This window comes from Priestia sp. JV24 (assembly GCF_025910025.1).
GTDB lineage: Bacteria > Bacillota > Bacilli > Bacillales > Bacillaceae_H > Priestia > Priestia megaterium.
This window is the reverse complement of record NZ_JAPCIN010000010.1, coordinates 229,861-345,203: the sequence shown is the minus strand read 5'-3', so window position 1 is coordinate 345,203 and position 115,343 is coordinate 229,861. Positions and strand designations below refer to the sequence as shown.

Below are 115,343 nucleotides of genomic sequence, written 5' to 3'. Positions count from 1 at the left end.
GAAGCCGTTATTCCCATAACCAAAATAATGCCGCCGATTAATAACCATTTTTTCATTGTGAAACTCCTTTTCGCTGCATGTCTCCCCAGCCTTTTTTATTGCGAATAACATCCAACAATCCATGACAGCGCCATATAACAGTTAGAGGGCGATACCAAAAGGATTCAGTCAGGGAAAAGACAAATAGCTTAGCAATATCGGATACTTTTGGATATTTACGAAGGCTCCACTCTTCTAGCAAAACGGCCGCCATTGAATAAAGAGAACCATATACAACCATTAAAAGAAAAAGCAAATAAGCAAATTCTACATAAATCCCGCCTACAACTAGAGAAATAACAATAAACAAATAGCCTAACATTTCCATGACCGGCCCGATTAGTTCAATAAACACAAAATAAGGCATAGAAATCATTCCGATGCTTCCGTATTTCGGATTAAACAGCATCTCTTTATGCTTCCAAAGACTATCAAATAAACCACGGTGCCAGCGGTTCCGCTGTCTTCGCAAATATTTGATTTCATCGGGTGCTTCTGTCCAGCATACGGGATCTGGAATATAAACAATTTGATTGCTGGTTTTTTTCTGTTTAATCAGTCGGTGCAGGCGAACAACGAGCTCCATGTCTTCGCCGACTGTATGAGAATAACCCCCAGCTTCAATCACCCAGCGTTTAGAAAATACGCCAAATGCTCCTGACACAATAAGCAATAAATTATGGCGACTGAGACCAATGCGCCCCATAAGAAAGGCACGTAAATATTCAATAATCTGCATCACAACAAGCGGCTGCGTATCAAGTCCAATCGATACGACCGCACCGTTTTCGATTTTACATCCGTTTGCAATTCGAATACTTCCCCCTGAAGCAATTACTTCTCCGTCTGAATCAATAATTGGCTTCATAACTTTTAAAAAAGCATCTCTTTCTAACACTGAATCGCCATCGATCGAACAAAAATAAGGATAGTTGGATAAATTAATTCCTGCATTTAATGCATCTGATTTTCCCCCATTTTGTTTATCGACTACATATAAATAATCGTATAATTTAGAACGATATACAGCTTTTACTTCTTTCGTCTCTACTTGCTTTCTCACAACTCGATTCATTTTCACAAGAGAAAACTCCTCGATTAGCTTTTCTAACGTATCATCTGAAGATCCGTCGTTTACTACAATTACTTCATATTCCGGATATTCAATTCCAAGCAGCGAACGCACGCTTCCAATAATCCCGACAGATTCGTTATAAGCGGGAACTAATATAGATAACGGCGTTGTATAGCTGACCGCAAGCAAATCTTCATAAGGTTCTTCATCATTTAATTGATATTGCTTTCGCAGTTGAAAAGCCGAGATGATAAACATCATAAAATAAAAACAAAGCACAAAAATCATATAAGCAAATACAGCCCATCCACAAATGGACAATAAAAGATGCCAAACACTATTCCACAACCGTAATTCCTCCTTTTTCAAGCCATTCTGCTGCCATATCTTTCGAAAACTTGTCATCAGTCGTTTTGTATACTTGAACTAAGTATTCTTTACCTGTTGGGATTTTCATCATTGACTGAGCAGCATTTGAACGCACAAGAAAATGAGAATCTTTTAGAGACTGCTCAAGAAGTGACAATCCCTTCTCATCTCTCGTTTTGCCTATTAGTTTTGTAGCCATCATTCTTTCTTGCCAAATACCTGACTGAAGATGGTTCGTGAGCTCTTCTATTCTTAATGGAAAAGATAAAGCATTAAGTGATTTCAATGAACGAATTCGCAGTTCTTCTGATGAACTTTTCATGTGCATTTTTAAGAAATCTATATACTCTAACTTATGATTGATACCGATCATATCGATAAGAGGCAGCTGAGTTTCTTCTTGCAGGTCTTCAAATTTATTAATAAATTGCTGAAACTGCTCACTGTTCATAGTTCCAAACAAAGAGCGGTACATGAATTCAGACAGCGGTCTAGAAGCGTTTGTCATGTACATAACAAACTCAGGGCGATTCAGCTTAACTAAAATTTTTAAAATTTGATTTTTTTCAGCCGCTGTACTATTTTTTTTCTCATATATTTCTACTAATTGGTCTGTTAGCGTAGTTAGCCCAAAATCTTCAATAGCATAAAGGGCATTCATTCTGACACTCCATCTAGAATGATGCAGCTCTTTTTTATATTTGGGTGTAAACACCTTCTCCGCATAGAGCGTAATGTTATTTAGAATTTCATCGCCTTGTACAGCTGCAGAAAAACCGCTCAATAGTTCCTCTACACCCGCCAGCTCTATTCTATTTTTAGGCTCTACCCGATGTTCTTCATCTTTTCTGTATAAATAAATAAAAAGAGATTCTTTCATACTATCTTTATAGGATTCTACTTTTGCTCGAAAAGCGTTTAAACGCGCTTTTTGAATAAGTAAATAACTCAGAAAACAGACTAAAAGCAATAGCAACCCGCCAAATAAGACATATACCACTTGAATTGACATCGCCATTTATTTCACCTTCTTCATTAAATGACGCACGCGCGCTTCAAGCTCCATTAACTTAAATGGCTTTGTCATGTAATCGTCTGCCCCAAGTTCTAATGCTCTTTGAATATCTTGTTCGCTGTTTCTTGATGTAAGCATAATAACCGTATACTGATCGTGACGTTTATTCTGTCTTAATTTTTGCAGCACTTCTAAGCCATCCATTTTAGGCATCATTCCGTCTAAAATAACAAAGTACTGATCGCTAGAATGAATCCATTGGGACTCAAAGAATTCGATGCCATCTTTAAACACTTCTATTTTCACTTCATAGCGATCTCCTACATCAATCTTACTTAAAAGCTCTTTCAGCATCGTTCGAATGATAGAATCATCATCAATAATAGCCATACGAAGCGTTCGCTTTTTAACCAGCTTGCTTTCAGAAGAAGCTACAATTTTTTGACGTCCTGATTCCTTCGCTATATATAATGCCTCATCAGCTTGATGAAGAGCTTTTTCTAACGGCCATTCAGTGTTATGAACTTCTACAACTCCGCCGGAAAAGCTGCAATAAAACGAAGTGCTTTGATGTGTGAACACTTTTTTCACAAAGGAATCCAACAGTCTATTTAATACTGTTTCTGCCTCTTTTATATTGGTTTTTGGCAGTAAAAGAATAAATTCTTCGCCTCCATATCTAAAAATGTGATCTGTTGGACGAATTTCATGCTTCATATACTCTACAAATGCTTGCAGCACGCGGTCTCCCATAAGATGTCCATATCGATCATTTATTCTCTTAAAGAAATCTAAATCTAAAATCGCTAAACAAAAAGGATCTTTTAAACGGTCGTAGCTGGATAGCTGCTGACTGTAGATTTCTTTTAAATACGTTCGGTTATAGGCTCCTGTTAATTCATCAAACATTAAATAGGAGTTAAACATCTGCTTTCGTTCAATATGGTGACCAATTCGAAGCAGACTTTCTTCCATATCGAGAGGTTTAACAAAAAAATCATCGGCCCCTAATTTAAAAGCCTTCAAACGCGTCTCTCTTTGATTATCAACGCTCATCATGACAATGGGGACGAACAGTTGCTTTGTTTTATCACGTAAAAATGACAGAATGTCAAAGCCTGTACAGTCCTTCATATGTACATCAACAACAAAACAATCCGGCTTTAATTCGTAAAAAGCCGTAATGGCTTTTTCTTTAGAGGCAGTTGCTAATACGTACCAACCTTGTTTTTCAAACTGTTCTTTTAAATACATCAGCATTGAAAGATCATCATCCACAAGTAAAACATTCGCTGTTTGTTCACTAATTTCTATCGGTTTATTTATATCTTCTGCGGATTGAATTTCATCTTGATAACAAATTTTAATAATATCTAATAAAAATGTATTCAACTCCGCGTAATCCCAGGTTTTTTTCTGATTTTTTTCAACAGCTTCCATTAACTCGCGGGAACGATCTCCTAAATAATTCAGTCCAATGGTTGCAGACGTTCCAGAAATTGAATGCAAAAAGCGGTACACTTCTTCATGAGGTATTTCTTCATTTTGATCGGTCCACTCTTGCAGCTGCTTACGCACATTAGCTAATAATGCAATTTGATATTTATCCATCTTATACACCCTTTGTTCGATATAGTTAACATTTACCCCATATTACTCCATCCATTTTTTATAATATTTTGTAAGTAAATGAAATATTTTCTTACTTTTATCTTAAGTATGTTTTTTTAAAATGAAAAGCAATTCCTTTTTAACCATACTTTTCCTCCAATGATTTTACTTTAAAATGATTCTTTTTTCACTCATTATTTTTTCTTCCCAATAAGCAAAATGACCTGTTATCTTCTTTATAAATAGACCTACAACCTTATTGACAAAATTAATGAGTCTTTGTTACCCTTATACACGTTGTGAAAAATTTAAAAGTGAATGCTAAGGAAAGCAGCCGTTTTGATGAATAATCAATCAAATCAGGTTCTTTCCTTTTTATATTTTTACTAAGGTAGATACTTTGCTAAATAAAGTTTCGCTTTATACACCGTGTCCTCTTTGTCATAGGCGCACTTAGACCGAAAACAGACGGAAAGGAGTATAAAATGTTTACTCAGCTTACAGAAAAAAATCAGAATGCAGAAGAACTAAAAGAAACACTTGATGATTTAGAGTTTCAGCTATTTCGCATGCAGGATAATTTAAAAGAAATTGCTAAAAAGTATGAAGTTATTGGTGTCGATCAGCCTGAAGATAATCAGTTAGTTATTGTATCGGCACAAAATGACGGAAACGCATGTAAAATTATGCTAAATGAATGTACAAAAGCCTATAGAGGGGCTTGGGATTTTGCCATCGATGGCGTATATGAAGATAATCACACGATTTTTATTGGTGACATTAAAGGGCCCGCTAATAAGGGATATGGCTCTGTATGTATGAATTATTTAAAAGAAGTAGCGGTTGATCAAAATGTTCATGTCATTAAAGGCGATATCGCTGAGCGCGATTGGGATCATCTCGAAAGATTGATTCATTTTTATGAAAAACATAACTTTGAGGTGAATATTGATTATACAAATAAGTGCGGAGAAATTGAGTGGACTCCAGCTTATCAATAAAAAAACAAACAGACGCTGTCTGTTCGTTTTTTATTTGATATATGCTAAGCTTTTTTTAATGCTGCTAAGAGGACTTTCTATACAGTGATCTTGTTCAACGATCCACCATTTTACGCCTGCTCTATGTCCTTCTTGCATTACAGCCTTTACATCTACTCCTCCGGTACCAAGAGGAGCAAAAAATTGTTCGCCGTCTGTTGTCATATCTTTTAAATGAATAAAAGGCGTACGATTTTGATAATGCTTCATCCACTCCACTGGATCTTCGCCTGCTTTAGTCAGCCAATAAATGTCCAACTCTACGTTTACCTCAGTTTCTTCTAAGATTGTTTGGAGAGCTGACTTTCCAGTTGACAATTTCTTTAGCTCAAAATCATGATGATGATAGCTAAACGACAGGCCTTCTTTTTTACAATAAGCATCAATGTAATTTAAAGAATCAATAAGTTCGAAATATCCTTTTTCAGTTTGTCGTTCAGGCATTAAATAAGGACAAACAATATGTGAATTTCCAACTTGCTGCTCAAAGTGAATCACCTGCTCTAAATTTGATTCTAATTGTTCAAGCGGCACGTGACTAGAAGCTGCCTTCAGCTGTAAATCCGTTAACCATGCTCTTACTTCTTGCGCTGTATATCCTTCGTACCCCGCAAACTCTACCCCTTGATACCCTAAAGCAGCTACTTTTTGAAGCGTTCCTTTAAAATCTTTTTTCGTTTCTTCACGCAGCGTATAAAGCTGAACTCCTACAGGTATTTCTCCCATTTTCTCTCCCCCTGTTCATTAAGAAAGTGATTGAACTATGGCTAAATCAACCCAATCTAAAGATGAACAAATTGAATAATTGAACTAGTATGAATTACTTATTACACAGCTGTTGATTTCCGTGCAAGACTTCGCTTTCCGCGGGCGGCCGGTGAGCCTCCTCGTCGCTTACGCTCCTTGCGGGGTCTCACCTGTTCCGCTTTTCCCGCAGGAGTCTTCGTCTTGCCCTCCAATCAACACCTAGAAGCAATTAACTACAATTAAATCTACGTTCATCCTAGAAAGGAAAAAATCCGAACGAATTTGATTCTCAATCAACAATAAGATTCGTTCGGATCCTCCTTTAACTAACATACTTTTTTTCAACATCTGCTGCTTTTTATTTTACTGCACTTCCAAGCATTCCGGAAATAAAATGACGCTGAAGTGCTAGGAAGAAGACAATGATTGGAATGGTTGCAATCGTTACTCCCATCATTACTTGGCCGTAATCAATAATCGATAAGCCAATTAAGCTTGAAAGAGCAACTGGCAATGTAGCCATTTCGTTAGATGTAGTCGCAACTAAAGGCCACATAAAGTTATTCCACTGTGTCATAAATAAGAAAATAGCTGCTGCAGCCATAGCAGGCTTCATAGAAGGAAGCACAATAGTTAAAAAGATTCTCATCTCTCCAGCTCCGTCCAAACGAGCTGCTTCAATAAGTTCCGTTGGAAAAGCTAAAAAGTTCTGACGTAATAAAAAGATAGCAAACGGAAAGCACAGCTGCGGAACAATAAGTGCAAAATACGTATCAAGCAAATTAAAATTCGACATCAGCTGAAAAAGTGGAATGAGCGTTGCTTGATATGGAATCATCATAGACAATAAAAGCGTAGTGAAAATTGCGTTGCGGCCTTTGAATTCAAATTTAGATAACGCATATGCAGCTGTGGAGCAGACCATTAAAGCTACAATCACATACACGACTGAAACAAATACTGAGTTAAAAAAGACGCGCCCTAAATCAATTGAAGCATTTAAATTTTGTAGATTTGTCATAAATTGATCGCCAGGCTTCAGCGTTGGAGGGTTTGTAAACATTTTTCCTGATTCATTCGTAGCGCCGATAAACATCCAGTAAAAAGGAAAAATTGAGATAATCGTAAACAGCCCAAGCAAGCTGTATAGTCCTATTTTGCGCATGATGTGCCTTTTCTTTTTGACCTTAGGAACGGTAACTACTGCGGTTGCTTCTACTCTCTCTAATACACTCATGATTTATCACCCGTAAATTTAAATTGGAAGAACGTTAAAATACCAACTAATAATACAACAACGTACGCAATAGCTGAAGCATATCCAAAATCAAAATATTTAAAGCCATTTTGATAAATATATAAGCCTAGCGTCATCGTTGAATCAGCAGGGCCGCCTTTTGTTAAGTTAAAAGGTTCGTCAAACAATTGAAGCGTGCCAATTGTTGATAAAATAGTAGCAAACAAGATAACGGGTTTTAATTGTGGAACCGTTACGTGGAAAAACTTTTGAATACGATTTGCTCCGTCTAAATCAGCTGCTTCGTAAACTTCATGAGATAAACTTTGAAGAGCTGCTAGAAAAATAACCATGTTATAACCTGTCCATCTCCAAGTCATCGCAACGATGATTGAGACTTTAGCCCAAAATGGATCCCCCAGCCACTGAATGGCATCGATACCGAAAAACCCTAAAATAGTATTCATAATTCCTTCATCTTGAAGAATGATTGAAAACAAAATAGAGTAGGCAACTAGTGACGTTACTGCCGGCAAGAAAAATGAAACTCGGAAAAAACCTTTTAGTCTTAAAAGCTGACTGTTTAACGCGTTAGCTAGTACAAGCGCTAATAAAATCATAACGGGTACTTGAACGATTAAAATAATTCCCGTATTTCCAAGCGCTTTCCAGAAAATATCATCTCCTAGTAAGCGTGTATAGTTTGATAACCCGGTAAATACATACTTTCCGCCTTCCATACTCTGAAAGCTTAGAACAAACGATGAAAAAATAGGATAGATTGTAAACAGCGCGAACAGCAAAAGTGCTGGAGCAATAAATAAGTAAGGCAACGATTTATTTGTCTTCATGATGACCTCCTAGTACCGCAAGAAGAAGAGATAGAAGGCAATTTTCCATAAATCACCTTCTATGCTTCTTGATTATTTTTTAATTCGGTTTTCTAAGCGTTTTTGAGCTGCTTGAAGCGAGTCTGTAACGCCCTTACCATTTGTTACTTCTGACACAGCTTTGACTGCTTCACTGTTTGCAACTGAGTAATTGCCCGTAAAATTAACCGGCTTAATATCTTTCATTTCATCTGCGAATGTTTTCCAAATCGTCTGATTGTTAAAGTACTCATCTTGTGCAGTGAATAATTTTGAAGAGTATACGGTATTTAATGATGGGAATAATCCGCCCTTCATCGCTTCTTCTTGAATTTTATCCGTTGTTGAGAAATACTCCATAAATTTGTAGGCTTCATCTGCTTTTTGACTAGTTGCTGAAATCACATAGTTGCTTCCACCTAAGTTAGAAGCACGGTTGCCTCCTTCTTCAAACGAAGGTAATAAAAACACTCCCCATTTTCCTTTTAAATCCGGAGCCTGCTGTGTAATAGAACCGGATAGCCAAGCACCAGATGGTGAACTTGCTACTTTACCTTCTGCTAAGGCACTGATTGAAGCATCCCAGCCCACTGTATTTTTAACAATGCCTGCTTCTTTTAACTTCTTATTTAACTCCATTGCTTTTTTCGCTTCTTTAGAAGTTAAATTTAGCTTTCCTTTGTTATTAAAATAGAACGTACCTTGCTGTGTCAGCGTCATTCGGAATAAGCCATCGTCATTATTAAAATCTAAACCTAGTAAATCAACGCCAACTTTTTCTTTAATTTTCTTACCAGCTGCAATGTAATCATCCCATGTTTTGATACTGTTTGGATCTACGCCTGCTTTTTCAAAGTAATCTGTGCGATAGAATACGCCTGTTGGACCTGCATCAAACGGGAAGCCGTACATATCTCCATTCTTTGATAAAAGGGCTCTCTTAAACTCAGGAAACTTATCTTCTTGCTTATCAAATCCTTTTTTAGATAGGTTTAAAAATGCTTTTGGAAATGCATCTAAATATCCTTGGAAACGATCGTCTTCTACTAATACAATATCAGGAAGGCCTTTTCCGCCAGCTTGCAATCCTGTTGTTAGTTTTGAATAAACATCTTCACGTCCCATATCCACTACTTTTAATTTAAACCCTGGATTCTCTTTTTGGTATTCTGCTGCTGCTTTCTTTAATACCGGTACGTTAATATTCCAAGCCCATGCAACAACTTCTTTTTCACCGCTACCACTTGTTTCATTAGCGGACTTTCCTCCGCATCCTGCAAGTACTAGGGTTAAAATGAGTGCAAAACTGATTAAACTAAACCAACGTTTCAATGAATACCCCTCCTATAATCTCGTCTCCTAGTGTGGCAAGTTTTTTTGTAGACGCTCATGACTCTTTCTCCAGAGAATTATTGAAAAATAATTCTGTATATTGAAAGCGTATACAATTTACTTAATCTAAATTATATGAATGAATACCTTTTTCCTCAATGGTAAATATAAAAGGCAAAAACCTTACATTTTTGCCTTTTTCTAAATTGATTTTGTTATTATGGTTTCTATTAACTTTTTCGTTCATGAAAAAAAGCGAATGTACTGTCGTTGTTGAAACAGAACACAATCGCTTATTTAAAAAAATCCAATGTATACTATTTTTTTGCTACATAAGTAACACTTTCTTGCTTATTTGGGACGTTCTAAGGAAAATAATTGCCCCAATTTACTATAGTTAGAACCCGCAAGCCGGCTGACTGGCTTCACACGTTCTGCAGAAACGCGATCGTTTTCTATCACTTTTTCACTAATATGAAACATCACAACTTCACCGATAAACAAATCTGAGCTGTATGCCTCATCCGTTCCTAATGGAACAATTTGGTGAAGCTTACATTCCATTCGAATGCTTGCTTCTTGAATTCCGGGAACCTGCACTTTTTTGCTGGGTGCTAGTGTTAACCCTGTTTCTTCGACTTCACTCACGGAAGAAGGATAAGAAGATGCCGCTTGATTCACTTGTTCCACTAAGCTTTCGTCTACAAGATGAACTACAAATTCTTTAGATGCACTAATATTTTTGGCCGTATCTTTCGTCATTTGACCTTCACTTCTCGAAACCGAAACGGCAATCAGCGGAGGCTCTGCCGCAACTACATTAAAAAAACTGAACGGCGCGGCATTCACTACACCGTCATCATTTTGACTTGTAATAAACGCAATTGGCCGAGGAATGACGACACCTGTTAGCAAATGATAATTGTCTTTTGCACTTTGTACCGCTGGATCCACTACTTTCATTTTACCCACTCCTTTTCTTCCATTTACTTTATTGTATGGTAACGAAAAGAGCATAGATTAGCTAGCAACTTGCTCACCAATACAATGAAAAGATCCGAACGATTACTCGTTCGGATCTTTCTTCAACTAAACTGCTTTTGTCTCAGCCTATTTCGTTAATTTAACACCGTAATTTTCACTGTACGACGTCCAAATGCTTTTGCAGCTGACTCGGAAGGTACTAATACGTCAATTCGATATCCTTTAATCGCACCGCCCGTATCACCTGCTGTTGCCACTCCGTATCCTTCTACGTATACTTTTGAACCTAATGGAATAACGGATGGATCTACCGCAATAATTTTATGAGTGCCTGAACTTACATTTTGTCCAGTGGCTGTTACACCGCTGCAGCCTGCACAATTAGCTGTATAAGCTGTTGCTTCTACATACATTTCTTTTCCAGAATGCTTTTGTGTGCTTTCTTCTTTTTTCGTTTCTTTTGCTTCTGAAGAAACGGCTGCTTTCTTCTCTGTAGCTGCAGCTGTTTTTACTTCTTGTTTTGGCTCTGTTTTTACTTCTTGTTTAGCTGTTGCTAGTTCAGCTTGACGCTTTGCTTCTGCATCAGCCTCAGCCTTTTCAGTCGCCTGCTGTTTTGCCACTTGCTCAGCTTGCTTTTGAGCTGCTTCTTTTTCTTTTGCAATCTTATCTTGAATGCCTGTTAGTTCAGACTGAAGATTTGCTTTTTCTGAAGAAGCTGCATCAATTTCATTTACGACCGTGCTGTATTTTTCTTGCATAGTTGTTAACGTTGCTGTTTGTTTCGCAACGTTTTTATCTAATTCAGCTTGTTTAGCTGCTAGGCTACCTTTTGCTGCTTCTAATACTTTTTCTTGCTTATCAATTTCTTTTTTATCTTTTTCAATTTGATCTAAGTCATTTTGATGCTGCTTTAAAATATCATTATCTGCTGACAATAACGTTGTGACAGCACCCATACGCGCGACAAAATCTCCAAAGTTATCAGCATTCATTAATGTATCAATAACAACGCTTGTTTTATCGTCTTGCTGTAAAGCAACTAATCGATTTTCAATAATATCTTTACGACTTAACACTTTTTCCTGAAGCAAAACGATTTCTTTTTTCTTTTTCTCAATCATTTTGTTCGCTTCTGAAATCTGCTTTTCAGTCGATGCTAACTCTTTTTTATTGCTAGAGATTACTGTATGTAATGAATTTAATTGTGATTGAATGTTTTGAACATCTGAATTGATAGACTGTTTCTCTTTCTCTTTTTGTTGAACAGCCTTTTCTGTTTCTTTAATTTTATTTTCAGTACTCTGGAGCGCTTCTTCATTCGATTGGGCGTGAGTCTCTGTGATGCCGGTCATGAAGAAAATTCCTGTGACTGCTGCAAGAGTCATACGCTTAAAAATTTTCATAAAGTAATAGTCCCCTTTCCTCATAGACATAGTTATACCATAAAAAACTATCTGTTTATGTTACAATACAGTTAAAAGTTTCCCATAATCTGTATAACCAAGAATCTCTTTCTGGGAATTCATCACCAAAATCCCTTGATAGAGAGGTTTACTGTTTATTAAAAAAGATATATTTTTGTCATAAACAGGGCATATTTGCTCTTTAAAAATAGAAATAAACGCTTATTATTACAGGTATATTACAAATTTTTCACAGAAAATTATGTGTTTCACCGTCTTTTTTCGGTGTTTTTTACTTTTTATTACATAAATTCCACCTACATAATTCCTACACTATTTATAAAGTTATGACTTTTTCACTTCTTTTTTACACTTTATATACATAAAAAGACGCCCATAAATCAAATGAGCGTCTTTTTTCTGCACACGTATAAAACCATTATTTGTCAGAGGTTACTAGTTTTAAAGGCACTGGAATTTGCTTATCTACCTTTTTGCCTTGAAGAACATTTTTAGCAGACTTTACGGCAAGTTTACCGATTAAAACAGGCTGCTGAGCTACAGTTGCTCCTAGCTTCCCTTCTTTTACCGCTTTAATTGCATCGTCGTTTCCATCAAACCCTACTACTAGCACATCTTTTCCTGAGCTGTTAATCGCTTGAATAGCTCCTAATGCCATTTCATCATTATGAGCAAATACGGCTTTGATACCAGGATTTCCTTGAAGAACATTCTCCATAACGTTTAAGCCTTTTGTACGGTCAAAATCAGCCGACTGTTTAGCCGTAATATCTAGCTTTTGATCCGCAACGTTGTGGAACCCTTTTCCTCGTTCACGAGTTGCTGAAGCTCCCGGCACGCCTTCAAGTTCTGCTACTTGAGCTTTTTCCCCTACTTTTTTCACAATGTAATCAGCAGCCATTTGACCACCTTTTACATTATCTGAAGCTACTAGGGTTTCTACTTTTCCTTTTTCTGCTGAACGATCTAGTGTAATAACTGGAATACCTACATTATTAGCCGATTGTACAGCTGTTGAAATAGCAGCTGAATCCGTTGGATTAATAAGCAGAATGTTAACACCTTGCTGCATTAAATCTTCTACATCGTTAATTTGTTTTGCTGAATCATTTTGAGCATCTACTACAACTACTTCCATGCCCAGTTTTTTTGCTTCTTTTTGTACCCCTTCTTTTAGCGAAACAAAAAACGGATTGTTTAATGTAGAAACGGATAAACCAATTTTAATATCTTTTAAATTTTTACTTTCAGATGGTTTCGCCCACTCAGGAGGCTGAAGTGAACAAGCCCCTAACAGTAATAATGAAAATGATAATAGCACGAGCCAAATTTTCTTCATGTTTTTCCCTCCTAAGCTGACTTTTTGCGATCAATTAATACCGCGATTAAAATAACAATTCCTTTTACGACCATTTGGTAAAAGGACGAAACGCCGAGTAAGTTTAAGCCGTTGTTTAACGTTCCGATAATCAGCGCACCAATTAACGTTCCAACAATGCGTCCACGTCCTCCAGAAAGGCTTGTTCCACCCAGTACTACTGCAGCGATAGCATCTAACTCGTAAGACGTACCTGCCGTTGGCTGAGCAGAGTTCAAACGAGAAGTCAAAATCGCTCCTGATAGCGCTGCCAATAATCCTGCTAGTGAGTAGATCATAACCTTAACTTTTGGTACTTTAATTCCTGAAATAAATGCTGCTTTTTCATTTCCCCCGATTGCATATGTTCTACGGCCAAACGGCGTTTTATGCAAAATCACCCATAGGACAGCAAATGCTAGTACCATCGTAATTGCCGGGACAGGAATACCTAGAAAATAGCCGCGGCCAAATAACTGGAAGTAATAGTTTTCGCCTAAGCCCGTAATCGGATTTCCATCTGTATAAACAAGCGTTAACCCTCTAAAAATTGTCATCGTCGCTAGCGTTGCAATAAACGGCGCCATTTTTCCTTTTGTAATAAGCAAGCCGTTAATCATACCCATTACAGCTCCTAACACACATCCTATTAAAATAGCTAAAATAGGATCTACACCTGACACAATCATACCTGCCATTAACGCACTTGATAAAGCAAGTATAGAGCCAACCGATAAATCAATTCCGCCTGTTAAAATGACAAACGTCATACCGAATGCAATTAAGGCATTAATGGCTACTTGACGCAGCAAGTTTAAAATATTTAAAGGTTCTAAAAAGCTTGGATTTAAAATCGATACAATGACAATAAGAATAAATAGACCTAGTAACGGACCTAGCTTTTGCATCACGTTATCAACGCGATTTTCTTTGATCGCTGTGTTTGCTTTCATTTTACTGACCTCCTGTTGCAAATGTCATAATTTTTTCTTGAGTTGCTTCTTCACTTGTCAGTTCACCTGTTATTTTCCCTTCATGCACAACCAAAATGCGATCGCTCATGCCGAGTACCTCTGGAAGCTCTGAAGACACCATGATAATAGCCACGCCTCTGTCTGTCAGTTCATTCATAAGCTGATAAATTTCACGCTTTGCCCCGACGTCAACTCCTCGAGTTGGTTCATCTAAAATCAGCACTTTTGGTCCAATGCCAATCCACTTGGCGATAACTACTTTTTGCTGATTTCCTCCCGATAAGTTACCCGCACTCGTCTCAGACGACTCGGTTTTGATCGTTAAACGTTTAATAAGTAAATCTACAAATTGCTGCTCGCTTTTTTGTTCAATAAAGCCTTTTGGCGAAAAGCTGAATAGACTTGGAAGCGCAATATTTTCTCGAATAGAAAAATCCAGGACGAGCCCTTCTGTTTTACGATCTTCTGTAATGAACCCGAGACCTAATTTAATGGCTTGGTCGGGCTTTGTGATACTGACCCGTTTGCCATTTAATATAATTTCGCCTTTTTCTAACGGATCAAGCCCAAAGATAGCGCGCATAATTTCGGTTCTGCCAGCTCCCATTAGCCCCGCAACACCGACAATTTCTCCTGATCGCACTGAAAAATGAACGTCTTGAAATACACCTTTTCTCTCCAAGCCTTTTGCTTCAAATACAACGTCTCCCTTAGGAGATGTCCTAGCAGGAAATCGATCCGTTAGCTCTCTTCCTACCATTTTGCGAACAACATCATCGAAGCTGGTTTCTGGAATCGGCTTTTTGTCTACCGTCTGTCCGTCACGCATGACCGTAATGGAATCACAAATAGCGAAAATCTCTTCCATACGATGTGAAATATAGACAATCGATACACCTTGTTTTCGCAGCGCATTAATTACGTCAAATAACTTTTGAATTTCTCTTTCAGTAAGCGCTGCGGTTGGCTCATCCATGATAATGACTTTTGCATTCGTCATCAGCGCTTTGGCTATCTCAATCATTTGCTGCTGTCCGACAGAACAAAGTCCCGCTTCTTGGTCAAGAGGAATGGTCACAGCTAATTTTTCAAACTGCTTCTTTGCTAACGCTTTCATTTCTTTTGTTTTTAAAAAACCTAAAGGCGTTTTTAATTCTTTGCCAATAAATAAGTTCTCAAGCACCGTCATTTCAGGCCAAACGTTCAGCTCTTGATGAATAAAGGTAACTCCGTTTTGTTCTGCTTCTTTTGGGTTTTGAAAATACGTCTCTTTGCCATCAATCAGAATCTGCCCTTCATCTTTTTTGTGAAGGCCGGTTAAAATATTCATCAGCGTAGATTTCCCCGCTCCATTTTCCCCCATTAGTGCGTGAACTTCACCTTCATGTAATTCAAAATCCACGCCCCTTAGTACACGGTTTGCTCCAAAGGCTTTATGAATCCCTCTCATTGCAATATGCATGCTGTTCACCTCTTTTAAAAAATAACTCCCGCTTGTAAAATGCAGTTTGCATAAGGAGTTGCTTCTCCTGTACGAATCACAACTTTCGCTTTGCTTGTCAGCATTTTTAATTGTTCATGCAATACTTCTTCTACTAAGATGTTTTGCTTCTCCATCAACTCGTAAGCCTTTTGATTTCTTTCTTTCATTTCAGAAGCAATCACTATTTTTTCTGTAGCCATATCTTCTAACACAGCTACTACTACATCTTCAAAGCTAGGCACCCCTAGCTTTAAAGATAAATCAATTTTAGGCACGTCACTCGGAACAGGTAACCCTGCATCTGCAATGACAATAGTGTCTGTATGACCTAGATCTGTTAGTATTTTTGTAATATGACTGTTAATCATTCCGTGACGTTTCATTTACAGACTCTCCTCCACTTCTTTTCGAGTCGGCATACCGCCTTGCGCACCAAATTTAGTGACGGATAGCGAAGCTGCGCGATTAGCAAACTGAATTCCTTTTTCAAAACCCATTCCTTCGGCAAGTGCCACAGCAAGCGCTGCGTTAAATGTATCTCCTGCTCCTGTTGTATCAATCGTTTCTACTTGATAAGAAGGAACCAATACTTCTTTCTCGCCGTTAAAATAGCGCACACCTTGTTTTCCTTCTGTAATAAACAATTTATTTGGATATTGTTTTAATACTTCTTCTTTTTCTTTTCCTTCAAATAAAAGCTCTGCTTCATGTTCATTTGGAGTGATGTAAGAAACTTGTTCAATCACTTCTGCTTTTAATGGTCTTGCAGGCGCTGGATTTAACAAAAGCGGTACTTTAAGTTCCTGACAAAGCTGAGCAACATATTCAACCGTTTCTTCTGGAATCTCTTGCTGAATAAGTACGATATCCGCGTCTTTAATTTTTTCTTTTGCTTTTTCTACGTAGTCTGGAGTAATATAATCGTTTGCTCCTTTGACAACTACAATGCTGTTATCTCCTTCAGCGAGTATAATGTGAGCTGTTCCGCTATCTAAATCTGTAACCGGTTTCACATTTTTCACGGATACACCGTTTGATTTGAAATTCTCCAGAATTGCTTTTCCGTAATGATCTTCGCCCACACACCCAATCATACTCACATCAGCTCCAAGACGGGCTGCTGCAACAGCTTGGTTCGCTCCTTTTCCTCCAGGAACAGTTTTGAATGATTCTCCTAACACTGTTTCTCCAGCTCCAGGACGAATATTTGATGTTACTACTAAATCCATTGATGAACTTCCAATCACAGTTACTTTAGCCATGTTCCTCAACCTTTCGTGTCGTATTTCGTTCAATAAACGTAACCGGTAGTTGTACTTGCTTTTGAATTAAAGGTTCTTTCTTAATACATTTCATTAACAGACCTGCTGCTTGCTTGCCCATTTCATAAGCAGGCTGACGAATTGTAGACAGCGCTGGAAACGAAAAGCGGCTTTGCGGAATATCATCAAAACCAATTACTTGTAGATCATCGGGCACGCTTTTTTCTAATCGAAACGCCTCGTGTAAAACGGCTGTGGCTACAATGTCATTACTTGCAATAATCCCGTCCGTTTCAGGGTACTTTTGAAAGATTTCCTTTGCCCATTTCTGTGCATCGTCAAACGCTAGAGAATTTGTATTTAATACGTAAAAGTCTGCATCAGACTGACTCAAAACAGACAGAGAGCCTTGAAAGCGTTCCTGAGCAGGCTTTACATTTACTGGACCTTTGATAAGTGTAATTCTTTTACTTCCTCTTTTGATTATTTCTTCTGCAGCAAGTTTTCCACCCTCAAAACCATCAGCATAAACGGATGGATACTGATCAGAACTTCTATCTAAAAACACGACGGGAAATGTAAGACCTTCATATAGTTTCTGAGCTAGACTTGTTGTTGCCGTGATCATCCCTACTACATGGTTTTGCGTAAACATTTGGAGATAGGTTAATTCTTTCTCTAACTGCTCATCACTATTGCCAAGAATTAAACGAAATCCATGGCTATGTACTTCATCTTCTATTCCTCGTGCAAGCTGAGGGAAAAAAGGGTTTGTAATGTCTGGAAGCAAGAGACCAATCAAACGCGATTCACGTGTATAAAGCGAACGGGCTACCTCGTTAGGGCTGTAGTTTAATTTTTGAATTGTATTCATTACTCGCACACGCGTGTCTTCTTTTACATATCCTGTACTGTTTAAAACGCGCGAAACGGTCGCAACGGACACGCCTGCTTCTTTTGCTACATCACGAATTGTTACCACTTTATTTCCCTCCCTTCATATATGTAACCGTTTACACAAATGATAACATGGAAAAGTGAAGTTGACAATCTTTTTATTAAAAAAATCACTTCATTAAGAAGTGATTTTTCTTTCATTAGATATTAGCGTCTAGTTTCTTAAATAATTTCAAAAATTGCTCTTGATCTTTCGGTTCATAGCAAGAAAAGAAATGAGCAATCATCTTTTGCACAATTTCATTTGCTTCTTCAATCACTTGTTCACCTTTAGCTGTTAACTCAATGTTTACTTTGCGGCGATCCTCTTTAGAGTGATAGCGTGAAACTAACTCTAAGTCTATTAAACGATTAATAACAGGAGTAATCGCACTAGGCTTGACGCGCATCTCTTCTGCCAGCTTGGTTACCCCAATGTGACTGCACTTACCGATAATTAATAAGATATGATATTGAAAAGGTGTAATCCCTTGTGAAAGTAACCTTTCTTTTATCTCTGTCATTACCTTTTTGTTAAGGGATATCGAAATTCTCTGGACCTCTTCAATAAATGTGAGCTGTTCCATGTTTTGACGTCCCCTTTCTTATAATCAGGGAGTCGATGTTAACATGTCAGCCCCCTGCTGCACTCCAAGCGAAACCTAGCCTGGGGAGAGCGGCTGGTTTCGCGGAATGCTTATAACCTATTTTCTATCTATTTTATTCCGTACTATTATAATAGAAGAAACTCATTCACTATCGTTTTTCTTAAACGATCTTAAAGCCTTACGAAAAGCGTCATCATTCATAACGTCACGTTCTTCTTTTGTAAAAACCGTGTCGTCTTTTTCGCCTTCTCTAAACTTTTGCAGCACTTGACGATACATATCATCGTTCATGACATCTTTTTCTTTCTTATGTCTAGATGTTCTCGTTTCCGTCTTGGCCTGCGGCTCTTTTGGTGCTTCTTTTGGTGCTGCAGGTTTTTTTTCTGCCACTTTTTTCTCTTCTACTTTTGGCTCTTTAGGAGCATTTGAAGCAGCCGCTTCTTTTTTAGGTGGAACTGTACGCTGGCGCTTAGAAGATGATGCTTTAGCATTCATTGTAATAATTAGTACAACCAGAATCACAGCTACAACGATCAGTAAAATACCTAACATACTGTCACCTACTGTCCTTGTGTCATTCGTTTAGTCACTTGAACAACACGTTCTCCTAACGCTTTACCTAGCGCTTGGTCGTTCTCTGTTAATAATTCGTCACCTTCGATTGGACAAGTAATTCCCACACCGTAATAAGTACCGTACAGCGCATTTTCTGGAATGTTACCTGGTAAGCCAGCGATAACCATTCCTTGATGAAGCATCGGTGTAATTAAATTTAAAAGCGTTGCTTCTAAGCCCCCGTGCGTTGTAGCTGTTGTACAGAACACCGCACCTACTTTATCAATTAATTTACCTTCTGCCCATAAATAACCTAATTTATCAATCCACGTTTTTAACCCTGAACTGATTGTTCCAAAATGCCCTGGGCAGCCCCAAATAATAGCATCCATTTCAGGCAGTTCACGTACATCTGCTTCTTCTACATGCTTTACATATACAGTTGCTTCTCCAGACAGCTCGGCGCCAGAAGCAATCGCTTTTGCTAATGCCTCTGTATGTCCGCCTTCACTATCATATACGATACAAATTTTCATCCTTTATCCCTCCGTTGCTTATGAGTTCATATCTTTTGGTGCCGGTAACATACGAATATCGTCTGTTGTTTCTTTTTCTGTCTCTTCTACTTCTACTACTGCATCTTTACGAACATCACGTAGGAAGAAACTTAAAATCAATCCAATAATGGCAATAATAACTGTCCAATAAAACGCGTCGTTAATTCCTTGTACAGTTGCTTGCGCTTGAACTTTTCCAGCTAATGTTGTTAAAGCTTGTTTTTGCGCCTCTGTTTGAGAAAGGTGAAGCGTTTGAGCAATCTTTTGCACAAATGCCTGGAAGTTATTCATAAAGAATGGATCGGATGTAGTCATGGAACTGCTCATTTCATTCACATGATATGTTGTGCGATTTGTAAAGATTGTAGTCATTAAACTGATACCGATTGAACCACTCACCTGACGAAGCGTGTTCGCCATTGATGTACCATGGCTGCTTAATTTTGCCGGCAGCTGATTTAAACCAGCCGTCATAATTGGCATCATCAATAATGACATACCGAATGCACGGATCATATAAATAATAACAATATGACTAAACGGTGTTTCAAGCGTTAATTTTGTAAATTCAAATGTTGTCACCACTGTAATCAACATCCCGACAATCCCTAGTGGACGCGGTCCTAATTTATCAAACAGCGTACCAGAAATTGGTGACATAACTAACATAACAAGTGCACCAGGCAAGATTAATAAACCTGAATCAAATGCTGAATAGCCACGAATGTTTTGCAAGTAAATTGGCAATAAGAACATACCAGCATACATACTAATTGTAATGGCAATACTAATGATATTAGATAATGAGAAAATACTGTATTTAAATACTCTCACATCAAGTAATGGACTCTTAAGTCGAAGCTGCTGCACGACAAAGATGATTAATAAGACAATACCGCCAATCATCGTTGACAATACAACTGAATCCGTCCAGCCATCGTTTCCAGCTTCACTGAAGCCGTATAGAAGTAAAGCCATACCTGCAAGAGATGTAAACACAGAAATTAGATCTACTTTTACATTTTGAGGTGGTTTAATATCTTTTAATTTAAAAGCTGCAATAATAAGTACGAGCGCACCTAGTGGCACCATTCCCGTAAATAAAATATGCCAGTCATAGTTTTGAATAACCCATCCTGAAAGCGTCGGTCCAATTGCCGGAGCGAACATCATGGCTAAACCAAAGATACCCATTCCTTTTCCGCGCATATGAGGAGGGAAAATAAATACGATAATGGTCATAACTAGAGGTGCTAGCACTCCGCCTCCGACTGCTTGAACCAGACGTCCGATTAGCATAATCGAGAAAGTAGGCGCAATCCCGCAGATAAGTGCACCTATTGTAAAGCAGGCCATTGCAAATAAGAATAAGCGACGAACTCCAAAACGTTCAATTAAATAGGCTGATAATGGAATAAGTGCACCATTGACAAGCATATATCCTGTAAGCAACCACTGTGCGGTATTAGCCGTAACGCCAAACTCTGTAATCAGATGCGGAATCGCAACATTTAGCAGCGTTTGGTTTAAAATTGCTAAGAACAATCCAAGCATAAGTACGACTAGCAGCGGGATATGCTTTTTAACTGAGCTTTCCTCTGGTTGTATCGTGTTTGCTGACATCAGTTCCTTCCTCCTTTCTTCTCTTCTTAATCATGTACGTTCTTAGTTTTTAGAGATTTTAACTTCTGCGTTCATACCTGGTAGTACGTTTTCAGAGTAGTTAGAAATAGAGATTTTAACAGGAACTGTTTGTGATACTTTCGTATAGTTGCCGTCTGAATTAGAACTTGGCATTAATGAGAAAATTGAGTTTGTTGCATAACCGATTTCTTCTACTTTTCCATCGATTGTTGTTTTAGTATCTCCGTCAACTGTTACATCAACGTCATCGCCAGCTTCAATATCTTTTAATTTGTCTTCTTTAATGTTTGCAATGATGAATAAGTTATTCATATCTACTTCGCTAGCAATTTGTTGACCAGCTTGAACCATTTGATTTTCTTTTACCTGTGTTTTGATGATTTTACCGTCTTCTGGTACTGTAACTGTTTTTTCTCCATCTTCTGATTGGATTTTAGCTACCTCATCATCTTTTGAAACATCTTTACCTTCTTCAACGTTCCAGCTTGCTACTTTACCTGCCGCTGGCGCTACTACTGTATAAAGGTCGCCGGACACTTTTGCATTGTCTGTGGATACATAATTAGATTTTTGAATATAATAGTATCCCCCACCAATAATTAAAGCTAATACTACAATAATTCCGATAAAGTTCATTAAAATTAAACGCCCTCTTGACATTTATTTTACCTCCTTAATATTTCATTCAGTTAAGTATTACGCTAGATAACTTTATCACAAAGATATTTAGTTGTAAATAACTTTGATTTTAATTTATTTTTAAAACTAAACATTTATGTTTCATAAAGTTTTCCCGACTGAATACTTTACTACATCTTTAACTGAAATACAACTTAAAAGTTTTGGTTTCTTTACAAGTACTTTACTTTACTTTAAAGTTAGATATATAAGCATAGGGTTATCCACAAAAACAGCTTCTTTTTTTCGGAACAAACTCCCTATATACATAAACCACAATAGGTAACTAGCAGCAATTGTTTAACACCTATAATGATAAAGAAAAGGTGATTATAATGGATCAGCAGTTAATAGATAAACTAGAAAAACTTGACCAAGTTAAAACCTCATTATTTGAACTCAAGCGAAAGCTCTTGGAAGATAAAATCAGTGAGCAGCCCTATAATTTGACCATTACGAAATTTTTAATTCTAAAATTCATTGGAGTCAGCTCCAAACGTATGGTAGCTGAAATTTCTTCAAATCTAAAGCTAACCTCCGGAGCTACTACCATTTTATTAAATCAATTAGAAGATGATGCACTCATTAAGCGCGTACGTGACCAAAAAGACCGCCGAATTGTATGGATATCCTTAACAGAGGCTGGCGAAACATTAGTGAACTATGTAATTGAGCAGCGAAATTTATTTTGGCAAGACATGCTTTTTGCTCTAACTCCTGAAGAACAGGATGAGTACCTCCGCATGCTTGAAAAAATGGAAAAACGAATTAGACAAACTGTAGATCGTTAATGCTAAAAAGCGTGTGTTCATTTATTTATGGACACACGCTTTTTATAACCCGCTACTATTGACGAGTTTAGGAAGCTTTTTGTTTGCTGTCTTTAAAATTCAGGATTATTTTTCAAAAATCCATTCCAAGCCTGTGCTGTAGCTTTCTCAATTTCTTCTTTGGAAGCATGAAGCCTCTTAGCGCTGTCTCCATAGCCAATTTCGATTTTATCTTTTTTCAATTCTTCAAATATCGAATCAGCAAAGTCATCAAGCGGTGCTCCAAATGTATGAAGTCCCGGTCCTCCTAAATCCGTGTTCACGGCTGGAGGAAGAATTTCTATCACTTCGGTATTTGTTTCTTCTAATTGATGTCTTAGACTAATCGTAAACGACCTCAACGCCGCTTTTGTTGCGCTGTAGATTGGTACCCATGCTCCAGGTGTTAAAGACAGCCCGGACGTTACATTAATAACCGCAGCACGTTCTTGCTGAACAAAATGAGGAACCAATAATGACGTTAAATGAATAGGAGCACTTACATTACTCATTAGTTCTTTTTCGTAATACTGCCACTCTTCGTGCATGTGTAAAAGATTTACGCGCTGCTGAATGCCTGCATTATTCACAATAACATTTAATTTCGGGAACCTTTCAGTCGCCCATTTTACTAGCTCTACTCTGCTTTCTTCCATTGATACGTCGCACACTTTTGTATGTAATGAAGGGAATCTTTCTTTTGCTTCTTGCAGCTTTGACTCCCTTCTTCCACAAATAATGACTTCATTTCCTTCATTTAAAAACCGTTCTGCAAGCGCCAACCCAATTCCGGACGCTCCGCCCGTAATTAAAATAGTGTTTCCTGACATCTTCATTACTTTTCCTCCTCGTTCGACTATCACATTTATTTGTTAATAAACAAAGCGCTACTGCATGAATGACAATAGCGCTTTGTTTATTATTTATCTTACAAGACGTTTTAGTCTTGCTTTAAAATTAAAAGTCAAAGTTATCTGGATCTGGACCTACGCGATGATTTTGATTTAATGCGTTAATTTTTTCAACTTCTTCTGCATTTAATTCAAAATCAAATACGTCTGCATTTTGGATAATACGATGTTCTTTTGTTGACTTAGGAATAGTTACTACTTCGTTTTGCAAGTCCCAACGTAAGATAACTTGAGCAGTTGATTTTCCGTGCTTTTCAGCAATTTGAGTTAACACTTCGTTATCAAGCAGCTCACCTTGTGCAAGCGGTGACCATGCTTCCACTTGGATTCCTTGTTTTTTGCAGTATTCACGCACTTCTGTTTGTGTTAAAAGTGGATGAAATTCGATTTGGTTTACCATCGGCTTGACTTCTGCATCTGCAATCAAGTCTTCTAAATGATGTACTTGGAAATTCGATACGCCGATTGCACGAATTTTCCCGTCTTTATAAAGCTTTTCAAGTGCTTTCCACGTATCATTATACTTACCTTCAACTGGCCAGTGAATTAAGTATAAATCTAAATATTCAAGACCTAGCTTGTTTAAGCTTGTTTCAAACGCTTGAATAGTTGTGTCATATCCTTGATCTGCATTCCACACTTTTGATGTAACAAACAGTTCTTCGCGAGAAACACCTGATTCTTTGATCGCTTGTCCCACGCCTTCTTCATTTTCATAAATTTTAGCCGTATCAATGCTTTTATATCCAGCTTTGATTGCATATTTAACTGAATCTACAACTTCTTGACCATCTTCTACTTTATAAACACCTAAACCTAACCAGGGCATTTTAACGCCGTTTGCTAAGGTCGTAGTTGACTGTAAGTTTTCCATGTTGCTGTTCATCCCCTTTTTTACTATTGAATTATTCGTAAAGAGTAATTGCTTGTGAAATTTGTTCTGCGCACTGTTTAACAAGTGCAGCATGTTCTTCGTCTTTCTCTTGTGAAATACGAAAGGATGGACCTGATAAAGCAATAGCCGCCATTATTTTTCCTTTTCTGAAAATAGGAGCTGCAATACAGCGAACGCCCGGCTCCCGTTCTTCATCATCGACAGCATATCCTCTTTCCTTACTTAAAGCCAAATCAGCTTCAAGCTCGTCCAGCTCGGTGATCGTTCGATCTGTATAAGCTTCAAGCGAAAGTTCATGAAGGATAGATTTTTGTACGCTGTCCTCTTGATAAGCAAGAATACACTTTCCAATAGCATTTGCATGAAGTGGCTTTTTATTTCCTACTTCGGAATGCGTACGAGTGCTATATTGCCCGTTGACCACCTGAGTTGTAACCATTTGTTTATGATGGAGAATTCCCGCGTAAATGGTCTCTTTGGTCTCTTCACTCAGCTTCTGCATAGCAGGAACAGAGAGCCAATTCATTTCATAGTTCGTATGCATCGTATTTTGCACGAGTGCCAGCACCAGTTGTGGTGAAACCGTATAGCGGTTAGACGGGTTTCTTACAATAAATCCGTTTTGTTCAAGCGTGCTCACAAGACGATACATCGTACTCTTATTAAAACCGAGCGCTTCCATCATTTCTGGAATAGTCATATTCGGACGGTTTAAAAGCAAAGAGAAGATATCTAATCCTTTTTTTAAAGTTCCAACCTCGGACATGCCCTTCTTCCTCCTTTTATCCGAACCACAATTTTATTATAAAGCAAAGCTCTTTATCGTATCAAATAAGGAAACTTAACTAAGGTTTTTCCCTATAAGAGAGAATATATGACGTAATTGTTCTTCTTAATCTATTCCACTGTTTTTTCTATTTAAACATAAAAAAAGCCTTAACAATAGAATTTTTTTACAGTTTTTTAAATTAGTTTTGCTTTTCACTCGTTAACTTCTTCAAATCGCTTCAGCTGCTCCAGCTGATTTTCCTTTTTCATAATTTCTTTCTGACGCTCACCTAGTAAATCGAAATGAGGATAGCCGGATCGATTATCAATATACTTAGCGGGAATACCATACTTTTTTCCCCACTTAATCAGCTTATTTAAGTCACTGCAACCTACTTTTGTTACAGTAGTTGCATGTGGAAAACGCTCATCAAGCCAATAATGAGTTAAAAATGCGATCTCTCCTCGCTTAACAGCTGCTTTCCATGCGTTTAGTTCCGGGCGTTTAATTCCAAATGCCATTATTTCACCTTTTCTCTTTTATATAAGTAGTCACATGATTTGTTTGCTATAAAGAAAAAATATCATTCATATAGAAATCTTTCATAATATCTTGTCTATTTATAACCATCTCTAAATAATAGCGTACTTTCTCAACCTGTTTCCTATCTAAGCATTATTGTGGGCATATGATTTTATCATTATCTTCTTTTCTTTTTCAAAAGATCAAACAAAAAAATAATGTCTAAATAATAAAGAAAAGCCTTATATGTAAAAGAAACTAAGGATTAATTTCAATATTTCTTTTTCGAATGATTCTTCCTTTGTATTGAATGTTGTTCTTTTTTTATTATGGCAGTATGCATTTAGTGTGAACCTTCAGTATATTAAAAAACTTATACAGTTACCATTCTCACAAAAAAGACAGAATTTACTTTTTATTCCGAAAATAATATAATTCAAGTGATATGAAGCTTTTCGCTTCATCTATTTATTATCAAAGGGGGAATTCCGCTTGGCGATGAATGAAAATTCTTTAAAGAAGGTAAACAATGCTTCTTCCTCTCCTGATTACACAGAAATTGCACAGTCTGCTTCATTTCAAAAGCTTTTGAAACAAAAACGCAATTTTATTTTACCGCTCTCTCTGTTTTTTCTTGCTTTTTATTTTACCTTGCCTATTTTAACGGCTTACACAACCGTCTTAAACAAACCAGCTTTTGCTTCTATGACCTGGGCGTGGGTATTTGCTTTTGCACAGTTTGTGATGACCTGGACCCTATGCATTTTATACACAAAAAGAGCCTCGAAATTTGATGAACTTGTTGACACGATTAAAAAAGAAGCTGCAAATTAAATAGGGGGTTAAATGAATGAACGTACTAGCTTTTTCACTTTTTTTAGCCATTGTAGGTCTTACGCTAATCATTACGTATGCGGCATCCAAGCGGACAAAAACGACCAGTGACTTTTATACAGCAGATGGAAGTTTGACCGGCTGGCAAAACGGTATGGCGATTGCCGGAGATTATATGTCTGCTGCATCATTTTTAGGTATAGCTGGAATGGTAGCGCTTTCTGGATTTGACGGTTTTTTTTACAGCATCGGCTTTTTAGTTGCCTACCTGGTTGTGTTATACATTGTAGCTGAACCACTTCGCAACTTAGGAAAGTACACAATGGCAGATATGATAGCAGCTCGTTTTAACGAAAAGAAAGTGCGAGGAGTTGCTGCGTTAAACACGATCACCATTTCCATTTTTTATATGATTGCGCAGCTTGTTGGAGCAGGAGCATTAATTCATTTATTACTCGGTCTAGATTACGTGTACTCTGTCTTGATTGTCGGCGTCTTGATGACGGTTTACGTTGTATTTGGAGGAATGACAGCGACTAGCTGGGTGCAGATTGTCAAAGCCTTGCTTCTGATGATTGGTACGTTCATTATTTCCATTATCGTATTTTCAAAATTTGATTTTAGCTTAGCTAAAATGTTTTCCGAGATGAAAACTGCAACTCCTCTTGGTGACGGCTTTTTAAATCCAGGAAATAAATTCAAAAATCCGCTGGACATGATTTCGTTGAATTTAGCTCTTGTTCTTGGTACAGCAGGCCTGCCTCATATCCTTATTCGTTTCTTCACAGTAAAAGATGCCATCACCGCAAGAAAGTCTGTTATTTATGCAACGTGGATCATTGGCGTTTTTTACATTATGACAATCTTTTTAGGATTCGGTGCTGCTGCTTTTGTAGGATATGATGATATTATCAAAGCAAATGCAGCAGGAAATATGGCGGCTCCTCTGCTCGCTCAAGTTCTTGGCGGAGACTTTCTTTTTGCGTTCGTTTCAGCTGTAGCGTTTGCTACAATTTTAGCTGTTGTAGCTGGACTGGTGCTCTCAGCAGCTTCAGCATTCGCGCACGACTTCTATAGTCATATTCTGCGTAAAGGAGCTGCTACTGAAAAAGAACAGGTAGTGGCTGCACGATGGGCTTCTATTGGGGTATCCATTTTATCTATTATTCTTGCATTATTTGCTCAAAACATGAACGTGGCATTTTTAGTGGCACTTGCGTTTGCGGTAGCAGCGAGCGCTAACTTGCCAATTATTCTTCTCACTATTTTTTGGAAACGTTTTAATACAGCAGGAGCAGTCACTGGCATGCTGGTTGGACTATTCAGCTCCCTGTTTTTAGTTGCCATTAGTCCAAACGTGTGGGCACCTGAGCCGGGAGCTGCTATCTTTGTAGGTGAACCGCTCATTACGCTAACAAACCCTGGTATTATCTCTATTCCTCTAGGCTTCTTAGCTGCTTTTATAGGAACACTTCTTTCGTCTAAAAAAGCAGACGAAAAGAAATTTGATGAGATTTTAGTAAAAGCAAATACAGGTATGGGAATCGAAGAGCCCGTCAAACATTAATGCCAAAAAGCCTTGAAGCACTTTGCTTCAAGGCTTTTTACTAGAATAAATCTTCTTGTAAACCAATAGCGGAAATTTGTTCATTTCTAAACTTTACAGCTAACATATGCTCTTCTTCCCACGTACATTCAAAAAACAAACCAAGTTCTCTTGTATCATCAGGTGCTTCAGGAACAAAGATTTGAATACACTCAACTAAAAACCCGATGTCTTTTCGCTTTTTTACATTCGGAACTAATAAGTCTACCACGTCTTTTTCAACTTGAGTTCTGTATTCATCTCGCACCTGTTGATAATAATCAAAAAGAGCTTTTTCCGTCCTCTTTAACAATAATTCACCTTGAAGCCAAAATGCTTGAAAAGCCTCTTCTTGCCGTTTTTGAAATGGCTTCTCTTTATCTCCATCAATTGTCAGCAACACCTGTTGTTTTTGTCCAAAGAAAGTGACCTGTTTTTCTCCAACCCAGGCCGAGTCATATAACAAAGATCCAAAAAGCGGATGATGTACTCGTAATGTTTGATTCATTGCATACCTGACCCTCTCAAAAAGTGGATTTCTGCTTGCATTGGCGTATAATAAATGGTGCTTGAAACAAACTTCTAAACTTATTCTATGTTACCATATTTTTTACAGAAAGGAGTGCCACAATGTGTGAATACAATTAAATCTTTGTACCCTTACTTAAAACCTTACAAATGGCTCGCGCTGTTTGCCCCGCTATTGATGGTAATTGAAGTGTTAGCTGACCTTCTTCAGCCTACTATTATGCAGCATATCATTGATTATGGCATTGCAAACAACGATCAAACATATGTTATCACTCGAAGCATCCTTATGCTTGTGTTAGCAGTCATTGGCTTAGCTGCCGGTATCGTCTGCGCCATCCTTAGCACAAAAGCGGCAGTAAATTTTTCTACCGATATTCGGAAATCGCTTTTTGAAAAAATTGAAAACCTCTCAAACAGCAACAGAGACAAACTAGGGACTGGTCACTTAATTACCGTCATGACAAATGATGTAACGAGTATTCAAAACGCATTGAATATGACGCTAAAAGTATTAGTTAGAGGTCCTTTACTTTTTGCAGGAAGTATTGTGATCGTGTTATTAACCGCTCGTTCTTTGTTTCCTATTATCGTCGTGGTCGTCCCTATTTTATTTTTATGCATTTGGTTTGTGATCACGAAAGCTGGAAAACTTTTTAAAAAAGTTCAGCAAAGCGTTGATCGTGTAAATACAAAAGTCCAAGAAAATTTATCAGGGATGCGTGTAGTAAAAGCGTATGTAAGAGAATCGTATGAAATCAATCAGTTTAAAGAAGCAAACAGTTCCTTGACGCGAGCTAATATGAGTGCTGTTCAGCTTATTTCGCTTTTAATGCCCGTTATTTTATTTGTAGTAAATATCGGAATGGTAGCTACTCTATGGCTGGGAGGACTTCAAGTCGAAGCAGGAAAAATTGAAGCAGGTGTGATTTTAGCTTTTATTAATTACTTAACGATTATTTTAAACGGACTTATGTCAAGCAGCATGGTGCTGATGCAAATTACACGCGCATTCCCTTCAGCTGAACGAATCGATTCTGTTTTAAAAACAAAAATAGACATCCCTCCAGCAAACTCTGCTGCTCAAATCAACAGACTTAAAGGTGATCTATCGTTTCAAAACGTTACATACAGCTATAGTAAAAATGGCGAAAACGTATTAAAAGATATTTCGTTCACTGCTAGACACGGAGAAACCATTGGCATTATCGGCTCTACTGGAAGCGGGAAGTCGACGCTTGCAAAACTTATTTCCCGCTTATATGATCCTGATGACGGCGAAATCTTCGTAGATGGAAAAAACCTTACGGACTATGACGTAAAAGTGCTTCGCTCATCCATTGGGTTTATTCCTCAAAAAGCTACGCTGTTTACCGGCACGATTGATATGAATATTCGAATGGGAAAAGATCAGGCTTCTTCCTCAGAAATTGAAGATGCTGCGGATTTTGCATGCGCAACGGAGTTTATTGAAAAACTTCCAGAAAGATATGAGTATCCTTTAACGCGAGGAGCAACCAATTTATCAGGAGGGCAAAAGCAACGTCTTTCAATCGCGCGTGCATTTGTTAGAAAGCCCGCTATCCTGGTCATCGATGATGCAACTTCGGCATTAGACGCTGTCTCAGAAGCGCAGGTACTAAAACATTTAAAAGAAGAGTTTGCAGATGCGACCGTTATCATTATTGCTTCTAAAATTTCGTCTCTTCTCCACGCTGATCATATTATCGTCATGGATGAAGGCAAAATTGCTGAACAAGGGACTCATGAAGAATTGCTTCGTTATCGCTCTCTTTATTACGACATTTACCTTGCACAAGGCGGAAAAGAGGCGTTGCCTAGTGAATAACCAAGGTAAAAATCAAATGAGCTCTATTCGTGGCCCTAGAGGAATGATGAAAGGCCCTGTAGTTAAGCCAAAAAATGCGAAAAAAACACTGTACAGAATCTGGTCATATATGGGGAAACGAAAACCTCCGCTTGCGGCTGCGATAATCTTAGTTATTGTGACTTCCCTACTTAATTTATTAGGCCCTTATTTAATTGGGGTTATTATTGATGAGCATATTATTCCCAAAGATATCAGCGGAACGATACGAATGTCCCTTATTCTTGCAGGAATTTATATTACGACATCTTTGTTAACATGGCTGCAAACCTATTTAATGGTGAACGTTTCGTTTACGACTATTGGAATGCTTCGACAAGATTTATTTGCAAAGCTTCAGACTCTCTCCCTTCGCTTTTTTGACAAACGAGCTCACGGAGAGTTAATGAGCAGAGTCACAAATGATATTGATAATCTAAACAGCGCTCTAAGTCAAAGCGTTATTCAGGCTCTGTCCTCTATTTTGTCTTTAGTCGGCATTACCATTGCGATGTTCTCGCTCAACTGGATTCTTGCCATTATCACGCTGATTGTTATTCCCTTGATGGTTATAATCGTTCGACAAATATTAAAACGAAGCAGTGAAAATTTTGTCAAACGCCAAAAAGACTTAGGCGAGCTAAACGGCTTTGTAGAAGAAGCAATCTCTGGAGGAGAAGTTGTTACGCTTTTTAGTAAGGAAAAAGACTTTTTAACTGTTTTTAATGAACGAAATGAACAGCTGAGAAGTTCAGCAACAAAAGCGGAAACATTTTCAGGCTTTTTAGGTCCTGTCACAAACTTTATTAACAACTTAGGCTTAGCACTAGTGATCGGAGCGGGAGCATTTATGGCTGTTCAAGGTAGCGTTACAGTTGGGATGATTGCTTCATTTGTTAACTACTCACGTCAGTTCTCTCGCCCAATCAGTCAAATGGCAAACTTAGTAAACACCATTCTTTCGGCTATTGCCGGCGCAGAGCGCGTGTTTGCGATTATGGATGAGCAGCCGGACGTCACAAACAAGCCAAACGCTCTTTCTGTTACAAAATTTGCAGGAGACGTTGCTTTTGAGAATGTATCATTTGGCTATAACGATGAAAAAATGATTTTAAAAAATGTTACACTGACAGCAAAAAAAGGTGAAATGGTTGCTTTGGTCGGTCCGACAGGTTCTGGTAAAACAACCATCATTAACTTGCTCACACGATTCTATGACATCTCAAACGGAGACATTAAAATTGACGGACGTTCCATCAGTGACTATAACATTCATGATTTACGAAACCGAATCGGCATTGTTCTTCAAGATACCTATTTATTTTCCGGTACGATTGCGGATAACATTCGATTTGGCCGGTTAGATGCCAGCGACGAAGAAGTGAAAAGCGCCGCAAAGATGGCCAATGCTCATTCGTTTATCAAACATTTGCCCCAGCAATACAATACCGTGATTTCAGCTGGCGGAGGAAATTTAAGTGAAGGTCAAAAGCAGCTTTTATCGATTGCTCGAGCCATGCTTTCTGACTGTGATATTTTAATTTTAGACGAAGCTACTTCCAACATTGATACAAAAACAGAAATTGATATTCAACGAGGAATGAGTAATCTATTAAAAGGAAAAACAAGCTTTGTCATTGCCCACCGCCTTAAAACGATTGAAAATGCAGATCAAATCCTTGTCTTAAAAGACGGACAAATTATTGAAGAAGGAAATCATCGCGAGCTGCTAGAGAAACAAGGGTTTTATTACAAGCTCTATACGCAGCAGTTTACGATTTAAAAGCGGCTAAAATAAAAAGTATGTTAGTTTAAGGAAGGTCCGAACGAGTACTCGTTCGGACCTTTTCATTGTGTTGGTAAACGTAGGGTTCATCCAGTTAGTTGCTTCTAGCTGTTGATTGGAGGGCAAGGCGAAGACTCCTGCGGGAACAGCGGAAGGGATGAGACCCCGCAGGAGCGCAAGCAACGAGGAGGCTCAGCGGCCGCCCGCGGAAAGCGAAGCCTTGCATGGAAATCAACAGCGGTATAATAAATGGTCGATACGAGCTCCTTTATTTCATTTGTTTGTCTTTAGATTGAATTGATGTAGTTATGTCTCAATCTCTTTTTCGTTCTATCATTTATCTATTACAGCTACAATTTTCCCTTTTACTCGACGAGTCGCCAGTTCATCTAATGCTGCTGGCACTTCTTCTAGTGAAATGACTTTTTCCACGAGTGCATTTAGCGTATTTTCTTGTAAAAGCAAAAGCATTCTATTTCCCATCTCAGCAAGTTTTTGCTGTTCTTTTACGTTATTAGACTGATGTACACTTCCTAATGCAACTTGATGAAACGATAGTGGGTGCGCAAACGAAATCGCCTCGTTTACATTAGGCGGTCCTGCGATGAATGCAATTTGACCATTAAAAGCAAGAGCCTTTACCGACTCGTCTGCATTGTCTCGTCCAACGGTATCCAAGACTAAATTTACACCGATTCCATCGGTAAGCTCCAGCACTTTTTTCACAAAGTCTTCTTTACGGTAGTCGATTACATAATCAGCACCTAAACTTTTTACAAACTCATGATTGGCAGAAGATGCGGTTGTGAGCACTGTAAGGCCTGCATTTTTGGCAAGCTGAATGGCAAACCCTCCAACCCCTCCAGCACCTGCGTGAATTAAAATCGTTTGCCCTTTTGAAGCGTTCATTTTATGAAACAATGCCTGATATGCTGTATATCCCGCACATGGAATAGCCGCAGCGTCTTCGAATGAAACCCCTTGCGGAATAAGAGAAACTGTGTGGGCTGTTGTCACTCCGTATTGTGCAAACCCGCCTTTTTTTGATAAATCGCTATGATATACAACGCGGTCTCCGACTTTGACAGTTGTGACTTCTTCTCCCACTTCCTCGACAACGCCCGCTGAATCAAGTCCTAATACGTGAGGATATGTCCAACTAGGATTACCGCCGTTTCCAGTTTTATAATCTACAGGGTTCAAAGCAGTAGCTTTAATTTTAACTAAAATTTCACCTTTAGCTGGATGCGGCTTTTGGATATTTCCGACTTTCATCTCACTTACTTTCCCTTTGCCTTCTAGCAGTAAAGCTTTCATCAAGATCTCCCCTTTTACATTTCTTCCTTCAATTAAAAGTTCTTTTTCAGTATAATAAATACATGTTGTTTACAAAAGACGGCACTTTCATGTAACCAGGTACCTTACCGGTAACCTAGGTCTATGGATATTAAATTATTATATCCATATTTCATATCTGTTTATGAATGGAGGATTAACGGTGAAAGCACCTCACTATAATGTACCTGTTGAAGCAACGCTTGAAGTAATCGGCGGGAAATGGAAAGTCGTTATTTTATGCCTATTAAAAGAAGGTGAAAAACGTTTTAGTGAACTTCAGCGAGCTATGCCTGCTATTACCAAAAAAATGCTGTCTCAACAGCTAAAAGAATTAGAAAAAGACGGTGTGGTCAATAGAAAAGTATACAATGAAGTTCCTCCTAAAGTAGAGTACTCACTCAGTGAAGAAGGCGAAACCTTACGAGAAATTTTAAATATGATGTGCGCATGGGGAGATAGAAGAATGGGAAACACCCCAAATTGCAGCTAAGTTCTCCTAGCGGCTCTGTTAAAACAAACGAATAGCTATTGCCAGAAGCTATTCGTTTTTGTTTTATCTATTCTCCTACTCTTTCTTGCGATTCGCCCCTGTGTAAGAACATCTGACAACACTATAGAATTCTTTCTCATTTTCAGCTATGATGATGTCGAACGATGCAGCCAGAATTGTCGAAATAAAACTCAAGAATGATAGGTGATCCAATGATGCAATTAGGTTTAGATTTATCCCAAAAACAACTATTAAAATTGGCCATGACACCTGAATTACGTCAGTCTATCAACATTTTAAATTATTCTACGGCCGATTTAGTTCATTATCTTCATCAACAAGTCAATGAAAATCCTGTAATTAAACTGTCTGCTGGCGACTCTCAGCAAAAAGATTCATTTGATACTCGAGAACAGCGTTCATATTCAAAAGGTTATACCGATGACGAGTATAATCCGTTTAATTATATATCTGATCAAACTGTGACATTAGAGAGTCATTTATTAGAGCAACTGTCTATGCTAAATCATTTACACACACACCAAAAACACATCGTTCAATTTCTAATTGGAAACTTAAATAAAAACGGCTTTTTAGCAATTGAGCCAAAATTGGCAGCCGAACTGCTGAATGTTTCAATTAACGAAGTCAACGATATGATTCACGTTTTACAAAGCTTTGATCCGATTGGCGTGGGCGCTCAAAATTTTGTCGATTCACTGCTTATTCAAATTAAGGCCAAAAAGTCAAAGCCTCCTCTTTTATACGACGTGGTAAAACACGATATTGAAGATATTGCCAACAAAAAATATCGGAACATTTCAAAAAAATACTCTATTTCGATGCGTGAAGTACAAGAAATTGTTGACTGCTTGCGGACATTAAATCCTCGTCCAGCAGGAGATTTCCATGTCCCGCTTACGAAGTACATCTCGCCTGATGTAACGGTCCAAAAAGTTGACGGTCGCTATCATCTTATTCTTCATAGCGAGCTGCTTCCGCCCATCGAAATTAACGGCACCTACCAAAAGCTGGTTCATCGCTCTGCATGCGTAACAACCGATCGATACGTACAGGAAAAAATTCATGAAGCTACTTGGCTAATCAATAGTATTGAGCAGCGTAATGCGACGATTTACAACGTGTCCAAAGCCATTGTGGAACATCAGCAAGATTTTTTTGAAATGGGTATTTCGGGGCTAAAGCCGCTTACCTTAAAAGATATTGCTCAAAAAATAGACTGTCACGAATCAACGGTAAGTCGTGCGACTAACGGAAAGTATATTCAAACGCCACGCGGGCTGTTTGAGTTAAAATACTTTTTCATCAATTCTTTAGAGCGAACTGATGGCGAACAAAGCAATTCTACTGCCTTTATAAAAGAAAAAATCAAAACATTAATTGCCGAAGAAAATAAATTAAAACCTCTTTCAGATCAAAAACTCATGTCTCTTCTTTCCAGCGAAGGAATTCAAATTTCAAGAAGAACAGTAGCTAAATACCGTGAAGAAGCAGGAATTGAAAGTTCTTCTAAGCGGCGACGATTTTAATATTGCTTATTCTAAATTACAGCTTTATCCCTACTAAAAAGAACCCGTTGATTTTACTCAACGGGTTCTTTTTATCGGTTTCCAATAAATAAAAGCCATATGATATTGATACGTATATTCATATGTGCCATTTATTTTCTTTGCATACTGTAAAATAATCTTCTCAGTTTCTAACTTGTCAATATCTTTAGAAAGCACCTTTGTCGAGTTCTTCTTGATGAGATCTTCGTACGTCTCATAGGTTACCGTTTTGGTTATAGGAACCAGCTTACAATCTGCGTAAATACCCAGTTCATATAAAATATTTAGTAAGTCAATATATTCCTTACGGCGCCATTTAATCTCGTACCCAAGCTTTCTATGTAACTCTACGTAGTGAGGCTTTTCTGGACCCGTTGACATGCCTATAACCGCCAAACGATTAGCCGAATCATTCATATTTAAGAGACCATCGACAATATTATGCATACGGTAAAAACAGTTTATTCCTACTACGGCATCGTAGTTATCTGTTAGACGCTCATACTCCCATTTACCTTCTATGAACTTTAGATTAGAGCGGGCATCTGATTGCCTTTGTAAGTAGCGAATAATGCTTGGCGAACAATCCATACACGTAAGTTCTTTTACATAATCAGCAATCGAAAACGTATAATTTCCCCAGCCAGGGCCAATTTCCATAACAGAGTCATTTGGATTCAAAAAAGCAAGAAGTTCTTGTTGAAGCTGTTTTACTACAGGGTCATTTACTGAATTAAAAGACATTTTCTCTAAATACTGCTGCCAAAATTCATCTTCAGCTCGGTCGTTTATCATCCGTTCCGATATTGAACCGTCCCATTCTTTCAGTCCTTCTTGCCACTTTTTTACACGATCACTTTCATATACCGAAAATTTTGTAAGCTGCATGCCTTCACGTTCCCCTCTTTTATACGTAAACCTATACTATCATAAAGAAAAAGAGAGTTCCTTTTTAAACTGGAACTCTCTTTTTCTATTAGTTAAATTATGCTGCTGCCTCTTCCTCTGTGTGATGCTTCTCTTTTCTGGCATTGATATAAAACATTATCAATGAAAGAGTGATGAAGATTGCTGCAAAGATTCCAAGTACGCCAGCCTGATGCCATACATAGCCGAAATCATCACCAATTGAAATGATTTCACGGAAACCGCGAATTGCATAGGTCATAGGCAAGTACGGATTAATTGCCTGGAAGAATTCCGGCACAAGTGCTTTAGGGAATGTACCTGCACTGCCGCCAATTTGAAGCAACAGAATAATGAAGGCTAAATACTGCCCTACTTTTCCTAACCCTGTTGTTAAGAACAAGATAAGTGTAAAGAACGTCACACCTGTAATCATGGTAAAGATATAGAAGTGCCAAATGCTTGTTACGTTTAAATGCAAGCCCCATAGAAGAGCTGTAACAGCAATCGCTGCCTGCAGCATACCTACAATAGTGATGACACTAAACTTACTTAGGAACCACGAAATGCCTGATGTCGGTCGAATTGATGGCTCTTTCATTGGATATACCGCTGAAAACATTAACGTTCCCGCAAACAAGCCAATACATAAGATGTATGGAGCTAATCCGACACCGTACTTATCTACGTTGTTTTGTTTATCTGATTTTAAATCCGTCGGATTTGAAAACATGCTATATGTTTTATCATCCGCTTTAACATCTTTTGCATCTTTTGCACCATCTGCTAAAGATGAATGAAGCTCGCTTGTTCCATCTGATAATTTAGATGAACCATCATATAGTTTAGACGAACCATTTGTTAACTCTTTAGAACCATTTGCTAATTTGGTTGCCCCGTTTTCTAGCTGTGTTAAACCATTTGCTAGCGCTGCGCTTCCTTGTTCAGACTTCTTAAGTCCATCCACAATTTGCTGCTGCCCGTCAGCAAGCTTTCCAGCTCCTGTATGAGCGTCAGCAATACCGCTGTTTAGTTCCGCAAATTTGCTGTTGAACTGCTTTTCTCCGTCTGCTAGTTTAACAGCACCGTTGTATAATTGAGTTTGAGCATTATATAATTTTGTCTGGCCATTGTACAGCTGACTTTGTCCATCAGCAATTTTATTAATAGCGCTTTGAATATCTTCTCCACCTTTAGAGAGCTTTTGAAGAGCCGCAGATAACTCTTGCACTTTATCTACTTTTGCTTTTAACTGCTCTGCTTTTTGCTGCTGTTCATCCATAAACTGCTGAGACGTGAGCTTTTTAATTCCTGCAATCAGCGTTTGTTTTTGCTCATCAGGAATGGACTCGTTGCTGTTAATGCTGTCAATGAGGGCTTGCTGCTGCTGTTCAAACTCTGCTTTTTTTGAATCAACCTGCTGTTTAATCTGCGTAATTTCCTGTTCCGCTTGATTAATTTGCTGCGTAACGCTGCTCACTTCAGCGTCCACTTGATTTAAGCCGCTTGTAAACTGCGGTAGTTTTCCTTGAAGTGTCTTTGTTCCTTCATTGAGTTGCTGTGTTGCACCTTGCAGTTTAGCAGTTCCGTCTTGTAGTTGTCCTAATCCATTGCTAAGCTTTCCTGCACCTGTTTCAAGTTCTTTAGAAGCCGCATAAAGCTGTCCGCTCCCACTTTCTAACTTTCCTAAACCGCTGTTTAGGCTACCTAAGTTTTCATTAATTGTGTCCGCACCGTTTAGTAGCTTAGCTGCACCAGCATTTAAATCTGTTGCTCCTTTTCGTGCATCCGTTAACCCATTTGCTAATTTAGCTGTACCGTCTTCGAATGTAACCGTGCTGTCTGCTAATTTTTTCATGTTATCTCGCAGCGTTTTCGAGCCATTTTCTAGCTCTCCTGCACCGTCACTTGCTTTTTGAAGACCGTCCGCTACTTGTTTAAAGCTGTCAAATACCGTTTCAGCATACTGCTTTGTGACTGCTTCTTTAATTTGATCATTGATTTTAGCCACTGCATTTGAGCTAATTTGAGCGCCTGAATAGTTCTTTCCGGCATTTGTATGGTAGATAAATTTCATTTTTTTAGGATCTTTATCCATTAATGTTGTTGCATTTTTGGAGAAATTTTTTGGAATTTCTAAAACTAAATAGTAGTCCTCATTTTTTAAGCCTTCTAACGCTTTTTCTTTGTTCGTAAATTTCCAGTCAAATTTATCGTTTTTCTTTAAATCATCAACAAAATCACGACCGACATTCAATTTCTTTCCATCTAATGTAGCACCTTTATCTTCATTTACCACTGCAACTGGAATTTGATCTGTTTTTCCATATGGATCCCAGTAAGCAGATAAAAAGATGACATTATAAAGTAATGGAACAAATAACAATCCGCAAATCACAACAATAGTCATTGGTTTGGAAAAGATTTTTTTCCATTCTCCTTTAATCATATTCATGTTTTTTAGCCTCCAATAATCCTTACTTCCGTCTGACCGTTTGACCGTTTGACCGAAAAACATTTTCGGTCATTAAGTTCTGATTAATGTTACCATATTCACAAGAATAAGGTCAATCGTTATTCTGTAATTAAAAGCTGATTTTAGCAGAAAGTTTAAAATCAGCTTTTTAAGATAACGTTCACACTAAATATCAAGCTTAAATCATGAGCTTCATTCGCATCGTTCTTAATAAATGCCCGTCAAATTCATCATCAAATTCATCCACAAGCTGGAAACCTTTTGATTGATAGAATGCACGGCCTATTCCGTTTTCCCTTTCTACGTTAATGTAAACGATTTTTAATTCCTTCGAGCGCTTCATTCCTTTTTCTAACAATTGCGAACCGATTCCTTTCCCTTGATAAGCAGGAAGTATATAGATAGATCCTAGTTCTATTTCCCCTCTGTTTTTCAGTCGGAAAAAGTTAGCGTACCCTACGATTTTCTCATCAATAGTTGCTACATAAATGAACGAATTGCGCAAGCGCCACAGCAGCCTTTTATTGGAGTATGCTTCTGAAAGAAACCGATTCTGAACGCTTCTAGGAATAATTCCTTCATATGTATCATACCAGCTCATCTTTGCGACGTATTGAACAGACGTAATATCTTCTTTTCTCATTTTGCGAATGATTACCTCCACTCACATCCCTCCTGACAATTTGCTGCTAAAATCGTACATAATTTCACCTGAAAAATATAGTTATAAATATATATTTTTAATTGTAACGCTCTAGAAGCATTGATTGATTTTAGAACCTTATGTATAATCGAGATAGATACAAATTGAAAATGATTATCATTAACAGGAGTGCTGAATGATGAATTTAACTACCGTGAGTATTGGCGACAAAGTAAAAGTTAAAAACATTGAATTTTTAGATAGATCATTAGAACGCCGCCTTCTTTCTTTTGGAGTAAAAAAAGGCTGCGAACTATGCATGAAGCAAAAAACCATCTTAGGGGGACCTTGTATTATTGAATGTCAAGGTCAAATGATTAGCATCCGAAAACGCGATGCGGCTAAAATTGAGGTTGAGACAGCATGAGTACAATTGCACTTTTAGGAAATCCAAACACAGGAAAAACTTCTTTATTCAATATATTAACAGATTCCTATGAATACGTAGGAAACTGGAGCGGTGTAACCGTGGAAAAGAAAGTTGGGTCTATTAAAAAGCAAAACAGCCAGCTGGTTGATTTGCCGGGTGTGTATGATTTTACTCCTCTTTCTTCAGATGAAGCAGTGGTAACTAACTTTTTGTTAACCGGAGAATTTAACAGTATGCTGAATATTGTAGACGCTTCTCAGTTTGAAAGAAGCATGCATCTCACTATTCAAGCCTTGGAATATGGAAAGCCATTAGTAATCGGCTTAAATATGATTGATGTAGCGGAAAAACGCGGATTGACTTTCCATTTGGAAAAGCTTAGCAAATCATTACATATTCCAGTTTCTGCAATTATTGCCCGCAATGGAAAAGGAATTAATGAGCTTCTCTCCACTTTGAAGCAAGATTTAAAAGCCCCGTTATTTCAATTAAATTACGGGGAAACCGCTGAACAAGCAATTCATATGATTCAAACAAAAGCGGATGTCAGCAGATGGATTGCCATTCAATTTTTAGCGGAAAATAGCGTAATCGAATCAACGTTAAAAGAAAAAACGAGTTACTCAGAGCTGCTTGAGCTTCGAAAAGCGGCTGTACAAAAATTAACCAAGCCGCTTAGCGAGCATTTCTTCGACGTGCGTACAGCATTTATCGAGCGCATTTCCAGCGAGTGTATCATAAAGGGCAGCGAAACACCTCTAACCTTCACAGATCGAATCGATCGAATTGTGACGCATAAGTGGCTTGGTCTCCCTATTTTTCTTGGCTTAATGTATTTGATTTTTAATATTACGTTTACTTGGATTGGCGTTCCTCTTTCTGATAAACTGGACGGTTTTTTTGGCGGAACGCTTAGTAAAGGCGCTGATTCTCTTCTAAATGCAGCTGGTGCTGCTCCATTTATTCATGATTTAATTGTGGACGGCATCATCGCAGGCGTAGGCGGCGTATTAGTATTTGTACCACAAATCTTTGTCCTGTTCTTTTTCATTTCACTGCTTGAAGATTCAGGATACATGGCTCGAATTGCTGTAGTAATGGATCGTATCATGGAATTTTTCGGTTTGAACGGAAAAGCATTTATTCCGATGATTATTAGCTTTGGATGTAACGTACCGGGGATCATGGCCGCACGTACAATTGAACAGCGAAAAGAGCGTCTTATGACCATTTTAGTAAATCCATTTATGAGCTGCTCAGCACGCCTTCCTGTATACGCTTTGTTTGTAGGTGCGTTTTTTGTGCAAAACGGAGCAGCTGTGGTGTTTTCTATGTACTTGCTTGGCATTATTTTAGCACTTGTTGTAACGAAAATTTTATCAGTAACGCTTCTTAAAGACGAACAATCAACTTTTATTGTTGAACTTCCTCCTTACCGCGTACCTCAAGCTAAGACTCTTTGGAGAAGCACGTGGGAAAAAGGCCGAAATTTCGTCCGAAAAGCAGGTACGGTTATTTTAGCTGGCTCTGTATTTATCTGGCTATCATCTTACGCTGGCCCTGGCGGTTTTGGAGTAGATATGGAAAATAGCTTTATGGCTATTATTGGAGGTGCTATCGCTCCGCTATTTATCCCTTTAGGTTTTGCGACATGGCAAGCTGTAGCATCACTGATTACAGGCTTCCTAGCAAAAGAAGTGGTTGTTTCGACTATGAGCATCATTTATAAAGTACAAGAAGGACAGCTTGGCGACACAATGAAGACATTCTTTACACCGCTAACAGCCTATACGTTTATGGTGTTTGTTCTTCTTTATGTTCCGTGTCTAGCAACCGTCGCTGTTATTCGACGAGAAACCGGCTCATTGAAATGGACAGCATTTGCTGTGGCCTACCCTTTGGTTGTCGCTTATCTCGTAGCTTTGCTTGTACACACTATTGGAAAAGTACTTGGTTTTTCTTAAAAGGAGTGAATAACATTGATTATTAACATTTTAATTGGGGTTTTAATATTTGGATATGCCCTTTATCATATGACAAAATTCTTCCGCAAGAGTACTCAGGGAAAATGTGCAAGCTGCGCACAGCAATCTTCTTGTGCAACGGATGATTGCGGCATTGACTGGGATAAAACGATTCAAGAGGCTCAAAATCAATCTTCTTAATACATTAAAAAAGCATCCTAATAGATGGGATGCTTTTTTAATGTTACGCAACTAGTTTTAAAATGAGATGAGAAAGGACTTCCTTTTCCTCTTCACTGCTGACTTTCCATAATTCATGAAGGACTTTTTCTTCTCGGTTTCGAGGCTCCTCATTTTTGGCTAAATAGCTAGCCACTTTTTTTGTAGCAGCTGCTAATTGTTCCTCATTTAACCCGAGTTTTTTACCGACATGGACTTTTTGAGTTAAATAATCAGTAAACGTATCAAAATTCTGCAAAATTGCTTCTTTTTTCTCCGTCCCTAAATTATCTACCGTATCTTCAATTTTATTCATGTCTTTTGTAGTTCCTTCATTCATTTGACTCACAGTTAACATCTCCCTTTTAGTGAATAGACTGGTATGTTCTTTCACGCTCAGCTTCTGGTTTTTCGTCTGGCGTCATCTTTTCCTTACTTATTTCAGAAGTTGCATCTTTCACTTTTTCACCAATTTGCTGTAAATCACTTTTAGCATCTTCTACCGTCGATTTTGCATCATGCGTAACGCTTTTCACATCTTCTGCTTGCTTAAAGAAATCTTCGTTTACACGCTCGTACAAATGTTTAGCATCATTAATTGCGTCTTTTAGCAAATTTGATGCGTTTTTCATTTGCTGCACCATTTTTTCTTTTGTTTCTTGAGGGTTCTCTTTTACTTGATTAATCATGTTTGCAGAAGAGTCCTTTAATGTAACGGCTCTTCTTTTAACAGATGAGCGAGTTTTATTATCAAGTAATGTTATACATCCACCCACAACTGCCCCGACAACAACACCTTTTACTAGCTTGCTGCTGCAGCTTTTTCCAGCGCTAACAGCAGTAGGGCTATTAGCTGTCTGTGGATTGTTATTGATTCCTACATCGTTATTAATGCCTGCGCTGTTGCTTAAAGCAGGGTTTTGTAATTCAGATCGGTTTCTTTCCATTTTTACTGCCTCCTTTAGCATTGTTATTGAGTGATTTCCCACCTTTCTTTATCTTTAAACAATTGAACACAAAAAACATGACTAAAGGCCACCTTTTAGCTCCCACTAGTCAAGAATAACTATGTAATAAAAAAGCTCCCCTTTTTTAACAGAAAAGCGCAAGCCGGATTTTTGTAAAAGGATTGTCAGCACCGGTATAATAAGAAGTACTTTAAAAGAAATCTTATACTATTGGTCATAGGGGTGAAGCAATTGAGCCAGCTTAATAAAGAATTTAACTGTGAAAAAGAATTAACGCTTGCTATTATCGGCGGAAAATGGAAGATGCTGATACTATGGCACTTAGGACGTGAAGGAACAAAACGGTTCGGGGAACTAAAATCGCTTATTCCTGATATTACGCCGCGCATGCTGGTTAATCAGCTGCGGGAACTGGAAGAAGATCTAATTGTTAACCGTAAAGTTTATCCTGTCGTACCACCTAAAGTCGAATACTCACTTACAAAAGAAGGAGAAAGTTTAATGCCCATTTTGACAGCCATGTACGATTGGGGTAAAAATTACCGTGATACAGTGCTGATCAATCAAGAACAAAAGGCAGAAACGTTGATTAAATAATGGAAACTAATCCTTCTATTCCATAATTTTTATTTTTTTATGCGGATGATATTAATCAATATCATCCGCATTTTCAATGAAAATTAAGCGGTTACAAGACTGATATGTCCATTAGTATACTTCTGTATACTATCATTCCCCACACTATTTGTGGGAAAAGTGCGTACTTTTAAGAACCTCAAACTGCGGGTACAATAACTACACCAGCTGCTTTTTATGTAAAAAAGCACAAAAGGTATCTATAGATTTCTATAAGGAGTGGAGTAGAATGGAATTACAATTAGCATTAGATCTTGTTAATATTTCTCAAGCAAAAGAGGTAGTAAAAGAAGTTGAAGAACATATTGATATCGTGGAAATCGGTACGCCCGTTGTAATCAATGAAGGGCTTCGCGCCGTTAAAGAAATTAAAGAAGCATTTCCTAATTTAAAAGTATTAGCTGACCTAAAAATTATGGATGCAGCTGGCTATGAAGTACAGCAAGCTTCTCAAGCCGGAGCAGACATCATTACCATCTTAGGTGTGGCTGAAGATATGTCAATTAAAGGTGCAGTTGAAGAAGCGAAAAAACAAGGTAAAAAAATTCTAGTCGATATGATTGGGGTAAAAGATATTAAAGGACGCGCAAAAGAGCTAGACGAATTTGGCGTTGACTATATCTGTGTACACACAGGATACGACCTTCAAGCAGTTGGCCAAAACTCTTTTGAAGATTTAGTAACAATCAAAAGCGTTGTAAAAAATGCAAAAACAGCTGTTGCTGGCGGCATTAAATTAGAGTCTTTACCTGAAGTAGTAAAAGCACAGCCTGATCTTGTTATCGTTGGCGGAGGCATCACGAGCCAAGACGATAAAAAATCAGTTGCTTCTCAAATGAAAGAGCTTATTACAAATTAAGGAGCTTTCTATGCAGACGAGCGAACATTTAAAAACGGTTATGAATGAGCTTTTACAAACAACGGCTCTAATCGCTGACGATGAAGCTGAACAGCTTGTAAATGGCATCATCTCATCTAAAAAAGTGTTTGTCACTGGAGCAGGCGTTCAGGTCTTATGGGCAAGTCATTTGCTATGCGTATGATGCATATGGGCATTGATGCGTATGTTATTGGAGAAACCGTGACGTCCACTTTCACGCAGGATGATTTATTAATCATCGGATCAGGTTCTGGGGAGACGAAGAGCTTGATTCCTATCGCTCAAAAAGCAAAAGAACTTGGAGGAAAAGTTGGAGTAGTCACAATTTCTCCCGATTCCACGCTTGGCAAGCTGGCTGATTTTATCGTGAAGCTGCCCGGTGCTCCTAAGGATCAAGAGCAAAACAGTTATCAAACAGTACAGCCTATGGCGTCACTGTTTGAACAAACGCTTCTTCTCTTCTACGATGCGCTGATTCTTCGCTTCATGGAGAAGAAAGAACTTGATACCCATACAATGTACGGAAAGCATGCAAATTTAGAATAAAAAAAGGTCTTGCTCTAGGCAAGACCTTTTTTGTTTTGAAACTTTCTATTTCACCAAATATTTATTTATCGCATAACTAAATGTACTCTATCGTTAACTTTCTTCAAAAACCCTATTCGAATTTTGTTGCATCTCTATAAAACGGCTGCCCTGCGACTTTAATGGATTCTGTTGGGCATCCTTCATACGCTTCCATCATCTCATCTTGCTGATGTTCAGGAACCTCTTTTGTTCCTTCATTGTTATCTAGCACTGCATAAGCAAGACCTTCTGAATCATAATCATAAAGATCTGGTGCGCTCCCTCCACATGCTCCGCAAGCAATACATGTTTCCTTATCTACCATCGTAAAAGCCATAAAAAAACCTCCTTTACCTTTTCACTTTCTCTTTCAGAAAGTTACGTTCAGTATAAGAAGGTTTTTTTAAATTCGTCTTAAATTATTTACTTGGATTCTCCGATATTCTCAAACATTTCATCTACATTTGGCTTTTTCTTAATTAATCCTGACTCTTTTAACCAGTCCACATTTGACTGCCATGATTCTTTCGTTTGACTGCCAAATCCTTGTTCAGACTTCATTTTCGGAAGTAAAATATTTAAACTTTTTGTTTCCACGTCTTTTTCAAGAGGGAAGTTTGATTTATCTTGGTTATCTAATAGAATTTGAAGTGATTCTTTTGGATGTTTCTCTGTGTACTCATACCCTTTTGTCGCGGCACGCCAAAACGCTTTAATCGTATCAGAATCTTTTGCCCACGTTTGATCCCCAGTAACTGCCACTAGCTCGTAATAAGATGGCACGCCGTAATCTGAAGGATCAATGTCAACCGTTTTATATCCTTTTTTATGAAGTAATGGTACTTCATGATTAATATATGCCCCTATTACGGCATCTACTTTTTTACTAATCAGCGATGAATTTAACTCAAATCCTACGTCTACTAGTTTTACTTTATTCGGATCTCCTCCATCGCTTTTCACCATTTTCTTTAGAACAGATTCACTTAATGGTGTTCCGCTGTAGCCTACTACTTTTCCTTCTAAATCTTTAGGACGCTTAATACCGCTATCTTTCAATGCCACAACTCGGTTTAGCGGAGATCTTACAATCGCTCCTACCGACTTTACCGGCACATCTTCGTTTGCTCGTGCCATTGCTACATCAGGCTGATAATAAAGGCCGAGCGTAACTTTCCCCGCAGCTGCTAAATTAAGCGAGTCTGTTGGATTAGCAGGAAACTGTACTTTTACATTCAGCCCTTCTTTTTTGAAATATCCTTTTTCTTGTGCAGCGTAAATGAAGCTGTGCACTGCATTTGGATACCAATCAAGCATAATTGTAACGTCTTTTAATTTTTTACTGTCACCAGCTTTATTTTCCTTGTTCTGACCACAAGCAGCGAGCATCAAAACAAGCATCAGGCTTAAGCCAATTACAAACCATTTTTTCATTCTGTTTTCCTCCACTTTAATGAACGTTTTTCAAAACCTGCTACAATAATAAAGAATAAAATACCAAGCGCGGATAAAATTACAATTGGTGCAAATACACCAGCTGCATCAAACTGTGTCATCATGCGACGACTGAAATATCCTAAGCCTGCTTGTGCACCTAACCATTCGCCAATGGCAGCACCTATTATACTAAAGGTAACCGCTACTTTGAGCCCTGAATAAAAATGAGGCAGTGCAGAAGGAATGTTCAACTTAAAGAAAATATCTTTTTTTGTTGCTCCCATCGTTAACATGAGTTCTTTTAACTCTTTGTTTGTGGAACGAAGCCCGTCAAACGTGCTAACGGTAATGGGAAAAAACGTAATTAATACGGTCACAATCACTTTGCTCCAAATGGAGTAGCCAAACCAGAGAACAAATACAGGAGCAATGGCAATGGTCGGGATCATTTGTGACGCAATAATAAGCGGATAGAAAGCACGCTCAATAAGCGGGCTCCAATTCATCCACACGGCCAGCAGAACCCCTAGCACAACGGATATAACCAGCCCAATTACGACAATAGATAACGTAGCTGGTAAATGCTTAAACAATAAATCCATTCGCAAATCCCAAAGCTTCGTTAAAATACCGGTGGGCGTTGGTAAAATAAACGGATAGTTTACAATGCGTGCTCCAATTTCCCAAGCAGCCAGTAAAATGACTACTAATATCACTGAAGCTCCGTACTTTTTCATGTGTTCACCTTCGATCTAAGCTGTTCAATTAAGTAATCTTTCACGTCAAGCACACGCTGTTGATTCAAATCTTTTTGCGTTCGAGGTCTGCTAAGCGGCACCTGAATCTCTTCAAGATGACTTACCGGCTTGTCTGAAAAGATAAAAATACGATCTGATAAAAAAAGCGCTTCGTTTACGTCATGAGTGATAAATAAGATGGTGTGCTTACGCTTTTGCCATTGTTCAAGCAGCCATTCTTGCATCGACAAACGCGTAATGGCATCAAGCGCACTAAAAGGCTCATCTAAAAGCAGCACGTTAGAACCGCTTAATACCGTTCGCAGAAAAGAAACACGCTGCTTCATCCCTCCAGATAAATCACTTGGAAAACGATTTTCATACCCTTTTAAACCAAACTCTTCGAGCAGCTGAGATACTTGCCTATGAGCACTTGCTTTTGACACATTGTGAAGCTCAAGCGGCAGCGCTGCATTGTCTAAAATCGTGCGCCACGGAAGAAGCAAATCTTGCTGCGGCATGTAGCCTACTTTTCCAAGCCGTTTTTCATAAGACTGTCCGTTAATCACGATATCGCCTTCACTCTGCTGTTCAAGACCTGTAATGAGACGAAACAACGTACTTTTCCCAGAACCGCTCGCTCCAACGATACTGACAAACTCGCCTTCTTTCACATCTAAGTTTAATGATGTTAAAATCGGTTGATCACCGTTTTTGTACGTAAAACTGACGTTTTGAAAAGATAACACAGACTTATTCATGAATTGGCCACATCGCTTCGTTATAAGCCATATCCCAGAACATATATTCAAAACGCGTTGTATTTAAGAAAATTTCTTCGAGCTTTTCTAATTCCGCTTCTGATTTGTCTTCAGTAAGTGAGTCGAATAAATTAATACACCATGTCGCTAGTTCTCCAAATTCTTCTGAGCTGTACATTTCAATCCACTCACGATAAAACTCATTGTTAGCTCCAGGCTTTTCACTGAGTTCTTTTCCTATTTCCCAGTAGCTCCACATACAAGGCAAAAGAGCCGCCACTAATTCAGCTAATGTTCCGCTTTGACCAACGTGCAGCATATAGTGTGTGTATGCAAGCGTTGTAGGAGATGGCTGCGCTTTTTCTAATTCTTTTTCGCTGATTTCAATTTTCTTGGCATACTCACGGTGCAGGCTCATTTCTTCGTTTAATGTAGAATCCAAAAGTGCAGCAAATTTCCCCATCGTTTGAAGATCGGTAGCTTTCATGGCTCCAATCGCAAATAATTTGGCATAATCAATTAGGTAAAGGTAATCTTGAATCATGTAAAAGCGAAACTTCTCCTTTTCAAGCGTTCCGTCTCCCATTCCCTGTACAAAGGGATGATTATGATTTTGACGCCAAATAGGCTGCAGCTTTTCGTATAATCGCTCACTAAATTTCATGATGATCACTCCTTATGCGTATGCAGCCACGTATAAATGAACTGCACCATCACTTTTGTATATTGAATAAGCTGATTCATATCTAATTGTTCATTCACAGCATGTGCATTTGCTAAATTCCCCGGACCGTAAATAGCCGCAGGAATCCCCGCATCAGCTAGCCAACCGCCATCTGTTACGCTAGTTGACACATCGATTGGAGGCTTTTTCCCTTCAATTTGTTCATGAGTATTTGCAAGCAGCTGTACTCCAGCATGATTTTCATCAATTTCTAATGACGGGAAGATTTCTCCTCTGTCTTCAATCATTGATGTGCCTCCCCATTCAAAGGTTGGCAGGTTATCTTTTAACCATGGATCTGCTTTTGCAATAGCTAAAATGTATTCTTCCACTTCTTTTGATACTTGGTCGTATGATTCATTGGGATAATAGTGAACGGTGATCCACAGCCTGCATTCATCTGCAATAAACGCAGCATGCCTTCCCCCTTCGATTACTGCTGGATTAATCGTATTTGTTCCCGGCAAAAATCCTGGATAGCTTTTTGTAACAGCCCAGTGGCGCTCCAATTCTTGCAGCCCTCCGATCACTTTTGCCATCTTTTCAATAGCACTCGCAGCTAACAGCCCTCCTCCAGCATGAATCATACTTCGGCGTGTACCGTCATGATAGGTTTTACTGCTTTTTATCGTAATCCATCCCGTGATCACTCCGCCTTGACCTTGAATATGTAAATCACTCGTATCGGCAACAAGCGCAAAGTCAGCTGTATATCCTTTCTGACAGCATTGCAGCGTACCTGCCTCTCCCACTTCTTCTCCTACAACGGATTCAAAAATCAAGTCTCCCGGCAGTTCGATTCCTGCTTCTGTTAGAAGCTGAACTGCAAATAATGCTCCTGCCAAGCCGCCTTTCATATCAGCAACTCCGCGTCCGATTATCATGTTGTCTTTTACCACAGCTTCAAACGGATTTGTCTCCCACTTTTCATTTTCTTGTACCTCAGCTACATCCATATGCCCGTTAATAATTAAGCTTTGATAGTCAGCTGATTTTTTCCCTTTTAACGTGCCCACTACAATAGGATCGTTGCAATATAAATCCCACATATCGATGGAAAAACCGCAGTTTTTAAGGAAATCCGCTACGTAGCGCTGCGCTTCATGAGAATTCCGTGCAGGAGGCGCCGGCGTTTTATATGAAACAAGCGTTTTTAATAACTGGACTAGCTCCCCTTTGCGCTCCTCTACCTGTTTGACAAGCAAATCAATTGTTTCTTCCATGTATGACACCTTCCTTTACGCATAAAAAAACACTTCTTTCGCAGGAAAGAAGTGTTTTTGTTTATATACAAAAAATTATTATAACGAGTTCGTAAGGAAATACCATACAAAACATCCATTACAATACCTCTTTCCTACGCTAGTATTACCTAGTTCAGGTTATAAGGGTTAAGACTTCTCGTCTCTCTCAGCTTAGAAAGCACCCCTAGTGGCGTTGTATCTCTATAAAATTAAACGATTATCATATGTTTACCTGTAATAGTTTTATCATAGTAAAGCGTTTTATTCAATAGAAAGGTTCATTATTCAGCAATGAAAATAGTTTCCTTTTTAGGAAAACAAAAAGCACACACCTTTTCAAGCAGTGTGTGCTCTTTACTTTTATAAGCTTACTAGTTAACTATCGGCTTCTTTAAAAATACATCGTTTTTCCATTCAGACAGGAAGAAGCGCAAGTTTTTGCCCCGGTCTCACTAACGAAAGCAGCTCATGATCTTCTTCTATCACATACCCAATCACATTCACATTAGCATTTGCAGGCAAATTCGTTTTAGCTATTTGAACCTCTCCTCTGTAACGTCCGTAGCCATCATTGTCCATTGTAATTGCTCCCATTCTGCGTTCTACTGTATGAAATGGCGGCACTGGTTTTACAGATCGAGTATCAACTAAACGCAGAACGTCTCTTGATACATCCGGACGCACGCTGTACGTTCCCTCTATATGAGGTGAACGAATGCGCAGCGGAATAATGCGGCTTTCTTGATATTGAACCAAACGCTTTAATAAACTTGAACCGGCGCATGGATCTCCAATATAAACCTCTGCTACTCCGCATCCGTATAAATCTACTGCAGAAGTAAAAGGACATCTATTACGGTCTTTTTCTCTAGTAGGAAGACCTTGATAAACAGGGCCTCTTTTTTCGTCTTCTCCAGGAATATAAGCGCAGACTGGAATACGAAGTTCATTAAATAAATCTGTCTGCTGTTGAAAAAACGTTTCTTCAAGCCCTGTTTCAGGCCGCGGATAAAAATTATGCCATGCAAGCAGCTGATGATGATGAAGACCTGCAGATAAGAGTGCTTCAATTTCTTGTTTGGATAACGTACTTGCATTAACAGCAATATAAAATTCATTCGCAAGCGAAAGAGTTTCTTCTGCGCTAAAGCCATCGTCTAGTCTAATACCAGATACGCCAAGTGAAGATAGCGACATAAGGCTTTCAATACCTAAATGAACTGGCGTATGCTTAGATACGTCTGCATACACGCTTATTCCACAATCTCTAGCCACATGAAGCAATTCTTTTGCCCGTTCAGCCAAATCTCCTTTTTCTTCTGGAATGTGAAGCGAAGTGAATGCACGTGTGACGCCGCACTCACTCGCTTCTATTAATTTTTTGGGGGCATCACTATCATTTAAATAAAACGAAATGCCAATCATTCAAACTCCCTCGCCATTTCATCGTTAAATCCAAAGAAATAGGTACAAATAAAGCCTGCCGCGTAAGCAATAACTAATCCAAGTAAATAAAGAAGAATTTGATGCGCATGAACTAAAAACGTAAGCGGTAAACCTGATACTCCCACTGCTACAGTTGCAATATGGAAGTGCGCCTGAAACGCTCCGCCGATTCCAGCTCCAAGACAAGCGGTTAAGAATGGCCGTCCTAAAGGAAGTGTGACTCCAAAAATAAGCGGCTCTCCGATTCCGAGCAGTCCTGAAGGAAGTGCGCCTCCAATTGCTCGCTTTAAACGTTTTTTCTTTGTTTTGATATAAATAGCAAAAGCTGCACCGACCTGACCGGCTCCGCCCATTGCTAGGATAGGAAGAAGCGGATCATCTCCAATTGAATTGATAAGCTCTAAATGAACAGGAGTAAGACCTTGATGCAGTCCTGTAATGACGAGCGGCAAGAATGTTGCTCCTAACACAAAGCCTGCTACAACTCCTCCAATCTCTAAAACTCCTAAAAGACCTTTTGTGATTCCGTCTGAAATCAAGCCGCCGATTGGCATGAATACTACATACGTAATAATGCCTGTAATTAATACCGTAACGGTTGGTGTAATAATAATATCCAGTGACTGAGGGACAAATTTGCGTACTCGTTTTTCTAACATGGCCATAAAGATTGCTGCAAGCAAGACTCCTATTAAGCCACCCCGTCCCGGCAAAAGTGCTTCACCGAAAAGTTTAATATCAGCTACGGCAGGATTAATGACTAAAATACCCGCTAAGCCCCCTAGAGCCGGTGAACCACCAAATTCTTTTGCGGCATTAATACCTACTAAAATACCAAGATAAGCAAATAAGCCGCTTCCGATAACCGTTAATAGAATAGCAATCTGTGAATCTGCAGGAAGCCACTTCGCTTGAACTGCTGCTTTTGTCACTCCGGTGATAAGTCCAGATGCTACAAGAGCAGGTATTAACGGAATAAAAATACTTGCAATTCGGCGAAGCAAAAGCTTAAACGGAGTTGCATTTTTTTCTTTCAGCTCTGATTTCCGCTGAGCCGCACGATTTTCTAAATTAATACCGCCGGATTCATCAATTAACTTTCCGAATTCCTCTGTTACTTTGTTTACTTTTCCAGGACCAATAATAATTTGAAGCGTTTCTTCTTCCACTAATCCGAGCACGCCTTCAAGTTTTCGTATATCCGTCTTTTTTACAATTGAATCATCTTTTACCGTCACACGCAGCCGCGTCATACAATGCGTATACGCTTCAATATTGGATGCTCCCCCAAGCATCTCCAAAACAGCCTTTGCTAATTGATGATTATCTAAAGACATGTTAATCCCCCTTTGTATTTTCCTCTTAGATGGATACGGTACTGAGGAAACAGACCACAAAATCCCCTTTTTGTAATCGCTTTCTTTTTTATTTCTTACCTTTCAAAAACTGAATGGCATCTCTTGTTTTGTCAATATACTCAATCGTCTGGTCATACTGCTGCGCTGCAATACTTAAAAATAACACATCAATCACGTAAAGCTGGGCTAAACGAGACGATGTAGCTGCGCTTCGAAACGGCGCTTCTTGAGAATAAGACGTATACAAACAAATATCAGCTAAAGACGAAACGGTGGACTGTCCGTACTTGGTTAAGCTAATCGTCTTTACTCCGCGGTTTTTAGCTAAAGATAAGACGTTGCTTACTTCAGGAGTCTCCCCTGAAAAAGAAATACCCACAACTACATCGTCTTTACTTGCATTTGCGATGAGTGTAGCTGCTAAATGGCTATCTGCAAAAGCCGTGGCATTTTTATTAATTCGAAGAAATTTTTGCTGCGCATCTATAGCAATAATATGTGAAGCACCGATTCCAAAAAAATGAATGTTTTTGGCTTCAATCAGCGCCAAAACAGCCCGCTCTGCTTCTTTATAATTCACAAGCTCGGCCGTATCACTTAGACTTTGAATGCTGTTGCTTGCCGTTTTTTTGACAATAGATTGAATCGTTTCATTTGTTTCAATATCGCGGTATCCTTGCTCCGTATCTCTGGCTAAATCACCGGCTACTCTTACCTTTAATTCTTGAAACCCGCTAACCCCGATAGATTTGCACAAACGAATAACAGCAGCACTGCTCGCATTCGCTAGTCTACCTAATTCTCCAGCCGTACTGTTTACCACAGTATGCGGGTTGTTTAAAATATATTCAGCAATTTTCCTCTCCGAATCAGGAAGCTTAGCCACCGTGTTTTTAATCATTGTTAATCCGCCTGTTGACATCGTTTCTCTCCTTTATATACGTAATGTTCAATCGCTTTTCTCACATAACCGTCCGCATTATTCAGTAACATCTTCGCGGTGTCATAATTTTCATTTGTTTTGATCATAACCACTGCTGTTTTTACCTCATTATTTGCTTCTTCAAGCGTTTGACTTGCTTGCTCATAAGAAACACCTGTAATTTTACAAATAATACCTATTGCTCGTTCTTTAAGCTTTTCATTACTCACATGAACATCTATCATTAAGTTTTCATACGCTTTTCCTACTTTGATCATAGCCGCTGTAGAAATCATGTTGAGAATCATTTTATGAGCGCTTGCTGCTTTTAACCTTGTGGAACCTGTTAGCACTTCCGGCCCTACTACCACCTCAATACTATGGTCCGCTTCTTTTCCAATAAGAGAATTACCATTGCAAGACAGCGCCACCGTTTTAGCTTTTACAGATTTTGCATATCTTAATGCACCAATCACATAAGGAGTGCGTCCGCTTGCAGCAATTCCAATGACTGTGTCTCGTTCATTCAAATGAATTTTTTGTAAATCTGCTGCTCCCAATTCTTCTTTATCTTCAGCACCTTCAACTGCTTTAACAAATGCTTTTTCTCCTCCAGCCATCAATCCCTGTACCTGATCAGGATTGGTAATGAAAGTAGGCGGGCATTCAACAGCATCCAATACTCCCAGTCGTCCGCTTGTTCCTGCGCCTACATAAATAAGCCGGCCTTTCTTTTGAAACGATTCACTTACAAATTCAACTGCCACCTCTACGTCTGGAAGTACTTTTTGTACAGCCAGCGCCACTTTTTGATCTTCTGTATTCATTATGTTTAAAATTTCTTTTGTACTAGCTGTATCGATCTTCATTGTCTGTTCGTTTTGGGACTCTGTTGTTAATAACGTAAGCTGTTCATTCATCTTTTCGGCTTCTTTTTCATCATGTAGTGAAGTTATGGTTATTATAATTTGTTTAAAATATAATTTCAATAATTATTTTATTTTTTAAAATTATATTTTAAATTAACATAAAAAAAGACTTCAGGCATATAGCTGAAATCTTTTTTATGTCTATTTATGATTGTTGAGCAAATGTTAACAGATACTCATCTTGCATTAAAACTTCGTAATCTTGTTCACCATTTCTTACGACGTGTACAGGGACTGTTTTTGCCGGAAGTAATTCAACTGGCTCACGATAACGTTTTGCTACTCCGTCAATAAGTTCGTTTACTAACTGCTCGTTACTCAGCTCACCCGCCTGATATTTTTCTGCAAGTGGTGTCATGACTTCTGCTAATACACTTGCATCGTTAAATCCTTGAATTTCGACTTGTACGACGTACGCATCATCTTCATCACTATACGCTGCATCTTTAATGGTATATTTTGTAGATGAAAGAGCTTTTAGAAACGCGCTGCTTACTTCGTTTAACTGCTCGTCGGTTATATTTGAGCTCAATGATGATAAGGCACCTTTAAAATTCGTTTCAAAAAACTCTACAAACGAACTCTTTTGGAACTCCCCTTTTTCTTTCACCTGTTTCTTATCTTGCTGATTCGGATGTTTAGCAACAAATTGATCTGTATTTTGATAAACAGTTGCTTGAATTAAAGCATCTACGTATTGTCCTGCTTCCTTGGCATAAGCAGCTTGCTTTTCTTTATTTGGTGTTTCGGTGCTGCTATCTGTAGAAGCAGCAGCGGCTTTTGCTTCCACTTTTGGTTTTGTTACATTGTCTAATTGATTGTATGTATACGTATACGTTTGCTTAGACTTTGAGTTTTCTGTTTTTCCGTCTACGTTAACTGAATACGACTGATTTTTTACTACTTTCTTTATTTGCTTCGTTTCTTTATCAACTGTCACAACAAGCGAAAAATCTTTTCCTTTAACTTGGTCAAGGTCTACAGCGGTATCGCTGCCTTGATTTGTTATTTTATAATAAGCTTTAGCATCACCTGCTACAATTTTTTGCTTTTTGTCTTTCTCTCCGTTAAATGTTAATACATACTCTTTGTCTTTTTCAGTGACGTCAAATTCATCTGGAAGATTTTTATCATATTTTTGATAGTAGCGTATTGGATTTTGTTGAAGCTCCCTAGCGTTATTGATTAAAGCCGTAACGTACTTTTTTTCTTCCCCCTGTACTTTTGTGCTTTCTTCTCCAGCCACAGCTAACGTTTCATCACCGTCATGATACATCTTCAATTCTTCGCCGTTCATTTTTGTGTTAATGTAACCTGCTTTACTTTTAAAATCAAACTCTTGTACTCCGTTTACTTGGTAATCAGAGGATCCTTCTTCTTTTCCAGTGACCTTCACTTGAACATTTTTCACCTTTTCTTGTGCTTCTTTCACGTCACCCGTTAATTCCTCTGAAGACGGCATCCCACATGCCGAAAGCAATAGAGCGAATGATAGTGCTAAGCTGGTATTCATTATTTTTTTCATGTAAGAACTCCTTTTTAAATATTTTTCCAAAAATAAGAATCTATGTACTTAGTAAATACACATTTTTACCATTTATAAAACCCAACTTTATTAAATTACCATATTTACATTTAAATGGTAAACAATAAAAGAAGGAACTTGCACAATAAAAAAGTCACGAATCCGTGACTTTTCTAACAACCTTCATAACTTATTTTTGTTAACGTTTTCATTTTAATCTCTAATAATTCCATTACTTGTCCCTATCAGTACTTCTTTACCTTGTTGATTTCGATATACTGATTTAATTTTCACTTTTTGAAAACCATCTGCTTTTTCTACTTCAGTTAATATGCATTCACAGGTAACTGTATCTCCTGCAAAAACTGGACGAAGAAATTCACTCACCATTTCTCTTGCAATATAGTTTAAGTCTCCTCCTATTTTTGTTCCAATGCTAGCAGTCATAAGTCCATGCACCATTAGCCGCCCCTTTTCGTCACGTTCTATATGATGTTTGCCCCGGTCTCCAGTCATCTCTGCAAACTGCATGATTTCTTCCTCTTGAAACGTTCTTTGCCACGTAAATGTATCTCCTGTTTTACATTCCATCTTATCCCTCCCCTTAAGATTAAGACTTTACTTTTTAACTATATCACAAAAAATGAACAGTCATTCATTCCCACATCAAAAAAATAGCAGAATAAATATATCCTGCTATTTTTGACAAGTAGGACAGTAATAAAGCCTTCTAGAAGCTGCTTGCACTTTTAAGATATGCGTGCCGTCAATTCGGCAAGCTTCTCCTTCACGGTTAAAAACCCAGTGGCGGTATTCAGAGCGCTTTTGGCCTTTCTTTTTTAACGTTTCAGCAAGCTTCACATCATTTGTAATGCCACCCGTTTCATAGGACTGTTTGACAAGAGAAATGGTTGCTTCAGCTGCCTTTTTAAGCTGTTCTTCCGTGCAGTCTACCGGACGAGATGCAGGATTAATTCCCGCTACAAATAGGATTTCACTGCGCAAATAATTTCCAATCCCCGCTATAAAGCTTTGGTCTAGCAGCAGCGACGCCCATTTTCTGCGGTAAAATCGCTTAGAGTAAAAGCGATCTAAAAGCTCATTTGCCGTTACTTCTTCACTTAAAATATCCGGACCTACTCTTGATACAAAAGGATGAGCAGAAACTTCTTCATCACGCAATACTTCAATATCAGAAGCGCTATAGAGCAACGCTGATTTCTTTTCATTATGAATAGCAAGACGCAACTGTCTGTTTGTAGATGGATAATTGTAAGATGAACGTACATACCATTTTCCATAAAGCTGATTATGTGAATAAATGGTATAGCCATTGTCAAAACGAATAAGCATAGCCTTCCCTTTTGTATCTACCCTTTTAATACGAGCACCCGTTAATACTTCTTCGTAATGCTGTAAAGATGGAAAAGCAAACCATATCTCGCTAACGGGAAGACTAATAATCGCTTTTTCCACTTCATCGGCTGCTCGTCTAATTTCTGGACCTTCTGGCATATAATGAAACTCCTTTCTTGCCTAACTTTCTTCATTTATTATTTCGGTTTTATTTCTGCTTTGCAAGAAAGAAGCGGTTGAACTCTTCTTTTCCTAAAAGAACCTTTAAATTATGTATGACGGTTACTCTTATAGTAAAATGTTGATACTTTTTTTACTTTCTATAGTGTTTATCTTACTTCCTTTGACTTATACTAGTTGATAATCTTTTAGAAACTTGTTAATTATCTATATATGAGGAGTTTATTATGAACAATCAATCATTTTCTCCACTATCAGCCGCCGAGATGGCTGTTATTTGGAAGCAATATATGAACGATAAAGCAATTTCTTGTATGATTAACCATTTTCTGTGTCATGTAGACGATTGAGATATTCAAAAAGCGATTCAAGGTACACTGCATCACAACAAAAAACAGTGATGCGCTCACTGCTATCTTTTTAAAAGAAAATATGCCAATCCCGCTAGGTTTCGGCGAAGAAGACCTTAATGTTGAAGCTCCAAAATTATTTTCGGATTCTTTTTATTTGCTTTATTTGAAGCATATTTCAAACGATAAAGAACTCTTCTTAGGAAGCTATTTTGATGAAAAGCGGCCGTTAACGGTCATTGAAATTTCTCATATCGTGTCAAGCATACAGACGAACTTAATTGCAAAGGATTTAATTTTAGGGTTTGCTCAAACAGCTCCTTCTCAGGAAATTCAAGCTTTTTTGTTAAAAGGTAGAGAGCAGGTACAGCAACACATTGAATCCCTGTCATAACCGCTAATGGTAGAAAACATACCGGTCACAATGAAGTGGGATTACGGAGTAGAAAAGTCTTCCATTCCTCCATTTTCAGAAAAACTCATGATGTTTCACCTGGCCGCGATGATTACTGAAAATGTACGTGGATACGGGCTGGCGATGTCAACGAGCCCGCGTTTAGATCTCGCTTTAAACTATACAAACTTCACGAATGAAATTTTGGAATACGCCAAAGAAGTATCAAGAATAAGTATTGAACAAGGATGGCTAGAAGAGCCTCCGCATATTCCATTCCCAAAAAATTCATTTGGAATAAAAATAAGCTCGCGCTTTAGCGCGAGCTTATTTTTTAGATTCTCTCCACAATAAATAAAGAAAATACGGAGCGCCGATAATGCCGATGATTAGCCCAGCCGGAATTTCAATCGGAGGAGCAATTCCTCTCCCAATTAAATCTGCTGCTAGTACAAACAAAGCGCCAAGCAAAGCGGCTGTAGGAATCAATTTTTTGTGTCTCGGTCCCACTAACCGCTTGGCCACATGAGGAATAATAAGCCCTACAAAGCCAATTGTGCCAACCACCGATACAACCGCAGCCGTCATTGCCACTGCGCTTGCCAGCAATACTAGACGAATTAACTCTACTCTAGCCCCTAGTCCTCGAGCCACTTCATCACCTAGATGAATTAAATCTAACCGGGCAGCTAACAGCCAAATCAGCGGTACTAATATAACGACCCAGGGAAGTAAACCAATTAATTGATCCCATGTTCTTCCCCATAAGCTGCCGCTCAGCCAAATCAGTGCCGCATTTACGTTTGGATTTGCTTTTGAAATTAACAAGTGAATACCGGATGAACAAAAAGCGCTGACTGCTACACCTATTAATGCAAATCGAATAGGTTCTACTCCTTTTTTATAAGCAAGCAAATAGACGATTACAAAGACAAGCGAGCCTCCTGCAAACGCAGCGACGGATAAAACGGATGGGGTTGCTAAAGGCAGTAAAATAGTGACTGCAACAGCTGCTAATCCTGATCCGCTTGATAGACCTAATGTATCTGGACTAGCGAGCGGATTTCTCATAATGGACTGTACGACGACTCCGGACACAGCTAGGCCGACTCCTGTTAAAATAGCCAGCAAAATACGAGGCAGACGAAATTCTACTAAAATGGACGTCAAGTCAGGATCGCCAATACCAATAAAAGACGTAATAATGTCTAGAGGAGGTATGTTAATGTCTCCTAAGCTAAGGCTTATCACACTCAGCGCTATAATTAAGACAGAAAGAATGATAAACAGGCCGACAGACTTGAATCGAGATGGCTGCTTTTTTGTTTTATTGACAGTCTGCATATAACTCATGCCTTCCTTTCTGTTTTTTTGCGTCTCGCTAAGTAAATAAAGTACGGCGTTCCGAGCAATGCTGTTACTGCACCTACAGGAGTCTCATACGGGTATGTAATAAATCGTGATAATACGTCTGCTAGCAGCAATAAAGATGCACCAAGCAGCGCGCTCATTGGCAAAACGAACCGGTAATCTACACCTATTAAATAGCGTACCATATGAGGAACAACAAGCCCTACAAAGCCAATGGGACCCGCAATTGCCACCGAAACACCTGCTAATACAATCACAACAACTGCAGTGAACGCTCTAATGGCAAAGACTCGCTGCCCGAGTCCTCTAGCTACGTCATCTCCTAAAGACAATAAAGAAGACGCTCTTCCCAGACCAAACGCAATAAGCAGGCCCGCGATGCTAAAAGGAACCAATACATGAACATGTCCCCAATCTCGCCCAATAACTGAACCGGTGAGCCAGAACATAACGCCTTCTGTTTTGCTTTCATTAAAAATCAGCAGCGTTTGCGTGAGAGACATAAGCATACCTTGTATAGCAACACCTGTTAAAGCAAGCTTTACATCACTGTCGCCTCCTTTAATCAACGAACTCATGACATAAACAATAACAGCAGCAAATGCGCCTCCTAAAAATGCACCAAATACCCCGCCAATCATGCTTACACTAGGCACTAAAACCGTTAAAAATACCATTGCCGCTGATGCGCCGGCATTAATACCAAAAATTCCAGGAGAAGCTAACGGATTTCTAGTTAATGCTTGCATCAACGCTCCAGCGACAGCCAAATTAGCGCCAACAAATGCCGTTACCAATAAGCGAGGCAGACGGACAGTTTGAATAATAGACTGTTCTTTTGATCCGTCAAAATTTAGTATAGCTTGCTTAATCGTTCCAAAAGAAATATGTATAGAACCGATGGAAATAGATAAAAACATTGAAATCAGTAAAAGAATAATAACCGCAAGAAAAGTAGCTATTATACGAAGCGGAGATTTGTTTCTTTTGGATAAGCCGTGAACAGCTTTCATAGTAGAATGCGCCTCCTTCCATTTGAAATTTCATTAAAAAGAAAAGAACAATCCCGCTGGATTGTTCTTTTCTTCGTTATTATTTGCCTTCAAATAATAACTTTTCTGCTTCATCTGCAATACCATTTGCACCTTGTACACTTCGGCGAAGAGACCATTTAAATACATCAACTTCATACACTTGATTATTTTTAACCGCTTTTAGCTCTTTCCATAATGGCTGTTTTGCTAAAGGCGTATGACCTTTTTCATTTCGCATAACAATGAGTTTGTCCGGATCTGCTTTTACAAGCTGTTCCATTGTCATTTTTACACTGTACTCTTTTGTAGGATCTGTTAATGCATTTTTGAAGCCTAATTGTTCAAGAACACCCGTTGTAAAGAAATTTGAAGTTCTAGCATTAATATTACCATTTGCATCAGCGATAACAAGTACATTGGCCGGATTTTTTGGTGCTTTTGCTTTTAAATCCTTCATTTTTTGCTTATGCTCTTCTACCACTTTTTCAACTTTTGCTTTCTTGCCAACCGCTTCTCCTACTTTTAACTCTGTATTTAGTAAATCATCGTAATTAGCATTTAAGTTTTTTAACTCGATCGTTGGTGCAATTTTCGATAATTCTTTGTATACACTTTTATGACGTTCTGAATCGGCGATAATCAAATCGGGCTTCAGCAGTTTAATCGATTCCAAGCTTGGCTGCGCTCGCGTGCCAACTGATTTGTATCCTTTGATTTCTTTTAGTACATCTTTATCAATAAGCTGTTCTGCTTTATCATCATCAGCTACTCCTACAGGTTTGATACCAGCATCTAACAATGCATCAATAAAGCCTAACTCTAATACGACTACTCGCTTTGGATTCTCTTTTACCTTTGTTTCTCCAAGCTCATGCTTGACCACTCTTGTTTTTTCACTTTTTTCATCAGCTGAATTACCCTTATTCGTGCTGCTGCAGCCGATAAGCATTCCGATTGCCAGCATTGTAATAAAAGCCAGCAGTCCTATTTTTTTCTTATTCAAATGTCATTCCTCCTGCTTGTATCTTTATGTAGATAATCGACTCTTGAAACTGATAATCGTTATCATTATATCAGTTTTATCTATTTAAACAAGCTGATTCGTTATTTTTTAATTAAAAAAATTATATCTATTCTACAAAAAAGAGATTGAGACATAGCTATATTATCCCAATCTAAAGACGAACAAATGGGATATATGAGCTGAACTGCTTGAGACACCACTAGAAGCAACTCAATATATGAAACCTACGTTCACCATCACCATAAAAAAATCCGAACGATTCATCGTTCGGATCTTCTTTCAACTAAACTACTTTTATCCCAGCCGCTTTTTAGCAGACTTTCTATGAATATGGTGTAATAGGCGGCAGTTCACTGCTGAGACACCATTTCCCTATGTCACGCAGCTTATAAGCAATAGGATCGTGTAAGCTAATTGTCCGGGCGTTGCGCCAGTATCGATCAAATTTATACTGATCAGACGTGGCTCTCGCTCCCATCCCGTCAAATATAGTAGAAGTAATATGTAAGACCGTTTTGACAGTAAATGTTTTGGCCAACGCAATCGCAACTCCGGACTCGCCCCGCTGCTGTTTCGTTAGCGCATCTTCTTTTTTCCATGCATGATCAAATTCTGCAACAGCTTTTTCTATAAGTGCTGAACAAGCATGAAGGTTTAAACTCATTTCACCGTATTGCTGAATAATGTACGGATCTTGCTCTGCTGCTTCAACGTCTGAACTTATCCACGGCTTTGTATGAGCCTTCACGTAAACTTTTGATTCTTCCAAAGCGCCTTGAGCAATACCGTACAATAAGTGAGTGAGCATAAGCTGAGCCAAATGCGTTCGTACCGTAGGAAAAACCTTTTGCTCTTCAGCTGCTTTACGCAATATTTCTTCTTCATAAACGATAACATCTTCAAACTTTACACTTCCGCTATCCGTTTGGCGCTGGCCAAATCCATCCCAATTATCTTCAGTAACGATTCCGGCTCTATAAGTAGGAAGTACACATAACAATACCTCACCGCTTCCTTCTTCTTGAGCCGATACTAATAACCGGTCTGAATCGGTTGCCCCGGAACAAAAACTCTTGCTTCCGCTGAGCATTAATCTTCCATTTTCTCGAACTGCTTTTAGTCCTGAATCTCTAGGGTTAAAGGCATTGCCCCAAAATAGCTGGTGAGCTGATGTTTCTTTGTAAAAAATTTTGTACTGCTCAGTACTTCCAAATAGAAAAGTCGAACAAACCGTCAAATAATGATACCCCAACAAGTGTGCAAGTGAACTATCTGCTTTCGCAATGATATTCACGACTTTAAAAACAATCGGCCAGCCGGCTCCATAACCCCCGTATTCTTTAGGAATCGGGAGAGCTAAAAGCCCACTTTTTCTAAGCAGATTACGCTCATGGAGAGGCGTTCCACCTTCCCTATCTCTTTTTGCAGCAGTTTTGGAAAACTCTTTAGCCAACTGGTTAGCCAATTCAAGGATCTTCTCTTGAGACGCTGCAATCGTTTGGGTGTTGTTCATGATTACCCTCCTTTCTCACCTTTTAACGGGTGTTTTATCATTCACTTTCACTTCACCAAATGGACTGATAAATGTGCGCTCGTTCTCATCGTGCTTATGCTTAACTGGAAGCCTTGGAAACAAAAGCTCTGCTGTTCGATATGCTTCTTCTAAATGGGGGTATCCAGATAAAATAAATGTTTCGATACCTAACTCTGCATATTCTTTGATTCGTTGTGCCACCGTATCAGGATCTCCTACTAAAGCAGTCCCTGCTCCTCCTCGAACTAACCCTACACCAGCCCATAGATTAGGGCTTACCTCTAAGTTTGAACGGTCACCTTGATGCAAGGCGCTCATACGTTTTTGACCTTCTGAATCCATTCGAGAAAATACTTTTTGGGCTGATTTAACAGCTTCTTCATCTACATGTTTAATCAGTTCATCTGCAGCTTTCCAGGCTTCTTCTTCAGTTTCACGAACAATGACATGAAGCCTGATGCCAAATCGAATTTCTCTTCCTGTCTGCTTTGCTTTTTCTTTCATGCGTTCAATTTTCTCTTTGACTTGTGCAGGAGGCTCTCCCCAAGTTAAATAGACGTCTATATGCCTTGAGGCAACGTCCATCGCTACAGGAGAAGAACCTCCAAAATAAAGGGGAGGATACGGTTTTTGGACTGGCGGATAAAGTATGTCGCCACCTTTCACACTCAAGTAGTCTCCGTCGAAGTGAACATCGGATTCATTTAATACCCTTCTCCATACCGTTAAAAATTCATCTGTCAGCTCATAGCGATCGTGATGGTTTAAAAACACTCCGTCTCCTTCTAGCTCAACGGGATCTCCTCCTGCTACGACATTAATGAGAAGCCTTCCTTTCGAAAAGCGGTCAAATGTTGCAGCCATTCTTGCGGCTTGTGTAGGCGACATTAAACCCGGGCGTACTGCTACTAAAAACTTCAGATTTTCAGTGACTGGCACTAAAGTAGATGCAGCAATCCACGCGTCTTCACATGATTTTCCCGTCGGAAGCAAGACCCCGCTATAGCCTAGCTCATCCGCAGCTTGTGCAACTTGTTTGCAATAAGAATAGCTTGCAGCCCTGGCTCCTTCATGGCTTCCTAAATAACGTCCATCTCCATACGTTGGAATAAACCAAAATAACTCCACTTGTACTCGCCCCTTTTTAAAGCTACATAAAAAAACTCCGTTATTACAAATAAACTGCAATAAGGAGCCTCAGTTGTCTGATAGCTTCATTTTTTACTATTTTTAAATCAAGCATACGGATTAGGTGTAGGGTACTGCTGATTTAACACCCAGTTCCCAACCGTTCGAAGCTTGTATTCAGCTGGATTATGAAGAGTATGAGTTCTTACATTACGCCAGAATCGATCGTATCCGTATTCAGCATGAACCGAACGCGCTCCCATAACTTCAAATATCTTACTTGTGATATCCAGTGCAGCATTACCAGCAAAAACATTGGCAGCCGCTACGTGAACTGCTAGGTTTCCACGTTCTTCTTCCGTTAATTTTCTGCCTTTTTCCCACGCTTCATCCAATACGAGAGCTGCTTCATCTGCAAGTGCACTGGCTGCTTTCGCTTGAATCCAGAGTTCACCGTATTTTCGCAGTATACCTGGATCATCCGAAGCTTTTTCTACTCCTGATGTTAACCAAGGCCTTGTTTTAGAAGCCGTATAGCTTTGTGCTTCTTCAATTGCTCCAAAAGCGCTTCCTATAAAGACATTCGTTAAAATAATTTGCGACAGCGAGGCTCCAATAGTTGAAAAAGGAGTAGGGTTTTCAACAAAATATTGAATCACTTCATGTTCTTCTATTCGTACATTTTTAAAATCTACATTTCCACTTCCCGTCTGTCTTTGTCCCATCGCATTCCAATCATCTTTGACGGTAATACCTGTTCTGTCAGTAGGCACGACTCCGTTTAAATATTGCCCCGTTTCTCTGTCATTAAATGATAACCATAAGTACTGAGAATCCGGTGAACCAGAACCGAACGCTTTCGTTCCATTTAATAGATAACCTTGTGATTGCTTGTCACCTTTTAGGCTTTCTACTAAAGGATTAGAGGCATTTCCCCAAAAAGCTTGCTGCTGAACAGATAAAGGATAAAAATAGGCCTGCTGTTCTTCTGTGCCTTTGATTCGAACATCTGAGACAAACAAGGAGTGATAGCCATATAAGTGACCCAATGCTGCATCGCCTTTCGCCAACTCTCGAACAATAGCTAAAACCGTTGACCATTCCCCGCCTTCTCCGCCATATTTTTGAGGAATTAATAAATTTAACAGCCCGCTTTGGCGAATAGCATCTTTTTGCTGTTTAGGTGTTCCGCCTTCTTTATCTCTTTGTGCTGCATCCTTTGCAAAAGAAACGGACAGCTTTTTTGCTTGATCAAGATAAATTTCTTCCTTTACAGTAGTCGCAGTCATGTTAAACTCTCCTTTTGGCTCGTCTTTCGATACTGAGCGCCATAATGTTCATCAGGCAAGAAATGGGATTTTTTAAATAACTTTTCTCTATAAGTTCCTTCACTGTAATCTGTTTTGAATAAATCTCTTTCCTGCAAAACAGGAATCACTAAATCAATAAAATCAGCAAACGTTCCCGGCGTGGTCACATAAGCCATATTAAATCCATCCATGCCCGTATCGTCTATCCACTCTTCCATAAAATCAGCTACTTGTTCCGGACTACCCACAGTAACCGGTCCCATTCCTCCGATACTGACAAATTTCACTACCTCTTCTACCGTCCACTTTCTATCGGGATCACTTATTGTAAATTTCTCTAAAGCGGAACGAACTGAATTCGTCGCAATAAATTCAATAGGCTGTTCTGGTTCATAGACAGAAACATCAATTCCTGTCCAGCCGCTAAACAGCGTGGCTGCTCCTTCGAAATTGACATAGCTTTCAAAACGAGCAAGCTTCTTCTCAGCCTCTTTTTCTGTTCGTCCAACAATTGGTGTAAATAAATTAAAAATTAATACGCTCTGTGGGTCTCTGCCTTCTGCAGCGATTTGAGCGCGCATTTTCTTTACATAATCTGCGGCTACTTTTTTAGTAGGAAAACTTGTAAAGATACACTCAGCATGTTTGGCGGCAAATACTCTTCCTGGGGCAGAAGCTCCTGCTTGAAATAAAACTGGAGTTCGCTGCGGAGAAGGTTCTGATAAATGTACACCTGGAACACTAAACCACTTCCCTTTATGATTAATCGGATGAACCCGGTCTGGAAGTGTAAAGATCCCTTTTTCTTTATCTTTTACAACAGCTCCTTCCTCCCAACTTCCTTCCCATAATTTATAGCAAACTTCTAAAAATTCATCGGCAATGTCATAGCGGGTTTCATGCGTAAAATGTTCTTCTAATCCTAGATTAATTGACCCGCTTTCAAGATATGAAGTCACAACATTCCATGCAATGCGTCCATTTGTTAAATGATCCAACGTCGAAAATTTTCGCGCAAACGCATAAGGTTTCTCATAAGTAGTAGACACCGTTACCCCAAACCCTAAATGCTTTGTTGCATATGCCATAGCGGAAATAAGCGCAGTTGGTTCATTCACCGGAAGCTGAGCAGCTTGTTTAAGAGCTCCTTCATTACTTTTCCTATAAACGTCATAAATACCTAATACATCGGCTAAAAACAAACCGTCAAACTTTCCTTTTTCCAATAACTTAGCTAACTTCACCCAGTAATCTAACGTTTTATATTCAGCCGCCTGATCACTTGGGTACGTCCACAAACCAGGTGTCTGATGTACAACACAATTCATATCAAACGCATTTAAATAAATATGTTTCCCCATAGAAACCTCCAAAACTAATTAAATACATAAATTAACTAAGAATTAAATCTGTTTGGAAGTAATCTTAAAACATATTCTTCCAGGGTGTCAACGAAACTTCTCTCTTTATAATGAAACATAAATGAAGCTATTACTAATGCTGAATTAGGATTTCTTTAAAGGTTATTGACTTATTATTGCAACAGTTAAAAAAACACTACGACAGCGTCTATACCTCTGTAGATAACCCTTTTTATTTGACTGAAGAAGCAGTAAAACAATAAAAAAAGCGCCACATTTTCTTTTGAAAAATGTGGCGCTTTTAGCGTTAGTCTTCAATACAAAGATACTGAATCACTTCTTTTAAACTTTTCTCTTTCATCGATTCGATGTGTAAGTGATATCTTTCGAACGACAGATGTTTAGTTAACGGATTTGGTACAATCACACAGCGCAAGCCTGCTGCCATAGCAGCTTTTGCTCCATTAGAAGAATCTTCAAATGCCAAAGCTTCAGAAGGATCTACTCCTAGCTTTTCAATTACATTTCGGTAAAGAGCGGGATCTGGCTTCACTTTTTCTACATCATCGCGCGTTTGAATGACTTCAAAATAGTGCAGCAAATCTAGCTCTTTTAAAAAAGCTGTTACCCAGTCACGATATGAGCTGCTTGCTAAACCAATTTTCAATCCGAGTTCTTTTGCTTCTGCCAAGTACTCCGCTACACCTTCTCGGGCTACTAATGATTTCATTTTTTCTTGATGACGTCTTAACGATTCTTGAGCTAGTTCCTCTTTTGTGAACTCATTGTTAAACTGCTGAAGCAAGTAATCGTAAAGTGCCGTAGCATCCGTTCCTACATAAGAAGCAAACGTTGCAATCGGTAGATCTACTCCCCTGTCTTCTAACATTTCGCGGTACACCTCGTACCATACAGATTCTGTATCAATAATTAATCCATCAAAATCAAACACAACTGCTTTAATCATAATTTACCTACCTTTTTCTATCTTATCGTTCTTACATAGTAACACGTTCAAAATACGTAATCCATAAATGTGGCTTCCTTAATAAGATAGGCTTAAACAGGTAGTTTCTATCCTTACTTTTCTCCGACTTTCATCAAAGGTGACATTTCTTCTGTTTCCTTAAACTCAATGGAAGACAGCTGCCTTCTAAAACCTTTCGTTGCATACACTAAATAAACTAAACCAGCAATCGCCCAGCCAATACCAAGTAAAAATGAATTGCGCTCCAAGTTAAGCCATAAAACGCCAATCGCTGCCGCTCCTAATAGTGGCATAATAATGTATGACCAAAAACCCTTAGCCGACCGGTGCTGCTTTTGATGAACAGCATAGTGCGCAATAACCGAAATATTAACAAAAGAAAACGCAATGAGTGCTCCAAAATTAATAAATGACGTAGCCGTTGCCAGACTGAAGAAAATGGCAGTTGCTGATACAACTCCGACTAATACAATATTTCGAGAGGGAGTGCGCAGCTTAGGATGAACATAACCAAAAAATGACTGAGGTAAAATTCGATCGCGTCCCATTACGTATAATAAACGCGAAACGCTTGCATGCGATGACATGCCTGACGATAATGTTCCTGCAATTCCTCCAGCTAAAAAGACAATTTGAAACAGCGTACCGCTCACATACATAGCAATTTCAGGAGCCGCAGCGTCTGGATGCTTGAATCCTTCTAACGTTGGAAAAACCGCTTGAATAAAATAAGATGTCACGGTAAACATGACTCCTCCGATTAACGCAACTAAAAAAATAGCTTGCGGAATCGTTTTTTTAGGATTAGGCGTTTCTTCTGATAACATAGCCACTGCATCAAATCCTAAATAGGAAAAACACATAAGTGTGGCTCCCGCTATTAGCCCTGATGACGTCATGTTCTGATTAAAGAAAGGCTTCATAGAAAAAAGAGTACCTTCCCCCATTCCTCCTAGCAGGGCTTTGATTGAAACAGCAACAAACAATACTAAAATCGTCATTTGAAATACAACAAGAAACGTATTGAAATTGGCGGTGAAATTAACGCTTCGTAAATTTAGCAGCGTAACGATAATGACGAAGCTGACAACCCAAATCCACGATGGTACCGAAGGAAAAATAGATGATAAATAAATTTGAAAAATAAGTGCGTTAACCATCGGTAAAAAGAGATAATCCATTAGTGCAGACCAGCCAACTAAGAATCCTAAATGTGGATTGATTGTCTTTTGCGTATATGTATAAGCTGACCCTGCATTTGGAAACACTTGAATCATCTTTTTGTAGCTTACTGCTGTGAGAAGCATCCCGACAAGGGCTATGATATAAGACGTGGGAACGTGTCCATTCGTCATATCAGATGCAATCCCAAACGTATCAAACACTACCATCGGAGTCATATATCCGATCCCCATTAATACAATCTGCCATAATTTCAACGACCTTTTTAATGTTACTGTTTCATGTTTCATTTATCTTCCCCCTTCTATTTATTAAGAACATTCTGACAATTAAATCCATAAATGCCTGTATTTAATTTCTTTATATAAAAATGAATGACTTTCATTCATTTTTATATAAAGAGTAGTTACATTTACTATAACAAATATATGATTTATTTCTTTAAGTTGGTAAGGGTTGCTAACAAACTATCTTTTTCTTTTATCATATTATGAAAGCGCTTTATTTTAAATAGCTATATGTTCCTAATCTCCTGCTATATCAACGCAGAAATACCCTCTGAATAAGAGGGATTTCTGCTTACAAGCCGTTATTCAATCATCGCATCCAATGACTCTCTTTTCGTTTTCACTGCAACTAAACTAGCAAAATCATGAATGATTGTAGCTGCAAGCAACGAGGTTATCTGAGTTGGATCATAAGAAGGCAGCACTTCCACCAGGTCAAATCCAACATAGTTAAATTCCGCCAGAGAACGGATCATTTTCAGCGTTTCTCTGCTGCTGAATCCGCCTACTTCAAGCGTTCCTGTTCCTGGTGCACAAGAAGGATCAACAAAATCAATATCAAACGTTAAAAAGCACGGCGTATCTCCAATCGCTGTCTTCATTTGCTCTAAAACCACTGAAAATCCTTGATGTTCAAGCTCTCCTGCCGTTACTACATGATAACCGAGGTCTTTGCTTTCTTGAACATCTCCCGGATGATTTAATGTTCCTCTGATACCGATTTGAAAGACCTTCTTTGGATCTACTAGCCCTTCTTCATATGCGCGTATAAAAGGAGATCCGTGCCAATACTTTTCATCGTAATACGTATCCCACGTGTCTGTATGAGAATCAAAATGAATCATAGCCACTGGACCATATCTTTTAGCAGCAGCACGAAGGCTTGCTAAGGTAATCGAATGATCTCCTCCAATTCCAATTGGAACAATTCCTCTATCCATAAGAGTGCCTACCGCTTCTTCCATTAATTCATAGCTTCTGTGAATATTATGCGGAATAACGGACACATCACCAATATCGATAGCATTTGTATCATCGAATGGATATACGTCGTGTACCGGGTGATAAGGAAACAGCGTCATGGAAGCTTGCCGAATTGCCTGAGGTGCAAAGCGCGCACCTACTCTAAAAGATGCTGCCGTATCAAACGGCATCCCTACTAGCCCTACTTTTGCATTTTCTCTTTCCGCTGGCAGCCTCATAAATGAGCCCGTTGTACAAAATTCTGGTTTGACATCTGGGGACAATGGATATTTCATAATTTACTCCTCCGTTTCAATGATTTCAATTAGTCACTAGGCATTTCTACTACTAAAATCATTGAAAGCAATACGGGAATAAGAAACGTTTGCCGACTCATATTCATTGCTCCTTGTTACATTTATTGGTGGTTCAGCTCATTTAATACTTTTTCAAATGTAGAAATGACTTGATCTACTTCTTCCGCTGAAATAGTCAACGGTGGCTCAATACGAATTGTTTTAGAATTTACAAGCGTTCCGGCTACTAGAATCCCTTCATCAAACATACCTTTAGAGAGTGCATAGCCAATTTCATCTTGGTGAAACTCAATTCCAATCATTAAACCTTGCCCTCTGATTTCAAGTACTTTATCTCCATGTTTTTCAGCTGCTTTCTTTAAACCAGCAAGGAAATATTCTCCCAGCTCTTTTGCACGGTTTGGCAGCTGTTCTTCAATCAACACGTTAATGGTGGCAATAGCGGCTGCGCAGGCAAGCGGGTTACCTCCAAACGTTGTTGTGTGCATAAACGGATTATCAAAGAAACTTGAAAACACTTTTTCTTTTGCTACGACTGCCCCAGCAGGCATAACTCCTCCTCCAAACGCTTTAGCAAGACATAAAATATCGGGTACAACATCGTATAGTTCTGATGCAAACATTTCACCGGTACGTCCCATACCTGTTTGAACTTCATCAAAAATTAAGATAGCGTCGTACTCATCACATAGTGCACGCACTTCTTTTAAATAATTTTCAGGAGGAAGAATAATGCCGCCTTCTCCTTGAATTGGTTCTAATAAAACAGCTGCCACATCTTCCCCTACAAGCACGCACGTTTCAAATGTTTTGCGCATCATGTCAATATCACCAAACGGTACGTGACGGAAACCTGGAATTAACGGCAGAAATGGTTTGCGGAACATTCCTTTTGCCGTACCTGATAAAGAACCTAGACTTTTTCCGTGAAAAGAACGTGTTGTGGAAATAAACGTTGTTCGATCACTATACATTTTCGCTAATTTTAAAGCGGCTTCTACACTTTCTGTTCCGCTATTTGTGAAAAAGGAATACTTCAAATCCCCCGGTGTAATATCTGCTAAAATTTTCGCAAGCATCGCACGAAGTGGATCTAATAAGTCTTGGCTATGGAGCGCTTGACGCTGAAGCTGATCTTGAACAGCTTTGACTACTTTAGGATGGCGGTGCCCCACGTTATAAATTCCAAATCCGCCCAAACAATCAATGTATTTTTTACCGTTTACATCCGTAAAACAAGAGCCTTCATCTGACCATTCCACAGCTGCAAACTGCGTATCCACCGTTACTGTTTTGCGATATTCTAAAAAGCCTGGGTTGACATGCTCACGAAATCCGTCTACTGTTTCTTTCGTAATCCACTGTGCTTCTTCAGCTGACACTTCGCTTTTTTCAATAAGTCCCAGCACTTTGTTGATATATTCGTTTACTTCACCATATGCTTTGTTTACCTCTTGATTTTTCGTCACTGTATTCATTTTAATATCGCTCCTTCTCTACTTTTTAATTTTTAAACCAGCCGATTGGCTCTACTTGTAAATTAATATTAATTTGTTTTACTTCTTGAAATTCTTCCAATCCAAACGTGCCCAGCCCTCGACCAATTCCGCTCTGCTTATATCCGCCCCAAGGCGCTTCGTTAAATGTAAAATGATATGTGTTTACCCAAGTGATGCCCGCACGCAGCTTTTTAATCACCCGAAGAGCTTTTGCGCCGTCGTTTGTAAACACACTGCCTGCCAAACCGTATTCCGTATCATTTGCAAGCTTAATAGCTTCTTTTTCGTCTTTAAACGTTTGAATAACAACAACGGGTCCAAAGATTTCATCTTGCACAATTTTCATATTTGACGTAACGTTACTAAAAACCGTAGGTTCTACAAAGAATCCTTTTTCCAATCCACTGCTGGTGATTCGATTGCCTCCGCATACAAGGCGGGCGCCTTCTTGCTTTCCAATTCCGATGTACTTTAATACTTTTTTCATATGGTCTTCACTTACAAGAGGGCCCATTTCAATCTCTTGATCCATTCCATTTCCTACTTTAATTTTTTGAGCACGCTCTGCAAAACGTTCAATAAATTTCTCAGCGATGCTTTCTTCTACTAAAATACGAGAACCTGCAGCGCAAATTTGGCCGCTCCCTGCAAAAATTCCAAATAAGGCATAATCTACAGCTGTTTCAAAATCAGCGTCAGCAAATATAATGTTCGGTGACTTTCCTCCAAGTTCTAAAGAGACTTTCGTTACATTCTCTGCTGCTTGACGCATGATGTGTTTTCCAGTTACCGTTCCGCCCGTAAAGGAAATCTTATCAACACGCTTATCTTGAATAAGCGTATTTCCTACAGTATCTCCGGCTCCCATAACAAGGTTTGCTACTCCTTTTGGCAATCCTACGCTTTCTAAAATCTCAAAAAGTTTTGTAGGAGTAACCGGTGTCACTTCAGAAGGTTTAAATACAATCGTGTTTCCTGCAGCTAAAGCAGGTGCAATTTTCCACACGCTCATCAACAGCGGATAATTCCAAGGTACAATCAGCCCGCACACCCCAATTGGTTCTTTTATAACCATTGCTTGTATAGGTGCAGGAACACTGTACGTTTGACCGTCTGGCTTTGTAATTAATCCAGCGTAATATCTAAAACAAGCAGCCGCATCTTCCACATCAGCCTCCGCTTCACGATATGGCTTTCCGTTATCCATTGTTTCTAGCGCTGCTAATTCTTCTTTCGCTTCTTCAAGCTTATCGGCAATTTTAAATAAGATAGCTGCTCTTTCAGATGCAGAAGTCTCAGACCAAATTCCGCTGTCAAAGGCTTCTCGTGCTGCTGTAATCGCTGTTTTCATATCTTCTATGCTGCCTTCTGCAGCATATCCAATCACTTCACCTGTAGCTGGATTAACAGTAGGACGCTGCTTCTCTGCTTTTTTCCACTCTCCGTTTATGTACATATTTAAAGTTAACGTTTTAACGGCTGTACGATCCATAAGATACCTCCTTATTAAATAACGACTGATTGTCAGTCATTTTAAACTTTTAAAAACTTATAATTCTGATAATTAATTGTATATTTTGAATGAATGTCAGTCATTTTGATAGGTGTAATATCAGCAGTGCTAATATTACATAGATGGCACAAGAGAACGCTTTAAGAATTGAAAAAGTTCTTCCTTCGATTGTTCAAGTGTGACATCTTGCTCTCGCCCAATATAAAAAAGTTCAGCAGCATTTTCAATCAAATTGATCATCGTTTTAGCTGTCCATTTAACGTTAAGCTGTTTGATGACTTCATCTTTTTTCACTGCCTCATTTAATACCTGTTCAAACCAGTTGTAATAAGGTAAATAAATAGCTTCCCATGTTTCTAATGAATAGTCAAAGGCGAGCCCCGAATAGCATAAAACAAGAACATCTCTATATTCATCTGTTGTTTTATACGTTTCATCAATCATTACCTCTAATGTACTTAAAAAATCTGTTGCTGTTTTAGCTCTTTCTTTAATTTTTTCAAGTGACAAAGAAAGTAAGTTCTCTGCAATAGCAGGAACAAGGGCATTTTTAGATCTGAAATAAAGATAAAAAGTTCCTTGAGCTACACCTGCACGCTTCACAATGTCTGAAATTGACGTTTTATCAAGCCCCTTTTCAGATATAACTTCAATCGCCGCCTGTAAGATTTTATCGTATTTTTCACTTGTGCTTGTAACCAACTCTTTCCCTCCACCTATAAAATGAATGACTTTCATTCATTTTACTATAAGCAACGCAAATTATGCAAGATAAAATTTTCTGAATCTTTAAATTTAATTAAAAATCGGTCGCATGCCGGCTTCAAAAATATTTTTTTATTTTATCATTTTATCCTCGCTCTTTTTATATGTCTCACTGTTATTTCTCCTCCTTTCACCATCCAAAGTAAAAGCTGATACAACGCTCTTTAAGCAACTATTTTTCTGGAAAAGTATCTTTAATAGAAAGATACTTTTCTGCGTTTATTTATAAAGCTTTATCGGCTAATTACTCTTCACTTGAAGTTGACGGAGTAAAAAAAAGAGTGATAACATGTAAAACTGATTCTACAGTCACTTATTTTATCCATTTATTTCCCATAATTTCTCGCAACTACGATGTGCATTTTTAGCTAAAAATAACTTTATAACGCCGAAAAATCACCCACTCTATTTCACATTTTATATTTTCTATGTTTACCATCTAAAAAAACCGGGTATACACTTCGTTGTGTTTAGCATCCGTTCTACATATCAGTCAGATTGATTTAAAACTTTATAAAGGAGTTACACTGCATGAAGAAACTATTGTTAATCAGCATGATTTGTTTTCTTCTAGTTATTACTTCAGCTTGCGGCAACGGTAATGGCGCATTTAAAGATAAAAAAACCATTACCATCGGCATGAATAACTATACTGAAAACATTGCCTACACGTACGTGTGGAAACACATTTTAGAAGATCGAGGCTACAAGGTTAGAACCGTTTTCTTAGAGAAAGCTGGTGTTTGGGTAGGAACAGCTAATGACGACATTGATATTTCATTTGCACCATGGCTCCCTACAACAGATGCGCCTTTTTACAAAAAGTATAAAGATCAAGTGAACATTGAAGATCCTTGGCTTAAAAATGCACGCTTAGGATTTGCAGTTCCAACCTATATGAAAGACGTGAATACAACAGAAGATCTTGCTAAAGTTGCTTCCGATGTCGATAACAAAGTCATTGGAATTGACCCGGGCTCCAGTATTAACGGATTAGCTGAACAAGCGTTAAAGGACTATAACCTTAAAAACTATACGCTTGTAAAATCGTCTGAGGCAGCTATGCTCAGCGAACTGCGCAAAGCCTATGATGCAAAAAAACCAATTGTTGTGACTATGTGGAATCCGCACTGGGCTTTTGCAGACTTTGATATCAAATACTTAAAAGATCCTAAAAATTCGTTTGGAGATCCTGACAACATTTACACAATGACAAGCAAGGAATTTAAAAAGACAAATCCTCAAGTTATAAAATGGATGAATAATGCACAGATGAATGATAAATTAATCAGTCCTCTTCTGTCACAAGTCGAAAAATCTTCAAACCCTGAAGAAGCAGCACAGAAATGGGTAAAAAAACATAAAAAATTAATCGACAGTTGGACAAAAGAGTAATGAACGTAAATGAAAACAACAATTGAGGTGGACATATGGAACACGTAAAATTAAAAGTACAAAATATAACCAAAGTGTTTGGTAAGAATCCGTCAAAGGCGATTGATTTACTTCAAAAAGGAAAAACAAAAAAAGAAATTCTAGAAGAAACAGGAATGACAATCGGGGTTAATCAAGCAAACTTCGAAATTAAATCCGGTGAGATCTTCGTTATTATGGGCCTGTCTGGAAGCGGTAAATCCACTTTAGTTCGTATGTTTAATCGCCTTGTTGAACCAACATCTGGATCTCTTATTTTAGACGGTGACGATGTAGTAAAAATGAACAAAGAGGAACTTCGCGACATGCGCCGAAAAAAAATGAGCATGGTTTTTCAAAACTTTGCCCTATTCCCTCACCGTACGGTTCTTGATAACACAGAATACGGATTAGAAGTTCAAGGTACACCAAAAGCCGAACGTGAAAAAAAAGCAAAAGAAGCGCTTGAATTAGTAGGTTTGAAAGGGTACGAAAATCAATACCCTGGTGAACTGAGCGGCGGTATGCAGCAGCGCGTCGGACTGGCCCGAGCACTTGCCAATGACCCTGACATTTTATTAATGGATGAAGCATTCAGTGCACTAGATCCGCTTATTCGTAAAGACATGCAAGATTTCTTACTGGAGCTTCAAGAAAAAATGGAACGTACAATCATTTTTATTACCCATGATCTTGATGAAGCTCTTCGAATCGGAGATCGCATCGTTTTAATGAAAGACGGCAGTGTTGTTCAGGTAGGAACACCTGAAGAAATTATGACAAACCCTGCCAATGATTATGTTGAGCGCTTTGTAGAAGACGTTAATGTAGCTAAAGTATACACAGCTGAAAGCGTGATGAACCGTGCTGAATCTATTACCGTAGACCGAGGTCCGCGCGTGGCGCTTAAAATTATGCAAGAAGCTGGTTATTCAAGCATCTACGTCGTAGACAAGAAAAAAACGCTTCTAGGAGTTGTAACGGCAGATGATATTATCCGCGCCATTAAACAAGATAAACTGACAGCAGACGTATTAGATACGGATATTCCAACTGTTACAACAGATACGCTACTAGAAAACTTGTACGACAAAATGGTTATCAGCCGCTTTCCACTACCGGTTGTAGATGAAAACCATCGTCTGCGCGGCATCATAAAAAAAGAACGAGTAATTGAAGCACTCGCTGGTACTGATAGTAATGAGGTGAACGTAAATGAATAGTATTCCTAAAATTCCCGTTGGCAATTGGATTGACCATTTTGTGACGTTTTTAAACGATAATATCAAAGGGTTTTTTGATGTTATTTCAGCTATTGTCGATGGTATTGTAAGTTTTATTGTACTAGTGCTAACCTTTCCACCCGCATTGATTTTAATCTTAATTGTCGGAATCATTGCTTGGTTTTCAAGTAAAAAATGGTCATTTACTATTTTATCGATGATTGGCCTATTATTTATTCTTAATCTTGGCTACTGGCAAGAAACCATGGACACACTAGCCCTCGTTTTAACAAGCGTACTGATTTCGATTATAGTAGGAATTCCGCTTGGCATTTGGGCATCTCAAAGCGAAAAGACGGCTCGAATTATTACGCCAATCTTAGACTTTATGCAGACAATGCCCGCATTTGTTTATTTGATTCCAGCACTTTTCTTCTTTGGAATTGGTGTGGTACCAGGCGTTATCTCATCTGTTATCTTTGCAATGCCTCCGACGATTCGCTTAACGAATCTAGGTATTCGTGAAGTACCCGCTGACTTAGTAGAAGCAGCAAATGCCTACGGTTCAACAACAAAACAAAAATTATTTAAAGTACAGCTTCCATTAGCTACAAAAACCATCATGGCCGGAATTAACCAAAGCATCATGCTATCTCTTTCAATGGTTGTTATTGCCTCTCTTGTAGGTGCTCCGGGGCTTGGTGCGGAAGTATATCGTGCAGTTTCTCGACTTGAAGTCGGCACGGGCTTTGAAGCCGGAATTTCAATCGTTATTTTAGCGATTATTTTAGACCGTATTACGCAATATTTTGGAAATCGTTCAAACCAACGAGCATAAGTAAAACAAGAAGCCAACTCCGGTGAGTTGGCTTCTTGTTATTTATTTTTGCAACACGCTACAAAGATTGCTTCTCCTTGAAACGATTCAATTCCCTGTTGATTTGTTTTGATATCAAAAAACTGCTTAAACCCGCTTGGTATATTCAGCATATATTGAGTAAGCTCACGCTTTGTCTCTTCCGAAACATTCATCATCCCGCACCAGTCATCAAATAAAAAGCGCTTTGAGAAAGTTGTCAGCACTTCTGTACGGAATCCTTGCATTTCAAGCATAGAAAGCCACTCTGTCTTTTTATAAGCACGATAATGGCTTGGATCTCTTGTCTTTTCAACTCGATTATAAAACTCGTCATAAGCATTCACTTCCGGTGCTACATTATCAATGAGCAAGAACTGTCCGCCTGGCTTTAACACTCGGTACACCTCTTTGATGAACTGTTTAATATTAGGAAAATGGTGCGGTGCAATTCTGCACGTTACTGTATCAAACTCGTCATCTTGAAATGGCATATCTTCAGCATCTCCTTGAACAAACGATACATTTTCATAACCATTTTCTTTAATGAAGCCTTCAGCACTTTGCAACATTTGAGGAGTTAAGTCAAAAGCCGTTACTTCTTGAAAGACAGGTGCTAGCTTATTTGCCACGTGTCCTCCTCCTGTCGCTACATCAAGCAGCTTTCCTCCTCTATTTTCTTCAGCAATTTCCGCTAAAACCGCTAAATCTTTGCCTTTTGCATGACCTTTACTTTTGACATACTTTCCGGCATTCCCCCCGAACTGACTGACCACCATTTCTTTATTACTCATCTTTTCTCCCCCCATTTCTCTCTTTAAAACTCTCTCTTACTTTGCCTAGTGCATTCACATATTTATTATGAAACGTGTGAATGTATTCTTTTTCTTTCTCCCCACTGATGAAACAATCGAAACAGCGGAGGAAGAAGCAGCCAAATGGTTAAAATCCGAAGCACTTGGACCGCTACTACTAACGTCGAATCAGCCTGCAATACAATGGATGTAGTCGCCATTTCTGCAATGCCCCCAGGAGCAAACGCTAAAATAGACGTGATAAGCTCAATTCCAGTTATTTTGGAGACTACTAGTGCACATACGAACATAGCGGCGATCAAACCGATTGTATTAATAAGCGCAACAACCATAATTTTTTTTACGCCAATAAACATTTCTTTATGAAAGCGAGAACCAATGCTTGAAGCAATAAAAATTTGCGATAAAATCATCACAGAATGAGGCCAGTATGCTTGAAGATTATACCCTACGTACGATGAAGCAGCTGTTTGAACAATCGCAACAGTAAGCATCCCTCCTACTAACCAAGGCGCAGGAAACTTTAGTTTTTTTCCTATATAATAGCCTACTACTGCTGTAACGATTAAAACGCCTGTCCATAACAGTGATCCCCATTGAAAAACGCTTGGGGTAACTGACACTGCATGCCGTCCTGTATTACTTCCCCAATAAACCACAAATAAAGGAACAGCAAGCACAACTAAAAACACGCGCATTGTTTGAATAATGCTTACAATTGCCGTATTGGCTCCTACCTCTTCAGCCATGCCTGGCATTGCGCTCATTCCTCCAGGAGTCGTGCCGAAAAAGCTTGTTAATAAATCTGTGGAACTGAACTTCCATAGCAAATAACCGGATAAAAGAGAAAAAACAACGGACAGCAAAAGCATGATCGTAATGGTGGACCAGTGAGATTGAAACGTAGTTAATACAGACAAGTTAATCTTTTGACCTAATTCAATCCCTAAAATACACTGTCCTGCGTACAGCCAATATTTTGGAATACCTTTTTTGCTTGTTTGAGATAAAAAACGCGGCTTCCGAAAAGTTAGAATAGCAGCTAAAATGAGGGTCCCAAGCATCCAGCCAATGGATAAGCCTGTTAACGATAGAAGAAATCCTCCCACGCATGTTAATAAAATAAAAAATATAGATTGTAAAAAAATAATTCTTGCGTTCATATCTACTTCCTTCCTTCTACAAGGCTTTTCTTTCTTACGCCGAACATTCTTCTTCTTAACTATAGTATAATTTTAGAGATAATTAAAATATCGAAATTTTATTATAAACCATTCATTTTTTTTATTTCTGGAGGGATAGTATGGACGATCGAGATTGGCTTATTCTACAAGTGTTGTATCGAGAAAAAAACATTACAAAAGCAGCCAAGGAGCTGTTTATCTCTCAGCCTGCGCTTACGCATAGACTGCAGCAGATGGAAAAGGAATTTCATGTTCAGATCGTGAACAGAGGACGCCGCGGAGTTCAGTTTACACCGCAGGGAGAATATTTAGTGAAGTGCGCAGAAGAAATGCTGCTCACGCTTCAAAAAATAAAAGAAAATGTGTTAAACATGGATGATCAATTAACCGGTACTTTACGTCTAGGAGTGTCTAACTTTTTCACTGACTACAAGCTACCTGGGCTATTACGCTTATTTAAAGAGCGATTTCCCGACGTGGAATTCAAAGTCACGACCGGATGGAGCAGCGACATGGCTCATCTTCTTTATAAGCACGATGTTCATATTGCGTTTGTAAAAGGTGATTATAACTGGCAAGATCAGAAAGAGCTGCTTTTTAAAGAAACAATTTGCATTGCGTCTGCACAGCCTGTCGACATAAACAACCTTCCCAATCTACCTCGGATTGACTATCACCAAGATCGTTTTTTAAAAACATCTGTTGATAACTGGTGGGCTGAAAATTACTCTCAGCCTCCCCTTGTCAGTATTGAAGTGGATAAAGCAGAAACATGCAAAAAGATGGTTGTAAACGGACTCGGTTACGCGATTTTGCCGAGTATGCTGCTTGATGACGCAGCCGAGATTTACAGATACACGTTAAAAACAAAAGACCAGCAGCCTTTAACGCGCAGTACATGGATGTTTTATCATGAGGATTCATTAAAGATTAACATCGTAAAAGCTTTTATTGAGTTCATTCAAAACTTGGATTTAAAAGATGTACACTGATAGAAAGAGGTTAAGACATACCGAAATGAATTCAATCTAAAGACGAACAAATGAGATATATGAGCTGAACTGCTTTTGACTCCGCAGTTGATTTCCGTGCAAGACTTCGCTTTCCGCGGGCGGCCGGTGAGCCTCCTCGTCGCTTACTCTCCTGTGGGGTCTCACCCCTTCCGCTTTTCCCGCAGGAGTCTTCGTCTTGCCCTCCAATCAACTGCTAGAAGGAACAGAACAGATGAAACTATGCTCACCAAAACAAAAAAACGAAACACGAATCAAAAATCTTGATCAATGGTTCGTTTTTCACTCCGTCTAAAATCCTTTTATCCCAACCTCTTTCTATTATATTTATTCATCATTTGTTCCGCCCATTAAGTCAGAATACAGCTTGCTTTGCTGTTCAAGAAAGACTTTAGCACCGCTGCTATTTTTATAAAAAGAGGTTAAATCGTTATCTTTAAGCAGCTGTTCCCATTCTTTTGTATGAACCATTTCATACACTGTCTTATTCCAATATGCTACCTGCTCTTTGGTCATATTAGGCGGTCCCATTAGACCTCTCCAATGGCTAAACGTTACGTCAATTCCCGCTTCTTTCCACGTTGGGATCTCTTTTAACTCTTCTAGCCTGCTGGGAGAAGAAACGGCGAGTATTCTTACCTGCCCTTGTTCATACTGCTTTTTCACTTCTGATAATGACATAGGTGCTACATCTAGCTGATGATGAACGAGTGCATCGATCACTTTATGACTGCTGTTGTAAACGAAGAACTCAAGCTTGGAAGAGTCTACGCCTGCTTTTTTATTTAGCTGCATGAACGATAAATGATCGTCGTTTCCTAAGCGAGGTGATATTCCCACTTTCATGCTGGATTCACTTTGATTTAACGTGCGTATGAGCTGTTTTAAATTATATATAGGAGAGTTAGCAGGAACTACGATGACCTCCCATTCAGATGTTAAAATAGCGAGCGGAGTAAAGTCTTTATATGTTAATTGACTTTGCCCTAGCAAATTATTTGTAATCAGCAAGCTGGAATTTCCGGAAACAATATTCCCTTCTTTTCTCTGTTTAATATATTTCCATCCTTCTTCACCTTGCCCACCTATTTTATTACTAACAGAAACGGGTACCTTCACAATCTTCTTTTCCGTTAGCACTTGTTGAATGGCTCTTACTGTTGCGTCTGCTCCTCCGCCTTTTGCACCGGCTGCCACAATTTCAATTTCCCCCATATCAATACGGTCTTTTTTAGAGGGAGAAGAACAGCTAACAAGCAATACACTTATAAACACTATCATGAGCTTTTTGATCATATATACCATCCTTCAAGGCTAATGCTACGCTAAATAGTACTTGCGCTCTGGCCGTCCAATAATCCCATAATCATATTCAACGTGACATTCACCAGTTGATACTAGATACTCTAAATATCGTCTAGCTGTCGTTCTAGATACTCCCATGTGCTGCCCCATCTCTTCGATCGTAATTCCTTTGATGCTTTTTAAAATATCTTTTGACTTTTGTAATGTGATACCATCAATACCTGAAGGAAGAGATTTATCCGCTTTTGGCTTTGTCCTGACATGTCCAAAGTACGCATCAATAAATGATTGATCTACTTCTTCATGCGTACTAAACAGTTCCTTTTTCTCTTGATACTGTTTAATAGCATTAATGAAGGATTCCATCATAACCGGCTTAATCAAATAATTAACGACGCCGTTTCTCAAACAGATTTCTACAATGTTTTTTTCGGTGGCAGCCGTTACCACTATAACGTCAACGTGTGGAAACCGCGCTCTGATTTTTGGCAGTAAATCTGTTCCCATTTCATCTGGCATATAGATGTCTAAAAGAAGTAAATCAACTTTCTTCTCCTTTAGCATTTCAAGCGTCTCTTTTGCATTCAACGCTTTACCTACAACTTCCACACCATCTACTTCTAATAAAAATCGCTCTTGAACTTGAGCAATTCGAAAATCGTCTTCTGCAATTGCGACTCTTAACATTTCAACTCTCCCCTTACTTCTCATGATTCAGTTTTTTGGAAGGTAAACTGAAAAAATAGCTCCTCCTTCTGGCTGATTATACACTTCAATAGATCCTCCAAGCTCATCTACCATTTTCTTTATATTTGCCAGTCCGTATCCTCTGTCTGTACCTTTGGTTGAAAAACCTTTTGTGAAAATTTGATTTAGTACTTCTTCTGATACACCAGGTCCATTATCCATCACTTCAATAATTAAATCATGACCAATATCGGTAATAAAAAACGACACTTCTTTTTCAGACTGCTGACTCACCGCTTCAAATGCATTATCAATTAAATTCCCAATAATGATAATGAGATGAGAAATTTCAATATGTTCTGGGAGCGTATCGAGTGTACTCTCCGAATCAACCGAAAAGTGAATTTTCTTTTCAGATGCTTTTCCAATCTTCCCAAGCAATATTGCTTGGACTTTAGAATCTAGTATCTGATCAAATAGAATACGGTTTTGTGTTTGGTGTACGGCTGATTCTTTTTGAATAAACTCAAATGCATCTTTGTACTGCCCTAACTGCAGCAAACCCGACAAAACATACAGCTTATTCGTAAACTCATGCGTTTGAGCTCGTAAATCCTCTGAATACTTTCGTACTTCTGAAATCGTATTGATTAAGCTTTTTAATTCTGTCTTATCACGAAAACTAGCGACCACTCCTACAATTCGCTGATGTTCAATAATAGGAGTTAAGTTTAAGATAAACGTTTTTTCATTCAGAAAAATCTCTTGGTCGCTTCGGGCTATTCCCGTATCTAGCACTTCAATCATATTCGTATAAGGAAATACTTCAATGATATGATGATGTAAATATTCCGTCTGTAGTCCTAGCATATTTTTAGCTGATGTATTCATCATCGTAATAAAGCCTTGATGATCAATAGCAATAATTCCTTCTTTTATCGAAAGTAAAATCGCATTTCGTTCACGGTATAAAGAAGCGATTTCATGGGGCTCAAGACCGAGAGTATCTTTTTTAATACTTTTAGCTAAAAAAATACCCCCGATCATACCAAGCAATAGAACAGCTAGTGAAAATAGGATAATTTGCTGAATGCGCGCAATGAGCTGAGCATGAACATGAGACTTTAAAAACTCAACCGTCACTACTCCCACGACGTCCGTATACTTTCCGTGACTGATGACAATAGGCGCTTTCCCCATAATTGCAGGACCTGTGGTTCCCTCTCCGTCAAGCGTATAATATCCGCCGAATAATAGTGCTCTATCGTTAACCGCCTCTTTGTCTTTCTTTCCTATCCATTTTTGATTAGCATGAGAATAGATGATTTGCTCACGGTTTTGAACTACAATACTTGCTGCTCCGATTTGTTCCCTCACTTGCTCGGCAAGGGGCTGAATATAGCGACTGGGCTGTTTTTTTTGAAAAGCAGCTTTGACTTCCGGCATAAATGATATTGATTTGGCTGCTTGAAGAGCCAGCTGCTCGGCTTGCCTTTTAGATTCTACAAACTGCATGTAAGAGAAAATACTCGCTAAAAGAACAATAACAGTTATGATTAATGCTGCGGATAAACCTACGATTTTTGTTTGCAGCGATACTTGAAACCATTTTTTCATTTCATCGCACCTTTAGCCTTTACCTTATAGTTCTATTCCTCTTTTATTTTATCAAAATTTTTTGTATATCCGCTCCTTATTCCAAAAGCTTTTTAGACAAAAAAACTTATCAATCCCAAAAGCGGAATTGATAAGTTTTTAAGTTCATGATCTTTACAGCGTAATAACTCCTGTAATAATAGCTACTAAAAGCATCACCATCGCTGTTCCAATCGTCCACTTTAAAGTAAAGCGCTGGAATTCACCAAGCTCGACTTTTGCCATACCGACCAATAGATACGTAGAAGCAACTAAAGGACTTAGTAAGTGAACAGGTTGACCAATCAATGAAGCACGGCCAATTTCTGCAGCATCAATACCGTATGCTGAAGCTGCTTGAGCAATAATTGGTAAAATTCCATAGTAGTAAGCATCATTTGACATAAAGAACGTAAATGGCATACTTGTGATGGCTGTAATCACAGACATGTAAGGCCCTAGCGCATCTGGAATTAATCCTACTAAACTGTTACCCATTGCATCTACCATTTTTGTACCTGATAAAATGCCTGTGAATACGCCTGCTGCGAATACAAGAGATACAACAGCAAGTACATTACCAGCATGTGCTGTGATACGCTCTTTTTGAACTTCTAAATTTGGATAGTTAATCATGATAGCGATTGCAAATCCAATCATAAACAGAATTTGAAGCGGCATAACTGCTGTGATAAGTCCTACTAATAAGAGAGCTGTTAAAGCAAAGTTTACCCATAAAAGCTTCGGACGCTTGTACTCGATTCCTTCAGCAGCGGCTGCTTCTGCAAAAGCTACTTGAGCATTTGTAACGTCTTGAATATCAATAACACCTAAGCGCTGGCGCTCTTTTTTCCCAAAATAGTAAGCCGTAAATAATAACCAAATAGCTCCACCAATCATGGCTGGAATCATTGGTGTGAACACCTGGGAAGCATCTAACTTCAATGCGCTCATCACGCGAGCAGTAGGTCCGCCCCAAGGCGTTAAGTTCATAACTCCACTACCCATAATAGCGATACAGGCTAAAATCATAGGCTTCATGTTTAGCTTTTTATAAAGCGGAAGCATCGCTGAGAGCGTAATCATATATGTTGTTGTTCCGTCTCCGTCTAATGAGATAATAAGAACTAAAATAGCTGTACCAATTGTGATTTTTAGTGGATCACCTTTTACGATTTTTAAAATTCTTCCTACAACTGGATCAAACAAACCAGCATCAATCATAATCCCAAAATATAAAATAGCAAACATTAACATAACGCCTGTAGGTGCTAATTCTTTTACACCATTTAAAGCCATTTCTCCAATATCACTTGTGAATCCCCCTATGATTGCAAACAATACTGGAATAACCATTAAAGCAATAAGCGGCGTTAATCGTTTTGTCATAATTAGAAACATAAATGTACAAACCATCAAAAACCCAAGAATAGCTAACATTATTACCCCTCCTATTTTTGAATCCGCTTTCATAACAGTGGAAGCGATTCGTTTGTATGTATGACCCGCATATGTATGCCAGTTCGTCTATACGATTACAACATCGCTTGTTCACTATTAAGTTGTACCTTAAAACTTTAAAATTTTCTGTTTTTTCTTAAAATAATCATAATTTACAGGAGGGTATAGTGTAAATAATTCGTACTATAAAAACTTTTAAAACTTTATGGGTAATTAAATCCTTTTTGTTCATTGGAAGGATAAAAGAAAGTAAGAGGAAAAAGATAGGAAAATAAAAAAACGGAGAGAGAGGAACTATTCTCGTGAATTATTCAATTTGAACTCTAAGAGAATAAGCGCCAAGATGAGGAGTTTTATTCCATTGAGTAAGAGATTCCTCTAAAAATGGAATGTTTTTCAACTTCTTTGTTTGGAACTTTTCTATTTTTGAATATTTCTCTAAAGCATACGTATTAGCAAACATTTCTTGCGTTCTATTTCCTTCTTTTAAAAGCGTTCCATTTGTCATACGATCCACATGATGGCCTAATTCATGCAGAATGATAAAAGCAAATTGATGAGGCTTTTTATTTTTTGTTGTATCGATAAAGACAATAGGACATTCCGTTACTGTATATTTAATATAATCAATTTCAAACTGAAGTTTGCGCTTCTCTTTTGGAAGGTTATCATTAAATTGGCCATAGTACACGCCTAGCACATCTTTTCCTTGCACCTTTACACTGCCTAAGCAATACACACCTTTTAGCCCCTCCCAGTCTTTTTCGTCTGTTACATTAGCAATTTCCTGCAGGGCGGCTTTTTGCTTCGCGCTCATGACTCCGTGAAACGTTACACCATGAATTTGGATTTTTTCACTACGCTTAAACATCTTCTTGCCTCCTTTACTAAATTCCTTCTACAACATATTATTTAGCAATAAGTATATTCATTCACAATACATGGTTAAAAACATGAAGTTAATGTCAAGATTCCCGTTTTGATGTTTTTTAACCCTGCTTATATGCTGCTTCGTTTATTTTCTATTTTTACTATATTACATATGTAGCCATTAATAAAATATCATTTTTTTATGATTTATCATTACTTTTTTTTATTTCTATTTTTGTTTATCGATAATCTGAAGCCTGCGTATCATTTTTAAATTTAAAACCATTGCTATATAAAGAAAAGGATAGCAAAACAACGAGTATAGCGTCTTCCATGCATTATAATAAAACACTTCTGTTTGGATACTCCTTTTGTAAAGAATCCATAAAGATCATATTTAACATCAAGATATACATCTCCTACCGATCCTAAAAACATAACAAACAAAGAAGTTGTGTACATTTCTATCCAGCTGATACATTTTGGCATAACTAGTACACTCAGAATAGAAATCACCGTTGTAAGGATTAAGAGCACCATGCTGAGGACCTCGTTTTCTATAGGAGATAGAAACAGCTTTCCCATTGGATATTAAATTCATTCTGAAGGCTAAAAAATTAAAACTTCGTAAAAAAAGAGATTGAGGCATAACGAAATCAAGCCAATCTAAATACGAACAAATGGGATAAATGATTTGGACTGCGTGGTACGCCGCTGTTGATTTTCGTGCAAAACTTCACTTACCCTTCTGCGGGGTCTCAGCCACTCCACTTTCCCCGACGGAGTCTTCGCCTTGCCCTCTAATCAACAGCTAGAAGCAAATATATACAATCTACGTTCACCATCACAATAAAAAATCCGAACGATGAATCGAGATTCTCTATCAAGAATCTCGATTCATCGTTCGGATCTTCCTTCAACTAAACTACTTTTGTTTCCGCTTCTTTTTGTTAACGAAAGGAAATGATGCAAGAACCAAGCTCTTGCTGTCCCCATTTAAGTGAAAGCTCATCATGATGAGTAAGCGGACCTACTCCCTCAGGTGTCCCTGTAAAAATAAGATCTCCTTTATCAAGACCAAAATGTTTTCCTGTAAAATCAATAATCGTTTGTAAGTCAAAAATCAAATCTTTAATATTCCCCAGCTGCACGCGTTCATTGTTTTTCACTAACGAAAAGTCTTTCTTCTTAGATGCTTCTACTCCTTCAAATGGAATAAAGTTTCCCACGACCGCTGAACGTTTGAATCCTTTTGCAAGCAGCCAAGGGTGCTTTTTTTGTTTTAATTCACTCTGCACGTCTCGAAGGGTCAAGTCTAATCCAATCGTCATCTCGTCAACAAGTTCATCCACTATTATGCCCTCTTTGTAAGATTGTCCAATATGAAGAATCAGTTCAGTTTCAAAGTGCACCTCTCCTTGGTCGCTAGGAAGAGTGATTGATTGTCCAGCTGCTTCAACGAGAGCGTGAGTAGGTTTGGAAAATAAAAAAGGTGATGTTGGAATATCATTATGTAATTCTTTTGCATGCAGTGCGTAGTTCCGCCCCACACAATAAATATTTTTAATATCTTTCACTTTCATCATCCCTTCTTTCGTTCAAATAAAGATTTTTTAACTTGTATTCTTTTATTTTACAAGAAAAAAAGATTGGAACATAATAAAATGAATCTAAAGACGTAAAATGGGGATAAATGAGCTGAACTGCTTATGACACCTTTGTTGATTTCCGTGCAACAGCTAGAAGGACCTGCCCACACGAAACCTACGTTCACCATGACCATAAAAAAACACGAACGATCTATTTTTGATAGATCGTTCGTGTTTAACGCTAGCGAAACAACTTTTCTCACATTCTCTTTCTTTTAATCCGTTATTTTCTAGCCCATTTTGCAATGCCTTTGATATCATCTGGAGTTGTACGACAGCACCCTCCGATTAACTGAGCACCTGCTTCATGCCAGCTGTGAGCGCTGCAGCCATACGTTTCGCCTGCAGATATCCCGTTCCATGTTTTAGATTCAGCATCATAATGCTCCCCTGAATTTGGATACACAATGACTGGCTTATCCGTTTGAGATTTAATTTCTTTAATAAGTGAAGAAATATATTGAGGCGGCGTACAGTTAACTCCAAGAGCCGCTACTTGCTCATAGGAATCCAGATAGCGTGCACACTCCGAGATTAATGTTCCGCTGCTAATGTGCAGGTCATCTTTTGCGCTGAACGTAATCCATGCGTACGCTCCTTCAAACTCTTCTAGCAGCCTCGCAATGGCTCTTGCTTCCATTAAATTAGGAATAGTTTCACAAGCTAATACGTCCGCTCCTGCTTCAATTAATGCTTTCATACGAGGACGATGAAATTCCATTAACTCTTCTTCTGTTACGTCATACTGTCCAGTATATTCCGATCCGTTTGCTAAAAATGCTCCGTAAGGCCCTACCGAAGCGGCAACAATTGGTTTTGGACGATTAAGACGATTCTCTTCTTGGTGCCAAAATTCATCTCTCGCTTCAGCCGCAATTTTTACAGATGCTTGAATTAACTCGCGAGCCTCTGCTTCACTCAGTCCACGTTTAGCAAAACCTTCAAATGTGCTTTGATAACTTGCTGTAATTGCACAGTCAGCTCCTGCTGCAAAGTAATCTTGATGCACTCTCTTAATCAATTCCGGCTGCTCCATCAGCACTTTTGCAGACCATAAGCTGTCGTTTAAATCACAACCATATCTCTCCAGTTCAGTTGCCATTGCACCATCTAGTACAATCACAGGGAATGTATGTAAAATTTGTTGGATAGGATTCATTGTTTAACCTAGGGTTGTCCACTAGCAGTTAGCTTCGATTACCCTATCCTCCTTTCAGATAATTTAAAATATATGCGAAAAAGTCTAAAGGAATAGGCAACTTTTGTCAAGAAACCGAAAAAACGAGCATGGATTTATAACCAAGCTTTTTTTAATCGTTTTATTCCTTCTTCTATTTCTTCTCTCCCCAAACTTCCGAAGCCTAACAAAACATGAGGCTTTTGTTTAGGTACTTCCGTAAGCCAATAACGAGAGGTACCGTAGACGGAGACATCTTGCTTTCGAGCTGCGTTAATTAACTGCTGTTCGGTCATATCGTTGTGCACGCGTACAAGTATATGCAAACCTGCAGATTCACCTGATATCGTAATGTTTTCGTTAAGCTCTTTCTGTAAAGCTGCTAAAAGAGTAACGTGTTTCAGTTGATAAACAGTTCTCACTCTTCTTAAATGCTTACTCCACTCTCCATTTTTCATCATCAGCCCGAGCGTCCGCTGATGGAGAGTTGGAACAGCTTGCTCGTATAATGAGAAATGTTCATGATATTCCTTTAGAAGAACTTCAGGTAATACAAGGTAGCTGATTCTTAAAGAAGGCATAAAAGATTTTGAAAATGTACCTGTATAAATGACGCGCCCCTTAGTGTCTAAGCTTTGCAATGAAGGGATGGGAGAGCCTTTATAACGAAATTCTCCGTCATAATCATCTTCAATAATAAACCCGTTGCGGTCATTCGCCCATTTAAGAAGCTCTATTCTTCTTGAAACAGGCATGATCATTCCGTATGGAAACTGATGAGATGGTGTGACATAAACAGCTCGTGCTAGGCTGTCATAAAGCTCCTGGATGTTTATCCCTTTGTTATTAAGCGACACGGGTTTTAAGGAGAATCCATGCTGCTTAAATACAAAGCTAGCCCCGTCATAACAAGGATTTTCAAAGGCAATGTCCCTGATTCTTGGTTTTAGCATCTGCGCTAATAAACTGAGTGATTGCTGCGTACCTGCTCCAATAATAATTTGATGTTTTGAACAAACCACTCCTCTTGATTGATAAAGGTACATCGCAATTTCTTTTCGCAGTGATTCTTCTCCTTGACTTTCTTGGTAAGTAAACAGAGATTCTCTATAAGTTTGAAGACTCTCATTGTATCGTTTTTTCCACTCATTCAAGGGAAACAAACGGCTATCAACTTTTCCATACCGAAAATCATAGGTACACGACTTTGTTTCTGAGTGAGGGTGTAAAAATACAGCCGGCTTTTTATCTATTTGCAGTAAATCAAACTGTGTATTCGTTACGTACATTCCACTTTTGGGCCTGCTTTCTACATATCCTTCAGCTAAAAGCTGCTGATAGGCCACATCTACAGTATTTCGACTTACGTTTAAGTAATCAGCAAGAGACCGGATAGAAGGCAGTTTGTCATTTACTTCCACCCTGCTGGATACAATTTCTTTTTTTATATATTCATATAGCTGTTGATACAAAGGCATATCATCTTTGCGGTTTAATAAAGGTGTGAACTTCACGCTATTTCCTTTCATCTGTCCCTATTTTATTTTTCAAATCTGGCTCTTTTAGAGGGGATACATTTCTTTTACTATAAGTGTAGATCATTTGATTAAAAAGGAGAAGATTTAATGACTACTATTACAATTCGTCAAGCTAATGCCGCTGACATGGAAGCACTTATTTCATTAATGAACGAATACATTGTTGATTTTTACAAGCGCCCTCAGCCTACCAAAAAGCAGCTGAGAAATTTAATTAATCACTTATTTCAGCATCCGGATGCTGGCGTTCAGTTTATCGCGACTCAAAATGACGAAGCAGTAGGTTTTTCGACACTTTATTTTACATTTAGCACCACGCGTGTAAAGCCTGTAGCGATTTTAAATGACTTATACGTTACTGAAAAAGCAAGAGGACAAAAAATTGGAGAAAAGTTATTTTCGACTAGTCACCAGTATACAAAAGAACATCAGTATGCAGCTATGTCTTGGGAAACGGCTTATGATAACACAGGAGCCCAAATGCTTTACAGAAAAATGGGCGGAAATGTAACGAACGATGAATGGATTCACTACGACATTTCAAACGATATTTTATAATATTCTTCCATCCATAAAGTTTTAACACGTTCTTAACACTCCTTTCATAAATGTGTTTTATGATGAATACGACAAATAAATTAGTTTCTGTATGTATTTGTCACATTCTCTGTTAAAGTTTTCACAAAGTGTTCAAACTTTAAGTGAAAACGCTTTCTATTTTTGTGTATAATAAAAATATGCAAATGAAAATGAATGTTACAGCTCGTTAATCATAAACATTTTAAATATGGAAGGAGTTTTGAAGATGATTTTAAAAGCATTAAGAAAAAACGGGGCCGTTACAATTAACTATTATAAAAACGGTTTGCTTCAAACGTTTAAAGGAAAAGTACAGCGCCTAGATTTAACAGACCAAACGCTTTCATTAAAAGATGAACAGCAAAATACTTTCTCTATTCGTTTATCGGGAATTAAAGAAATTTATTGATGAATAGTTTACAGTAAAAAAGAACATGATGTTCATTCTGCTTTGCAGAAGTCATCATGTTCTTTTGATTTTAGCTTTATTTAGCTGATGTTTCTGTTTCTTCTTTCCCGTACATATATTTCGAAGGGTCGACTGTTTGGAAATCCTTCAGCTTGTGGAAACGAAGCAAGTCTCCATAAAGCACTTGATCAGATAACTCCAATTCTTTCGCTACCTTCTGTTTATAAGCTTTCATTTGATTATTTTCTTTAAGCGCTTGGCCCGTCTTAGAATCATAATACGTTCCATCCACTAATGTATATCTAGGAGATACGTAGTTGCCATTGCGGAATGCCACTACATCATCATGATCCTTAGAAAATAAATCTGTGCCAAATTGGATAAACTCTTTGCTGTCAATCCCTACTAAATGAAGAAGAGTTGGCACAACGTCAATTTCTCCACCGTACGTATGATTAACTCCGCCTTTTACTCCAGGAACGTGAATGAATAGAGGTACACGCTGCAGCTGAGCATTTTCATAAGGCGTAATTTCTTTTCCCATTACTTTTTCCATTGCCGCATTATGATTTTCAGAAATACCGTAGTGATCTCCATAAATCATAATCACAGAATTATCATAAAGCCCAGAAGCTTTCAGTTCTTGGAAGAAAGATTGCAATGATTCGTCTAAATAACGAGCCGTTTGGAAATAACGGTCAACTGTTGCATCGCCCGTGTTAGCAGGCTGTATGCTTGCCTCATTGTTTCCAAGTAAAAATGGAAAATGATTTGTTAACGTAATTAAATGCGCATAGAACGGCTGTGGTAAAGACTGCAGCATTGGAACAGATTCTTTAAAGAACGGTTTGTCTTTTAAACCATAGTTAATTTTATTTTCACCCGTCATATTGTAATAACTTGCATCAAAGAACTTATCCACACCGAACTGCTTGTAAATTTCGTTACGGTTCCAAAACGTCTTATAGTCTCCGTGCAGCACAGCGCTCGTATAGCCAGCTTTTTGATCCAAAATAGCTGGTGCTGCCTGATACGTATTGCTTCCTTTCAGTACAAAAGCAGAACCTTGAGGAAGGCCGTATAGAGAGTTGTCCATCATCAGCTCAGCATCTGATGTTTTTCCTTGTCCCGTTTGATGAAAGAAGTTATCAAAATACGTAAAGTCATTTCCATGGGCCAACGAATTTAAGAAAGGTGTCACTTCCTGACCATTTAATTTGTAATCAATTAAAAAAGACTGAAATGATTCCAAATGAATTTTAATAATATTTTTCCCTTTAGCTTTTCCAAAATAAACGGAATTAGGCTCCGCATAATGACTGTTTTTAAAATTAACGACGTTTGTTAAATCATTGCTGCTTGCAAAAGCTCGCTGTTTAGAGTTTTGAGCAGTCTGAACACCGTCATACATCGTATAATTATAGGCGCCTAAATACTTTACTAGATAATTGCGGTCAAAAGTTCGAGATAGAAGCTGCGGGCGATCAATTTCTGCTAATGTTAAGTTGACAGAAAAGACCATGAATCCTAAAGAAAGAATGGTTACAGCATTCTTAACCGATACTTTTTCATTATGCCAGTCAATTTTTTTACTAAAAAAGAAGAAAAAATAAATAATAAAATCAACAAAATAAAAAACATCATGCGCTTTTAATAAATCCATAATGCTTCCGCCCATACTTCCTGCATTACTTGTCTGCAACAGTGTAGGAAGCGTTACAAAATCGTTAAAAAAGCGATAATAGAGAACGTTGCTGTATAACAGCAGCGTCATAATGAAACTGCCTGCAAGAATCCAAGCTCCTGCTTTTTTTCCTTTAAAAAATAAGCCGATTCCTAAAAAAATCAGCACTGAACTCACAGGGTTTATGAACAACAGCATTTGCTGCATTACGCCGCTTACGCCTAAGTTAAATTCAGTTTTATAAGCCACATACGACTTTATCCACATTAAAACAGCGGCTAATATGAAATAGTGCAGCGGCTTAGAAACGATTCGCTTCATTTTGATTTTCCTTTCTCGATTAGTTTATGAGTAGATTCACAAAGAACATATAGAAAACCTTTATCATTATACTCATAGAAAATGAAAATTAAATGAAATCCTAGCCTTCACAACCATAGATAGATTCTTTAAATTCATCTACTAGTTTACCTAATACCCACAAATAAATAAACTAAAATCACCTTTTTTATCATAAAACCCCTTCTTCCCTCATATACTGTATTCTGTTGCAACACCCGTACTGCAAACTTGTGCATTTTTTCACAATTTATCTACAAACTATTCTCATCTTGCTGTATAATAATAATTCTGCCTTGAGCATTCTCCAAATTCTTATGCTTAAGCTACAGCTTTCTTTTCATAACAGATGCACACATGAAAGGAGATGAATTAATGATTTTAAAAGCGTTAAAGAAAAACAAACATGTAACCGTGAATTATTACGAAAATGGCCTGCTTCAAACCTTCAAAGGAAAAATCCAAAATTTAAACCTAACCGACCAAACCCTCTCCCTACGAGATGAAAAACAAAACATTTTTTCCATTCGTTTGTCTGGCATTAAAGAAATTTATTAACAAAAAAGATCCTGAAGAACTCTTCTAGGATCTTTTTTTGTATTTTTTATCCATTAATTATTGAAAAATAATCCAATTAATGTTAAATTAACTTTACATAATGTTAAATCAACTTAACAAATTTATTAAAAAGTCAGCGGGGGATCATATTGACTCTTATTAATCACGTAAAAGAGCTTAGAGCTAAACATGGATATACGCAAGGAGATTTAGCTGAAAAAGTTGGAGCCACTCGCCAAACCATCGCAGCTATTGAAAAGGGAAATTACGTTCCTTCCCTACTACTTGGTTTAACAATTTGTGATGTCTTTCAATTAAAAATGGAAGATGTTTTTACACTTCAAAAGGAGGAGAAAAATGTTGAGTAATGTTATTAAATCTTATTTGTTGAATGTAGTGTCTCTGTTGTGCGTAGGTTGGTTTTTATATGATTTTTTAAGCCTAAATATTCAATTTAGTGAAGTTATGACCCACCCTGAACCCCCGTGGGAAATTACTATGTCTATAGGGTCTTTTGCTTCTTTAATTGTGCTTTTAATCGTCTCATTTTTTTACTACCGCGCGCGTAAAAAGACGAAGAATGTTTCGCCTTTATTGTTCCCTTTTGAATTTGCAGAAGAAGATGAACGTGAAAAGATGATAACAGCAGAAGCTTGTAAGAAAGCCTTTGTTTTTCTCCTATTTTCTATTCCTATAGGTGCTATATTAATAGCTTTTTATCCGCTGCTACCTAATTCTTTTAGCTTCTATCCCATTGCCGTTCTTTTGCTTCTTTCTCTTGTGCAGTTAACGGTTTATTACGTATCAATTAGTAAGATTTACCGCTGATTAAAAAAAGGTTGTTCTAAAAAGAACAACCTTTTTTTAATCTAATAATTCGCTGAATTCCCCCACAAAAATAATCCGCCCTACATCTATTTCACTATTTTTTCACTTTCTCTGTCTATATTGAACTATAACAATTGAACGATGTATGTTACCTTCCATTGCAGTTTTTCTTCAGTGTTCAGTTGCAAAATAGGAAAGATAAAAGGAGCATATCAATGGCAGCTAATAAATGGACAAAATGGATGGTTGGTTTATCGAGCGTTGCTGCATTTACCACTTTTGTAGGACTTTCTCAAAAATATGATCAAACAAATTCAACAGCTACAGCACTAAATAACGATACATCAGCCAGTAATTCATCGCAAACCCAAACGGAAGATGAGACGGACCTATTTCCAAATTCAGGACCTGACTCCAATACGGACAATGGAACTAACGGGCAAGATCAGTGGTCAAATGACAGTTCTAATGAGCAAAGTGATCAATGGTCAGACGATGATTCGAGTAATCAGCAAGACCAGTGGTCAAATGATAATTCCTCCAATGGCCAGGATAACTGGGGGAATAATAATGATTCCTCTATGCAATCAAGACCTTCTTAAGGATGTGATGTAATGAGCTACTCATTTAAAGCGATGAATACCGAATTTAATGTATATCAGCTGGAAACACCTGTAATCAAAAAAGTGGAGAGCTGGTGTTATCTTGTAGAAGAAACCCTAAGCCGCTTTCTTCCAACAAGCGAGCTTTCACAGCTTAATTCGCTGAACGGAAGATTATTTTTACCGTCAAAAATGTTGTATGAAGCTGTAAAAACAGCCTCTTACTATTACAATGAGACAAACGGAATTTTCAACCCATTTCTTTATCATTCTATTCAAACTCTAGGATATAACCAAAGTTTTGAACAACTGCCTAACAATCAGCTTCCTCAAGAAATAGCAGCTTTTGATGCTGTTAACCCTATTATGATTCACAAAGGAATGAGAAGTATTCAGCTTGCTTCTAATGTCGGTCTGGATTTAGGCGGAATCGCAAAAGGTTGGAGCATTCAGCAAATGGCGAATCAATTAAAGAAAAAAGGAACTTCACTTGGTGGAATCGATGGAGGGGGTGATATTGTAACGTGGGGGCCTGCTAGCAAGCACTGGTCCATTGCGCTCTCTCATCCATTTGATTTATCAAAAAATCTCATGAGTATTAAAGTAAAGAGCAACAGCGGCATTGCCACAAGCAGTGTGGGCAAGCGATTGTGGAAAGTAAATGGACACACTCACCATCATATTATTGACGGCAGAATCAGCAAGCCTAGTTCATCAGAGCTTCTGCAAGTAACGGTTGTTTCAGAAGACTTGACCGTTTCTGAAGTCTATGCAAAATGCATGCTTATTCTCGGGTGGGACGCCGGATTAAGATTAGCTAAAATGCATCACCCTTCTTTAGAGGTAATTGCGGTTACAAAAGAAGGCGAAGTGTTAATCGAAAAAAATGTGAAAGGTCAGGTATACCATTATGGCTACTCTCCTCGCGCAATTTAGTGCCCACTTTCCCGTTTGGAATACCATTCGGGCAGCCGGCTTAACTTCTTATTTGCTCATGTTTGTATCGGTTGCCGCTGGCATTTCTCACAGCTTTTCATTTTTTAAACCAAAACGAAAAAAACAGCTTTTGCTGGTTCATCAATCATCAGGGTGGTTCGGATTATTATTTGGCATGATTCACGGACTTGTTTTATCATTGGATCAATCTATTCATTTTTCACTTTCTGACATTTTAATTCCGTTCACTTCCGATTACAAACCAATTAGCACAGGTCTTGGTACTATTTCACTCTACATTTTATTTGTACTGATTATCACATCCGATTTTATAAGACAGCTGGGGAGAAAAACATGGAAAGCCATTCATTTTCTTGCTTTTCCAGGCTATTTGCTCGCACTGTATCACGGCATTACTTCTGGAACAGATACACAGCAGCCGCTTATTCTTGGGATGTACAGCATCACTGGCTGCATCGTTTTGATTTTGCTTTTTTTACGAATTCAACACCAGTCATCAGCTCCTAAGAATCCCAAAAAAGCTCAGGAAAACTAAAAAACGCACTCTATCATAGAGTGCGTTTTTTCTTATCCGCGTCCTGCTTGGAATGATGGGTACTGTGTCATACCGCCGTCAGCAAAGAGTGTAATCCCTGTTACATAACTTGCCTCTGAAGAAGCTAGCCATGCAGCAACCGCTGCAATTTCTTCCGGCTCTCCAATGTATCCCATTGGAATCATGCTTTCTACATCTGCACGCTGCTCAGGATCAGCAAATTTCTCAGCGTTAATCGGTGTATTAATCGCTCCCGGTCCAATGTTATTTACACGAATACCTTTTGGAGCGTATTCTAATGCAAGTGTTTCGGTCATGAGCTTCATTCCGCCTTTACTTGCTGCGTAATGAACAAATAATGGCCAAGGAATTTTCTCGTGAACACTCGACATGTTAATAACTGTTCCCTTAATATCATTTTCCACAAAATATTTAATCGCTTCACGGCTGCCTAAAAATGCTCCCGTTAAGTTCGTATCAATGACTTTATTCCAATCGCTTAAAGACATTTCATGAGACGAAACCGGATTTTCCATTCCTGCGTTATTAATCATAACGTCTAGCTTTCCAAATTCTTTAATAGCAGATTGAACTAAATTGATCACATCAGACTCAACTGTTACATCACCTTTGACGGCAATAGCCTCTCCGCCCACTTTTTTAATTTCTTCTAAAACGCTGTTAGCTTCTTCTTCTTTCGAACGATAGTTCACAACTACTTTAGCTTTTTCTGTCGCAAAACGAATCGCCATTGCTTTTCCTAAACCGGTAGATGAACCTGTTATGACAACTACTTTTCCTTCTAAATCTTTATACATTGCTAATAACCTCCTAGTTAGCTTTTGGCGAGCCCTAACATGACTCCTGCTATGATAATCAATATAATCCCAATAATAATCCCAACTAGCTGACGCTTCGTTTTCTTCTCACCTAAAATAATGATTCCGCCTAATGTTGAAATGACGATTCCCATTTGGGAAAGCGAAAAGCTTGTCGCTACACCCACTTTAGGTTGTGAGATGAATAAAAACATATTACCAGCGGCCCAAATAAGACCTGGGATAATGTTGCGAATTGCATATTTATTAAATGGCTTATGCTTAAACGTCAGCAATACTCCTCCAATAACCATACCAATCGCTTGAGGTAATAAGGCCGACCATCCGTCTACATTAAATAGACGGGCTATTACAACATAAACTAAATAACCAACGGTTGAAATTAATAAAATAACAATTCCTTTTTTGAAGTTTCCTTTTCCTTCTTCAGCCTCTTTCTCTTCTTTGCTTTGAAGTGATGCTAAAACAATCCCTACAATAATAAAGATAAGAGCGAGCACACCAAGAATGATTGAAGTTTTTGTAGACCACTCGTGAAACACAATTACTCCAAATAATGAAGTGGAAACTAACTGAAGCCCAGTTGAAATAGGCATCGTTTTAGAAACTCCAATTAAATCAATACTTTTCAGCTGATTACTTTGTCCAACTGCCCAAAATAGCCCCGATACAACTCCAACCCCAAAGATTAAAGGTGTAAACGTAGGGTGTACAAAAATATAAATACCGATGGAGAAAATCAAAGCTCCCAATGTGGTTCCAAGCGTTTGACTATAAGGTCCTCCGCCTAGTTTCACATTAAAAAGCACAATGCTTCCCCAAAATATGGCTGGTAAGACGGCTAAAAATATGTCCATGTTTCAAAACCTTCCTGTGTTAAAATTAAATGTCAAAGTGCATATTCCCCAATTTTTCCGCCATTAATCCCTTTTCAGGGACATTTTATGGATTAATGACCGCACGAAATATTCTTTGGGTAGCGAAAACTGTATACCTTAATTTGTTCTAGGAGAGAAAAAGATATACTTTCTAACGCAAAAAAACAGCTTTTCCAAATAAAAGCTGTTCTGTATGGTTTAATTTATTTTTAACATATAGCGATTAATAGGTCTCCCCACTCTGCCGTATTCAACTGATAATTTCAGCTCGTTTTCCTGTTCTAAAAACTCTAAATACCTTCTTGCTGTAACACGCGCAATTCCTACGCCGTCCGCCACTTCTTCAGCAGAAATTGGATGATTTTGTTCGGAAAGATATTGTTGTATCCTCCTTAACGTAACCGCATTTAGCCCCTTGGGAAGCAAATCGGCTTTTTCTTCGAATTGCTGAAACAGCATAGAATCTAATTCAGACTGAGTAATATGTTCTTTTTGACTTATTTTAACTTGAAACGAACGATACTGCTCAAGCGCTTGCTTCATTCGTTCAAACTTGAACGGTTTCATAATATAATCCACAGCGCCATATTGAAGAACTTTGCGTACGGTTTCAATATCACTTGCAGCCGTAACTGCTATCACGTCTGTTTTATAGCCATTTGCTCGAATTTGCTGTAAGGTGGTTAAGCCATCTTGACTAGGCATATACATATCAATAATCGTTAAATCAGGCTGATGCTGTTTAATGAGCTGTACCCCCTCTAAACCATTCGAAGCTGCAGCGATAACGGTGAACCCTTCAACTTGTTCAATAAATTGGCGGTTCACTTCTTGTACCATAGGATCGTCTTCTATGAGAAGCACGGTCCATGCTTTTTTATTCATTTCCCACTCCCCCTATAAAAAGAATGTAATGATAAAAGTCGTTCCAACATCTAATTCTGACTCTACTTCGATCTGACCGTTTCCTTTTTCAACAATTTGTTTTACTAAATGCAAACCAATTCCTCTATTTTCCTTTGCTTTGGTTGAAAAACCTTCATCAAAGATTCTCGCTACCTGATCCTCATTCATGCCACACCCGTTATCTTCAACTAATATAGAAAGAATGCCGTCATTTTGTTCCATACTTATATAGATCTTCCGTTCACGACGCTCCATATGTTGATACGAATCAAAAGCGTTCTCAATTAAGTTACCAATAATAATCACAAAATCATGATGATCTAAGTAAGGAGGAAATGAGTGAAGCTCGCTGTGGCGATCGATAGCTAACTCAATTCCAAGTTCTTTGGCACGGCTGACTTTGCTCAACAGCAATCCCGATATACTTTCATCTTTAATATGCTTATGAAGAAATTGGGTGAGCTCTTCTTGCTGTTCAGACACTTGAAAAACATACTGAAGAGCCTTGTCTTTATTTCCAAGTTGGATAAGCCCTGCAATCGTATGAAGTTTATTCATGTATTCATGGTTTTGAACTCTAAGAGCGCTTACAAATGATTTAACTCCTGTTAACTCTTCAGCTAATTTTTTAACTTCCGTTCTGTCTTGAAAAACAGCGACCGCACCGACTGTGTGATTATTAACCTTAATCGGCACACGATTGCTTAAAATATTCAAATTTCGAACTTGAAGCTCTCGATTATAAACAGGCTGATTAAGCTGCAGAATTTCTGGAAGCCTTGTATCTGGAATCACATCATAGATCTTTTTTCCAATTACCTCATCGGGTACATCCATCATAATTTTCGCTTTATGATTAAAAATAGTGATGTTCTCCTCTTTATCAATGGCAATGACTCCTTCATGCATGGCATTAAAGGTCTCCGTTCGTTCTACGAACAAACGAGCAATTTCATGAGGTTCAAGTTCAAACATCTCTTTTTTGATACGAGATGCAAGCGCCCACGCTCCCCATCCTCCAAAGAAAAGAGCAAGACCTGAGATAAGAAAGATTTCTTTTTTTAAACTTAAAATGACCTCTGTAAATTTCGGAAGAAGATAGCCTGAGACAACCACTCCTACTTGTTCATGCTGATCGTTTACAACGGGCACAAAAGAGCGAATGACCATTCCGCCTTCTCCTTTTGCTTTATCGGTATAGGTATGTTCTGCAAACGCCTGTCCCTCATCATCTCCTTTAGAGGTTTTTCCAACCATGCTTTGCAAAGGGTGAGACAAACGTTCATGATTCATATTCATAACCACTACATAATAAGCACCGTGAATAATGCGAATCGGCTCTACAATTTGATTAATGTTCTTACTATCTTTTTCAATTTTTTCTCGAATTTCAGGCATTTCAGCAACTGTTCTCGAAGTGATTAAAGCCCTTTGCTCTAAATCATTTTCTTTTGACTGTACAAAATTATTAATTACCACGATACTTGCTAAAAACAACGAAAAGGCCACGATAAAAAAGATTAACCCCGTCATTTTCGTTTGCATCGATAAGCGCATCATAGCGGAACACCTACTGCTGATTGAAGTTTATTTTAATTTTACCACGTTGAGAAATTGCGTGTTAGAATATTTGTAGAGAAAAATTATTGAATCGTGGGGTTGGACATTTTGAAGATGTTTATAGGGGCAAGTATCATTGTTAGCGTTTTCTTGATGATCTATGTTTTTTTGCAGTATACGGTTATAAATCAGGATAATGTGTATCATGACGATGAGCAAAAAGGATTAAATAAGCAAATTGTGATTAATTTTAGCCACGTGGTAGCTGAAAATACTCCAAAAGGCTTAGCCGCTCAAAAATTTGCTGAAATCGTTAATCAAAAATCGGATGGTAAAGTTAAAATTGAAGTATATTCAAACGGCGTATTGTATTCAGACGACGAAGAACTTGCCGCCCTTCGCCGAAATGATGTACAAATGATTGCACCTTCCATTTCAAAGCTAAGCGACCTCTCCTCTACGTGGCAACTTTTTGATCTTCCCTTCATTTTCGATGATTACAGCGAGGCAAAACAAGTGTTTACCGGTAAAATCGGACAGGATTTGTTGAGTACGCTGCAAGAGAAAAACATTAAAGGGCTTGCTTTATGGAGCAACGGCTTTAAACAAATGACTAGCAATACGAAACCTTTGCTCCATCCAGCAGATTTTCAAGGTCAAACATTTCGCATTATGCCAAGTGAAGTAATCAAAAAACAATTTGAACTTCTTGGCGCCAAGCCTCAGGCTGTCTCGTTTAATAAAGTATATCAATCCCTTGAACGACAGGAATTTGATGGACAGGAAAATACCATTTCTAATATTTATTCAAAACGTTTGTACGAGCTGCAAAAATATATGACCATCAGCAACCATGGATACTTGGGCTACGCTGTTCTAATGGATAAAAAGTATTGGGACAGCCTCCCTGAAGATGTAAAACAACTATTAAGTGATGCAATGGTAGAAACAACTAACTGGATTTGGACTCAATCAAAAATGATGAACGATGAACAGCTGCAGCAAATAAAAAATAAATCTGGCATGCGCGTTTATTACTTAAATGATTTACAAAAAGCTGAATGGAAAAAACAGTTTAACTTTCTTTATCAATCGTTTGAAAACAATGCCACAAAACAAACGCTTGATATCATTCAACAAATAAAAAATATCGAAAGCAAAAAGTGATGACTATATGTTCATCACTTTTTTTGACCAAAATGACCAAAAAGAACATTATCACCAGAAATATAAATAGTTAAAATTATCAGTTAATATAAGGATAAGAATAATGTAAACGTTAACAAAAACATTCTCGAAAGGAGCATTACGTATGAAATTAAGTTTTAAAAATCTAACTGTTCAAGTTGTTATCGGTATCCTTCTTGGTATTGCAATTGGCTTCATGTTTCCTGAATTTGGAGCTAAATTAAAAGTATTGGCTGATATCTTCATTAAATTAATTAAGATGGTGATTGCCCCAATTATTTTCTTAACAGTGGTCATCGGTATCGGAAGCATGGGAGATTTAAAGAAAGTGGGACGAATTGGAGGTAAAGCTCTTTTATACTTTGAGATTGTCACTACTTTTGCCTTAGCAATTGGAATTATCGTTGTAAACTTTATCAAACCTGGGGCTGGCTTTAATATCAATGGCGCAAGCGGAGCTGATGTTACTCAATATACGCAGCAAGCAGCTGAAGCGGAGCATGGCTTTATGGAGTTTATCATGGGAATTATTCCAGACAGCGTATTTGGCGCAATGGCAAATGGTGAATTATTGCCAATCTTATTCTTTGCCGTACTATTTGGAATGGCTACAGCTACACTCGGCGAAAAAGCGGCTCCTGTCATTACATTCTTTGAACGCTGTACAGATATTTTCTTTGGAATTGTTAATATGATTATGAAACTTTCACCTATTGCCGCGTTTGGAGCGATGGCTTATACGATCGGTAACTTTGGAATAGGCTCTCTTCAAAAACTCGGTTTCTTAATGGGATCTGTTTACATTACTATGTTCTTATTTATTGTATTTGTACTTGGAACCATTGCTAAGATTTATGGATTTAATATTTTTAAATTCATTGCTTTTATTAAAGAAGAAATTCTACTTGTATTAGGTACGTCTTCTTCGGAATCTGCACTGCCAAAAATGATGGACAAAATGGAGAAGTACGGATGTTCAAAATCTGTAGTAGGACTTGTCATTCCAACTGGTTACTCATTTAACCTAGATGGAACAGCAATCTACTTATCAATGGCTGCTATCTTTATCGCTCAAGCGTATGGAGTCGACCTGTCGTTAATGCAAGAGATTACGCTACTTGGTATTTTAATGTTAACGTCTAAAGGAGCTGCCGGAGTTACTGGCTCTGGATTTATTACACTAGCAGCTACGCTTGCTGCATTCCCGATGATTCCAGTTGAAGGAATCGCGCTGTTAATTGGGGTAGACCGCTTTATGTCGGAAGCTCGTGCCATTACAAACTTAATTGGAAATGGTGTAGCAACTGTAGTTGTATCGAAAATGGAAAATGAATTTCATCCTCCTGTAGAAACAGTACAAGACGTTAATTCCGCACCTCCATTAGCTAAGTAATAAAAAAAGAGGTTGAGACATAGCCAGATGAATTCAATCTAAAGACGAATAAATGGGATACATGAGCTGAACCGCTTATGACACCGCAGTTGATTTCCGTACAAGACTTCGCTTTCCGCGGGCGGCCGATGAGCCTCCTCGTCGCGTACGCTCCTGCGGGGTCTCATCTGTTCCGCTTTTCCCGCAGGAGTCTTCGCCTTGTCCTCCAATCAACTGCTAGATGGATCTAAACAAATGAAGCCTACGTTCATCCCAACAAAAAAACGAATCACTAATCAAAATGTTTGATTAGTGGTTCGTTTTTCACTTCATCTTAAATACTTTTGTCCCAACCTCTTTTTTAGGATTAATGCGTTTCTTTTTTAGAACGTCCGCTAAGTTTCCCAACAACAACAACTAAAATAGCTAACAAAATAGGAATAATCGTATGCAAATGCGGATTTAACCCTTCTAATACGTGTCCCACCGCTTTGTCTTTAAAGATCATTTCACCAGCAGTATAGCCAAGAAGCGCTGCTCCAGCAATGATGATAATTGGGAATTTTTCCATAATTTTCATTAAAAGCTGACTTCCCCAAATGATTAACGGAATGCTGATAACAAGACCAAGGATAATGAGTAGAATACTGCCGTTAGCCGCACCCGCAACCGCTACTACGTTATCTAAACTCATAACAAGATCCGCTATAATAATTGTTTTAATAGCACCTGCTAGAGTTGAATTCGCTTTAATATCTCCGTCATCTTCACCTTTTAAAAGACTAATCGCAATCCATAGAAGAAGCAGGCCTCCGATGAAATTTAAAAATGGAATTGTTAATAAATAGACAGCGACAAACGTTAGCCCTACACGTAATACAACCGCTCCTAATGTACCGAAAACAACCGCTTTGTTTCGATGCTCGTCCGGAAGATTCCGACAAGCTAAAGCAATCACGACTGCGTTATCGCCACTCAGTACAATGTTAATCAGTAAAATTTCTAAAAGATTTAAAATAAAACTCTGATCCATAAAAAAACTCCTTGATTGATTTTTATTAGTCTATTTCTCTATCTCTTATTTCATTACTAGAAATAGAGAACTAAAACTCTATCAATATAACCCGTTCTTACCCTTTAATGAAAAGAAGTAGTTATTTCACTAACAGTATTTTATCACTAAAAAGAAATTTGAAATAGGTATTTGTAAAGGAAAAGTCAGTTCATTACAATAAATCAAACCTTATCCTTTATCTTTCATCTATTTTTCACCATCGCTCTCTACTATTAGTAGCAGGAGAGCATTTATAAAAAATAGAGTGATTTTTATAAATAATACAAGCCTCCAATGCTTCTTCGTTATTTTGTAGTTTTTCGTCAGCTACGATATAAGAAAGGAGAAAATAGGTATGATTTTAAAAGCGCTAAAAACAAATAAATTATTAACTATTAACTATCAAAACAACGGTTTTGTTCAAACGGTAAAAGGTTATATTCAAAACTTAAACTTACTCGAACAAACTCTTCTATTAAAAGATGAAAATCAGCATGTACGATCACTTCGCCTATCAAGTATTATAAGAATATTTATTGATAAAAAAAAGAAGAGATTGAGAGATAACTACACCAATCAACCGCTAGAAGCAGCTAAATAGAGTACATTCACGTTATCATAACCATAAAAAGATCCGAACGCTTCATCGTTCGGATCTTTTTTCAACTAAATAAAAAACTTTTGTCCTATCCTCTTGTTATTTAACTCACTGTATGACGTGCGATTACTTCTTTAATTGATTCATATACAATTTCAACCATTGTTTTTAATTCTTCGTTTGTCATTGAAAGAATAGGCATCATCGTAATCACAGGACCTAGCTCTCTAATAATTAAACCTTTTTGGCGAGCGGCTAAAATAATGTCTCCCATCACTTTTTTATCTCCAAAAATCGATTTTGTTTGACGGTCTTTCACAATCTCGATTCCTGCCATTAAACCTCGTTGTCTAATGTCTCCCACATTAGGCAGTTCATAAAGCTTTAATAGATAGCGTTTAAAAACTTTTTCCTTTTCTTTTACACTACGGATTAATTCTCTTTCTTCTATCAGTTCAATATTTTTAAGCGCTACTGCACAGGCTAATTGATTTCCCGTATACGTATGGCCATGGAAGAACGTTTTATTTTCATCCGGATGAGCTAAAAAAGCATTAAATATCTTTTCGCTTGTTAACGTAGCAGCAAGCGGCATATATCCTCCTGTTATCCCTTTTCCTACACACATAATATCCGGTACAACATCTTCTTGTTCACATGCAAACAGCGTTCCTGTTCGTCCAAATCCAACTGCTACTTCGTCACAAATCAGCAATACCCCGTACGCTTTGCACAGCAGCTCTACTTGTTTTAAAAAACCGGGAGGATGGGTAATAATACCCGCTGCTCCTTGCACAAGCGGTTCAATAATCAACCCGGCTACTTCTTCCCCTTTGTTCTGCAAGAGCTTCTCTAGCTGGTGAATACAGTAAGCTGAAGCTTGCTCTTCCGTTTCAAATCCTTCCATACGGTAAGTATAAGGAGAAGGTGCGGGAATTCGTTCAAACAGCAATGGCTTAAAGATGCGATGAAATAAATCCATGCCTCCTACACTGACTGCCCCGATTGTATCTCCGTGATATGCCTCATTCAATGAGATAAATTTACTTTTGTTTTTGTACTTTACAGAGTCGAGATTTTGCCAATATTGATAGGCAATTTTCAACGCAATTTCAACAGCGGCGGAGCCTGTATCAGAGTAGAAGACTTTCGATAAGCTGCCAGGAGTAATTTCCGCTAGCTTTTTGGCTAACAAAATGGATGGAACGTTTGCCGATCCAAGCAGCGTAGAATGCGCTAATCTTTCCACTTGTATATGTAAAGCTGTATTTAATTCCGGATCATTATGTCCATGCACGTTCACCCATAGAGAAGCGTATCCATCTAAATATTTGTTTCCCTCAACATCATATAAATAGCTTCCTTCTCCTCTTTCAATAATAAGAGGGTTGGATTGACGATAAGCTTTCATTTGTGTAAACGGATGCCATACATATTCTTTATCCCATTTCTCCAGCTCAGCTTTTTGATACGGCACAGTCAAACACCTCCTGAATATGTTGAATAACACTTTTTTGCCTCATCATTTTCTCAATATATGCATCTAACTCTTCATCGATATGTGTGAATACTGGAACGGTCATTAGAGATGATATTTGAAGCAGCTTTTCAATCGTTCGAACATTGTCGTTATGAATGATACTGCTGTGATTAAAACGATTAAAAATGAGTCCGTTGATTTTAAGGTGATGCTCACTTGCATATGAAAAGGTAGAAAGCGCATCATGAATAGCTCCTAATCCCGTCGTTCCAACAGCAATAACCGGCATTTGTGCATCTATGATCAAATCTTTTGTCATATAAAACGTTGTTTCCTCCTCAATTAAAGGCACGGCAAGACCTCCCGCTCCTTCTACGAGCACTACATCAAATTTCTTTTTTAATTCATTAATGCGTTTTAAGACGATTGAAGGCTCCACTTGCTTGTTGCTCAGTGCAATAGCCAAATGAGGAGACGTCTCCGGCTTTAACTGATAAATACCCGTATCTGCTACTCCAAGCCTTGTTTCAAACCAGTGAATATCTGGATAACCTCCAATTTCGTCTTGGTAGCCGGTTTGAAATGGTTTGCAAATTGTCGTTTTTATTCCTAGACGACCAAGTACTTTATACAAAATACTTGTAACCAGGGTTTTTCCAATATCTGTTCCAGTTCCCGTAATAAAATACGCTTTGCCCATTTTTTTCTCTCCTTTTTTTCTATGTCTTAGTTACCCCGCTTTGACCCGCTTTGATGACAAACGACTAAATTGAGGCTGCATTCGGTGAATCAGCACTGAACATAAAATACATAACAAAAGATCTCCAGGCATTGGCAAAACAGCTCCAAAAAGAAGTGTATCACTCAGTGAAAGAGGCTTTTCAATTATCCATTTCATTGCTCCGTAAAGCCAGAAGCAGCCGACTGCGTACACAATAGCTAACGTAGATAAATTAGCTGAAAAGATAGAAAAAGGTTTCTTTAAGTCATATTTTTGAATAAGGTAGCCGTTCATAAATGCACCCATAGCATAGCCAATTAAATAGCCAAACGTTGGTTTGAAGATATACCCTAAACCTCCTCCTTCTGCAAAAACCGGAACACCGATTAACCCAATACCTATGTAGCATAGCTGACTATACAAACCTAAACGCGGACCTAACAGCGCACCGGCTAAATAAACAGGAACAATTTGAAGAGTAAACGGTATGTAGGGAATAGGAATTTTTATAAATGCACCAATCGCCGTTAAAGCTGCAAATAAGGAAACATACGCCATTGTTTTCGGTTTCATATTCACCCTCCTTTCTCTTTTCATTGCTTTAAGTTTGCAATAATTTCTTTTTATTTGTCAACTTAATTTTATTCCGAGTTGACAAATAAACAATAAAAAAAGACGCAAAAACCTAGGCTTTTGCGTCTTTTGATTTTTATAAAATTACTTTTTTGTCGTCTTTAAGCTGCACTTCTTGACGGCTGATAGATAAATCAACTTTCTTTTTTACACGTGCATGATAATAAGCATAAAACAGCAGCGCTAGTGGAATACCGACATACAACGCCATTCGCTGTTCTGCATCAAATGCCATGCTTCCCAATACGATTGTATTTAATACTAATGCGATTAAAGGTAATACCGGGTAAAGAGGGACTTTAAATTTTAAATCCTCGATTTGCCCTCCTTGATTTATATATCTTTTTCTAAATGCAAGCAGTGATGCAGCAATCGTAATCCAGCCGATTTGTGCACCTAAACCCGCTGCAGAAATGAGCCATACAAATACTGTTTCTTGAGCAAAGAATCCTGAAAGTAAAGATAAAAGCGCAATGCCTAATGTTAAAAGCAGGGCATTCATCGGCACACCGCGTTTATTTACTTTCATGAAAGCTGAACTTGCCATGTTATCTTTTGACAATGAATACAGCATACGCGTTGCTGCATAAAGACCTGAGTTAGCTACAGATAACAGTGCCGTTAGGATAACAAAGTTCATAATATCTGCTGCATATGGAATACCAATTTGGTCAAATACAACAACAAATGGACTCTCAACTACGCCTGCTTTTTCAAGCGGAATCATACCCGCTAAGACAGCTACAGCTAGTACAAAAAATACAAGCGTTCTCCATACCGTTTGTTTAATGGCTCTTGGTACAGTCTTGTCTGGGTTTTCACTTTCCCCAGCCGCTACACCAATAAGCTCCGTGCCTTGGAATGAAAAGTTAACTGTAATCATGGTAATCAACACGGCACTAATTCCGTGAGGAAACACGCCATGAGCCGTATAATTAGAGAAAAGCGGTGCGCTGTCTCCATTACTTAGTGGAAGAAAACCAAACATAGCAGCTCCACCAAGCACGATAAATAAAATAATAGCTAACACTTTAATGCTGGCAAACCAAAACTCCGCTTCACCAAACGCTTTAGCTGACAGTGCATTTAATGAGAATAATAAAAGGGCAAATATAGCACACCAGATCCATACAGGAGAATCAGGAAACCATCTTTGCATAAGCTGACCTGCTGACAAAAATTCTAATGCAACCGTTACAGCCCAGCCCAACCAATATAACCATCCAAAAGCGAAACCAACACCAGGGCCAATAAATTTTGTTGTATATGTCTGAAACGAACCCGAAACTGGCATTGCTACTGCAAGTTCCCCTAAGCAAAGCATTGTTAAGTACATAATGAAGCCACCTACGATAAACGAAAGGATAGCTCCAATCGCTCCTGCTTGGCTAATCGTGTATCCTGTTCCTAAAAAGAACCCTGTACCGATAACCCCGCCGAGCGAAATCATAAACAAATGTCTGCTTTTCATCGTCTTTTTTAATTCATTTGTTTGCTGTTGTCCTTCTATCATATTAACGACATTTCCTTTCAACCTATTTATTACGAGATATTACCTAGAAAAAAATTAATAAACCTTTGTTTTCTATGCATATTTACTTACATATTTATGCGGTGTTCTCAATTTAAATGAAACAGCCTTTTGTAATCTTAACATAATGCTCACTAGATTTAAAATGTTTTTCTGCAAAAGTAAAATGAATTTTTCTTGAATAGTGTGATTTTCTTTTACTGTTGATATTCATAACCGTTTTTCTTTAAATGAATAGAGGATGCAACAAGAAAAAAGCTGTGCTTTCGAAGACGAAAGCACAGCTTTTTCACACTTTTTACCAAACAAACAATCCAACAATCATAGCACTTAATAACGAAACAGCGATACCGCTCACAAGCAGTTTCCATACGTTTTTTCCAATAATCGTTGATTTACCTTCTGATAACGTAGAATTATACGTCCCATAAATCATACCTACCGTACTGAAGTTAGCAAAAGATGTTAAGAATGTTGTAGCAACTGCAATCGTATGCGGTGGAAGTGTATCTAGATTTTTCTTCAAATCCATCATTGCCACGAATTCATTTGTTGCTAGCTTGATACCCATCAGCTGAGCTACGTACATTGCATCATGTCCCGTTAGCCCTAGTAAAAATGCGAATGGACTAAAGATATAAGAGAAAATCTTTTGTACAGTCAAGCCGTCTACGATAACGCCTAAAATACCGTTAAGCGCAGATGTAAGAGCTACATATCCAATAACCATCGCTAAAATAACAATAACCATGTTCATTCCGACTAACATACTGTTTGAAATGGTAGAGAAAAAGTCTTTTTTCTCCGACTTTGGCGGTACGTAAATCATATCTTCTTCTTTTGTAACATGAACTGGATTCAATAAGCTCACTAAAATAAGCGCGTTTAAACAGTTCAGTGGAATTGCTGTAAACACGTACGTAGCGGGAACCATCGTTAAATAAGCACCGATAATAGATCCGCTAATACTGCTCATACTCATAATTCCAAACGTAAGCAAACGGTTGTCTTTTAACACAGAAAGCTGATTACGAATAACCGCTAATGCTTCTGTATTTCCTAAAAACATCATTTGAATAGCGAAAAAGCTTTCTAATTTAGGCAAACGAGAAACTTTCGAAATGACCCAGCCTACTTTATCAATAATCCACGTTAAAATACCAAAGTAAGATAAAATATCAAAAAATGTCACGACAAAGATGATAGGCAGTAATGCACTGAAGAAAAAGTCAACCGTTTCATTTCCCATTACAGATGGGAACGCAAAAGCAATTCCATCGTTAGCACAGGAAATTAGCCAAGTAAAGAACGAAGCAATCTTATTAATAATCCATGTTCCGATTGAAGTTCCTAACATAAACCAAGTAATGAGGACTTCAACGACTAACAGTGAAGCAATTGGACGCCACTTTATCTCTTTCTTTTTAGGAGAACATAAAAAGACGACACCCATTACGACAAAAACGCCTAATAAATTTAATAAAAAGTACATGCAAGCCACTCCCAGGTGTGTATTTGAAAAACAAAAAAAGCTCTTACTTTTCATAAATTCTGACAATAACAGAAAGTATGAAAAGTAAGAGCTTTGAAAGAAGACTGTACTCATGAGAATACGCTCTTCTTTTTGCTGCTTATATCCAAACTTTCTTGTAGTCTAGTTTTTTACGGTTACTAGGTAGAGACTATCAGACCATATTACTGATAATATACAAGATCGTAATCTTAGCTGTATTCAATTGATATGAACAAATTCTACCCTTTATTTTTTTAATAATCAACACTTTAAAAGTTTTTCGGAATAATAAAATTGGTATGAAAATTCTATTTATTTATCACTTCTTTTGAACTACCCATCGGAAAATTACACAAAAAAAGTGAATTTAATCGTCCTTTCAACCCAATTATTTTCCTATTTTTGAAACAAAAAAATTGATTCTTTAATGAGTATGCTTAAATATCTACTTCGCTTTTCGTTTAATTCCTCAAAAAAAGATTTCATTTTTACGACTTGAGACGTAGAAAAAAATAATCCTGCTGTTCGTTGAAATTAAACGCTTTTCAATTTACACTTTATGGTAGAAGAAAACAAATTTAATTTAGGTAGAAAGCGGGTTATAACGTGAAAAAAATATTGGCTTTTATTTTAGTGATAGGTGGTACGGCAGTCCTCTTTTCTACTGCATTTGCACCTTCCTCTTGGTCGTTAAGTTCATTCAAGACGTCCAGGTCTGAAGCGGCGTTATCAAGTGATATTCAGCATATTCAAATTGACTCTCCCAGCATTAGTACAACTGTCGTGCCGCAAGATCGTCAAGATATTAAAACAAAAGTAGAAGGTAAAGGAAAAGTAGATGTAAAGCAAAATGGAGATACCCTAGTCGTCACTTATCAAAAAAGTCCTTTTCAATGGCTTTCTATTTTTTCAAATACAAAAGTGACAATCTGCATTCCTAGAGATTATCACCACAACCTTGCGCTTACGGTAGGTTCTGGGGACCTTCAAGTTGCTACACAGCCTGAGCAAGCGCTTCAGCTGAAAGATGTTTCGATTAAAGTAGGTTCTGGAAATGCAAGTATTTCAAACTTGAGGAGCACCTCTCTTCGTACGGATGTCAATTCTGGAGATTTACAGCTGAGTAATGTTGAAAGCCAAACAGCTAAATTTGCTGTAGGCTCTGGGGAAATTAAAGGAACAAACTATAAAGGAAAACTTCAGGCGCGCATTGGATCTGGTGATCTCTATATGGATTTTAAAAAGCTAGAAGAAGCGGTTTCTATAGATGTAGGATCTGGAGATGCCGTGCTGGTTCTTCCGAAAAGCGCTGGTTTTAAAGTGAATGGAAAAGTAAGCAGCGGTGATATAAACAATGACTTTAAGTTAAGCAATGCAACCGTAACAGAAGATGTATTAAAAGGAAAGCATGGAAATGGAAAATATCCTATTGATGCAGCTGTTTCAAGCGGAGAATTAACGTTAAAATCAAAATAAAACGAACACGGAAGTGTTCGTTTTATTTATGGTCTCACTGCAATATACCACGCTACTCCTACGATTGATCCTATGAATACGACTCCGTAAATAATAGATAAATTCACTATACTTTTCTTTTTAGATTTTCCGTAATCTTCATCTACTTTCTTTGCAGCACTGATCGTACCTGCAAGGGCAGCAACGCCGATAATAATGACAAGAAGCAATGCTAGTTTCATTCATTCTCTCCTCCATATTTCGGTGATTGAATAAGACTGAATACCAAGATGTTATTTATTTCATTTTAAGCAGCACGATTTAATCAGAATATGAAAGCGTTATATCTTCTCTTTCTATCATAAAGCTAAATTATGTAAAATCAACCATCCAATCGTGCATTATTTTCCTCCGCCACTTTACATACATAAAAAATTCCCGAGCTTCACTGCTCGGGAATCTTCACCTAATAGAAATGGCATTTTAATGATTATTAAAACTGAAATGTATGTTTTCCTACCAGTACATCTGCCATCTTTACAAAGCGCTTGATTTCTAATACGTCATGAACCCGAACCATTTGAACGCCTTGTGCAATCCCTGCATATACAGTAGCTGCAGTTCCTTCCATTCTTTCCGTAGGAGGAGCATTGACTATTTGTCCAATAAATCCTTTACGAGAAGTAGCAAGCAGCACAGGATAGCCCATCTTTGTCAGCTGATCTAGATGCTGAATCGCTTCTACATTATGCGCAGCCGTTTTTCCAAAGCCAACGCCTGGATCTAAAATAATTTGATCATCTCGAACTCCTGCAGCTTTTGCAATTGATATGCTTTCTTCCAAATCACTTATCATATCTGTAATCAGATTTGTATAATTGGGCTCATGGCGATTATGCATTAAAATAATAGGAACATTATAGTCAGCTGCAACTTGAGCCATTTTGGGATCAGCCTTTGCGCCCCATATATCATTAATAATATGTGCTCCTGCTTCTAGCGCATGCTTGGCCACTTCCGACTTGTATGTATCTACAGAAATCGGCACCTCTACGCGCTTAGCCACTTCAGAAATAACGGGCACAATCCGTTTAATCTCTTCTTCATCACTAATTCTTGTATAACCAGGACGAGTTGATTCTCCTCCTATATCAATGATGTCTGCTCCTTGCCTCACCATTTCCTCAGCATGAGCAACCGCTTTATCTACATCGTAGTATTTTCCGCCATCTGAAAATGAATCCGGGTTTACGTTTAAAATTCCCATAATAA

General features: G+C 38.2%; 115 protein-coding genes, 2 pseudogenes and 2 riboswitches (2 of these 119 only partly in view). Of the genes and pseudogenes, 33 read left to right on the top strand and 84 right to left on the bottom strand.

Features of this window, described 5'->3' with window-relative positions:
• The 4 genes in view from OK414_RS04615 to OK414_RS04600 are tightly spaced (each overlapping or abutting the next) and all read right to left on the bottom strand, a layout consistent with a single transcriptional unit that may run on beyond the window.
• Positions 1–56 carry the start of a hypothetical protein gene (locus OK414_RS04615; protein WP_263045679.1) on the bottom strand. It extends 3,193 nt beyond the left edge of the window, so only the first 56 of its 3,249 coding nucleotides appear in the window; its start codon is at positions 54–56; its stop codon lies off the left edge, out of view.
• A complete protein-coding gene (locus OK414_RS04610) occupies positions 53–1,462 on the bottom strand; it encodes a glycosyltransferase family 2 protein (protein WP_095380062.1) in 1,410 nt (469 codons plus the stop codon). Before OK414_RS04610 ends, OK414_RS04615 begins: the two co-directional genes overlap by 4 nt.
• Positions 1,452–2,501 carry a HEAT repeat domain-containing protein gene (locus OK414_RS04605; protein ID WP_263045680.1) on the bottom strand — a complete coding sequence of 350 codons (1,050 nt, stop codon included), beginning with the start codon at positions 2,499–2,501 and terminating at the stop codon, positions 1,452–1,454. The genes OK414_RS04610 and OK414_RS04605 overlap by 11 nt, the downstream gene beginning before the upstream one ends.
• Positions 2,502–4,109 carry a response regulator gene (locus OK414_RS04600; RefSeq protein ID WP_034654033.1) on the bottom strand — a complete coding sequence of 536 codons (1,608 nt, stop codon included), beginning with the start codon at positions 4,107–4,109 and terminating at the stop codon, positions 2,502–2,504. It abuts the gene before it with no gap.
• Between the two features lie 485 nt (positions 4,110–4,594).
• On the opposite strand from OK414_RS04600, the gene OK414_RS04595 reads away from it, so the two are divergent.
• Positions 4,595–5,110, top strand: a complete 516-nt coding sequence (locus OK414_RS04595) for an N-acetyltransferase (RefSeq protein ID WP_013055642.1) — start codon at positions 4,595–4,597, stop codon at positions 5,108–5,110.
• 30 nt (positions 5,111–5,140) lie between these two features.
• Here OK414_RS04595 and OK414_RS04590 read toward each other — a convergent pair whose 3' ends face one another.
• The 18 genes from OK414_RS04590 to OK414_RS04505 all read right to left on the bottom strand — a co-directional run bounded on the left by OK414_RS04590 (position 5,141) and on the right by OK414_RS04505 (position 21,778).
• Complete coding sequence (locus OK414_RS04590; protein WP_263045681.1) at positions 5,141–5,875, bottom strand: sugar phosphate isomerase/epimerase family protein; 735 nt, start codon at positions 5,873–5,875, stop codon at positions 5,141–5,143.
• 101 nt (positions 5,876–5,976) lie between these two features.
• Entirely contained in the window at positions 5,977–6,108 is a 132-nt protein-coding gene (locus tag OK414_RS29890; protein ID WP_308284841.1) for a hypothetical protein, read from the bottom strand.
• 146 nt (positions 6,109–6,254) lie between these two features.
• Positions 6,255–7,061 carry a carbohydrate ABC transporter permease gene (locus tag OK414_RS04580; RefSeq protein ID WP_026106517.1) on the bottom strand — a complete coding sequence of 269 codons (807 nt, stop codon included), beginning with the start codon at positions 7,059–7,061 and terminating at the stop codon, positions 6,255–6,257.
• 68 nt (positions 7,062–7,129) lie between these two features.
• Positions 7,130–7,984, bottom strand: a complete 855-nt coding sequence (locus tag OK414_RS04575; RefSeq protein WP_013055639.1) for a carbohydrate ABC transporter permease — start codon at positions 7,982–7,984, stop codon at positions 7,130–7,132.
• A 72-nt stretch (positions 7,985–8,056) separates the two neighbouring features.
• Positions 8,057–9,334 (bottom strand): ABC transporter substrate-binding protein, encoded by a 1,278-nt coding sequence (locus tag OK414_RS04570; RefSeq protein WP_263045682.1) that lies wholly within the window; start codon positions 9,332–9,334, stop codon positions 8,057–8,059.
• Positions 9,335–9,685: 351 nt separating this feature from the next.
• Positions 9,686–10,297, bottom strand: coding sequence for a flavin reductase family protein (locus tag OK414_RS04565; RefSeq protein WP_034654047.1), 612 nt, complete (start codon positions 10,295–10,297; stop codon positions 9,686–9,688).
• Between the two features lie 155 nt (positions 10,298–10,452).
• On the bottom strand, positions 10,453–11,721 hold the full coding sequence (locus tag OK414_RS04560) for a 3D domain-containing protein (RefSeq protein WP_034654049.1): 1,269 nt from the start codon (positions 11,719–11,721) through the stop codon (positions 10,453–10,455).
• 439 nt (positions 11,722–12,160) lie between these two features.
• The gene (gene rbsB, locus OK414_RS04555; RefSeq protein ID WP_013055634.1) at positions 12,161–13,081 is read right to left on the bottom strand and encodes a ribose ABC transporter substrate-binding protein RbsB; all 921 of its coding nucleotides are present in this window, start codon (positions 13,079–13,081) and stop codon (positions 12,161–12,163) included.
• 11 nt (positions 13,082–13,092) lie between these two features.
• The gene (gene rbsC, locus OK414_RS04550; RefSeq protein WP_025749709.1) at positions 13,093–14,052 is read right to left on the bottom strand and encodes a ribose ABC transporter permease RbsC; all 960 of its coding nucleotides are present in this window, start codon (positions 14,050–14,052) and stop codon (positions 13,093–13,095) included.
• 1 nt (position 14,053) lies between these two features.
• Positions 14,054–15,535: a sugar ABC transporter ATP-binding protein gene (locus tag OK414_RS04545; RefSeq protein ID WP_013081941.1), complete on the bottom strand. Its 1,482-nt coding sequence runs from the start codon at positions 15,533–15,535 to the stop codon at positions 14,054–14,056.
• A 14-nt stretch (positions 15,536–15,549) separates the two neighbouring features.
• On the bottom strand, positions 15,550–15,939 hold the full coding sequence (gene rbsD / locus OK414_RS04540; protein WP_263045683.1) for a D-ribose pyranase: 390 nt from the start codon (positions 15,937–15,939) through the stop codon (positions 15,550–15,552).
• Positions 15,940–16,818: a ribokinase gene (rbsK, locus tag OK414_RS04535; RefSeq protein ID WP_047932650.1), complete on the bottom strand. Its 879-nt coding sequence runs from the start codon at positions 16,816–16,818 to the stop codon at positions 15,940–15,942.
• Positions 16,811–17,800, bottom strand: a complete 990-nt coding sequence (locus tag OK414_RS04530; RefSeq protein ID WP_263045684.1) for a LacI family DNA-binding transcriptional regulator — start codon at positions 17,798–17,800, stop codon at positions 16,811–16,813. The genes rbsK and OK414_RS04530 overlap by 8 nt, the downstream gene beginning before the upstream one ends.
• A gap of 115 nt (positions 17,801–17,915) precedes the next feature.
• Entirely contained in the window at positions 17,916–18,341 is a 426-nt protein-coding gene (locus tag OK414_RS04525) for a MarR family winged helix-turn-helix transcriptional regulator (RefSeq protein WP_013055628.1), read from the bottom strand.
• A gap of 162 nt (positions 18,342–18,503) precedes the next feature.
• The gene (locus tag OK414_RS04520) at positions 18,504–18,914 is read right to left on the bottom strand and encodes a hypothetical protein (protein ID WP_034654067.1); all 411 of its coding nucleotides are present in this window, start codon (positions 18,912–18,914) and stop codon (positions 18,504–18,506) included.
• 8 nt (positions 18,915–18,922) lie between these two features.
• Positions 18,923–19,453 carry an NAD(P)H-dependent oxidoreductase gene (locus OK414_RS04515; RefSeq protein ID WP_014461382.1) on the bottom strand — a complete coding sequence of 177 codons (531 nt, stop codon included), beginning with the start codon at positions 19,451–19,453 and terminating at the stop codon, positions 18,923–18,925.
• 18 nt (positions 19,454–19,471) lie between these two features.
• Positions 19,472–21,097, bottom strand: a complete 1,626-nt coding sequence (locus OK414_RS04510; RefSeq protein WP_013081936.1) for a DHA2 family efflux MFS transporter permease subunit — start codon at positions 21,095–21,097, stop codon at positions 19,472–19,474.
• A 42-nt stretch (positions 21,098–21,139) separates the two neighbouring features.
• Entirely contained in the window at positions 21,140–21,778 is a 639-nt protein-coding gene (locus tag OK414_RS04505; RefSeq protein ID WP_013055624.1) for an HlyD family efflux transporter periplasmic adaptor subunit, read from the bottom strand.
• 353 nt (positions 21,779–22,131) lie between these two features.
• Here OK414_RS04505 and OK414_RS04500 point away from each other — a divergent pair, with 353 nt between their 5' ends.
• The gene (locus OK414_RS04500) at positions 22,132–22,587 is read left to right on the top strand and encodes a MarR family winged helix-turn-helix transcriptional regulator (protein ID WP_016763199.1); all 456 of its coding nucleotides are present in this window, start codon (positions 22,132–22,134) and stop codon (positions 22,585–22,587) included.
• Positions 22,588–22,679: 92 nt separating this feature from the next.
• Here the strand turns inward: OK414_RS04500 and OK414_RS04495 are convergent, their stop codons facing one another.
• The 4 genes from OK414_RS04495 to OK414_RS04480 all read right to left on the bottom strand — a co-directional run bounded on the left by OK414_RS04495 (position 22,680) and on the right by OK414_RS04480 (position 25,701).
• On the bottom strand, positions 22,680–23,441 hold the full coding sequence (locus OK414_RS04495; RefSeq protein ID WP_263045685.1) for an SDR family oxidoreductase: 762 nt from the start codon (positions 23,439–23,441) through the stop codon (positions 22,680–22,682).
• 121 nt (positions 23,442–23,562) lie between these two features.
• Positions 23,563–24,390 carry an aldo/keto reductase gene (locus OK414_RS04490; protein ID WP_034654075.1) on the bottom strand — a complete coding sequence of 276 codons (828 nt, stop codon included), beginning with the start codon at positions 24,388–24,390 and terminating at the stop codon, positions 23,563–23,565.
• A gap of 31 nt (positions 24,391–24,421) precedes the next feature.
• Positions 24,422–25,177, bottom strand: a complete 756-nt coding sequence (locus tag OK414_RS04485; RefSeq protein ID WP_013081930.1) for an IclR family transcriptional regulator — start codon at positions 25,175–25,177, stop codon at positions 24,422–24,424.
• Between the two features lie 215 nt (positions 25,178–25,392).
• The gene (locus tag OK414_RS04480; RefSeq protein WP_013055618.1) at positions 25,393–25,701 is read right to left on the bottom strand and encodes a hypothetical protein; all 309 of its coding nucleotides are present in this window, start codon (positions 25,699–25,701) and stop codon (positions 25,393–25,395) included.
• Positions 25,702–26,200: 499 nt separating this feature from the next.
• Between OK414_RS04480 and OK414_RS04475 the strand changes: the two genes are divergently transcribed.
• Together OK414_RS04475 and OK414_RS04470 are read left to right on the top strand one after the other, a co-directional pair.
• Entirely contained in the window at positions 26,201–26,536 is a 336-nt protein-coding gene (locus OK414_RS04475; protein ID WP_034655296.1) for a DUF485 domain-containing protein, read from the top strand.
• Positions 26,537–26,552: 16 nt separating this feature from the next.
• Entirely contained in the window at positions 26,553–28,103 is a 1,551-nt protein-coding gene (locus OK414_RS04470) for a cation acetate symporter (protein ID WP_013081928.1), read from the top strand.
• A 40-nt stretch (positions 28,104–28,143) separates the two neighbouring features.
• On the opposite strand, the gene OK414_RS04465 is transcribed toward OK414_RS04470, so the two are convergent.
• Complete coding sequence (locus tag OK414_RS04465; RefSeq protein WP_205662349.1) at positions 28,144–28,629, bottom strand: DUF6985 domain-containing protein; 486 nt, start codon at positions 28,627–28,629, stop codon at positions 28,144–28,146.
• Positions 28,630–28,755: 126 nt separating this feature from the next.
• On the opposite strand from OK414_RS04465, the gene OK414_RS04460 reads away from it, so the two are divergent.
• The 3 genes from OK414_RS04460 (at position 28,756) to OK414_RS04450 (ending at position 32,548) form a co-directional block, all read left to right on the top strand.
• A complete protein-coding gene (locus OK414_RS04460; protein ID WP_257062817.1) occupies positions 28,756–30,498 on the top strand; it encodes an ABC transporter ATP-binding protein in 1,743 nt (580 codons plus the stop codon).
• A 16-nt stretch (positions 30,499–30,514) separates the two neighbouring features.
• On the top strand, positions 30,515–32,299 hold the full coding sequence (locus OK414_RS04455; protein ID WP_205663019.1) for an ABC transporter ATP-binding protein: 1,785 nt from the start codon (positions 30,515–30,517) through the stop codon (positions 32,297–32,299).
• Between the two features lie 114 nt (positions 32,300–32,413).
• Positions 32,414–32,548 (top strand): hypothetical protein, encoded by a 135-nt coding sequence (locus OK414_RS04450; protein WP_256656504.1) that lies wholly within the window; start codon positions 32,414–32,416, stop codon positions 32,546–32,548.
• Positions 32,549–32,635: 87 nt separating this feature from the next.
• On the opposite strand, the gene OK414_RS04445 is transcribed toward OK414_RS04450, so the two are convergent.
• Positions 32,636–33,619 carry a zinc-binding dehydrogenase gene (locus OK414_RS04445; protein WP_034654079.1) on the bottom strand — a complete coding sequence of 328 codons (984 nt, stop codon included), beginning with the start codon at positions 33,617–33,619 and terminating at the stop codon, positions 32,636–32,638.
• A gap of 163 nt (positions 33,620–33,782) precedes the next feature.
• On the opposite strand from OK414_RS04445, the gene OK414_RS04440 reads away from it, so the two are divergent.
• Positions 33,783–34,130, top strand: a complete 348-nt coding sequence (locus OK414_RS04440) for a winged helix-turn-helix transcriptional regulator (RefSeq protein WP_034668472.1) — start codon at positions 33,783–33,785, stop codon at positions 34,128–34,130.
• 212 nt (positions 34,131–34,342) lie between these two features.
• Complete coding sequence (gene rpoN / locus OK414_RS04435; RefSeq protein ID WP_263045686.1) at positions 34,343–35,680, top strand: RNA polymerase factor sigma-54; 1,338 nt, start codon at positions 34,343–34,345, stop codon at positions 35,678–35,680.
• A 57-nt stretch (positions 35,681–35,737) separates the two neighbouring features.
• Here rpoN and OK414_RS04430 read toward each other — a convergent pair whose 3' ends face one another.
• From OK414_RS04430 to OK414_RS04420, 3 genes are all read right to left on the bottom strand, one after another.
• Entirely contained in the window at positions 35,738–36,589 is an 852-nt protein-coding gene (locus OK414_RS04430; protein ID WP_047932343.1) for a class I SAM-dependent methyltransferase, read from the bottom strand.
• 97 nt (positions 36,590–36,686) lie between these two features.
• Positions 36,687–39,062, bottom strand: a complete 2,376-nt coding sequence (locus tag OK414_RS04425) for a YhgE/Pip domain-containing protein (protein ID WP_053486874.1) — start codon at positions 39,060–39,062, stop codon at positions 36,687–36,689.
• A gap of 199 nt (positions 39,063–39,261) precedes the next feature.
• Positions 39,262–39,747 carry a GNAT family N-acetyltransferase gene (locus OK414_RS04420; protein WP_016763188.1) on the bottom strand — a complete coding sequence of 162 codons (486 nt, stop codon included), beginning with the start codon at positions 39,745–39,747 and terminating at the stop codon, positions 39,262–39,264.
• Between the two features lie 175 nt (positions 39,748–39,922).
• Here OK414_RS04420 and OK414_RS04415 point away from each other — a divergent pair, with 175 nt between their 5' ends.
• From OK414_RS04415 to OK414_RS04405, 3 genes are read left to right on the top strand one after another with little or no spacing between them, the layout of a single operon-like run.
• Positions 39,923–40,153 (top strand): FeoA family protein, encoded by a 231-nt coding sequence (locus tag OK414_RS04415; RefSeq protein ID WP_013055605.1) that lies wholly within the window; start codon positions 39,923–39,925, stop codon positions 40,151–40,153.
• Positions 40,150–42,120, top strand: coding sequence for a ferrous iron transport protein B (gene feoB / locus OK414_RS04410; protein WP_034654089.1), 1,971 nt, complete (start codon positions 40,150–40,152; stop codon positions 42,118–42,120). The genes OK414_RS04415 and feoB overlap by 4 nt, the downstream gene beginning before the upstream one ends.
• Positions 42,121–42,135: 15 nt before the next feature.
• Positions 42,136–42,321: a FeoB-associated Cys-rich membrane protein gene (locus OK414_RS04405; RefSeq protein ID WP_013081918.1), complete on the top strand. Its 186-nt coding sequence runs from the start codon at positions 42,136–42,138 to the stop codon at positions 42,319–42,321.
• A 43-nt stretch (positions 42,322–42,364) separates the two neighbouring features.
• On the opposite strand, the gene OK414_RS04400 is transcribed toward OK414_RS04405, so the two are convergent.
• Positions 42,365–42,688: a DUF3243 domain-containing protein gene (locus OK414_RS04400; protein WP_080743193.1), complete on the bottom strand. Its 324-nt coding sequence runs from the start codon at positions 42,686–42,688 to the stop codon at positions 42,365–42,367.
• A 16-nt stretch (positions 42,689–42,704) separates the two neighbouring features.
• Entirely contained in the window at positions 42,705–43,286 is a 582-nt protein-coding gene (locus OK414_RS04395) for a hypothetical protein (RefSeq protein ID WP_016763184.1), read from the bottom strand.
• Positions 43,287–43,538: 252 nt separating this feature from the next.
• Here OK414_RS04395 and OK414_RS04390 point away from each other — a divergent pair, with 252 nt between their 5' ends.
• The 3 genes and pseudogenes from OK414_RS04390 (at position 43,539) to hxlB (ending at position 45,369) form a co-directional block, all read left to right on the top strand.
• On the top strand, positions 43,539–43,904 hold the full coding sequence (locus OK414_RS04390; RefSeq protein WP_013055600.1) for a winged helix-turn-helix transcriptional regulator: 366 nt from the start codon (positions 43,539–43,541) through the stop codon (positions 43,902–43,904).
• 268 nt (positions 43,905–44,172) lie between these two features.
• Positions 44,173–44,802, top strand: coding sequence for a 3-hexulose-6-phosphate synthase (gene hxlA / locus OK414_RS04385; protein ID WP_013055599.1), 630 nt, complete (start codon positions 44,173–44,175; stop codon positions 44,800–44,802).
• A gap of 10 nt (positions 44,803–44,812) precedes the next feature.
• Positions 44,813–45,369 (top strand): annotated as a pseudogene (gene hxlB / locus OK414_RS04380) (6-phospho-3-hexuloisomerase).
• 112 nt (positions 45,370–45,481) lie between these two features.
• Here the strand turns inward: hxlB and OK414_RS04375 are convergent.
• From OK414_RS04375 to nei, 13 genes are all read right to left on the bottom strand, one after another.
• Positions 45,482–45,727 carry a ferredoxin gene (locus tag OK414_RS04375; RefSeq protein ID WP_016763181.1) on the bottom strand — a complete coding sequence of 82 codons (246 nt, stop codon included), beginning with the start codon at positions 45,725–45,727 and terminating at the stop codon, positions 45,482–45,484.
• 86 nt (positions 45,728–45,813) lie between these two features.
• Positions 45,814–46,824, bottom strand: a complete 1,011-nt coding sequence (locus OK414_RS04370; RefSeq protein ID WP_047932350.1) for an ABC transporter substrate-binding protein — start codon at positions 46,822–46,824, stop codon at positions 45,814–45,816.
• Entirely contained in the window at positions 46,821–47,564 is a 744-nt protein-coding gene (locus OK414_RS04365) for an ABC transporter permease (RefSeq protein WP_013081912.1), read from the bottom strand. Before OK414_RS04365 ends, OK414_RS04370 begins: the two co-directional genes overlap by 4 nt.
• Complete coding sequence (locus tag OK414_RS04360) at positions 47,561–48,325, bottom strand: ABC transporter ATP-binding protein (RefSeq protein ID WP_013081911.1); 765 nt, start codon at positions 48,323–48,325, stop codon at positions 47,561–47,563. The genes OK414_RS04365 and OK414_RS04360 overlap by 4 nt, the downstream gene beginning before the upstream one ends.
• A complete protein-coding gene (gene tenA / locus OK414_RS04355; RefSeq protein ID WP_171777653.1) occupies positions 48,318–48,989 on the bottom strand; it encodes a thiaminase II in 672 nt (223 codons plus the stop codon). Before tenA ends, OK414_RS04360 begins: the two co-directional genes overlap by 8 nt.
• A gap of 5 nt (positions 48,990–48,994) precedes the next feature.
• Complete coding sequence (locus tag OK414_RS04350; RefSeq protein WP_034654095.1) at positions 48,995–50,272, bottom strand: acetylornithine deacetylase; 1,278 nt, start codon at positions 50,270–50,272, stop codon at positions 48,995–48,997.
• A gap of 114 nt (positions 50,273–50,386) precedes the next feature.
• A riboswitch (TPP riboswitch) is annotated at positions 50,387–50,489 on the bottom strand.
• 218 nt (positions 50,490–50,707) lie between these two features.
• Positions 50,708–51,718: a MupG family TIM beta-alpha barrel fold protein gene (locus OK414_RS04345; RefSeq protein WP_034654097.1), complete on the bottom strand. Its 1,011-nt coding sequence runs from the start codon at positions 51,716–51,718 to the stop codon at positions 50,708–50,710.
• Positions 51,715–53,076, bottom strand: a complete 1,362-nt coding sequence (locus OK414_RS04340; protein ID WP_034654098.1) for a PTS transporter subunit EIIC — start codon at positions 53,074–53,076, stop codon at positions 51,715–51,717. Before OK414_RS04340 ends, OK414_RS04345 begins: the two co-directional genes overlap by 4 nt.
• Before the next feature lie 88 nt (positions 53,077–53,164).
• Positions 53,165–54,019 (bottom strand): MurR/RpiR family transcriptional regulator, encoded by an 855-nt coding sequence (locus OK414_RS04335; RefSeq protein ID WP_034654100.1) that lies wholly within the window; start codon positions 54,017–54,019, stop codon positions 53,165–53,167.
• Positions 54,001–54,939, bottom strand: coding sequence for an N-acetylmuramic acid 6-phosphate etherase (murQ, locus tag OK414_RS04330; protein ID WP_034654102.1), 939 nt, complete (start codon positions 54,937–54,939; stop codon positions 54,001–54,003). The genes OK414_RS04335 and murQ overlap by 19 nt, the downstream gene beginning before the upstream one ends.
• Positions 54,940–55,093: 154 nt before the next feature.
• A complete protein-coding gene (locus OK414_RS04325) occupies positions 55,094–56,473 on the bottom strand; it encodes a DUF6612 family protein (protein WP_263045687.1) in 1,380 nt (459 codons plus the stop codon).
• A gap of 213 nt (positions 56,474–56,686) precedes the next feature.
• A complete protein-coding gene (locus OK414_RS04320; protein WP_034654106.1) occupies positions 56,687–57,064 on the bottom strand; it encodes a MaoC family dehydratase N-terminal domain-containing protein in 378 nt (125 codons plus the stop codon).
• Between the two features lie 105 nt (positions 57,065–57,169).
• Positions 57,170–57,988: an endonuclease VIII gene (gene nei, locus OK414_RS04315; RefSeq protein WP_047932356.1), complete on the bottom strand. Its 819-nt coding sequence runs from the start codon at positions 57,986–57,988 to the stop codon at positions 57,170–57,172.
• Positions 57,989–58,236: 248 nt separating this feature from the next.
• On the opposite strand from nei, the gene OK414_RS04310 reads away from it, so the two are divergent.
• Positions 58,237–58,359 carry a DUF3231 family protein gene (locus OK414_RS04310; RefSeq protein ID WP_254176788.1) on the top strand — a complete coding sequence of 41 codons (123 nt, stop codon included), beginning with the start codon at positions 58,237–58,239 and terminating at the stop codon, positions 58,357–58,359.
• Between the two features lie 82 nt (positions 58,360–58,441).
• Positions 58,442–59,107: pseudogene (locus tag OK414_RS04305) on the top strand (DUF3231 family protein).
• Here the strand turns inward: OK414_RS04305 and OK414_RS04300 are convergent.
• From OK414_RS04300 to OK414_RS04240, 13 genes are all read right to left on the bottom strand, one after another.
• The gene (locus OK414_RS04300; protein ID WP_034654110.1) at positions 59,081–60,097 is read right to left on the bottom strand and encodes a FecCD family ABC transporter permease; all 1,017 of its coding nucleotides are present in this window, start codon (positions 60,095–60,097) and stop codon (positions 59,081–59,083) included. The pseudogene OK414_RS04305 and the gene OK414_RS04300 sit on opposite strands and share 27 nt — an antisense overlap.
• 5 nt (positions 60,098–60,102) lie before the next feature.
• The gene (locus tag OK414_RS04295) at positions 60,103–61,137 is read right to left on the bottom strand and encodes a FecCD family ABC transporter permease (protein ID WP_034654113.1); all 1,035 of its coding nucleotides are present in this window, start codon (positions 61,135–61,137) and stop codon (positions 60,103–60,105) included.
• Positions 61,138–61,216: 79 nt separating this feature from the next.
• Complete coding sequence (locus tag OK414_RS04290) at positions 61,217–62,161, bottom strand: ABC transporter substrate-binding protein (RefSeq protein ID WP_047932359.1); 945 nt, start codon at positions 62,159–62,161, stop codon at positions 61,217–61,219.
• A 343-nt stretch (positions 62,162–62,504) separates the two neighbouring features.
• Positions 62,505–63,695 (bottom strand): acyl-CoA dehydrogenase family protein, encoded by a 1,191-nt coding sequence (locus OK414_RS04285; RefSeq protein WP_171777659.1) that lies wholly within the window; start codon positions 63,693–63,695, stop codon positions 62,505–62,507.
• Between the two features lie 15 nt (positions 63,696–63,710).
• Positions 63,711–64,844: an FMNH2-dependent alkanesulfonate monooxygenase gene (gene ssuD / locus OK414_RS04280; RefSeq protein ID WP_171777660.1), complete on the bottom strand. Its 1,134-nt coding sequence runs from the start codon at positions 64,842–64,844 to the stop codon at positions 63,711–63,713.
• Between the two features lie 107 nt (positions 64,845–64,951).
• Positions 64,952–66,133 carry an acyl-CoA dehydrogenase family protein gene (locus OK414_RS04275; protein ID WP_263045688.1) on the bottom strand — a complete coding sequence of 394 codons (1,182 nt, stop codon included), beginning with the start codon at positions 66,131–66,133 and terminating at the stop codon, positions 64,952–64,954.
• Positions 66,130–67,515 (bottom strand): LLM class flavin-dependent oxidoreductase, encoded by a 1,386-nt coding sequence (locus OK414_RS04270; RefSeq protein ID WP_263045689.1) that lies wholly within the window; start codon positions 67,513–67,515, stop codon positions 66,130–66,132. Before OK414_RS04270 ends, OK414_RS04275 begins: the two co-directional genes overlap by 4 nt.
• A gap of 307 nt (positions 67,516–67,822) precedes the next feature.
• A complete protein-coding gene (locus tag OK414_RS04265) occupies positions 67,823–68,479 on the bottom strand; it encodes an HAD family hydrolase (protein WP_170943832.1) in 657 nt (218 codons plus the stop codon).
• 116 nt (positions 68,480–68,595) lie between these two features.
• A complete protein-coding gene (locus OK414_RS04260) occupies positions 68,596–69,975 on the bottom strand; it encodes an APC family permease (protein WP_047932361.1) in 1,380 nt (459 codons plus the stop codon).
• A 299-nt stretch (positions 69,976–70,274) separates the two neighbouring features.
• Positions 70,275–71,231, bottom strand: a complete 957-nt coding sequence (speB, locus tag OK414_RS04255; protein ID WP_034654134.1) for an agmatinase — start codon at positions 71,229–71,231, stop codon at positions 70,275–70,277.
• Between the two features lie 122 nt (positions 71,232–71,353).
• Positions 71,354–72,730, bottom strand: a complete 1,377-nt coding sequence (locus OK414_RS04250) for a putrescine aminotransferase (protein WP_034654135.1) — start codon at positions 72,728–72,730, stop codon at positions 71,354–71,356.
• Between the two features lie 25 nt (positions 72,731–72,755).
• Positions 72,756–74,243 (bottom strand): aldehyde dehydrogenase family protein, encoded by a 1,488-nt coding sequence (locus tag OK414_RS04245; protein WP_263045690.1) that lies wholly within the window; start codon positions 74,241–74,243, stop codon positions 72,756–72,758.
• 135 nt (positions 74,244–74,378) lie between these two features.
• Positions 74,379–74,966 carry a TetR family transcriptional regulator gene (locus OK414_RS04240; protein WP_016763156.1) on the bottom strand — a complete coding sequence of 196 codons (588 nt, stop codon included), beginning with the start codon at positions 74,964–74,966 and terminating at the stop codon, positions 74,379–74,381.
• 594 nt (positions 74,967–75,560) lie between these two features.
• Between OK414_RS04240 and OK414_RS04235 the strand changes: the two genes are divergently transcribed.
• The 3 genes from OK414_RS04235 to OK414_RS04225 are packed head-to-tail and all read left to right on the top strand — an operon-like array spanning position 75,561 to position 78,503.
• Positions 75,561–76,424 carry a glycine betaine ABC transporter substrate-binding protein gene (locus OK414_RS04235; protein WP_034654140.1) on the top strand — a complete coding sequence of 288 codons (864 nt, stop codon included), beginning with the start codon at positions 75,561–75,563 and terminating at the stop codon, positions 76,422–76,424.
• A gap of 35 nt (positions 76,425–76,459) precedes the next feature.
• Positions 76,460–77,665 (top strand): quaternary amine ABC transporter ATP-binding protein, encoded by a 1,206-nt coding sequence (locus tag OK414_RS04230; RefSeq protein ID WP_034654142.1) that lies wholly within the window; start codon positions 76,460–76,462, stop codon positions 77,663–77,665.
• Positions 77,658–78,503: an ABC transporter permease gene (locus OK414_RS04225; RefSeq protein ID WP_013081885.1), complete on the top strand. Its 846-nt coding sequence runs from the start codon at positions 77,658–77,660 to the stop codon at positions 78,501–78,503. Before OK414_RS04230 ends, OK414_RS04225 begins: the two co-directional genes overlap by 8 nt.
• A gap of 38 nt (positions 78,504–78,541) precedes the next feature.
• Here OK414_RS04225 and OK414_RS04220 read toward each other — a convergent pair whose 3' ends face one another.
• Complete coding sequence (locus OK414_RS04220; RefSeq protein WP_016763154.1) at positions 78,542–79,315, bottom strand: class I SAM-dependent methyltransferase; 774 nt, start codon at positions 79,313–79,315, stop codon at positions 78,542–78,544.
• Between the two features lie 65 nt (positions 79,316–79,380).
• Entirely contained in the window at positions 79,381–80,499 is a 1,119-nt protein-coding gene (locus OK414_RS04215) for an AbrB family transcriptional regulator (RefSeq protein ID WP_016763153.1), read from the bottom strand.
• 140 nt (positions 80,500–80,639) lie between these two features.
• Here OK414_RS04215 and OK414_RS04210 point away from each other — a divergent pair, with 140 nt between their 5' ends.
• On the top strand, positions 80,640–81,512 hold the full coding sequence (locus tag OK414_RS04210) for a LysR family transcriptional regulator (protein WP_016763152.1): 873 nt from the start codon (positions 80,640–80,642) through the stop codon (positions 81,510–81,512).
• Positions 81,513–81,543: 31 nt separating this feature from the next.
• On the opposite strand, the gene OK414_RS04205 is transcribed toward OK414_RS04210, so the two are convergent.
• The 9 genes from OK414_RS04205 to OK414_RS04160 form a co-directional block, all read right to left on the bottom strand.
• Positions 81,544–81,723 carry a hypothetical protein gene (locus tag OK414_RS04205; protein ID WP_080743194.1) on the bottom strand — a complete coding sequence of 60 codons (180 nt, stop codon included), beginning with the start codon at positions 81,721–81,723 and terminating at the stop codon, positions 81,544–81,546.
• A gap of 134 nt (positions 81,724–81,857) precedes the next feature.
• Positions 81,858–82,826: a tripartite tricarboxylate transporter substrate binding protein gene (locus OK414_RS04200; RefSeq protein ID WP_025749762.1), complete on the bottom strand. Its 969-nt coding sequence runs from the start codon at positions 82,824–82,826 to the stop codon at positions 81,858–81,860.
• A gap of 24 nt (positions 82,827–82,850) precedes the next feature.
• On the bottom strand, positions 82,851–83,522 hold the full coding sequence (locus OK414_RS04195; RefSeq protein WP_034654144.1) for a response regulator: 672 nt from the start codon (positions 83,520–83,522) through the stop codon (positions 82,851–82,853).
• Between the two features lie 27 nt (positions 83,523–83,549).
• Complete coding sequence (locus tag OK414_RS04190; protein WP_034654150.1) at positions 83,550–85,139, bottom strand: sensor histidine kinase; 1,590 nt, start codon at positions 85,137–85,139, stop codon at positions 83,550–83,552.
• 153 nt (positions 85,140–85,292) lie between these two features.
• Positions 85,293–86,597, bottom strand: a complete 1,305-nt coding sequence (locus OK414_RS04185; RefSeq protein WP_034654158.1) for a CitMHS family transporter — start codon at positions 86,595–86,597, stop codon at positions 85,293–85,295.
• 328 nt (positions 86,598–86,925) lie between these two features.
• The gene (locus tag OK414_RS04180) at positions 86,926–87,489 is read right to left on the bottom strand and encodes an ImmA/IrrE family metallo-endopeptidase (RefSeq protein ID WP_034654161.1); all 564 of its coding nucleotides are present in this window, start codon (positions 87,487–87,489) and stop codon (positions 86,926–86,928) included.
• A gap of 949 nt (positions 87,490–88,438) precedes the next feature.
• Entirely contained in the window at positions 88,439–89,071 is a 633-nt protein-coding gene (locus tag OK414_RS04170; RefSeq protein WP_016763146.1) for a fumarylacetoacetate hydrolase family protein, read from the bottom strand.
• Between the two features lie 289 nt (positions 89,072–89,360).
• A complete protein-coding gene (mmuM, locus tag OK414_RS04165; RefSeq protein WP_263045691.1) occupies positions 89,361–90,296 on the bottom strand; it encodes a homocysteine S-methyltransferase in 936 nt (311 codons plus the stop codon).
• 134 nt (positions 90,297–90,430) lie between these two features.
• Positions 90,431–91,843 (bottom strand): PLP-dependent aminotransferase family protein, encoded by a 1,413-nt coding sequence (locus OK414_RS04160; protein ID WP_263045692.1) that lies wholly within the window; start codon positions 91,841–91,843, stop codon positions 90,431–90,433.
• A 96-nt stretch (positions 91,844–91,939) separates the two neighbouring features.
• Between OK414_RS04160 and OK414_RS04155 the strand changes: the two genes are divergently transcribed.
• Positions 91,940–92,410, top strand: coding sequence for a GNAT family N-acetyltransferase (locus OK414_RS04155; RefSeq protein ID WP_034654168.1), 471 nt, complete (start codon positions 91,940–91,942; stop codon positions 92,408–92,410).
• 229 nt (positions 92,411–92,639) lie between these two features.
• Positions 92,640–92,840 (top strand): YolD-like family protein, encoded by a 201-nt coding sequence (locus OK414_RS04150; protein ID WP_074893948.1) that lies wholly within the window; start codon positions 92,640–92,642, stop codon positions 92,838–92,840.
• 76 nt (positions 92,841–92,916) lie between these two features.
• Here the strand turns inward: OK414_RS04150 and OK414_RS04145 are convergent, their stop codons facing one another.
• A complete protein-coding gene (locus OK414_RS04145) occupies positions 92,917–94,845 on the bottom strand; it encodes an LTA synthase family protein (RefSeq protein ID WP_034654171.1) in 1,929 nt (642 codons plus the stop codon).
• A gap of 375 nt (positions 94,846–95,220) precedes the next feature.
• Here OK414_RS04145 and OK414_RS04140 point away from each other — a divergent pair, with 375 nt between their 5' ends.
• The 6 genes from OK414_RS04140 (at position 95,221) to OK414_RS04115 (ending at position 98,343) form a co-directional block, all read left to right on the top strand.
• A complete protein-coding gene (locus tag OK414_RS04140) occupies positions 95,221–95,421 on the top strand; it encodes a YolD-like family protein (RefSeq protein ID WP_370881275.1) in 201 nt (66 codons plus the stop codon).
• A 149-nt stretch (positions 95,422–95,570) separates the two neighbouring features.
• On the top strand, positions 95,571–95,789 hold the full coding sequence (locus tag OK414_RS04135) for a helix-turn-helix transcriptional regulator (RefSeq protein WP_013081870.1): 219 nt from the start codon (positions 95,571–95,573) through the stop codon (positions 95,787–95,789).
• Entirely contained in the window at positions 95,779–96,249 is a 471-nt protein-coding gene (locus tag OK414_RS04130; protein WP_034654174.1) for a hypothetical protein, read from the top strand. Before OK414_RS04135 ends, OK414_RS04130 begins: the two co-directional genes overlap by 11 nt.
• 215 nt (positions 96,250–96,464) lie before the next feature.
• The gene (locus OK414_RS04125) at positions 96,465–96,851 is read left to right on the top strand and encodes a hypothetical protein (protein ID WP_016763140.1); all 387 of its coding nucleotides are present in this window, start codon (positions 96,465–96,467) and stop codon (positions 96,849–96,851) included.
• A gap of 12 nt (positions 96,852–96,863) precedes the next feature.
• Positions 96,864–97,787 carry an FAD:protein FMN transferase gene (locus OK414_RS04120; RefSeq protein WP_034654180.1) on the top strand — a complete coding sequence of 308 codons (924 nt, stop codon included), beginning with the start codon at positions 96,864–96,866 and terminating at the stop codon, positions 97,785–97,787.
• On the top strand, positions 97,762–98,343 hold the full coding sequence (locus OK414_RS04115) for a ferric reductase-like transmembrane domain-containing protein (RefSeq protein WP_095380095.1): 582 nt from the start codon (positions 97,762–97,764) through the stop codon (positions 98,341–98,343). Before OK414_RS04120 ends, OK414_RS04115 begins: the two co-directional genes overlap by 26 nt.
• 32 nt (positions 98,344–98,375) lie before the next feature.
• On the opposite strand, the gene gdh is transcribed toward OK414_RS04115, so the two are convergent.
• From gdh to OK414_RS04095, 4 genes are all read right to left on the bottom strand, one after another.
• Positions 98,376–99,161 (bottom strand): glucose 1-dehydrogenase, encoded by a 786-nt coding sequence (gene gdh / locus OK414_RS04110; protein WP_013055546.1) that lies wholly within the window; start codon positions 99,159–99,161, stop codon positions 98,376–98,378.
• A gap of 17 nt (positions 99,162–99,178) precedes the next feature.
• Positions 99,179–100,039: a RhaT/GlcU family sugar-proton symporter gene (locus OK414_RS04105; protein WP_016763137.1), complete on the bottom strand. Its 861-nt coding sequence runs from the start codon at positions 100,037–100,039 to the stop codon at positions 99,179–99,181.
• Between the two features lie 219 nt (positions 100,040–100,258).
• Positions 100,259–100,945: a response regulator gene (locus tag OK414_RS04100; RefSeq protein WP_013081863.1), complete on the bottom strand. Its 687-nt coding sequence runs from the start codon at positions 100,943–100,945 to the stop codon at positions 100,259–100,261.
• A 12-nt stretch (positions 100,946–100,957) separates the two neighbouring features.
• Positions 100,958–102,526, bottom strand: coding sequence for a sensor histidine kinase (locus OK414_RS04095; protein ID WP_016763136.1), 1,569 nt, complete (start codon positions 102,524–102,526; stop codon positions 100,958–100,960).
• A 108-nt stretch (positions 102,527–102,634) separates the two neighbouring features.
• Here OK414_RS04095 and OK414_RS04090 point away from each other — a divergent pair, with 108 nt between their 5' ends.
• The gene (locus tag OK414_RS04090; RefSeq protein ID WP_263045693.1) at positions 102,635–103,693 is read left to right on the top strand and encodes a DctP family TRAP transporter solute-binding subunit; all 1,059 of its coding nucleotides are present in this window, start codon (positions 102,635–102,637) and stop codon (positions 103,691–103,693) included.
• A gap of 145 nt (positions 103,694–103,838) precedes the next feature.
• Positions 103,839–105,107: a dicarboxylate/amino acid:cation symporter gene (locus tag OK414_RS04085; RefSeq protein WP_013081860.1), complete on the top strand. Its 1,269-nt coding sequence runs from the start codon at positions 103,839–103,841 to the stop codon at positions 105,105–105,107.
• A gap of 75 nt (positions 105,108–105,182) precedes the next feature.
• On the opposite strand, the gene OK414_RS04080 is transcribed toward OK414_RS04085, so the two are convergent.
• On the bottom strand, positions 105,183–105,320 hold the full coding sequence (locus OK414_RS04080; RefSeq protein WP_165802478.1) for a hypothetical protein: 138 nt from the start codon (positions 105,318–105,320) through the stop codon (positions 105,183–105,185).
• 133 nt (positions 105,321–105,453) lie between these two features.
• Complete coding sequence (locus OK414_RS04075) at positions 105,454–106,119, bottom strand: TerC family protein (RefSeq protein WP_034654187.1); 666 nt, start codon at positions 106,117–106,119, stop codon at positions 105,454–105,456.
• Between the two features lie 376 nt (positions 106,120–106,495).
• On the opposite strand from OK414_RS04075, the gene OK414_RS04070 reads away from it, so the two are divergent.
• On the top strand, positions 106,496–106,741 hold the full coding sequence (locus tag OK414_RS04070; protein WP_404932070.1) for a YolD-like family protein: 246 nt from the start codon (positions 106,496–106,498) through the stop codon (positions 106,739–106,741).
• A 100-nt stretch (positions 106,742–106,841) separates the two neighbouring features.
• Here the strand turns inward: OK414_RS04070 and bioA are convergent, their stop codons facing one another.
• From bioA to OK414_RS04045, 5 genes are all read right to left on the bottom strand, one after another.
• Positions 106,842–108,215, bottom strand: a complete 1,374-nt coding sequence (gene bioA, locus OK414_RS04065) for an adenosylmethionine--8-amino-7-oxononanoate transaminase (protein WP_034654190.1) — start codon at positions 108,213–108,215, stop codon at positions 106,842–106,844.
• Positions 108,196–108,918 (bottom strand): dethiobiotin synthase, encoded by a 723-nt coding sequence (bioD, locus tag OK414_RS04060; protein WP_013055537.1) that lies wholly within the window; start codon positions 108,916–108,918, stop codon positions 108,196–108,198. The genes bioA and bioD overlap by 20 nt, the downstream gene beginning before the upstream one ends.
• Positions 108,919–108,948: 30 nt before the next feature.
• Positions 108,949–109,512, bottom strand: coding sequence for a biotin transporter BioY (locus OK414_RS04055; protein WP_013081856.1), 564 nt, complete (start codon positions 109,510–109,512; stop codon positions 108,949–108,951).
• Between the two features lie 136 nt (positions 109,513–109,648).
• Positions 109,649–111,085 (bottom strand): amino acid permease, encoded by a 1,437-nt coding sequence (locus OK414_RS04050; protein WP_013055535.1) that lies wholly within the window; start codon positions 111,083–111,085, stop codon positions 109,649–109,651.
• Between the two features lie 316 nt (positions 111,086–111,401).
• A complete protein-coding gene (locus OK414_RS04045) occupies positions 111,402–112,595 on the bottom strand; it encodes a NupC/NupG family nucleoside CNT transporter (RefSeq protein WP_013055534.1) in 1,194 nt (397 codons plus the stop codon).
• A gap of 138 nt (positions 112,596–112,733) precedes the next feature.
• A riboswitch (purine riboswitch) is annotated at positions 112,734–112,835 on the bottom strand.
• 387 nt (positions 112,836–113,222) lie between these two features.
• On the opposite strand from OK414_RS04045, the gene OK414_RS04040 reads away from it, so the two are divergent.
• Positions 113,223–114,092 carry a DUF4097 domain-containing protein gene (locus OK414_RS04040; protein ID WP_034654199.1) on the top strand — a complete coding sequence of 290 codons (870 nt, stop codon included), beginning with the start codon at positions 113,223–113,225 and terminating at the stop codon, positions 114,090–114,092.
• A gap of 26 nt (positions 114,093–114,118) precedes the next feature.
• Here OK414_RS04040 and OK414_RS04035 read toward each other — a convergent pair whose 3' ends face one another.
• Positions 114,119–114,313 (bottom strand): hypothetical protein, encoded by a 195-nt coding sequence (locus OK414_RS04035; RefSeq protein WP_013055532.1) that lies wholly within the window; start codon positions 114,311–114,313, stop codon positions 114,119–114,121.
• Positions 114,314–114,564: 251 nt separating this feature from the next.
• A protein-coding gene (folP, locus tag OK414_RS04030) for a dihydropteroate synthase (RefSeq protein ID WP_016763130.1) crosses the window boundary here: on the bottom strand, positions 114,565–115,343 show its 3' portion. 70 nt of this gene lie beyond the right edge of the window; only the last 779 of its 849 coding nucleotides appear in the window; its start codon lies beyond the right edge, outside the window; its stop codon occupies positions 114,565–114,567.

Excerpts from the sequence above, each read along its gene's own strand:
- OK414_RS04605 (WP_263045680.1), bottom strand. The coding sequence starts at position 2,501 with ATGGCGATGTCAATTCAAGTGGTATATGTCTTATTTGGCGGGTTGCTA.
- OK414_RS04600 (WP_034654033.1), bottom strand. The coding sequence starts at position 4,109 with ATGGATAAATATCAAATTGCATTATTAGCTAATGTGCGTAAGCAGCTG.
- OK414_RS04595 (WP_013055642.1), top strand. The coding sequence starts at position 4,595 with ATGTTTACTCAGCTTACAGAAAAAAATCAGAATGCAGAAGAACTAAAA.
- OK414_RS04590 (WP_263045681.1), bottom strand. The coding sequence starts at position 5,875 with ATGGGAGAAATACCTGTAGGAGTTCAGCTTTATACGCTGCGTGAAGAA.
- OK414_RS04580 (WP_026106517.1), bottom strand. The coding sequence starts at position 7,061 with ATGCGCAAAATAGGACTATACAGCTTGCTTGGGCTGTTTACGATTATC.
- OK414_RS04575 (WP_013055639.1), bottom strand. The coding sequence starts at position 7,984 with ATGAAGACAAATAAATCGTTGCCTTACTTATTTATTGCTCCAGCACTT.
- OK414_RS04565 (WP_034654047.1), bottom strand. The coding sequence starts at position 10,297 with ATGAAAGTAGTGGATCCAGCGGTACAAAGTGCAAAAGACAATTATCAT.
- OK414_RS04560 (WP_034654049.1), bottom strand. The coding sequence starts at position 11,721 with ATGAAAATTTTTAAGCGTATGACTCTTGCAGCAGTCACAGGAATTTTC.
- rbsB (WP_013055634.1), bottom strand. The coding sequence starts at position 13,081 with ATGAAGAAAATTTGGCTCGTGCTATTATCATTTTCATTATTACTGTTA.
- rbsC (WP_025749709.1), bottom strand. The coding sequence starts at position 14,052 with ATGAAAGCAAACACAGCGATCAAAGAAAATCGCGTTGATAACGTGATG.
- OK414_RS04545 (WP_013081941.1), bottom strand. The coding sequence starts at position 15,535 with ATGCATATTGCAATGAGAGGGATTCATAAAGCCTTTGGAGCAAACCGT.
- rbsD (WP_263045683.1), bottom strand. The coding sequence starts at position 15,939 with ATGAAACGTCACGGAATGATTAACAGTCATATTACAAAAATACTAACA.
- rbsK (WP_047932650.1), bottom strand. The coding sequence starts at position 16,818 with ATGGCTAAAGTAACTGTGATTGGAAGTTCATCAATGGATTTAGTAGTA.
- OK414_RS04525 (WP_013055628.1), bottom strand. The coding sequence starts at position 18,341 with ATGGAACAGCTCACATTTATTGAAGAGGTCCAGAGAATTTCGATATCC.
- OK414_RS04520 (WP_034654067.1), bottom strand. The coding sequence starts at position 18,914 with ATGTTAGGTATTTTACTGATCGTTGTAGCTGTGATTCTGGTTGTACTA.
- OK414_RS04515 (WP_014461382.1), bottom strand. The coding sequence starts at position 19,453 with ATGAAAATTTGTATCGTATATGATAGTGAAGGCGGACATACAGAGGCA.
- OK414_RS04510 (WP_013081936.1), bottom strand. The coding sequence starts at position 21,097 with ATGTCAGCAAACACGATACAACCAGAGGAAAGCTCAGTTAAAAAGCAT.
- OK414_RS04505 (WP_013055624.1), bottom strand. The coding sequence starts at position 21,778 with ATGTCAAGAGGGCGTTTAATTTTAATGAACTTTATCGGAATTATTGTA.
- OK414_RS04500 (WP_016763199.1), top strand. The coding sequence starts at position 22,132 with ATGGATCAGCAGTTAATAGATAAACTAGAAAAACTTGACCAAGTTAAA.
- OK414_RS04495 (WP_263045685.1), bottom strand. The coding sequence starts at position 23,441 with ATGAAGATGTCAGGAAACACTATTTTAATTACGGGCGGAGCGTCCGGA.
- OK414_RS04490 (WP_034654075.1), bottom strand. The coding sequence starts at position 24,390 with ATGGAAAACTTACAGTCAACTACGACCTTAGCAAACGGCGTTAAAATG.
- OK414_RS04485 (WP_013081930.1), bottom strand. The coding sequence starts at position 25,177 with ATGTCCGAGGTTGGAACTTTAAAAAAAGGATTAGATATCTTCTCTTTG.
- OK414_RS04480 (WP_013055618.1), bottom strand. The coding sequence starts at position 25,701 with ATGGCATTTGGAATTAAACGCCCGGAACTAAACGCATGGAAAGCAGCT.
- OK414_RS04475 (WP_034655296.1), top strand. The coding sequence starts at position 26,201 with ATGAATGAAAATTCTTTAAAGAAGGTAAACAATGCTTCTTCCTCTCCT.
- OK414_RS04470 (WP_013081928.1), top strand. The coding sequence starts at position 26,553 with ATGAACGTACTAGCTTTTTCACTTTTTTTAGCCATTGTAGGTCTTACG.
- OK414_RS04465 (WP_205662349.1), bottom strand. The coding sequence starts at position 28,629 with ATGAATCAAACATTACGAGTACATCATCCGCTTTTTGGATCTTTGTTA.
- OK414_RS04455 (WP_205663019.1), top strand. The coding sequence starts at position 30,515 with ATGAGCTCTATTCGTGGCCCTAGAGGAATGATGAAAGGCCCTGTAGTT.
- OK414_RS04445 (WP_034654079.1), bottom strand. The coding sequence starts at position 33,619 with ATGAAAGCTTTACTGCTAGAAGGCAAAGGGAAAGTAAGTGAGATGAAA.
- OK414_RS04440 (WP_034668472.1), top strand. The coding sequence starts at position 33,783 with ATGAATGGAGGATTAACGGTGAAAGCACCTCACTATAATGTACCTGTT.
- rpoN (WP_263045686.1), top strand. The coding sequence starts at position 34,343 with ATGATGCAATTAGGTTTAGATTTATCCCAAAAACAACTATTAAAATTG.
- OK414_RS04430 (WP_047932343.1), bottom strand. The coding sequence starts at position 36,589 with ATGCAGCTTACAAAATTTTCGGTATATGAAAGTGATCGTGTAAAAAAG.
- OK414_RS04425 (WP_053486874.1), bottom strand. The coding sequence starts at position 39,062 with ATGAATATGATTAAAGGAGAATGGAAAAAAATCTTTTCCAAACCAATG.
- OK414_RS04415 (WP_013055605.1), top strand. The coding sequence starts at position 39,923 with ATGATGAATTTAACTACCGTGAGTATTGGCGACAAAGTAAAAGTTAAA.
- feoB (WP_034654089.1), top strand. The coding sequence starts at position 40,150 with ATGAGTACAATTGCACTTTTAGGAAATCCAAACACAGGAAAAACTTCT.
- OK414_RS04395 (WP_016763184.1), bottom strand. The coding sequence starts at position 43,286 with ATGGAAAGAAACCGATCTGAATTACAAAACCCTGCTTTAAGCAACAGC.
- hxlA (WP_013055599.1), top strand. The coding sequence starts at position 44,173 with ATGGAATTACAATTAGCATTAGATCTTGTTAATATTTCTCAAGCAAAA.
- OK414_RS04375 (WP_016763181.1), bottom strand. The coding sequence starts at position 45,727 with ATGGCTTTTACGATGGTAGATAAGGAAACATGTATTGCTTGCGGAGCA.
- OK414_RS04370 (WP_047932350.1), bottom strand. The coding sequence starts at position 46,824 with ATGAAAAAATGGTTTGTAATTGGCTTAAGCCTGATGCTTGTTTTGATG.
- OK414_RS04365 (WP_013081912.1), bottom strand. The coding sequence starts at position 47,564 with ATGAAAAAGTACGGAGCTTCAGTGATATTAGTAGTCATTTTACTGGCT.
- OK414_RS04360 (WP_013081911.1), bottom strand. The coding sequence starts at position 48,325 with ATGAATAAGTCTGTGTTATCTTTTCAAAACGTCAGTTTTACGTACAAA.
- tenA (WP_171777653.1), bottom strand. The coding sequence starts at position 48,989 with ATGAAATTTAGTGAGCGATTATACGAAAAGCTGCAGCCTATTTGGCGT.
- OK414_RS04350 (WP_034654095.1), bottom strand. The coding sequence starts at position 50,272 with ATGGAAGAAACAATTGATTTGCTTGTCAAACAGGTAGAGGAGCGCAAA.
- OK414_RS04345 (WP_034654097.1), bottom strand. The coding sequence starts at position 51,718 with ATGATTGGCATTTCGTTTTATTTAAATGATAGTGATGCCCCCAAAAAA.
- OK414_RS04340 (WP_034654098.1), bottom strand. The coding sequence starts at position 53,076 with ATGTCTTTAGATAATCATCAATTAGCAAAGGCTGTTTTGGAGATGCTT.
- OK414_RS04335 (WP_034654100.1), bottom strand. The coding sequence starts at position 54,019 with ATGTCAACAGGCGGATTAACAATGATTAAAAACACGGTGGCTAAGCTT.
- murQ (WP_034654102.1), bottom strand. The coding sequence starts at position 54,939 with ATGAATGAACAGCTTACGTTATTAACAACAGAGTCCCAAAACGAACAG.
- OK414_RS04325 (WP_263045687.1), bottom strand. The coding sequence starts at position 56,473 with ATGAAAAAAATAATGAATACCAGCTTAGCACTATCATTCGCTCTATTG.
- OK414_RS04320 (WP_034654106.1), bottom strand. The coding sequence starts at position 57,064 with ATGGAATGTAAAACAGGAGATACATTTACGTGGCAAAGAACGTTTCAA.
- nei (WP_047932356.1), bottom strand. The coding sequence starts at position 57,988 with ATGCCAGAAGGTCCAGAAATTAGACGAGCAGCCGATGAAGTGGAAAAA.
- OK414_RS04310 (WP_254176788.1), top strand. The coding sequence starts at position 58,237 with ATGAACAATCAATCATTTTCTCCACTATCAGCCGCCGAGATGGCTGTT.
- OK414_RS04300 (WP_034654110.1), bottom strand. The coding sequence starts at position 60,097 with ATGCAGACTGTCAATAAAACAAAAAAGCAGCCATCTCGATTCAAGTCT.
- OK414_RS04295 (WP_034654113.1), bottom strand. The coding sequence starts at position 61,137 with ATGAAAGCTGTTCACGGCTTATCCAAAAGAAACAAATCTCCGCTTCGT.
- OK414_RS04285 (WP_171777659.1), bottom strand. The coding sequence starts at position 63,695 with ATGAACAACACCCAAACGATTGCAGCGTCTCAAGAGAAGATCCTTGAA.
- OK414_RS04275 (WP_263045688.1), bottom strand. The coding sequence starts at position 66,133 with ATGACTGCGACTACTGTAAAGGAAGAAATTTATCTTGATCAAGCAAAA.
- OK414_RS04270 (WP_263045689.1), bottom strand. The coding sequence starts at position 67,515 with ATGGGGAAACATATTTATTTAAATGCGTTTGATATGAATTGTGTTGTA.
- OK414_RS04260 (WP_047932361.1), bottom strand. The coding sequence starts at position 69,975 with ATGAAACATGAAACAGTAACATTAAAAAGGTCGTTGAAATTATGGCAG.
- speB (WP_034654134.1), bottom strand. The coding sequence starts at position 71,231 with ATGAAATATCCATTGTCCCCAGATGTCAAACCAGAATTTTGTACAACG.
- OK414_RS04250 (WP_034654135.1), bottom strand. The coding sequence starts at position 72,730 with ATGAATACAGTGACGAAAAATCAAGAGGTAAACAAAGCATATGGTGAA.
- OK414_RS04245 (WP_263045690.1), bottom strand. The coding sequence starts at position 74,243 with ATGGATCGTACAGCCGTTAAAACGTTAACTTTAAATATGTACATAAAC.
- OK414_RS04235 (WP_034654140.1), top strand. The coding sequence starts at position 75,561 with ATGAAGAAACTATTGTTAATCAGCATGATTTGTTTTCTTCTAGTTATT.
- OK414_RS04230 (WP_034654142.1), top strand. The coding sequence starts at position 76,460 with ATGGAACACGTAAAATTAAAAGTACAAAATATAACCAAAGTGTTTGGT.
- OK414_RS04225 (WP_013081885.1), top strand. The coding sequence starts at position 77,658 with ATGAATAGTATTCCTAAAATTCCCGTTGGCAATTGGATTGACCATTTT.
- OK414_RS04220 (WP_016763154.1), bottom strand. The coding sequence starts at position 79,315 with ATGAGTAATAAAGAAATGGTGGTCAGTCAGTTCGGGGGGAATGCCGGA.
- OK414_RS04215 (WP_016763153.1), bottom strand. The coding sequence starts at position 80,499 with ATGAACGCAAGAATTATTTTTTTACAATCTATATTTTTTATTTTATTA.
- OK414_RS04210 (WP_016763152.1), top strand. The coding sequence starts at position 80,640 with ATGGACGATCGAGATTGGCTTATTCTACAAGTGTTGTATCGAGAAAAA.
- OK414_RS04200 (WP_025749762.1), bottom strand. The coding sequence starts at position 82,826 with ATGATCAAAAAGCTCATGATAGTGTTTATAAGTGTATTGCTTGTTAGC.
- OK414_RS04195 (WP_034654144.1), bottom strand. The coding sequence starts at position 83,522 with ATGTTAAGAGTCGCAATTGCAGAAGACGATTTTCGAATTGCTCAAGTT.
- OK414_RS04190 (WP_034654150.1), bottom strand. The coding sequence starts at position 85,139 with ATGAAAAAATGGTTTCAAGTATCGCTGCAAACAAAAATCGTAGGTTTA.
- OK414_RS04185 (WP_034654158.1), bottom strand. The coding sequence starts at position 86,597 with ATGTTAGCTATTCTTGGGTTTTTGATGGTTTGTACATTTATGTTTCTA.
- OK414_RS04180 (WP_034654161.1), bottom strand. The coding sequence starts at position 87,489 with ATGTTTAAGCGTAGTGAAAAAATCCAAATTCATGGTGTAACGTTTCAC.
- OK414_RS04170 (WP_016763146.1), bottom strand. The coding sequence starts at position 89,071 with ATGAAAGTGAAAGATATTAAAAATATTTATTGTGTGGGGCGGAACTAC.
- mmuM (WP_263045691.1), bottom strand. The coding sequence starts at position 90,296 with ATGAATCCTATCCAACAAATTTTACATACATTCCCTGTGATTGTACTA.
- OK414_RS04160 (WP_263045692.1), bottom strand. The coding sequence starts at position 91,843 with ATGAAAGGAAATAGCGTGAAGTTCACACCTTTATTAAACCGCAAAGAT.
- OK414_RS04155 (WP_034654168.1), top strand. The coding sequence starts at position 91,940 with ATGACTACTATTACAATTCGTCAAGCTAATGCCGCTGACATGGAAGCA.
- OK414_RS04150 (WP_074893948.1), top strand. The coding sequence starts at position 92,640 with ATGGAAGGAGTTTTGAAGATGATTTTAAAAGCATTAAGAAAAAACGGG.
- OK414_RS04145 (WP_034654171.1), bottom strand. The coding sequence starts at position 94,845 with ATGAAGCGAATCGTTTCTAAGCCGCTGCACTATTTCATATTAGCCGCT.
- OK414_RS04140 (WP_370881275.1), top strand. The coding sequence starts at position 95,221 with ATGAAAGGAGATGAATTAATGATTTTAAAAGCGTTAAAGAAAAACAAA.
- OK414_RS04130 (WP_034654174.1), top strand. The coding sequence starts at position 95,779 with ATGTTGAGTAATGTTATTAAATCTTATTTGTTGAATGTAGTGTCTCTG.
- OK414_RS04125 (WP_016763140.1), top strand. The coding sequence starts at position 96,465 with ATGGCAGCTAATAAATGGACAAAATGGATGGTTGGTTTATCGAGCGTT.
- OK414_RS04120 (WP_034654180.1), top strand. The coding sequence starts at position 96,864 with ATGAGCTACTCATTTAAAGCGATGAATACCGAATTTAATGTATATCAG.
- OK414_RS04115 (WP_095380095.1), top strand. The coding sequence starts at position 97,762 with ATGGCTACTCTCCTCGCGCAATTTAGTGCCCACTTTCCCGTTTGGAAT.
- gdh (WP_013055546.1), bottom strand. The coding sequence starts at position 99,161 with ATGTATAAAGATTTAGAAGGAAAAGTAGTTGTCATAACAGGTTCATCT.
- OK414_RS04105 (WP_016763137.1), bottom strand. The coding sequence starts at position 100,039 with ATGGACATATTTTTAGCCGTCTTACCAGCCATATTTTGGGGAAGCATT.
- OK414_RS04100 (WP_013081863.1), bottom strand. The coding sequence starts at position 100,945 with ATGAATAAAAAAGCATGGACCGTGCTTCTCATAGAAGACGATCCTATG.
- OK414_RS04095 (WP_016763136.1), bottom strand. The coding sequence starts at position 102,526 with ATGATGCGCTTATCGATGCAAACGAAAATGACGGGGTTAATCTTTTTT.
- OK414_RS04085 (WP_013081860.1), top strand. The coding sequence starts at position 103,839 with ATGAAATTAAGTTTTAAAAATCTAACTGTTCAAGTTGTTATCGGTATC.
- OK414_RS04075 (WP_034654187.1), bottom strand. The coding sequence starts at position 106,119 with ATGGATCAGAGTTTTATTTTAAATCTTTTAGAAATTTTACTGATTAAC.
- OK414_RS04070 (WP_404932070.1), top strand. The coding sequence starts at position 106,496 with ATGATTTTAAAAGCGCTAAAAACAAATAAATTATTAACTATTAACTAT.
- bioD (WP_013055537.1), bottom strand. The coding sequence starts at position 108,918 with ATGGGCAAAGCGTATTTTATTACGGGAACTGGAACAGATATTGGAAAA.
- OK414_RS04055 (WP_013081856.1), bottom strand. The coding sequence starts at position 109,512 with ATGAAACCGAAAACAATGGCGTATGTTTCCTTATTTGCAGCTTTAACG.
- OK414_RS04050 (WP_013055535.1), bottom strand. The coding sequence starts at position 111,085 with ATGATAGAAGGACAACAGCAAACAAATGAATTAAAAAAGACGATGAAA.
- OK414_RS04045 (WP_013055534.1), bottom strand. The coding sequence starts at position 112,595 with ATGTACTTTTTATTAAATTTATTAGGCGTTTTTGTCGTAATGGGTGTC.
- OK414_RS04035 (WP_013055532.1), bottom strand. The coding sequence starts at position 114,313 with ATGAAACTAGCATTGCTTCTTGTCATTATTATCGGCGTTGCTGCCCTT.